General features: G+C 42.1%; 80 protein-coding genes, 1 tRNA gene and 1 pseudogene. 11 read left to right on the top strand and 71 right to left on the bottom strand.

The features are described from left to right. Window positions 1-618 precede the first annotated feature (618 nt). From rpmB to ODU46_RS06960, 24 genes are all read right to left on the bottom strand, one after another. A complete protein-coding gene (gene rpmB, locus ODU46_RS07075; protein WP_001140948.1) occupies window positions 619-807 on the bottom strand; it encodes a 50S ribosomal protein L28 in 189 nt (62 codons plus the stop codon). 392 nt (window positions 808-1,199) lie between these two features. Then, on the bottom strand, window positions 1,200-2,081 hold the full coding sequence (locus tag ODU46_RS07070) for a class II fructose-bisphosphate aldolase (RefSeq protein WP_398579437.1): 882 nt from the start codon (window positions 2,079-2,081) through the stop codon (window positions 1,200-1,202). Window positions 2,082-2,315: 234 nt separating this feature from the next. Beyond that, window positions 2,316-2,401 (bottom strand) — tRNA-Leu (locus ODU46_RS07065). Window positions 2,402-2,690: 289 nt separating this feature from the next. Beyond that, entirely contained in the window at window positions 2,691-4,295 is a 1,605-nt protein-coding gene (locus ODU46_RS07060) for a CTP synthase (RefSeq protein ID WP_105119881.1), read from the bottom strand. Window positions 4,296-4,487: 192 nt separating this feature from the next. After that, entirely contained in the window at window positions 4,488-5,069 is a 582-nt protein-coding gene (rpoE, locus tag ODU46_RS07055; protein WP_014637475.1) for a DNA-directed RNA polymerase subunit delta, read from the bottom strand. A 126-nt stretch (window positions 5,070-5,195) separates the two neighbouring features. Next, complete coding sequence (locus ODU46_RS07050; RefSeq protein WP_398579436.1) at window positions 5,196-8,351, bottom strand: pneumococcal-type histidine triad protein; 3,156 nt, start codon at window positions 8,349-8,351, stop codon at window positions 5,196-5,198. A 33-nt stretch (window positions 8,352-8,384) separates the two neighbouring features. After that, window positions 8,385-9,305, bottom strand: a complete 921-nt coding sequence (locus ODU46_RS07045; RefSeq protein ID WP_114866209.1) for a metal ABC transporter solute-binding protein, Zn/Mn family — start codon at window positions 9,303-9,305, stop codon at window positions 8,385-8,387. A 109-nt stretch (window positions 9,306-9,414) separates the two neighbouring features. Further along, window positions 9,415-10,812, bottom strand: a complete 1,398-nt coding sequence (locus ODU46_RS07040; protein WP_398579435.1) for a glycosyltransferase — start codon at window positions 10,810-10,812, stop codon at window positions 9,415-9,417. A 138-nt stretch (window positions 10,813-10,950) separates the two neighbouring features. Further along, complete coding sequence (locus ODU46_RS07035; protein WP_398579434.1) at window positions 10,951-13,095, bottom strand: hypothetical protein; 2,145 nt, start codon at window positions 13,093-13,095, stop codon at window positions 10,951-10,953. An 8-nt stretch (window positions 13,096-13,103) separates the two neighbouring features. Beyond that, the gene (locus tag ODU46_RS07030) at window positions 13,104-14,546 is read right to left on the bottom strand and encodes a CotH kinase family protein (RefSeq protein ID WP_398579433.1); all 1,443 of its coding nucleotides are present in this window, start codon (window positions 14,544-14,546) and stop codon (window positions 13,104-13,106) included. Between the two features lie 5 nt (window positions 14,547-14,551). Next, window positions 14,552-15,229 (bottom strand): DUF4956 domain-containing protein, encoded by a 678-nt coding sequence (locus ODU46_RS07025; RefSeq protein WP_024384678.1) that lies wholly within the window; start codon window positions 15,227-15,229, stop codon window positions 14,552-14,554. 12 nt (window positions 15,230-15,241) lie between these two features. Beyond that, window positions 15,242-15,937, bottom strand: coding sequence for a polyphosphate polymerase domain-containing protein (locus ODU46_RS07020; protein ID WP_395326828.1), 696 nt, complete (start codon window positions 15,935-15,937; stop codon window positions 15,242-15,244). Window positions 15,938-16,223: 286 nt separating this feature from the next. Continuing rightward, entirely contained in the window at window positions 16,224-16,910 is a 687-nt protein-coding gene (locus tag ODU46_RS07015; protein ID WP_024406471.1) for a transcriptional regulator, read from the bottom strand. A gap of 60 nt (window positions 16,911-16,970) precedes the next feature. Continuing rightward, entirely contained in the window at window positions 16,971-18,368 is a 1,398-nt protein-coding gene (gene pepV, locus ODU46_RS07010) for a dipeptidase PepV (protein WP_398579432.1), read from the bottom strand. Between the two features lie 64 nt (window positions 18,369-18,432). Beyond that, the gene (locus ODU46_RS07005; RefSeq protein ID WP_208542084.1) at window positions 18,433-19,569 is read right to left on the bottom strand and encodes a PLP-dependent aspartate aminotransferase family protein; all 1,137 of its coding nucleotides are present in this window, start codon (window positions 19,567-19,569) and stop codon (window positions 18,433-18,435) included. A 3-nt stretch (window positions 19,570-19,572) separates the two neighbouring features. After that, window positions 19,573-19,953: a Rid family detoxifying hydrolase gene (locus tag ODU46_RS07000; RefSeq protein WP_024384683.1), complete on the bottom strand. Its 381-nt coding sequence runs from the start codon at window positions 19,951-19,953 to the stop codon at window positions 19,573-19,575. Between the two features lie 27 nt (window positions 19,954-19,980). Further along, the gene (locus ODU46_RS06995) at window positions 19,981-21,378 is read right to left on the bottom strand and encodes an APC family permease (protein ID WP_105115771.1); all 1,398 of its coding nucleotides are present in this window, start codon (window positions 21,376-21,378) and stop codon (window positions 19,981-19,983) included. A gap of 18 nt (window positions 21,379-21,396) precedes the next feature. Continuing rightward, entirely contained in the window at window positions 21,397-22,173 is a 777-nt protein-coding gene (locus ODU46_RS06990) for a gamma-glutamyl-gamma-aminobutyrate hydrolase family protein (RefSeq protein WP_024384685.1), read from the bottom strand. 178 nt (window positions 22,174-22,351) lie between these two features. Continuing rightward, complete coding sequence (gene tig, locus ODU46_RS06985) at window positions 22,352-23,635, bottom strand: trigger factor (RefSeq protein ID WP_024406467.1); 1,284 nt, start codon at window positions 23,633-23,635, stop codon at window positions 22,352-22,354. A gap of 114 nt (window positions 23,636-23,749) precedes the next feature. Further along, window positions 23,750-24,349, bottom strand: a complete 600-nt coding sequence (locus tag ODU46_RS06980; RefSeq protein ID WP_398579431.1) for a DUF1349 domain-containing protein — start codon at window positions 24,347-24,349, stop codon at window positions 23,750-23,752. Continuing rightward, complete coding sequence (locus tag ODU46_RS06975; protein ID WP_398579430.1) at window positions 24,346-25,248, bottom strand: alpha/beta hydrolase; 903 nt, start codon at window positions 25,246-25,248, stop codon at window positions 24,346-24,348. The genes ODU46_RS06980 and ODU46_RS06975 overlap by 4 nt, the downstream gene beginning before the upstream one ends. A gap of 321 nt (window positions 25,249-25,569) precedes the next feature. Then, the gene (locus ODU46_RS06970; RefSeq protein ID WP_105135857.1) at window positions 25,570-26,769 is read right to left on the bottom strand and encodes a pectin acetylesterase-family hydrolase; all 1,200 of its coding nucleotides are present in this window, start codon (window positions 26,767-26,769) and stop codon (window positions 25,570-25,572) included. A 146-nt stretch (window positions 26,770-26,915) separates the two neighbouring features. Then, on the bottom strand, window positions 26,916-27,209 hold the full coding sequence (locus ODU46_RS06965) for a hypothetical protein (RefSeq protein WP_398579429.1): 294 nt from the start codon (window positions 27,207-27,209) through the stop codon (window positions 26,916-26,918). Then, a complete protein-coding gene (locus ODU46_RS06960; protein ID WP_398579428.1) occupies window positions 27,146-27,934 on the bottom strand; it encodes an alpha/beta hydrolase in 789 nt (262 codons plus the stop codon). The genes ODU46_RS06965 and ODU46_RS06960 overlap by 64 nt, the downstream gene beginning before the upstream one ends. 117 nt (window positions 27,935-28,051) lie before the next feature. Between ODU46_RS06960 and ODU46_RS06955 the strand changes: the two genes are divergently transcribed. Continuing rightward, window positions 28,052-28,582, top strand: coding sequence for a TetR/AcrR family transcriptional regulator (locus ODU46_RS06955; protein WP_105135855.1), 531 nt, complete (start codon window positions 28,052-28,054; stop codon window positions 28,580-28,582). Between the two features lie 6 nt (window positions 28,583-28,588). Here ODU46_RS06955 and ODU46_RS06950 read toward each other — a convergent pair whose 3' ends face one another. From ODU46_RS06950 to truA, 7 genes are all read right to left on the bottom strand, one after another. Next, a complete protein-coding gene (locus ODU46_RS06950; protein ID WP_398579427.1) occupies window positions 28,589-29,425 on the bottom strand; it encodes an alpha/beta fold hydrolase in 837 nt (278 codons plus the stop codon). Between the two features lie 11 nt (window positions 29,426-29,436). After that, a complete protein-coding gene (locus ODU46_RS06945; protein ID WP_105135854.1) occupies window positions 29,437-30,438 on the bottom strand; it encodes an NADP-dependent oxidoreductase in 1,002 nt (333 codons plus the stop codon). Between the two features lie 77 nt (window positions 30,439-30,515). Next, window positions 30,516-30,944 (bottom strand): Rrf2 family transcriptional regulator, encoded by a 429-nt coding sequence (locus tag ODU46_RS06940; protein ID WP_105135853.1) that lies wholly within the window; start codon window positions 30,942-30,944, stop codon window positions 30,516-30,518. A gap of 106 nt (window positions 30,945-31,050) precedes the next feature. After that, on the bottom strand, window positions 31,051-31,614 hold the full coding sequence (locus ODU46_RS06935; RefSeq protein WP_105135852.1) for a TIGR01440 family protein: 564 nt from the start codon (window positions 31,612-31,614) through the stop codon (window positions 31,051-31,053). Beyond that, window positions 31,595-32,080 (bottom strand): ECF transporter S component, encoded by a 486-nt coding sequence (locus tag ODU46_RS06930; RefSeq protein ID WP_105135851.1) that lies wholly within the window; start codon window positions 32,078-32,080, stop codon window positions 31,595-31,597. The genes ODU46_RS06935 and ODU46_RS06930 overlap by 20 nt, the downstream gene beginning before the upstream one ends. Beyond that, window positions 32,070-32,831: a bifunctional hydroxymethylpyrimidine kinase/phosphomethylpyrimidine kinase gene (locus tag ODU46_RS06925; protein ID WP_105135850.1), complete on the bottom strand. Its 762-nt coding sequence runs from the start codon at window positions 32,829-32,831 to the stop codon at window positions 32,070-32,072. The genes ODU46_RS06930 and ODU46_RS06925 overlap by 11 nt, the downstream gene beginning before the upstream one ends. After that, window positions 32,821-33,570 carry a tRNA pseudouridine(38-40) synthase TruA gene (truA, locus tag ODU46_RS06920; RefSeq protein WP_398579426.1) on the bottom strand — a complete coding sequence of 250 codons (750 nt, stop codon included), beginning with the start codon at window positions 33,568-33,570 and terminating at the stop codon, window positions 32,821-32,823. The genes ODU46_RS06925 and truA overlap by 11 nt, the downstream gene beginning before the upstream one ends. 166 nt (window positions 33,571-33,736) lie before the next feature. Here truA and ODU46_RS06915 point away from each other — a divergent pair, with 166 nt between their 5' ends. The 4 genes from ODU46_RS06915 to ODU46_RS06900 all read left to right on the top strand — a co-directional run bounded on the left by ODU46_RS06915 (window position 33,737) and on the right by ODU46_RS06900 (window position 37,094). Beyond that, window positions 33,737-34,192: a Fur family transcriptional regulator gene (locus tag ODU46_RS06915; RefSeq protein ID WP_014636557.1), complete on the top strand. Its 456-nt coding sequence runs from the start codon at window positions 33,737-33,739 to the stop codon at window positions 34,190-34,192. A gap of 163 nt (window positions 34,193-34,355) precedes the next feature. Then, window positions 34,356-36,224, top strand: a complete 1,869-nt coding sequence (locus tag ODU46_RS06910) for a heavy metal translocating P-type ATPase (RefSeq protein ID WP_398579425.1) — start codon at window positions 34,356-34,358, stop codon at window positions 36,222-36,224. 131 nt (window positions 36,225-36,355) lie between these two features. Continuing rightward, entirely contained in the window at window positions 36,356-36,880 is a 525-nt protein-coding gene (locus ODU46_RS06905) for a hypothetical protein (protein ID WP_398579424.1), read from the top strand. A 1-nt stretch (window position 36,881) separates the two neighbouring features. Continuing rightward, complete coding sequence (locus tag ODU46_RS06900) at window positions 36,882-37,094, top strand: helix-turn-helix transcriptional regulator (RefSeq protein WP_024414391.1); 213 nt, start codon at window positions 36,882-36,884, stop codon at window positions 37,092-37,094. 131 nt (window positions 37,095-37,225) lie between these two features. Here ODU46_RS06900 and ODU46_RS06895 read toward each other — a convergent pair whose 3' ends face one another. The 11 genes from ODU46_RS06895 to ODU46_RS06845 form a co-directional block, all read right to left on the bottom strand. Further along, complete coding sequence (locus ODU46_RS06895) at window positions 37,226-37,897, bottom strand: amino acid ABC transporter permease (RefSeq protein ID WP_044674099.1); 672 nt, start codon at window positions 37,895-37,897, stop codon at window positions 37,226-37,228. A gap of 357 nt (window positions 37,898-38,254) precedes the next feature. Next, the gene (locus tag ODU46_RS06890) at window positions 38,255-39,130 is read right to left on the bottom strand and encodes a transporter substrate-binding domain-containing protein (protein ID WP_044758293.1); all 876 of its coding nucleotides are present in this window, start codon (window positions 39,128-39,130) and stop codon (window positions 38,255-38,257) included. A 123-nt stretch (window positions 39,131-39,253) separates the two neighbouring features. After that, window positions 39,254-40,699, bottom strand: a complete 1,446-nt coding sequence (locus tag ODU46_RS06885; protein ID WP_398579423.1) for an amidase — start codon at window positions 40,697-40,699, stop codon at window positions 39,254-39,256. 102 nt (window positions 40,700-40,801) lie between these two features. Beyond that, window positions 40,802-42,808 carry a hypothetical protein gene (locus ODU46_RS06880; protein WP_332420561.1) on the bottom strand — a complete coding sequence of 669 codons (2,007 nt, stop codon included), beginning with the start codon at window positions 42,806-42,808 and terminating at the stop codon, window positions 40,802-40,804. 144 nt (window positions 42,809-42,952) lie between these two features. After that, window positions 42,953-44,089, bottom strand: coding sequence for a molecular chaperone DnaJ (dnaJ, locus tag ODU46_RS06875; protein WP_205028680.1), 1,137 nt, complete (start codon window positions 44,087-44,089; stop codon window positions 42,953-42,955). 772 nt (window positions 44,090-44,861) lie between these two features. Continuing rightward, window positions 44,862-46,685, bottom strand: coding sequence for a molecular chaperone DnaK (gene dnaK, locus ODU46_RS06870; RefSeq protein ID WP_024417547.1), 1,824 nt, complete (start codon window positions 46,683-46,685; stop codon window positions 44,862-44,864). Window positions 46,686-46,772: 87 nt separating this feature from the next. Beyond that, window positions 46,773-47,285, bottom strand: a complete 513-nt coding sequence (gene grpE, locus ODU46_RS06865; protein WP_398579422.1) for a nucleotide exchange factor GrpE — start codon at window positions 47,283-47,285, stop codon at window positions 46,773-46,775. A gap of 12 nt (window positions 47,286-47,297) precedes the next feature. Next, window positions 47,298-48,332: a heat-inducible transcriptional repressor HrcA gene (gene hrcA, locus ODU46_RS06860; RefSeq protein ID WP_044761805.1), complete on the bottom strand. Its 1,035-nt coding sequence runs from the start codon at window positions 48,330-48,332 to the stop codon at window positions 47,298-47,300. A gap of 321 nt (window positions 48,333-48,653) precedes the next feature. Further along, window positions 48,654-49,349: a histidine phosphatase family protein gene (locus ODU46_RS06855; protein ID WP_044677167.1), complete on the bottom strand. Its 696-nt coding sequence runs from the start codon at window positions 49,347-49,349 to the stop codon at window positions 48,654-48,656. 175 nt (window positions 49,350-49,524) lie between these two features. Further along, entirely contained in the window at window positions 49,525-50,862 is a 1,338-nt protein-coding gene (locus ODU46_RS06850) for a PFL family protein (RefSeq protein ID WP_044689797.1), read from the bottom strand. Window positions 50,863-50,873: 11 nt separating this feature from the next. Beyond that, window positions 50,874-51,140, bottom strand: coding sequence for an ACT domain-containing protein (locus ODU46_RS06845; RefSeq protein WP_027972534.1), 267 nt, complete (start codon window positions 51,138-51,140; stop codon window positions 50,874-50,876). A 257-nt stretch (window positions 51,141-51,397) separates the two neighbouring features. Here ODU46_RS06845 and ODU46_RS06840 point away from each other — a divergent pair, with 257 nt between their 5' ends. Next, complete coding sequence (locus ODU46_RS06840) at window positions 51,398-53,140, top strand: ABC transporter ATP-binding protein (protein ID WP_105135838.1); 1,743 nt, start codon at window positions 51,398-51,400, stop codon at window positions 53,138-53,140. Beyond that, the gene (locus ODU46_RS06835) at window positions 53,130-54,878 is read left to right on the top strand and encodes an ABC transporter ATP-binding protein (protein ID WP_398579421.1); all 1,749 of its coding nucleotides are present in this window, start codon (window positions 53,130-53,132) and stop codon (window positions 54,876-54,878) included. The genes ODU46_RS06840 and ODU46_RS06835 overlap by 11 nt, the downstream gene beginning before the upstream one ends. Window positions 54,879-55,024: 146 nt before the next feature. Here ODU46_RS06835 and fni read toward each other — a convergent pair whose 3' ends face one another. The 12 genes from fni to adhE all read right to left on the bottom strand — a co-directional run bounded on the left by fni (window position 55,025) and on the right by adhE (window position 71,469). Beyond that, complete coding sequence (gene fni / locus ODU46_RS06830; RefSeq protein ID WP_398579420.1) at window positions 55,025-56,122, bottom strand: type 2 isopentenyl-diphosphate Delta-isomerase; 1,098 nt, start codon at window positions 56,120-56,122, stop codon at window positions 55,025-55,027. Between the two features lie 10 nt (window positions 56,123-56,132). Then, window positions 56,133-57,212, bottom strand: coding sequence for a phosphomevalonate kinase (locus tag ODU46_RS06825; RefSeq protein WP_398579419.1), 1,080 nt, complete (start codon window positions 57,210-57,212; stop codon window positions 56,133-56,135). A 1-nt stretch (window position 57,213) separates the two neighbouring features. Continuing rightward, on the bottom strand, window positions 57,214-58,239 hold the full coding sequence (gene mvaD / locus ODU46_RS06820) for a diphosphomevalonate decarboxylase (RefSeq protein ID WP_253216696.1): 1,026 nt from the start codon (window positions 58,237-58,239) through the stop codon (window positions 57,214-57,216). Beyond that, entirely contained in the window at window positions 58,232-59,167 is a 936-nt protein-coding gene (mvk, locus tag ODU46_RS06815; RefSeq protein ID WP_398579418.1) for a mevalonate kinase, read from the bottom strand. Before mvk ends, mvaD begins: the two co-directional genes overlap by 8 nt. A 330-nt stretch (window positions 59,168-59,497) precedes the next feature. Next, window positions 59,498-60,775, bottom strand: coding sequence for an MATE family efflux transporter (locus ODU46_RS06810; protein ID WP_105135832.1), 1,278 nt, complete (start codon window positions 60,773-60,775; stop codon window positions 59,498-59,500). 5 nt (window positions 60,776-60,780) lie between these two features. After that, window positions 60,781-62,208, bottom strand: coding sequence for an ABC transporter ATP-binding protein (locus tag ODU46_RS06805; protein ID WP_398579417.1), 1,428 nt, complete (start codon window positions 62,206-62,208; stop codon window positions 60,781-60,783). After that, a complete protein-coding gene (locus ODU46_RS06800) occupies window positions 62,172-62,831 on the bottom strand; it encodes an energy-coupling factor transporter transmembrane component T (RefSeq protein WP_398579416.1) in 660 nt (219 codons plus the stop codon). The genes ODU46_RS06805 and ODU46_RS06800 overlap by 37 nt, the downstream gene beginning before the upstream one ends. Then, window positions 62,828-63,421, bottom strand: a complete 594-nt coding sequence (locus ODU46_RS06795) for an MptD family putative ECF transporter S component (RefSeq protein WP_253216701.1) — start codon at window positions 63,419-63,421, stop codon at window positions 62,828-62,830. The genes ODU46_RS06800 and ODU46_RS06795 overlap by 4 nt, the downstream gene beginning before the upstream one ends. Continuing rightward, window positions 63,422-65,083, bottom strand: a complete 1,662-nt coding sequence (locus ODU46_RS06790; protein WP_398579415.1) for an ABC transporter ATP-binding protein — start codon at window positions 65,081-65,083, stop codon at window positions 63,422-63,424. Further along, window positions 65,076-66,836: an ABC transporter ATP-binding protein/permease gene (locus ODU46_RS06785; RefSeq protein ID WP_398579414.1), complete on the bottom strand. Its 1,761-nt coding sequence runs from the start codon at window positions 66,834-66,836 to the stop codon at window positions 65,076-65,078. The genes ODU46_RS06790 and ODU46_RS06785 overlap by 8 nt, the downstream gene beginning before the upstream one ends. Window positions 66,837-66,963: 127 nt before the next feature. Continuing rightward, the gene (thrC, locus tag ODU46_RS06780; protein WP_398579413.1) at window positions 66,964-68,448 is read right to left on the bottom strand and encodes a threonine synthase; all 1,485 of its coding nucleotides are present in this window, start codon (window positions 68,446-68,448) and stop codon (window positions 66,964-66,966) included. Between the two features lie 369 nt (window positions 68,449-68,817). Further along, window positions 68,818-71,469, bottom strand: a complete 2,652-nt coding sequence (adhE, locus tag ODU46_RS06775) for a bifunctional acetaldehyde-CoA/alcohol dehydrogenase (protein WP_015646397.1) — start codon at window positions 71,467-71,469, stop codon at window positions 68,818-68,820. Between the two features lie 452 nt (window positions 71,470-71,921). Between adhE and adhP the strand changes: the two genes are divergently transcribed. Continuing rightward, window positions 71,922-72,947: an alcohol dehydrogenase AdhP gene (adhP, locus tag ODU46_RS06770; RefSeq protein ID WP_024408509.1), complete on the top strand. Its 1,026-nt coding sequence runs from the start codon at window positions 71,922-71,924 to the stop codon at window positions 72,945-72,947. Window positions 72,948-73,031: 84 nt separating this feature from the next. Here the strand turns inward: adhP and hisS are convergent, their stop codons facing one another. Next, window positions 73,032-74,312 carry a histidine--tRNA ligase gene (hisS, locus tag ODU46_RS06765; RefSeq protein WP_398579412.1) on the bottom strand — a complete coding sequence of 427 codons (1,281 nt, stop codon included), beginning with the start codon at window positions 74,310-74,312 and terminating at the stop codon, window positions 73,032-73,034. Between the two features lie 274 nt (window positions 74,313-74,586). Here hisS and rpmF point away from each other — a divergent pair, with 274 nt between their 5' ends. Together rpmF and rpmG are read left to right on the top strand one after the other, a co-directional pair. After that, on the top strand, window positions 74,587-74,769 hold the full coding sequence (gene rpmF, locus ODU46_RS06760; protein WP_002937589.1) for a 50S ribosomal protein L32: 183 nt from the start codon (window positions 74,587-74,589) through the stop codon (window positions 74,767-74,769). A gap of 15 nt (window positions 74,770-74,784) precedes the next feature. After that, complete coding sequence (rpmG, locus tag ODU46_RS06755) at window positions 74,785-74,934, top strand: 50S ribosomal protein L33 (RefSeq protein ID WP_002262412.1); 150 nt, start codon at window positions 74,785-74,787, stop codon at window positions 74,932-74,934. A 230-nt stretch (window positions 74,935-75,164) separates the two neighbouring features. On the opposite strand, the gene ODU46_RS06750 is transcribed toward rpmG, so the two are convergent. The 15 genes from ODU46_RS06750 to pezA all read right to left on the bottom strand — a co-directional run bounded on the left by ODU46_RS06750 (window position 75,165) and on the right by pezA (window position 90,826). Next, on the bottom strand, window positions 75,165-76,058 hold the full coding sequence (locus ODU46_RS06750) for an aldose 1-epimerase family protein (RefSeq protein WP_398579411.1): 894 nt from the start codon (window positions 76,056-76,058) through the stop codon (window positions 75,165-75,167). A 64-nt stretch (window positions 76,059-76,122) separates the two neighbouring features. After that, the gene (gene lacG / locus ODU46_RS06745) at window positions 76,123-77,529 is read right to left on the bottom strand and encodes a 6-phospho-beta-galactosidase (RefSeq protein WP_398579410.1); all 1,407 of its coding nucleotides are present in this window, start codon (window positions 77,527-77,529) and stop codon (window positions 76,123-76,125) included. Window positions 77,530-77,922: 393 nt separating this feature from the next. Further along, the gene (locus ODU46_RS06740; protein ID WP_253216476.1) at window positions 77,923-79,602 is read right to left on the bottom strand and encodes a lactose-specific PTS transporter subunit EIIC; all 1,680 of its coding nucleotides are present in this window, start codon (window positions 79,600-79,602) and stop codon (window positions 77,923-77,925) included. Then, window positions 79,602-79,919 carry a PTS lactose/cellobiose transporter subunit IIA gene (locus ODU46_RS06735; protein ID WP_105123011.1) on the bottom strand — a complete coding sequence of 106 codons (318 nt, stop codon included), beginning with the start codon at window positions 79,917-79,919 and terminating at the stop codon, window positions 79,602-79,604. The genes ODU46_RS06740 and ODU46_RS06735 overlap by 1 nt, the downstream gene beginning before the upstream one ends. Window positions 79,920-79,950: 31 nt before the next feature. Continuing rightward, window positions 79,951-80,784: a PRD domain-containing protein gene (locus ODU46_RS06730; RefSeq protein WP_336372882.1), complete on the bottom strand. Its 834-nt coding sequence runs from the start codon at window positions 80,782-80,784 to the stop codon at window positions 79,951-79,953. Between the two features lie 175 nt (window positions 80,785-80,959). Beyond that, the gene (gene lacD / locus ODU46_RS06725; RefSeq protein ID WP_336372883.1) at window positions 80,960-81,949 is read right to left on the bottom strand and encodes a tagatose-bisphosphate aldolase; all 990 of its coding nucleotides are present in this window, start codon (window positions 81,947-81,949) and stop codon (window positions 80,960-80,962) included. A gap of 1 nt (window position 81,950) precedes the next feature. After that, window positions 81,951-82,883, bottom strand: a complete 933-nt coding sequence (locus ODU46_RS06720) for a tagatose-6-phosphate kinase (RefSeq protein ID WP_336372884.1) — start codon at window positions 82,881-82,883, stop codon at window positions 81,951-81,953. A 9-nt stretch (window positions 82,884-82,892) separates the two neighbouring features. Then, the gene (lacB, locus tag ODU46_RS06715) at window positions 82,893-83,408 is read right to left on the bottom strand and encodes a galactose-6-phosphate isomerase subunit LacB (RefSeq protein ID WP_029172311.1); all 516 of its coding nucleotides are present in this window, start codon (window positions 83,406-83,408) and stop codon (window positions 82,893-82,895) included. Window positions 83,409-83,434: 26 nt separating this feature from the next. Then, window positions 83,435-83,857, bottom strand: coding sequence for a galactose-6-phosphate isomerase subunit LacA (lacA, locus tag ODU46_RS06710; RefSeq protein ID WP_024384734.1), 423 nt, complete (start codon window positions 83,855-83,857; stop codon window positions 83,435-83,437). A 203-nt stretch (window positions 83,858-84,060) separates the two neighbouring features. Further along, window positions 84,061-84,828: a DeoR/GlpR family DNA-binding transcription regulator gene (locus ODU46_RS06705; RefSeq protein ID WP_253217978.1), complete on the bottom strand. Its 768-nt coding sequence runs from the start codon at window positions 84,826-84,828 to the stop codon at window positions 84,061-84,063. A 166-nt stretch (window positions 84,829-84,994) separates the two neighbouring features. Next, window positions 84,995-85,585 (bottom strand): hypothetical protein, encoded by a 591-nt coding sequence (locus tag ODU46_RS06700; RefSeq protein ID WP_074391386.1) that lies wholly within the window; start codon window positions 85,583-85,585, stop codon window positions 84,995-84,997. Window positions 85,586-85,604: 19 nt separating this feature from the next. Then, entirely contained in the window at window positions 85,605-87,527 is a 1,923-nt protein-coding gene (locus tag ODU46_RS06695; protein WP_395326831.1) for a UvrD-helicase domain-containing protein, read from the bottom strand. Further along, the gene (locus ODU46_RS06690; RefSeq protein ID WP_074391385.1) at window positions 87,509-89,575 is read right to left on the bottom strand and encodes an ATP-dependent endonuclease; all 2,067 of its coding nucleotides are present in this window, start codon (window positions 89,573-89,575) and stop codon (window positions 87,509-87,511) included. Before ODU46_RS06690 ends, ODU46_RS06695 begins: the two co-directional genes overlap by 19 nt. Beyond that, the gene (gene pezT / locus ODU46_RS06685) at window positions 89,556-90,350 is read right to left on the bottom strand and encodes a type II toxin-antitoxin system toxin PezT (protein ID WP_395326830.1); all 795 of its coding nucleotides are present in this window, start codon (window positions 90,348-90,350) and stop codon (window positions 89,556-89,558) included. Before pezT ends, ODU46_RS06690 begins: the two co-directional genes overlap by 20 nt. After that, complete coding sequence (pezA, locus tag ODU46_RS06680) at window positions 90,350-90,826, bottom strand: type II toxin-antitoxin system antitoxin PezA (protein ID WP_074391383.1); 477 nt, start codon at window positions 90,824-90,826, stop codon at window positions 90,350-90,352. The genes pezT and pezA overlap by 1 nt, the downstream gene beginning before the upstream one ends. Window positions 90,827-91,134: 308 nt before the next feature. Here pezA and ODU46_RS06675 point away from each other — a divergent pair, with 308 nt between their 5' ends. Next, entirely contained in the window at window positions 91,135-91,803 is a 669-nt protein-coding gene (locus tag ODU46_RS06675) for an MIP/aquaporin family protein (protein ID WP_398579409.1), read from the top strand. A 167-nt stretch (window positions 91,804-91,970) separates the two neighbouring features. On the opposite strand, the pseudogene ODU46_RS06670 reads toward ODU46_RS06675, so the two are convergent. Further along, window positions 91,971-92,215 (bottom strand): annotated as a pseudogene (locus ODU46_RS06670) (transposase); the annotation flags it as partial.

Below are 92,215 nucleotides of genomic sequence, written 5' to 3'. Positions count from 1 at the left end.
TGCACGTTTGGTTCGTCTTCTTTAATTTTCAAAGGTCTTGTTCGTTATCGCGCTCTCGCGACAACTATCTTAGTTTATCATTTCTTAGAAACTTTGTCAACACTTTTTTGAAACTTTTTTTCGTTTCGCTGTTGACTAGTTCCTCAAGAGACAACTCAATTATTCTATCATCTTCTACTGGACTTGTCAACACTTTTTCGAAACTTTTTTTCATTCCGCTACTGACTAGCCCCTCAAGAGACAACTCAATTATTCTATCACGACTTACTATACATTGTCAACCGGTTTTTGGAGATTTTTTTGGATTTTTTAAATACTCTCTATTCTCCCAGTTCGTGATTCCCTTCTTATAGTATCCGTACGGACATGCTCTCTCGTACAATCCCTAATATCAATCCAAGTTTAAATGTTCGACCTTGGAAAAATCTCCCACATCAATACACAGTTCATTTTTGACACGTTCCTTCTTTGTTAACCTTTCAACAACAATGTGAAGAGCTATATAGTTGATATTCTTTCCTGTTTATTATGTAGCTACCGAATTTGCTCCTCATCGACTTTATAACTAGGCTATTTTCCAAAAACAAAAGTCGCTAGATTTTTCTAACGACTTTGTTATTATACGCGTTCAACTTTGCCTGATTTTAGTGCACGTGCTGAAGCCCAAACTTTTTTAGGTTTACCATCAATCAAAACAGTTACTTTTTGAAGGTTTGGTTTAACTGCGCGTTTAGTTTGGTTCATAGCGTGTGAACGGTTGTTACCTGATACAGTCTTACGACCAGTGAAATAACATACTTTAGCCATTGTATCTTCCTCCTCATTTGATCAAATATATCGGATGTGCTAGCACCACATACCATACTATTCTAACAGAAAAGATTGGACTTGGCAAGAATTATTTTCACTTTCTTTTTTTAAAAGTATCTATACTCATAGGTAAATATTTTAATACTACAGTTTGCGCACCATCCATAATTCTTCATTCTCTAAGCTATTACAGTCATGAAAACTTTGGAGCGGTTTATATTTTAATTGTTCTCTGCTCACTTCTATCGTAGATTTCTTCATAGCGAAGAACTAGATCAAACTCAATCAACTACATAACAAAAAGGATTCTCGAAAGAAAATCCTTTTTGGTTTAATCTATGAATCTTACGCTTTGTTTGCTTGAAATCCGAGATTTCTTCGCAGTTACATTAAGCTTTGTTCGCCGAACCGAATACGTCGATACGCTCTTCAACAGATGCTTGGATAGCTTTCACGCCGTCTACCAAGAATTTACGTGGGTCAAAGAGTTTTTTCTTATCGTATTCTGCTTCGTTTGCTTCATAAGCCGCTGCAAACTTACGAGTTGCGTTTGCAAATGCGATTTGGCACTCAGTGTTTACGTTAACTTTAGCAACACCCAATTTGATTGCTTCTTGAATTTGTGTATCTGGAATACCTGAACCACCGTGCAATACGATTGGGAAACCTGGTACAGCTTCAGTCAATTTACGCAAGTGGTCAAGGTCAAGACCTTCCCAGTTTGCTGGGTATGGACCGTGGATGTTACCGATACCTGCTGCCAAGAAGTCAATACCAGTTGCAACCATTGCTACTGCGTCTTCAATTGGAGCCAATTCACCAGTACCTACGATACCATCTTCTTCACCACCGATAGTACCAACTTCAGCTTCAACTGAGATACCTTTAGCGTGCGCTAATTCTACAACTTCTTTTGCTTTTGCAAGGTTTTCTTCTACTGGAAGGTGTGAACCGTCAAACATGATAGAAGTGTAACCAACTTCGATACACTCAAGTGCATCTTCGTAGTGACCGTGGTCAAGGTGAATAGCAACTGGAACTGTAATGTTCATTGATTCAATCAAGTTAGCAATCAAGTTGCGAGCTACTTTGTAACCACCCATGTACTTAGCTGCACCCATAGAAGTTTGGATAAGAACTGGAGCTTGTTTTGCTTCTGCTGCACGCAAGATAGCTTGAGTCCACTCAAGGTTGTTTGTGTTAAATCCACCAACTGCATAACCGTTGTCACGCGCTGCTTGGACAAATTTTTCTGCTGAAACTAATGGCATTTCGATAGCCTCCTAATATTTTTTGAGGTTGCACCTCATACTCTTCTATTCTACCATTTTTATTTTGAAAATGCTAGTTGAAACCGTCTAGTTTTGAGAAAACTTTCACATATCTTTTCATGAAAGCCATAATAATGCCTGCTTCGTATCATTCTTGTAATTTATGAACTAGCATATATCGTGCTCTGCGCTTATCTAGACAAAGCAAAAGGACTAGCCTTAGCTAGTCCACTATGCGGAGAGTGGGACTTGAACCCACACGACCTAAAGCGGTCACAGGATCCTTAGTCCTGCGCGTCTGCCAATTCCGCCATCCCCGCTTAACACAAGAACTAGTATATCATTAGGAACTAGCCTTGTCAACACTTTTTTTGAATTTTATTTTTTATTTTTACCTTTATTTTTACTTTTTTTGCCAAAACGTATTGATTTAGCCGATTCTTTTGCAATATTCTACTATATATAATGCTTAAAACCATCTAGACAATGATGCCATATGGGGCTCGTATTTCGTATTTTCTCCTATAAACACTGTCATCTTTTTCGTTTCTTTATATAAAATATAAAAGAAGATTGAATAATACCAATCTTCTTCTATAATAATTACACTTATTTTTCATTCTCCATAGCTGCCGAAACAAAGGCTGTATACAAACCTTCAGGGCGATTAGGACGAGATTGTAGTTCTGGATGATATTGGCAGGCAACGAAGAATTTATTTTCTGGAATTTCAACAATTTCTACCAAACGGTTGTCTGGTGACACGCCTGAGAAAACAAAACCTGCTTTTTCAAATTGTTCACGGAATTCATTGTTAAACTCATAACGATGACGATGGCGACGTTGTACAACTTCTTGATTATCATAAGCAGCTGCAGCCTTGGAGCCACGTTTGAGCTTGCTTGGATAAAGACCTAAACGGAGAGTTCCTCCTAAATCTTCTACTCCAATTTGATCACGCATGATGTCAATAATTGGATATTTGGTTTCTGGGTCTAATTCAAAGCTGTTAGCACCTTCTAAACCGAGAACGTGACGAGCAAATTCTACACAGGTCAGCTGCATTCCCAAGCAGACCCCTAGCATTGGCACGTCATTCTCACGAGCATAACGAATGGCTTGTATTTTCCCTTCGGTACCACGTTGTCCAAAGCCACCAGGAACGATAATTCCTTGTGCTTGTCCTAGACGTTCAGCTACGTTTTCTGCTGTCAAATCATTTGCATTGACCCAATCCAATTCGATAGCAGCATCATTTGCATATCCTGAGTGTTTTAGAGCTTCAACTACAGAAATATAGGCATCTTGTAATTCTACATACTTACCAACTAAAGCAATTTTTACTTTTTTCTGGAGATTAAGAACCTTATCTACCATTGCTGTCCACTCTGTCATATCTGCTGGAGGTACGTCGAGTTTCAAGTGATCGCAAACAATTTGATCCATGTTCTGCGCTTGCATATTTAATGGGATTTGGTAAAGATGTTCGACATCCAAGGACTCAATAACTGCTTCTGGAGCGACATCACAGAATTGTGCCAGTTTATTTTTAATTCCTTGTCCAGCAGGCTGCTCTGTCCGAATTACCAACATATTTGGCTGAATACCTAGACCACGCAACTCTTTTACAGAATGTTGTGTTGGCTTGGTTTTCATTTCGCCTGCTGCTTTGAGGTAAGGCAAGAGTGTTGTATGGATATACATAACATTGTCTGAACCGACATCTGCCTTCATCTGACGAAGCGCTTCAAGGAATGGCAAGCTTTCAATATCACCTACTGTGCCACCCACTTCCGTGATGATGACATCTGCATCTGTAGTACGAGCTGCACGCTTGATTTTGTCTTTCAAAGCATCTGTAATGTGTGGAATAACTTGAACTGTCGCCCCTAAGTATTCCCCTTTACGCTCTTTACGGAGGACTTCGCTATAAATTTTACCTGTTGTAACATTTGAATATTTGTTCAGGTTAATGTCGATGAAACGCTCATAGTGCCCAAGGTCCAAGTCGGTTTCTGCACCGTCATCCGTCACAAAAACTTCACCGTGTTGATACGGACTCATTGTTCCCGGGTCAATGTTGATGTATGGATCAAATTTTTGGATTGTTACCTTGAGACCTCGGTTCTTCAATAAACGACCTAGACTGGCTGCTACAATCCCTTTGCCGATAGAGGAAACAACACCACCTGTTACAAAAATATACTTTGTCATGCAAACTCCTTTTCTACGATTCAGGCTAATAGGAAGCGATTTGTGGGGATACTTCCTGTTAACTTGAAGAAAAAACAAAAATAGCTCCCTATCGCTAGGGAGCTCCGACCTCAAAAGAGGTGCCCGATAATATCTTATCGTAATTTGGTAGTCTTGTCAAATTATTTTTAAGAACCTATGGGGATATAATTCTTATTCGTCGACGACCTCTTCATCTGAATACTCGTCGTCATCTTCACCTAAATCAACATCCTCTTCATCCAATTCGTCATCTGGGATAATTTCGTTGATTTCTGAATCATAGGACTCAACTTCATCTTTTTCGTCATCTGGATTTTCATCATCGTATTCTGATGATGCACTACCCGGATAGTTGTCCTCATCTTCTGGATCGTCATGTCCATAGTCAATCGCATCCTCATCACCGTCCATGAAGGCATTGACACGTTTCTTCTTGCGTTTTGGTGCATCTTCATCATCTTCTTCAAGAGTGATCACTTCTTCGTCAATCTCATCGATTGCGTACCAAGAACGTAAGCCCCATTTGTTTTCGCCAAGTGGAATGAAGCTTCCATCCACATTCAAATCAGAATAGAAGGTTGGGAGGGCTGCGCGAATCTCGCTGTTTGATTTTTCAAGGTAGTTTTGAATTTCATTGACCAAGTCGTTGAAATACATTTCGTTGTCACGTCCACGTTCTTCCAAAATAGCACGGGCTACTTCAATCATGGAAAGTTCGCTTTTTTCTTGTCCTGCAAATACGTTAAGTTCCAAGGCTGTTCTCCTTTTTTGTCTTTCCTTTCTATTTTACGCTAAAAAAGGCAAATAGTCAAAGATAATCTTTATCGTTTTTCTGTAAAAAAACACCTGCAGAGCTCAACGCTACAGGTATTTTGTTTACTATACTTGTTCTTCTAAACTTGGAAGGGAGATGGTCCGTTTGACCCCATCCTTATCTACAAGTCGAACAACTTTGCTTGTTGCATCATATTCGAAAGCTTCAAAAGAAACTTTGTAACGGTCTGAGAGCGTGACCAAACTTTGTTCAAAGGTTTTGAAGTCCATGCCAAACTCTTCTGCTCTTCGTTTTAATTCTTCTGTAAACTCGTCAATTTCCTCAGTTTCTTCAGAAATAATTTCTTCATCACTTTCTTCCGTCTCTGTTTCTTCTGTTGATTCAGATGGTGTACTTGGTGTAAATACTCCCCAGCCATCGTCTGAAACAGGGCGTTCTTGTGGATTAGTCATGTAGTATTTAACCGTTGCTAGGAAATCTTCTAAACTATACCCTTCAGGACTTCTTGCACTGCCTTGGTCAAACCATTTAAAGGATACATAGTGATAGTGATCTTGATGCGGAATTACCAGAGTCCCGTTGCGTACTTCGGTCGCATAGCCAGCATTGTAGGTCAGTGCTTCGAAAGGAACAACTTTCTTCGCTTCAACTCGGTTGTAAATTTCCTCTGCTGTTTCTTTGGCAACTTGTGGCTGTTCTGGCGTTGTTGTCTCGCCTGCAGTTGTTCCTGTTTCAGTTGGTGCAGGTGTTGACGGTGAACCAGAATTAGATTTCTCACGTTGAGCCACCATAGCCTCTGCTGGGATTAACTCGCTTAAGTAATTCAAATCACTCTTGTTAATCCGACGGTAACCATCTGTAATCACACGTGGGATGCGATAGTTATCCGTACCTATTTTCACTTTTGGATCTAATAGGTCTGCCGGATCAAAAATATAGCCGTCTTTCGTTGTATATTTTCCTGCTGCCTTAGCTTCTGCCAATTCTTCTGCTGAGTGAACAATTTGCCAATTTTTCAAACCTGCACGTTTCTCAATTGGTGTGACATTTTTCGCCAATTCTTCTGCGTCTCGTTTATCAAGAAGAGTTTGTACAGCATCCAATTCTTCTTTAGATAAATCTTTCTTGGAAATTGAACGCAGAGAACCACCTGTCGCTCTTGGTAGACTGAATGCTTGACTAAAGACAAAACTTGCTGGATCTAGTACGTCTTCCGCCGAGAAGATATAGCCATCATTTGTTGCAAATTTCCCTTTTGCACGTGCATCCATGACTTCTTCTGCGGTGTGAATGATTTGCCAATTTTTCAAGCCTAAGCGGTTTGCTTTAGGTGTTGCATTTAGAATTGGGGGAACAAGATCCGTTGCTTCTCCATCACCATGTCCACTTGTAGTCCAAGCAGATGGACGAATTTCAGGATGTTGCATGATATAGCGGATCGTTGCAATTTGTTCCTTACTCAACCATGTGTAAGGTAGGACGTGGATGTGATCAATGTGTGGAATAATAAAGGATTGTCCAGTATCATAGGTTGCATTCGCTCCCTTCATCGGAATTTGATCCATACCGACCAACATGGCTGGCTTAAGATCTCCTTCTGCAAGCGGTGCAATATCAAAGATATACTGCTTATCTTTTTCTGCCAAAGTCAACTCAGCAAAAGAGATTTTCATCAAATCTAGTTCGTCACGACCATACGTATACGTTTTTCCACCTACTTCCATTTCATAAACAACTTTTCCAGCCAACTTACGTTTAGCCGTTACTTGTTTGTATTCAAATGCAGGGCGATTTTCTTCTTGAATTGGTTTTACAGGTTTTGAATCGTTCCCTTGACTTGGTGTTGTGGGTTTAGCATCGTTTCCTACTTGTTCAGATGTTTTCGGTGGCACTTGTTTGCCTGCCTTCTCATTAACCCACTCCTCTACTTGCTTGATTTCAAAATCTTCGAGTTCGCCAAAACCAACATAATGGAAATGATCTCCATGACTAGCTATCAACCCTTGATCATCAACTGAGGTAATAGAGGATTTGCTAAAGATGTATCCATCACTTGTAAAATATGCCTTACCATCTAACCCTTTTCCATAAGCAGGAATTTGACGTCCCATATAGGAAACTACTTTCCCTGTTGACTGCTTCGGTTGTGTTGGTAATACTGGTTGTGTAGGCGATACCGGTTGCGTTGTAACCGTGCCGATTGGTGTTACTGGACGATTTGGTTGTGTCGGTGTGTGTTGGGAGTGACTTGCTTGTGCACCAGAAGAAACACCTGCTCCATTTACACCGATCATTCGAGAAATCTTCTCTTCTAGAGGAGACATCTGGCTGTATGGGATAAAGTGGTAATGGTCGCCGTGCGGAACGATGACACCTGCTGCTGTTTTCTTCGTAATCGTTCTTGGGTCAAATACCAATCCATCTGCTTCTACATGGCGTTGAGATAGCGGCGTTGCATCCAATTGAGCCAATAAACTAGCCAAATCCTGACCTTGCCCCGCACTAATTGTTGTCTGTTGAACTCTATTGTTTCTATCGCCATATTGACTACCACTAGCCGAGCTCACGCTTCCTTTTTGATTCCAGTAATCTTGTGCAGCCTTCAATTCGGCAGCTGATAAATCTTTTTTAGGAATAAAGTGGAAATGGTCGCCGTGCGGAACGATAAAACCATCTCCCGTGTCTTCAATAACATCTGTCGGATTAAAGACATAGCCATCGTCTGTTCTGTAGCGGCCATCTTTACTATTTCCTGCCGCCTGATTCTTACTGTCAGCAGAAGAGATTCCTTTTTGCCGCTCCACTTCTTCTTTGCTACGAACATTTTTATGTTTGCTAGGGTCTTTTAGATAGAGATAGTATTTCCCATCAACTTTTATGACGTAGCCATCCTGGACTTCATTGATGATGTGACTATCTTGTAAAACATAGTTCGGGTCCTTCATGACCAATTCTTCACTAAAAATCGCATCAAAAGGGACTTTACCATTATAGTAGTGGAAATGGTCGCCGTGTGATGTCACATAGCCTTGATCAGTAATTTTAACGACTATCTGCTCAGCGTCAATATTTTCCTTGGCAGAAATTTGATCAGGTGTTAATTGTTCAGCAACGGTAGTTTGTACACTTTGACTATCTTCAATATAGGACACACGATTTTTTTGTTCTTCCATCGCTTGGAAACGTCCAAGCTGATAGCTACAGAGACTCATCCCTAAAACAAGGGCGGCTACGGAGCCAACAACTGCTTTTTTCTTCATTTTTTCTCCTTCCGGTCGATAGAATTCGGCCTTTTATTTTAACTCTTGAGCTAATGTTTCTAAGACTTGCTCTAGATTTTCTAGATAGGTTAAATTATTTTCTGGATCTGCTTCAAGAGGATCCAACACTTTTAAGTCCACACCTGTCGAACTCGCCAATGCCTTGGCAAGCTTATCCGAGGCACCTTTTTCTGTAAAAATTGTTTGCACATTATAGGCGTCAACAAATTCTTTAATTTCCGCCAACTGTCTAGGGCTTGGTTCCTCCTCTGAAACTCCTGCGATTCCCAACTGCTTCAACCCGAAGCGTTGCGCAGTGTAAGAGAAGGCTGTGTGTTGAGTGACAAATGTTTTTGATGTGGCTTTTGAAAAGATTGGGCTATACTTGTCTGCCAACTTTTGCGCCTTTTCCTCCAAGGTTGCGGCATTTTGACGATAATAATCCGCATTCTTAGGATCACTTTCTGCTAAAAGTTCACCAATCGCAACAGCTTCCTGACCAACCAAAACTGGATCCAGCCATGTGTGGGGGTCATATAAACTAGCTTCATCAATCCCTTGACCAGCTTCCATGTCTTCTAAGCCTGGAACCTTTGTCAGCGGTAAATTAGTCGAAGCCTCCAAAACCTTGACAGATGAACCTTGCAAATTAGGTTCCAAACGTCCTGCCCAGGATTCCAAAATTCGCGAATGATAGATAAAAACATCTGCATCGTATATGGCCTTTATGTCCGCAGCCGATGGTTCATACGAGTGTATGCCCTGTCTTGAGCCAATCATTCGAACATCATTTTTGCTCCCAGAAACTTCCTTAACCAGTGAATAAATTGGGTAAAATGAGGTGACTATTTTCATTCCTGGCTGTACTTGACTCGCTTCCTTCTGAGCCGAGCAAGCTGCTAAAACAAAACCGAATAAGGCAACAAAACAGCCCCTTATCACTTTCTTTAACATAACTACCTCCTTTGTTAACCAGTTAACTATATCACAATAACATTAACCAGTCAAGTATTTTTTAAAAAAAAGATAAGACTTTCTTTTTATAAGCCAGTCTTACCTTTACTTAAATGAATTGTTTCACTCGTTTGATCTCTCCCCATTCACGCTTTCTCTTTTTATATCCAATAAAACTTGTCAGACGGACAATATTCAATACCCAATGCAAGAAAAAGTATCTGAACAAGGTTGCCAGGAAGGCTTTACACAAATCCATAGGCCCAATAAATAAATCTTGCGAGTAGACGCGTTGCAAAAATGATGCAAAGGTGATTAGTGAGCAAAAAGCACTATAGAGGAAAAAGAGCGATATGAAAAATGAGATGTTTAGTTGATGATAAATCAATGAAAGTAGAATCACGAAACAACCGAAAGTCTCTATAAACGGAGCTAAAAATTCAAATAGCATATAGTAAGCATAGGAAAAATATCCCACCGCCCCAAAACGAACTCGTGATAACATTTTTCGGTATTTTTTTAGACATTGATAGAGCCCCAAGAACCAGCGACGGCGTTGTTTGCATAAATCACCGATAGAGCTCGGTGCTTGACTCCAACAAATGGCGCTGGTTTCATAGCAGATTCGATAAGGAATATTGTTATTTCTACAGAAATAGTGCAATTTCATGACTAGCTCCATATCTTCTCCCAGCGTTTGCCTATCATACCCCCCAACTGCTATGACATACTCCTTGTAAAATAACCCAAAGGCACCTGATATGATGAGATTGGATTGCAAATAGTCCAATAAAATTCTACTCCCTAAAAAAGAACAGTCATATTCGATAGCTTGTAAACATGGGAGCACCGACCACGGCAACTGGTAATTGCTGACCTCTCCGTCAGTTATTCGTACCCCTTGTGAAACTTGGACGACTCCACCAACAGATATGACATTCTCCCATTTCTGCATGGGACGGACGAGGTTTTTCAGAGAGTTTCTTTGTAACATCGAATCTGCGTCGATACACAAAAAATATTCGTGCTTGGCTGCGTTGATACCGAGGTTAAGAACATCCCCTTTGCCTCCATTTTCTTTTTCAATCAATGTCAGACAAACAGAACCAAACTCTTGTTCTGAGATTCTGTGATAAGGATGACAAGAAAGCTTGTAGTCAATTTTTCGTTGACTGTCCTTCATCTGAAAATACTCGCGAACCAGTTGTGCTGTTTGATCTTTAGAACCATCATCTAATACAATGATTTCATAGATAGGATAGTCCAATTTCAATAAGGATTCTATGGTGGAAATAATGGTAACTTCCTCGTTGTAAGCTGGGACCAATATAGATATTGGTGGATAATTGCCCTCACGTTCCTCTAGCTTCCTCCGTCGCTTTCTATAGCGCTCATGGAGATGAATACCTCCTGTCACTACAGAAAGCAACAAAAAGCTTGCGTACAACACCAAGTAAGTCAAAAATAAGAAGCGTGAAATTGTTAAAAAAATGCTTAACCAAGTCATCCATGTCCCCTTCTAATCAGCGCTTACGCTCGACCATTTGTGGTTTCTTATAAAAAAGTCTACGTTTGATAATATAAGCCATATTAAAGATTAAAATAGCAATGCAAATAATAATATAAAAGTACAACACATTATGTATCATTTCTCTTCCTCTTTCCAATAGTCTTTTAGCATGGTGTATGAAGTTTTTAGAACTCCTTCTACGGTAGGTCTATTCCATTTTTCCAAGCGATAGTTTTCCATCCGAATATACTCCCCTTTTTTCCACTCACCTAAACCAAGCTGGATAGAATCAATCGCTATCTCCGAAACACCATAATGTTGATAATAGTCATCGTGTATCCTTCCTTGTGAGGGATTTGAAAAATTCAACAATTGCCACGGAATCCGAATTTCTATAACCTTCTCTCCAAAGTAAATATCCGCCTGCGAATCAAACTCTTTTGCTCCCCTCTGACTGTTTCCAGAACGTAGCCGTCCCGTCTCATAAAGCGGATTCCATTTATCTTCTCGTTCGGCTTTTTCCAAGTCTTCAAAAATCCGATTGTGTTTCAATACAAGCGATGCCGTTGTAAAGTGCGATGAATCTTTGTTAGGAATGTCAACAAATGGGTCACTTCCGCTTGTTTGTTTGAGATAGTTAGCTCGAACCGCATCATATCTCTCCTGAACCAATAAACGGCTGTTGCTTTCCCCATCTATAGCTAGGAGAAAATCTGCTCTCCCTAAGAAGTGTACTCTTTCATCCTTCCATTCCATACTGCCGGTCTTCGGTGTAATATCAATAGGAATCAGCCACCGATTTGCACCATCGGTCTTTACGGCAGTCTTTTGAATAGCTAAATATAAATAACTTTCATCCCCATCAACAAGTAATTTATTCCCGTTATTTTCAGTAATAGCTTGCTTTTTCCACTCCTCAAGCGAGCCATCAAGACTGTGATTCTTTACTCGATTTTCAAACGCAATCAAGCCGAAGCCTTGATTATTTGATTGAGCATCTCCCCATTGGAAACGGCTGTGCCGGTCTGTTGTAAATGCTGTATTCCAAGTACGAGCACCCCAATCATCTTGCCAGGACTCAATGATTCCTCCTACAGCACCTGTCTTTAAAAATGCTCGAAAATCCCTAATCAACATTTCTCCCTGCTGTGTTTCTGTTAGGGGTCCTTCTATATCTCCTTGATTCAGGGCTGTAATGGCTCTAGAAGTCGAATAACCATAGCCAGAAATCAAGACAGGAACTTGATGATAGCGCGTTAAGAGACCGACATAATTTTCTGGGTAGTTTTCTTTTTTTATTTTTGTAACATCTTCTATCGAAAGACTTGGATTTTCCCCAAGGTAATCAAGTGCTTTGGGGTGATAGTCCAATAATTGATAGGAAGCAAATACGCCTGTTCTTAGGCGATCGCTTACCGATAGATTTTCAACGTTCAATTGAGCATATTTTGAAGCTTGCGCTGCGAAGGGTTTTCGATAGATAAATGGGTCTGTTAGGGTCGAACTGGCAAAACTCACCAAGTGTTGCCAGCCATATTTTTTAGTCTCATAAACAACCATTTCATCCAATACTTCAGCTAACATCGCCTCAAAAGCCGTGGCAGTCTGACCCGTACTGATATACTCCCCCTTATAAGAAGTCTGCTTCACTTGATGATTGGTATAAGCGACTGTCGAACCATTCCATTGGTCACCAACGATAAAACCAAGCACCCATTTGGAAACATCTTTCCGATAGTAATGACTCCCCAAGTCAGTATTCCAGACTTTTCTTCGACCATGGATGACATCAACGGCGTCTTTTACATCCTCCAATAGTCGTCCTCGATATTGGGGATGGTAGGCATCAATAGCTGTATTATCTCGAACATCGTCCACTCGAACCCCTTGCAAAAGATAAAGCGGCTTATCTGACTGACGATTGTGCTTATCCAAGGCAACATAAAAATCAACATCCATAATCGTTTTTACACGAATGGTATTGGCTCCCATGTCTGAGATGCTCTTCATCCATGACAGGTAACGTTTCTCTCCAATAGCAAAATCATTTTGATGGTAGCCAGCTATGCCACTATCTATTGTTACCCCTTTGACAATAAATGGATGCTCTCCCCCCTTTGTTTTCCGTACCAATTCCTGATTGCGAACCTGGAAAGTATAGTTAATAGTCTCTTCCGAGTACACCTTAGGGATATACAAACTCCCATCAAAATAATACAAATAATAACCAACCGTCAATATGCAAACCAGTATACTGACAACTATCAAATACTTTTTCATAGCCCCTCCTAATAATCGACTAGCGTATTTGTATTTTTGGATGGAGCACAGTATTGATACAAGGTTTCAATATGCTCATCCAACCACTTCCCACGATCTTCAATAAAGGCTTTTACAACATGCACAGCTTCTTCGTAACTTGCTTGATTGCGTTCATAGGGCTGGAGATAGTTATGTTCATCCATTTTTTGCAACTGAAAGACGTAACCCCATTTATCATTATTTCTTTGAATGGCTGGCCCTAAAAATTGAACTGTCTTATCAATATGATCGTGAAGACGTTTGGTATTGAGCAGATTTTTGCGTAGTTGATGGTACTTATGAACGACTAAATCGATAAACTCCTTATCCTTGATCATCATGCTAAACCACGGAACCTCCAGCATCGAGAAACCTGCTCGATCGTATTCTACATCGCTGTGGTTATCAAATGCGTTGTTAAAATCCCATACAGCAATCTTCATTTTATCTCGCAAATCCTTGTAGAGATAGGTGGAGAATATTCCTGCATCCGTATTACGGAAGAATTCATTGATAACGAAATAGGTCGCAAAAGCATTCTTATCTACGTAGTGCCCGTACTGTTTTAAATCGTAGGAGTATAGGATTCTCTCAATCTTACTAATATCCTGCTGGATAAAGTCTTTTTGAGCATCTGTTATTTTTCGGACATTTGGATAGCGAATATCTAGCGATGACTGATCTGCTTGATAGGTATAGCCAACATAGTTATCGACTGGATTTTTTGCCTTGTGCGGTCGGTCCCAAACAGCAATATATGATGTTTTCAAGGAGCGTTTGTCACTTTTTTCAATAGGGATTCTATGCACTCCCTGTTCTATACTCTCAACAATTAAATACAAACCTTGGTACTCTCCGTTAATCATCACTTCACTATAACGGACATTGGGAGCATACTCCATCAATTCGCCAGCTAGGTTATAGGATATATAATTTCTCAGCAGACTCCTATCCAAAAATGGACCATGCAAGACCCACTCGGACTCCTTTGGCATTCCCGCAACCGTGTGCTCTACATCCTCTCCTTTTTTATCGACAAAACGTAGTTTAATTGATTTCTTATCAAAATGCCGAGAGGAATTGCCACGATACGCTATCTCCGCCAACGTTTCAACACGCGCCCCATCCCCGACACGGTTTACTTCATCTAATTTATCGTACAGCCGAACAGTTCCTCGTACAGATTGTTGTCTTGTTCCACCTTCATTTTCTCCTCTTTCTAGAGGAACTACCTTCCCATCCAGAGTATCAATTTCAATAATCGGTAGGTGGCTGGCCAAGTGCTCAACTGGACTCACTGGTTGGGCAGATAGAGAAACTTTATGATGGTAAAATCGTTCTTTATGCTGTTTTAGATCTAGCATCCGTAGACTAAAAATACCAAGCAGCAACCCGATAAAAACTAAGTAATACAGTATTTTTTGTTTCATAGATATTATCCATTGATGTCATCACTTTGAGTCACGACATTAAAATAGTCTACCTCCCCCAACTGATAGACTTGTTCAACTAAGCTATTATCTGCTGAATAGTATTTGTCGTAAACACGCCGATTGACCTCAAAAATCAGCTCCAACATATCTGCTTTTGTATTTTTTACACGTTGAACAACATGTCCGTTAAAATACTGGAAGAAGAGTCCTTCCAAAGGAACTTCTAACTCTCGATTAGCTCGTACAATTAATAACATCCGATTTTCGTTTTTAACCCTTCCCCAGATGAGAAGCAGCAAGAAAATCACACTACTTCCAATCATTGCCACTATATAATCTCCGACACCACAACAGATTCCAACTACAATCGTCCAAAAAATATAGGTTGTATCACGAGAATCCTTCACTGCTGTCCTAAAACGAACCACCGAAAGCGCACCAACCATACCCAAGGACAGTGCCACGTTATTCCCAATAACGGTCATAACAGTCGCAGTCAGTACCGTCAGTGTCATGAGCGATATGTTAAACTTTTTACTATAGGTCGTTCCAGCATGCGTATAGGCATAAGAAACGTAGATAACTCCTCCTAAAATAGCTGCCACCACAATATGCATAATCATATCTTGGATTGTCAATGTTCCATGTTGTTCTAAAATATTTCGTAATAAATCTTTCATCTATCTTCCCTCTTAAAATCTATAATGTTTACTGATCATTCTTCCCATACAATATTTACTAGCACTCAATTCACTGCCATCCACCTCTGCCAACAAATCTTTGATATGCGACAATAGAAATCCATTGTACTTTACTTCTAAAATTACCAGATGAGGATCCAACAAACTGTATTGCAGCAGATGGTTATTAAAGATGTCGTAGGATGCTTCTGTCCCGCGTACTTGAAAATCAAATGTGATTCGAATATCGTTTTCAGGAGAAATAAAAGCTTTCCGACGGTATTCAATAATCGTCTTAGGTTTGTAACAGTACTGGTTCATACGGCAATAAAGTTCCGTCGCCAATTTATCTGGATAGGTCAATAATACTGATGTGTTCCCTTCAATTAATGACATCGCATCACTTTTTGTCATCAAAAGAGAACGTTTCCGCTGATTATCTCCCTGCTTCTGCTTCAACTCTAATTTGGCATTTTGCGAACCTTTTCCATAATTCCTTAAGCGAATCTTCCGACGATTTTCAAGACCATCTTCTTTTTCCTGCCAATCAACATCCTCTAAAGAATCAAAATAGAGGGAACGTACACAGTAGCCATCTTCTTTTCCATAGCTATCCACTTTTAGTATTTTTTCTAACTTTCCGCTCAAATAATAATACATTTCTAACGGAAGTAGATACTTCTTCTCCTTCCGCAACACTTCATTAATCAAGCCATGTCACTCCATTCCTTTTGCCATTTTCTATAATAAAAAATACAATTGTATAGTTGTTTTATGATTATAGTATAGTTCTTTGCTATTTTCTTGACAACCCTTCTACTCAAAAAAACATATAAACTACAGGGATGTGTATTTTGTCTATGTTACGTTACCTCTGCTTCAACATCCCTCCCTCTCCTAGCACTCACTTCCTCAAAACAAAAAAACCCGATCAAAATCGAGTTTTACAAACAAGTTGTTTCAATATAGCCTATCATCCTAGATGACCATCGTTTTAATTATCAACGAAGCCATTTGCTTCATTTTTTATAATTTGAATGTATTTATAAATACTTACTTCTGACATTTTGAAAGCTGTAGCCACCTGTGGAATAGCATCTTTGAAATCAAAGAAACCTTTTTGATACAAGGAACGTACAACTGCTATTTTTTCTGTTCTTGATAGTTTGAATCGCTCAACATCTTTCCCATGTGTTTCTTGTTCAATCGCAGCCTCAATCATACTACCAGCAGTTGTATAGAAATTTTCAACGATATTTGGTTCTTCATGTTCTACTTGCTCATTAGCCAGTTCTTCATTGACATCTTCCAAGGCCGACTCGAACAAGCGCTTCAAGGTTAGCATCTTCGATTTATCAGCATTGACACAAATCATGCCGAGCAACTCACCAGTATCATCTTTTATAAAAAAACTAGAGGAATACAATTCCTTCCCGCCCAAAGTTTTTGTACGATAATTTACCAGATAATCCTTTTCCTTATACACCTTCGACTGGAGTACATCCAACACAAAATCCGTTGCCGGAGCACCAATATCACGGCCGGATAAATTATTTTTTATATAAATCAACGAGTGATCTAGTCCCTGCGAAAAGTCTTGTAGCACAACTTCGGTCTTCTTCCCCAAAATTTGAGCCAAAAAATCAACCAAGGGAATATAGTGATTTAATTTTGAATTCATACTCATATCCAGACTCCTTATACATTACTTGTATCACACCAGACTGAAAATCGCAAATTTTTAACACGAACACACCAAATTATAGATTGTTTCCGAATAAATGGCCACAATCCGCAGTATATCTTCCACTTCCATGTATTCATTCGCCTGATGCATGGTATCTTCCCTATCTGGAAATAGCGCACCGAATGCAACTCCTTCTTCCATCAGACGAGCATAGGTAGCTCCTCCAATAACCAGCGGAGCTTCTTGTCCACCTGTTTGGTCTCGATAAACTTCTTGCAGACATTGAACCAGCTCAGATGACGGAGAAACAAAATGTGGGCTCAACTTCTCATATCCAGCCACTTGGAAACATTCTCCCAGTTTTGATGCCACCAAAGTCTGAATCCTAGAGAATTCAATCCCTTTTGGATAACGGCAATCACACGAAATCAGCCCTCCAGCTTCTTTGGTGTAAGATACCTGACCAACATTGACTGTCAATTTACCCATCTCTGGATCCTGATAAGCAATTCCGAAATTTTCCCCAAATGAATCTTCATGGCAGTCAGCCAATAATGATAGAAAATCTTGTTGATTTATAGGAGCTCGCGAGTAAGTATCCAAAAAACGAGCCAGGTAGGTTGCCGCATTTTCCCCTAAAAATGGTTTGCTACCATGAGCGGATTGCCCAAATAATGTCAGGGTAACATTCTTCTCCTGTCTGCATACTTCACCAGCAATTCCAGAATAGTCATTTATAAAACGATAAAATGCTTGGGATATTTTTTCAGGCTCCTCTGCTTCAAGTACTGCAACCGCCTTGTCAGGAACCATATTCACCTGCACACCGGCATGAAATTCTTTCAGATAAAAATCAGGGCGATTCACACTACCGGTCGTGATTTGCAAAATACTAGTCCCCTTTTCACCATGTATAACAGGGAAATAGGCATCAGGAACCCAACCAACCTTGGGAAAACTACGGTATTTTTGATAAGCCTTCATACATTTCCATTCGCTTTCTTCATCACTTCCAATGATAAAACGAACAGTCTTCTTTGGGCTTATTCCTAACCGTTGCAGTATTTTTATTGCAAAGATGGCACAGACCAACGGCCCCTTGTCGTCCAATACTCCTCGACCGTACAATCTTCCATCTCGCAAAGTCGGTACAAAGGGATCTGACAACCACCCTTCCCCAACGGCAACAACATCAACATGCCCCATAATCCCAATAACTTCATCAGAGCTTCCCCAGTCTGCTTGAACAACCAGATTATCGATTATCTCTGTTTTCAGCCCTGTCTCATTCAATAATGTTTCGACCGCATATAGGGCACGTTTGGGGCCTGGTCCGACCGGACACTCCTCGCTCGCTAGACTATCGTCTCGAACAGAGTTAATACTCACCAAGTCACAAATATCTTGTAACAACTCCTCTTCATACTTCTTTATTTCATTTAACCAATTCATACTAACCTCTTATCTAAAAATAAAAGAACCAGATGGGAAACTCCCTATACTGGTCCTTTATACCTTAAGCAAGTGCTTGTTCAAAATCTGCCAGTAAATCTTCGACATCTTCAATACCGCAAGATAGGCGTAGAAGACTATCACTAATCCCTTGTTCAGCTCTTTCTTCTTCACTCAAACAAGCATGGGACATGGTTGCTGGATGCGATAGAATGGACTCTACACCACCTAGACTAACTGCTAAAATCGGTATCTTAATCATCTTAGTAAAGGCTAACATATCCTCTTTTGAGTAAAATTCAAAGGAAAGTACCGCACCGCCATTTTCAGCCTGTCGCATCTGTACAGAATGATTTGGATGATTGACCAGACCTGGATAATGAACTTTTTTTACTTTTGGATGAGAAACTAAATAGTCTGCAATTGTCTGCGCATTGTGTACAGATTGCTTCATCCGAAGCCCCATTGTTTTCATACCACGCAAAATCAACCAGGCATCCTCGACACCAACAATTCCTCCAAAATTTTTTTGGAATAGTTTCAGCTTATGATAATATTCTTCGTTGTTCGTTGCAATCAGTCCAGCAACAACATCGCTATGGCCATTGATAAATTTCGTTACACTTTCAACAACAATGTCCACACCTAGTTCCAACGGCCTCTGATACAAGGCTGTCATGAAGGTATTGTCAATAACGGAAATCAAGCCATTTTCTTTAGCCACTTCAACCAAGGCACGAATATCTACTACCTTTAATAAAGGATTTGAAGGAGTTTCTATATAGAGCATCTTCGTCTGGTCCGTTATCACCTTACGAACCTGGTCCAAATCAGCCATATCTACGAAACTTGTTGAAATGCCATATTGTGGCAAGATCTTCGTAGCAAATTGACACGTTCCACCATACACCTCAATAGGAAAGATGACATGGTCCCCAGCTTCCAATAACATCAAAACATTTGATATTGCGGCCATACCCGATGCAAAGGCTATCGCAAAGGTGGCTTGTTCTAAGCAAGCTAAGCCACTTTCTAACGCATCCGTTGTCGGGTTCGAAAAGCGTGTGTATAAATACTTTTGATGGTCACAATACAATTCTGAATTATGAAAAGTTGAGGTTTGATAGATAGGAATCGAGGCCGCCCCTGTATATTCATCTAACACTGGATAACCATGTAACAACCTTGTATTGTCTTTCATTCCCTATACCTCCGCAATTGCTTCAATCTCTACAAGTGCTCCAAAAGGCAAGCGGCCTACTTCAAAAGCCGTTCTAGCAGGGTAGTCCCCATCAAAGAAAGTTTGATAGACAGCATTGAAACTTGCAAAATCCTCTATATTGTCTAAATAGACTGTTGTCTTGATAATATTTTTCATGGAAGATCCATTATCTTCTAAAATAGCTTGCACATTCCGCAACGACTGCGCAACTTGCCATTCGATTGATTCTGGCTGATCAATTTTGCCTGTTTCAACATTAATTGGTAGTTGTCCTGATGTAAAAATCAAATTTCCTACCTTACTAGCCGCAGAATAACTTCCTACCGCAGCTGGAATTTTTTCACTTGAAATACGTTCTACCATATTCAATTCCCCTCTTTGATTCCCCTTTTAGTTAGTCGCTGTAGCAACTTTTGTTTGACTATTTTTCCAAATCATCAGCACAATCGGCAAGATAACATAGCCGATAACCATAGCTGTGATTGCAAATACATTGGCTACGACCTCACCATTTTCCAAGGTGATGGTAAATTGTTGAGCCCAGCTAAATTTATAAAGCAATAATAATGTAAAGGCTAGTGCAAGACCTGGAATGAAGACATCAACAACTGGATTTTTCTTAACATCTTGCAATGCTTCTCCCCGTTCTTTGCCCAAATAGAAAATGATAACTGCCAATGGTACGATGATAAATTGAATAAAACGTGAAATTGAGCTAAGGACAATGATACTGCTCATATTGAAACCGAAGGCCATCGGTAATAAAATAGCAATCCCAATCGTGATAAGGAATGAAGTCAGTGGGAAGCCATTTTCAGTACGTTTTGTAAAGGCACTTGGAATTTGTCCCTGCAAGGCCATCGCTTCCAAAATACGAGGCGTGTGGAAGGAAGCTGCCACATTGATACCAAACATAGAAACTAAAGCACCTATTACAATCATACTACGAATAATATTATTGTCAAATACTTCTGCCAAGGCTACAACTTCCGTAGTAGAAACAATCGCTTCTGGGTTAATCATCATAGCAACCCCAACAATACCAATATAAATAGCCGCCACAATAGCAATTGCCAACGGGATCGCTCGTGGTAAGTTTTTCTCTGGTGCTTCCATATCCTCAGAACCACTCGCTACACTTTCAAAACCAGTAAAGGCATAGAAAGCTGCAATAATCGCCATACAATAAGCACCCATGTCTAGATTGGAACCCAAAGGTTCGCCTGCACTGTTCATAATGGAACTAATCGTACCGAATTGGTTAACATTGCCAAATAAGACAATAGCCAAGCCAACAACGATTGTCGTCACCAAAGCGCCAACTTTTCCGATAGTAGAAAGGTTATTGATGACTTCAAAAATTCTTGTACCGAATATATTTACAAGTAAGAGTACCGCCATCAAACAGATAAATCCGAGAGTGATATAGGTCATATTTGTATTATCCAACCCAAATATACCAAGGACAGTTTTTACTACCGCAGTCCCCATAACACCCCAGGCAATACTTGCTGCAATATAGCGAGTAATTCCGACATAAAAACCAACATTATCTCCGAATGCTGCCTTGGCATAGGCATAGGCTGCACCACCTTTAGAAACGTACTTAGCCGCTGCTGCAAAAGTAATCGCAAGTACTGAAGCAAATACTGCTGCCAGTAAATAGACCAGCAAGGCTTGTTGCCCCGTAGAAGCAACTACCGTACCTGGTGATAGGAAAATTCCCGTCCCGATAACGGAATTAATAGTCAGCAATACGATGGAATAAAAACCTAATTTCTTTTTCATGACCTTTTCCTCCTACTCTCAAACGGCCATTTCATATAAAATCTTTTCACTTGACATACCTTGCGCTGCTTCAACCAAGGCTTTAAAGAGACGACACATACCCGCATCGCAATGGTGTAACATTTCAGGATGCCACTGCACACCAATCATAAAAGGATAGTCAGTGCTTTCAATCGCTTCAATCACACCATCTCTTGCTCTCGCTACAACTCTGAAACCATCTCCCACCTTACGAATCACTTGATGATGGAAAGAGTTCACCATCACTTTTTTCTCTCCCAGCACGTGATAAAGTACAGAATCTTCTTCAATCTCGATGGAGTGAGTTGCTAAGTCTGGATGATGTGCTTGCCAATGCTTGATTGTCACACCTTCCGCATAGGATAAATCTTGCCAAAGGCTACCACCGTGTGACACATTGATGATTTGACATCCACGACAAATCCCTAAGATTGGAATTCGCTTTTCTTTAGCTTTTTGTAAAAGTTGACTGTCGAACCAATCGCGCAATGGGAAAATATCCCCTAATTTCTGATCTGGTTCTTCATCATAATTCAAAGGATTGACATCGTGCCCCCCTGAAAGAATTAATCCATCAATACTACCAATATAGCCATCAATGACTGTCTCATCTTGACTAATCGGAATAATGAGCGGAATCCCTCCGCTACGTATAACAGAGTTTACATAATCTTCATTTACATAAGCTCTATGATAACCAGGAAACATCCCTCCTGAATCAACGATAATACTCGCTGAAATCCCAATAATCGGCTTAGAACACTTTGATTCCATAGCCATCCTCCTTGTTTTATAAAATATTATATTTTTTTATAATCAAATTATAATACAAAAAGAAAACGATTACAATACTTTTTTATAAAAAAATATATTTTTTTATAAAAAAGTATCATATCGCATTAAAAAGATGATTAAACAAAAAAACCCGACCAGAGTCGAGTTTTCCAAATAATTATTTTACAGTTGCAGTGCTTGTGATCACTTCAACGGCTTTCTTCACAGCGATGTCGTGTTTAAGCATTTCTGGTGAAAGCAAGCTACGAACTTGTGCCACTTCCATCTTATAAGTTGCTGCCAAGTCTTCGATTTCTTTGTTGATTTCTTCTTCAGTTGCTTCGAAACCTTCTGCTTTCGCTACTGCTTCAACAACCAAGTTTGTCTTAGTGCGTTTTTCAGCATCTGCTTCGTATTGTTTATGAAGGTCTTCACGAGTTGTACCAGTGATTTGGAAGTACATATCTGGTGAGATACCTTGTTGTTGCATACCACCCAAGAATTCATTGATTGCACGATGAACTTCTTCGTGGATCATTTCTTCTGGCAATTCAACGATTTCAGCGTTTTCTACAGCCAATTCAAGAGCTGCTGATTCAACTGCATCGTCAAAGGCAACTTCTTTTGCTGCTTCCAATTCTTTACGGTACTTAGCTTTCAACTCATCAAGTGTTTCCACTTCTTCGTCGATGTCTTTTGCCAACTCGTCATCCAAAGCTGGAACTTCTTTTGCTTTTACTTCGTGGATTTTTGTCACGAAGAGGGCTGGTTTACCAGCAAGGTCAGCTGCTTGGTAGTCTTCTGGGAAAGTCACTTCAACGTTTACTTCTTCACCAGCTGCGTGGCCTACCAATTGTGCTTCGAAACCTGGGATGAATTGACCTGAACCAAGTCCAAGTGAGAAGTTCTCACCTTTACCGCCGTCAAATTCAACGCCGTCGATTGAACCTACAAAGTCGATGACAACTGTGTCGCCTTCAGCTGCTGGACCTTCTTTGATGACCAATTCAGCCAAGTTGTTGCGTTCGCGTTCGATTTTTGCATCTACTTCTTCGTCAGATACTTCTTTAGTTGCTTCTACTGAAACTGCCAAGTTTTTGTAGTCACCCAATTTTACTTCAGGTTTTGTCACAACTTCAGCAGTGATTGTCCAGTCTTGACCTTTTTCCATAGATACAACGTCGATTTTTGGTTGTGCAACGACTTCAAGACCAGCTTCAGCAACTGCTGCTTCATAAGCTGCTGGCAAGAGTGCATTTACTACATCTTGGTAAAGTGCTTCTTCACCGAATTTTTGGTTGAAAACGGCACGTGGCAAGTGACCTTTACGGAAACCTGGAAGATTGATATCTTTCTTAACTTTGTTGAAAACGCGGTCCAATTCTGGTTTGATTGCATCTTGACCAATTGTGAAAGTCAAAACGCCGCGGTTTGTTTCTTTTGCTTCAAATGATACAGACATTCTGTCATTCTCCTTAAAATTTTATTGCATACTCTTCATTATACCACAAATGACAAGGATTTCAACGATTTTATAATGGACTTTCGGGAAATGGCAGAGCTGGAAGCTAATCTTCTAATCTGGTTGTTGTCCGTCGTGGGTCAGCCACTTGCAGTCTGTCAAGCTCATTTCGGAAAAGACCGCTTCAAAAGAAGAATCTTCTGGCGAGCAGGCATAGATTCCAAAATGGATTTTACCACTGCCTTCATGTAAGTGGCAAATCCGCATCTGCTCAAAATGGATACCGTCTTTGGAGTTTTCAATGCAGAAATCACTACCCCGTCGGCTCAAACGGTAATAGATAGACTTGACAGAAGCAGGTATTTCCTGAGTTGCCCAGTCTGAAAAGCCGTGATTGGTCACGACACTGCCCAAGTGCTGAAACTCCTCATTTTCATATTCAATCGAGCCCTTGATCCAGTTTTCCGAATCCTGATAAACCACGACACCACACTGGTCAAAGCGGGTATGACTATTGGAAAAATCTGTCCTAACCGTAAAGGAGAAATACTCTTCCTCCGTATCCATCAAGAGCAGGGGAGCATTGTCATTGACAAAATGGTAATAGGTCTTCTGCCACAAGTCCGTGTGAGCTTGGGTTGTGATTCTGATTTCCTTATCTGAGATCTGGTAGTTTTCTGGTTCTCGTACCCAGTAAAAATCTTTTGTATTCATTTGATTTCCTTTCGTTTTAAACTGTCTAACCAGTCACCGATTGCTGCTTCTGCCTGTCTTGCCAAGTTTTCCTGCTCTGCATTGACCACTTGGAACATATCCGTCGTCGCCCCAGTCAAGCCTTCGGGGTTGTTGGACTCAATGAAACTATGGACGGCTTCTGGATAGTCGATGACATCCACTGTGCGACCTGCTTCTTTCATGTCTTCCATAAAGGGCTTGGCCTTTTGGGAAATGGGGTCCTGACCTGCCAAGACAAGAAGCGTTGGTGGGAAATACTCCCCTTGATTTGCCACAGAAAGCCCCGTCGTCCACGGATATGCCATAATCAAACCTGCCAAATCAAACTGTTGCTTAGCCAATAATTCGCTAGCAAGGGCTGCATAGTTGGCACCTGCGGAGTAGCCGATAATGGAAAATTGAGTCGGATCCACTCCGTAAGTGGCCTTTTCCTTAGCAAAATACAAGACCGTGTCCTTAATTTCCTCTGCTCCGTAGGAAATGGGTTGCAGGTCTGCCTTGGTATAATTGACCGTTACAATGACAGCCTGCCATTGATCCGCCAGTCGCTGACTTTGCGTGTCCAGCACATCCGCATCTCCTCCGACAAAACCGCCACCGTGGACATTGACTACCAAGGGAAGCGGAGTTTGGCTTGCCTCACTTGGACGGTAGAGATTGACACGAACAGGCTCTTTTCCAGGTCGCTCAATCATCAACCGCTCTCCAATCAGCTGACTGTCAGGCTTCACCAAGACTGCTCGGTGGGCCTGATTGCTTGCACGATAGGACTGCAAGAAAACAGTAAAACCGACCAGCAAGAGCAGACTAAGCACTGTCCAGAGGGACAAGAGGATAAATTGGATTTTCCATTTTCTAGGTAATTCTCTAAACTTCATCTTATCCCACCATTACCTGTATCAAGGACCCCAGGGTCAGCCAAAAATAGAGGACGAATAACAGGGGTAAGATTACCGCTGCTATTCGTAAACCAATCATCCATTTACGCCATTTTGGTGGCAAATCTTTTAAGGATTCCATGCTTTATTTTAATCCTTTCTTATAGAAAAAGCTACTGAGAAATCATTCCTTTGTTCTGAAACAAAGCCGTTTTATAACCTGTGACTGTCAAGTCAATATTGCCGAGTAAATCTGTTCTAACTTAACTCACTAAACTTAGAAAAATGATGTCTTGGAGAGATGTTAGAGTTCTTCTCATCTCAGTAAGATTGGTCTAACAACTCCAACCCATAGGATTTAACATCTCCTGCTACACCGTCTTGTAACCATTGAGCGATACTTGGGTCTTCTCCCCTTTTCTCAAAGTATAGTTTGGTCCCTGTTGCTGTATGAACGGTTAAATGTCCCTCTTTTTGAGATACTTCATCCCAGATATAAATTCCACTATCAGGAATTTTCTCCTGCATCTCCATTACCATTTTTTTAAGCAACCCATGAAACCGATCTCCTTCAGCTTGTCCAATTCTTTCTGGCAGGGCACTAGTCATTCCAGAGTCAAAAAATGTTTGAGCTAATGCTAAATTATAGTCGCGTACAGAACAATCAAATAAAATGGTCACATCTTTTCTCTTACTTTTCAGAGCGACAAGAGAATCAAGGACAATATTATCACCAGAAACAACATCGCTAAGGGGTTTCGGTGACCCCCACTCCTCAACCATTATCCTATGCCAATCATCAGTAATCAGAAGTGAGGAATCCACATGGACAGTCGTATTCTGGGGATTATTGAATAGCTGCATGACATCATCTGCCAGAATAGCTGCCCCAAAACCGCCTGCACTTGAACCCGTAATCAATAATTGTTCTGGAGAACTATCTATATAAGCAGACAACTTCTCTATTAGTTTACGGTAATTATGATATCCTTCATAATGAATTGTCTGCAAGCTACCATCTAATGCAGCGTATTCCTGTGAGCCTGTACCTGCATGGAAATCTCCAGTGGTGTAGGGCACTCCTATAAATGTCCAATCTCTAAATGCATTATTCTCATCTGAATTTCCAATTCCCCATTCTTTTATGGCATACGTCATAACATTGAGCCCAGTATTCAATTGATCATTATAAAATCCACCTTCGACATCTAGAGGTCTTGCTGCTGTGAAATCATTCACGCTAAATCCACCGCCGTAAAAATATAAGACAACCTTATTCTCTTTACCTTTTCGAAAATATCCCTGCCATTTGCTACCATCTGAACTGACTGAACCATCAACATCGACTGAATACCATTTACCAAACTCTGGTTCTGAAATCAGAGTAGGTAAGTCCTTACCCATTGTGTTTGTCACATAGAAGTTCACAATATGGTTAAAAGACAAGAACACTGTAACAGCTACTACTGCAATAATTGAAAAAATAAGGACTCGCTTTTTCTTTTTTCCATTCCATCTCATGACATGATTCCCTTCCCTCTTAAAAATATACCATTGTTTTTACATTTCAGTTGACTCTATAAAACTTACCTGGACTACTGAAGGTAACATTCTCATTGAGACCCACCAACATCTTATTGGTGGCAAGTCGTGTAAACTTGTTTTTTTCATTCTTTTGTTCGATCTGCTAAAAAAGTCATCATACGGTCAAAGGCTTCTGCAGACACAGGGTCGTTTCTTAAATTCGATACAAAGCCATGCGGTTTTTCCAGTCCTTTTTCTGCTAAGGGATCGACCAACTCATGAACAACATCCGCCTGTTTCAAAGCCTGTTGAAGCGTGATTAGGTCGGTACGGTATTCACTGCCCAAAAGGAAACTTGCTGGATAGTCCTTGGTCACATGGAGAATCGGATTGTAAGAGTTGATTTCCTCTTCACTGAGATAAATGGTCCCCGCCACATAGTTGCCCACCAGCATCTTGGCACCCAAGAAAGCTTGGGATAATCCAAAGGGGCATCATCAATAACTAAGGCTTTGACCTGTTCTTTTGCGATACTTGGCTCCATGTCCAATAGCTGAGCGTAGTCCTGATTGGCCAAGACACTGCCATATTGGGCAACCATAATAGCTCCCGCTGATGAGCCCATCAGAATGACATCGTCCATATTCAGATGATATTCTTCTGCGTGTTCCTTTATATAAGCGATAGCCTGATTCATCTGAATGAGGGGCGTTGGAAAGTGGAAATCTGGCACCAAAGCGTAGTCCACATTTACAAGATTATAGCCCTTTGAAACCATATCATCAAGCAAATAAGTCGCTTCACTGGCTGCCAGCGGGTCGCCCATGTTTTTACTTCCTGCAAAGAAGCCACCACCATGGAAGTAAAAAAGCGTTGGACGGTCAGCTTCTAGATTTTGGTCTGGATAGATAATATCTAAAAAGCTATTGGGATATTCCTTGCTATAGGCAATCTCACTTTTTAGATAGTGACCATTTTCTTTCGGACCGTCAATAGCTTCATAAAGAGGACTATAGGAGTTGGGCGAACTAGGCTTATAAATCATCTTTTGAATAGCACCTACTACTAACTGTGGATGATTGGTAACTGTCACATAAGCAATTGCCCCCAAACATACGACTATTCCAACTAACCATAAGAGGCATTTTTTAATCTTATTCATGATCCATTCCTTTCTTTTTCACAACAGACTTGTGAAAAAACTAGGAGTATTATACAATGAAAAAAAGAGTGAGACAAGTGTCTCACAATAAATAAGACAGAAAGCAGAATATGTCTCATGAAAGAACATTATGTAGAAAACCAGCTGAGCCAGACCTTGATTCAACTTTTACAAGAAAAAGACCTCCACAACCTGACGGTCAAGGAGGTTTGCTTGAAAGCCCAAATCGGACGAGCATCCTTTTATCGTTACTATTCTTCGCTAGAAGATGTCCTCTCCCAGCAATCCCGCCGACTCATGCAGGAGTGGGGACGAGAGTTTGAAGCCAACCCGCAGTCAACACCTGATAGGGTCTTTCAAAGCCTCTTTCAGCATTTTCAAGAGTACAAGGAATTTTACAGCATCCTCTACCGCTACCAGCTAACTCAGGTCATCGTGGATACCATAAAGGAAAAGATTGAATTAACAGCTGACCTGCCTAATGATGTCGCATACGGCAAATCCTTTTTCGCCTATGCCATTTTCGGCTGGATCAATGAGTGGATCTCACGCGGTATGCCAGAAAATCCCACCCAGCTCAATCAACTCTTTCAAGAACAAGCTGGGGTGATTTTGGGGACTTTGCAGGCCTTGTATCGTCAAGATTAGCGGGTACTATTCCTCCAAAAAGGCTATCAAGGCTGTTGAAAATGCCTCTGCATTTTGGAAGATAGAACCGTGACCTGCCTTTGGATAGATGATGAGTTGGCTGTTTTTGATTTTTTCATGCATGATATAAGAGTTCTCAGTCGGAACCTGCATGTCCTTGTCACCGTTGACAATCAGCGTTGGTTGCGTGATAAAGGCCATATCGTCCTGAGGATCTCTACCCCAGCGTTTGATGGCCTTCAGCTGGGTTAAAAATCCTGGGACATTCATGTCCTTGTCTGCATACTCGGCTTTTCTTTCTCCCATACGACCCAAAACTTTTTCAGCTTCCAAGCGACCTGCTTCATCGTGATTATAGAAAATGTAGCGTTTTGGATCCACACGCTCCAAACCAGCCTTCAGCATATAGCGGAAGGTTTTTCCTGTCACCTTATCGACTTCATCACCGCCACGAGGACCTGTTCCTGCTAGAATCAAGCGGTTAACCATTTGGCTATCGAGACGAACGATTTCTTGGGCAATAAAACCACCCATAGAAAGACCGAGCAGGTTAATTTTCGTATGCCCCAAGGCCTTGATAATAGCATGAGCCTGCTCTGCCATTCCTGAAATAGTAGGAGCTACCTTGCCTTGACTGGCTCCGACGCCAGGCAAATCAAGAACAATGACATGCTCTTTTTTAGCTAGTAAGTCTAGCAATTTTGGATCCCAGTTATCCAAGGTTACGGCCAAATGGACCAACATGACCAGGGGCAGTTTAGACTTGCCCTTGCCTAGTTCACGGTAAGCAATCTGATTGCCTGCGACAGTAATGTATTGATTTCTGGTTGTGATATAAGACATAAGTACTCCTACTATTTAAAACTGAGGACAGTTTTTCCACGTGAGCGACCGTTTGCAACCTTGTCCAAGGCTGCGTTGACTTCTTCAAATGGGTAAACGGTGTCGACAGACGGTTTGATTTCTAGTTTGCTGAAAATGTCTGCTACTTCTTGTAACTGTTGACCATTGCTTTCTACGAAGATGAAATGGTAGTGTACGTCGTAGCTTTCCGCCATTTTATCAAACTTGCGACCGACCAAACCAAGCAGGATTTGTTTCCATTTCGGCAGGTTCATGCGTTTGGCAAATTCACCGTTTGGCATGGCACGGAGGGAAACCAGGTGACCACCTTTTTTCATGATAGACATTTGTTTTTCGGTTTCTGCACCGCCAAGTGTGTCCAGGACATAGTCGATTTGGGAGAGGGTTTTGGTGTAATCTTCTGTCTTGTAGTCGATAAACTGGTCAGCACCCAGCGCCAATACCCGCTCTGCATTTGCCCCATCACCGTTGGTAAAGACGGTCAAACCTTTAGCTTTGGCAATCGGAATGGCCATACCACCGACACCACCAGTACCACCTGAGATAAAAATGGTCTTGCCAGCTTCTGCACCAATGAGGTTAAGAGCCTGCATAATAGTCAAGGCCGTCAGAGGAACAGCTGCTGCTTCCACATCTGTCAGATAGGCAGGAACTTTGGCAAAGGCTGTAGCCTCAACTGCTACATACTCGGCAAAGGCACCGATATTGTCGAGGGGAAGACGACCAAAGACACGGTCACCAACTGCAAAATTAGTCACACTTGAGCCGACTTCTTCCACCAAACCAACGACTTCATTGCCCGCTGTTTGTGGCAATTTATAAGGGACAATCATCTTGACATCTCCACGAGAAATCATGTTATCTAGAGGATTGACACCTGCTGCGGTTACTTTGACAAGGACCTGGTCTGGTTTGATGTTCGGTTTAGCAATGTCAGTTAGGTTAAGTACGATATTGTTTTTGTTATAAGATGTATGTTGTGCTGCTTTCATGGTTTACTCCTTTTTATTTAACAACTTGTATCAGATACAAGTCCAAGTTGTGTGAAATAGAAACTGACTCGTGAAAGTCAGTTGGATTTTTTTGACTCTTGATACAAGTTAGCAATGACCTGGGCCAAGCTCTCTTGGGATAATCTATCCTGCAAATCCTGCTCAATGGTCGCAAAGATTGGCTGGACAGCTCCTGCAATGTGCCGACCAACTGGGCAGGCTTGATTGGCGTGCTGGTGCTGTTGAAAGAGCTGGATATGCGTGACTTCCTGGGTGGCATAGTAGATGTCCAGAAGACTGATGTCCGCCGGATCCTTGCTCAACTCATAGCCAGCCTTGCCTTGCTGGGACTGGATGATGCCTGCATTCTTCAAGAGGGCGATGACCTTGCGGATATAACTGGCATTGGTACCGACGCTGGTTGCCAAGGCCTGCGACGTCATGACGTCACTGCTCTCGCTAATCATGGCCAAGATATGCAGAGCTACTGAAAATTTGGTATCCATGGAAACCCTCCTTTTGAACTTGTATCAACCACAAGAACAAGTTTAGCATAAAGAAATCCACTTGGCAAGGATTTTATTCAAAAAAATCACAACCGATTGGCTGTGACTAATTTTTCCGTATCTGATCTTCCTGATAGGCTGCACGAGCACCGCCGATGAGCTTGGGTCGGCTGGCAAGGGCGGTGACATGGGCCTGGCCGATTTCACGCAAGCTCGGTCTAATTGGCACTTGGACGTGCTTGATGTGCATACCAATCGCCGTATCACCGATGTCCACACCCGCCTGAGCCGTAATAAACTCCACTTCGACTGGATCCTTCATATACTTGAAGGCAGCCAACTGTCCAGAGCCTCCTGCATGAAGGGTGGGGAGGACATTGACTATTTCCAAATCTTTCTGGATAGCCAATTCCCGCTCCACTACCAAAGCACGATTGAGGTGCTCACAGCCTTGGACAGCTAGGTAAATGCCCTTGGGAGTCAAAATATCCAGAATGGTTTCGACAATGGCTTCTCCAACTTCCAGACTGGAATTTTTGCCAATATGCCCACCAATGACCTCACTAGAAGACAAACCCAGTACAAAAATCTGACCCTTTTGAAGATTGCTGAGTTCTAAAATCTCTTCGACAACTTGCTTAGTTTGGTCTTTAATTTCCTTTAATGACATGATTTACTGCACCAATTCTTTCTATTGCCTGAGCCAAGATATAACCTACTACCAAACCAACTGTGTTTTGCAGAGTATTACTCAGCAGACTTGTAACAGCGTCAGCTACATTATACATGAAACTAGATGCCACAAAATAGCCACCAATCATGGAAAGACTGGCGAAAATGATGCCCAAAAAACGTTTCTTACCCGTCCATCCTGCAAAATAGCCCTGAGCACCGTGGAAAAGCAAGCTAAAGAAAGCCCACTGGGGATAGCCCAACAAGAAATCAATCAGAAGCCCTGACAGTCCGCCAACAATGGCTCCTTCTTTCTTACCCAAGTAAAAGGCGGTAAAGAAAACTCCAACATCCAGCAAGGATGTAAAGCCGTTTGGAGTTGGTACATGGATAAATGCTAGAACCAAGGTCAAAGCCGTTAGAATGGCCAGCAATACAAGTTCTTGCGTCTTTTTATTTCTCATATTGAATTACCCCATATTGATCTGATTTTAAGATGGCTGCATGGACAAAGTCCTTGGACAGTCGGACTGCCTCCAAAGAGTCCTGACCTAGCAAAAGCTGACTGGCAATGCTGGACGCAAAGGTACAGCCCGCCCCCACATTGTTTTCTGAGAGCAAGGGCGACTTAAGCACCACCGCTTCCTGCCCGTCATAGTACACATCGACAGCCTGTGAACCTCCCAAGCGATTGCCCCCCTTGATAACCACCGACTTGGCACCCAAGTCATAAAGCGCCACCGTCGCCTGCTCCATCTCTTCCACCGTTTGGATGTCTTTTTGGAGCAATAGCTGAGCTTCTGCCAGATTTGGCGTGATGATGCTGACATAGGGAAGGAATTTCAAGAGTTCATCCCGCAACTGACTGACCTCGGTATCATGCGTTTCCTTGCAGACCAAGACCGGGTCTAAAACCACCGGAATATCCTGATGAGCCTTGATAAATTCCAAGGCCTGCTCTGCTATTTCCACCGTCGGAAGCAAGCCAATCTTAATAGCTGAAAAGGGTACATCCTTCAAGCTAGCCAACTGCTGGGCAAACACCGCCGCATCTGTCGGAATGACCTCAAAACCTTTTTCCGTCATAGCTGTCAAGCAGGTCACCGCCACAAAGCCATGCAGTCCATGAACTGTGTAGGTGGTCAGGTCTGCATGGAGGCCGCCACCGCTGAAAATATCATTGCCCGAAAGCGCCAAAATATACTTAGTCTTCATAGATAATCTCCTTTAGATAGAGGCCATTTCCCGCCGCAGTCGGACCTGCCAAACCACGATCTTTTTCTGCCAAAATCCGCTTAATCTGCCCCACAGGCATCCGACCATTACCAATTTTCAAGAGGGTCCCGACCATATTTCGCACCTGCTTGTACAAAAAGCCGTTACCTGAAAAGGTAAAAATCAAGAACTGGCGACGCTGGTCATACTCCATTGTAGCCGCCGTGATGGTCCGCACCTTGTCCTCGACTGAAGTCCCTGATGCCGTAAAGCCTGTGAAGTCATGGGTCCCCACTAGGTCCTGAATAGCTTCTTCTATCAAGCCCAAGTCCAAATCATAGGGATAGAAAGTCGCATAGTGGCGCATCATAGGATTCTTGGGCCGGCCAATGTCCACCAGAAATTCATAGGTCTTGCTGTGCTTGGCATAGCGGCAATGAAAATCATCCGCAACCTGCTCCACCTGGACCACATCAATATCCTCAGGGGTTTGGGTATCCAGGGCAAAGCGGAGCTTCTCAGTATCTCGACTGCCAGCCAAGTCAAAGTGTATAACCTGACCGTAGGCATGTACTCCTGCATCTGTCCGACCCGCACCATGAACGGTTACTGGCTGACCACTATTCAATCTTACTAACGTTTTTTCGATTTCTTCCTGAACCGTACGAGCATAGGGCTGGCGTTGAAAACCAGAAAAATCATGTCCGTCGTAGGAAATAATTGCCTTATATCTTGTCATGTTTTGATTGTAGCACAGGAAAAGTATGTAAACAAGTCATGAGACATCAAACTGTCCTATGACAGATTTCCTGTCTCAAAATTGACACAACCTCCCAAATACACTATAATGAAACTGAATATTGTATCTTAGAATTTTTATAAAATAATAACGAAAGGAGGAAACTATGGAACTCCATTCTCACCTCAATGCAGAAAACCAAACTGCTTTTGAACACGTCATCCAACATCTAAAAGAAAAGGGTGTACGCATTACCGAAACTAGAAAAGCAGTCGTTGCCTATATTATCGAAAGCGATGACCATCCTAGTGCTGAGATGATTTATCAAGATCTACTACCTAACTACCCAAACATGAGCCTGGCGACTGTTTACAACAACCTCAAACTTCTATTGGAAGAAGGGTTCGTGACTGAATTGAAACGGACCAATGATAATACAACTTATTACGACTTCATGGGGCACGAGCACCTCAATGTTATTTGTGAAGTCTGTGGAAAAATCACTGATTTCATGGATGTAGAAATCCCGAGCTTGAAGAAGGAAGCTCATACCCAAACTGGTTACAAAATTACAAAAGAGGTGCTATCCATCTACGGCATTTGTCCTGATTGCCAGGGCTAAAAGACGAATATCAAAGCGGCTTTCTGTCGCTTTTTTTATTTTTCCTTTGAATTGTCAGAACAATCTTATTTAGAATTGTTATAAATAACTTGACTTTCTTTTTATAATTGTTATAATTAACTTAGATAAATGATAATAATTCTAAATAAGGAAACAACAAACTATGACACTCGTATCCAACCTCAAACAACACAGCCACATCATCACAACCGCTCTCTGCTTGGCGCTCATTCTAATGGGTATCCTTTTGCTTCAGACTGGACAAGGAGGGGCACCCATCCTCTTCATTTCAGCCTTTGTCATCGGCGGCTACCAGTCTGCCAAGGAAGGTATTTCTGAACTGATTTTCGACAAGCACCTGTCGGTCGATCTCCTCATGATTTTGGCTGCTATCGGCTCTGGTCTCATCGGCTACTGGATGGAGGGAGCCCTGCTCATCTTTATCTTCTCCCTTTCTTCTACTCTGGAAGAGTTAGCCATGGAAAAAAGCAAAAATGCCATCGCAGCTCTGATGAACATGACGCCTCCAACGGCTCGCAAAATCGAGGAAAATGGTGACATCACTGTCTTAGACACCGCAGCCATCCGCATCGGCGACCTCCTACAAGTTCGCAAGGGCGACACGGTGCCACTGGATGCCACACTCATCAGCCCACAATCTATCTTTGACGAATCCATGATTACAGGCGAGCCGCTCCCTGCGGAAAAAGTAGCTGGTGCTGCTGTTATTGGTGGTACTATTAACCAAGGTCCAACTGTGACCGTTCAAGTTACAGCTGAAAAAGGCGATGCCCTCTTCGATAAAATCGTCCAAATGGTTGAAAATACCCAAGAATCCAAATCAAAAACAGCGACTTTCATTGAAAACATGGAGGATACCTATGTCAAAGTTGTATTGGTGGTGGCGCCACTCTTCATCCTCTTTGCTCATTTTGCTCTGGGTTGGGACTGGTTGACGGCCTTCTACCGTGGCATGATTCTCTTGACTATTGCTTCTCCATGTGCGCTTGTAGCTTCTTCTTCACCGGCAACACTTTCTGCCATCAGCCGTGCGGCACGCAAGGGCATGATTATCAAAGGAGGCGACATTGCGGATAACATCGCCAATTTAGAGGCAATCGTCTTTGACAAGACCGGTACCCTGACCATTGGTAAACCTGAAGTTGTAGGAGCAACCTATCTTGGTGATGAAAAACTTATCAAGCAGGTTGTTCAGGCAGTTGAAAAACAATCGAGTCACCCAATCGCTCAAGCTCTCATGACCTATACGGCTGACAGCTCTGCTATTGCCCTCCAAAGCCTAGAAGACGTGACCGGAAAAGGCTTGGTGGCAGGTTATGAGGGCGACAGCTGGAAAATCGGTAAGGCGGGCTTTGTGGTGGATAGTTTGGTGAGTCCCTTGTCTGCTGACTTGCTGGCACAGATCGATGAGGCGGAAAGCACTGGGAAAACCCTGGTCTATGTCAGCCAAAATGATCTGCTGGTGGCGATCTTCATGGTGGAAGATAGTTTGAAGCCAGAGAGTAAGCAGCTGATTGCCCAGTTGAAAGAGATGGGCGTGACGCCAATTCTCCTGACAGGCGACCAAGAAAAGACTGCTCGTTATGTGGCGAGTCAGGTCGGTATTGACCGTGTGATTGCCAACTGCCTACCTACAGACAAGGCTTCTGTTATCAAAGAACTGCAAACCGAGTTTGCATCTGTCGGCATGGTAGGCGACGGTATCAACGATGCTCCTGCCCTTGCCCAAGCCAATGTCAGCTATGCCATGGGAAGCGGAACAGACATCGCTATGGAGTCAGCCGATATCGTCCTCATGGAAGACCTGACACGGATTCCCTACTCCATTCGTCTCTCTAAGAAAATGCGGAGCATCATCAAACAAAATATCATCTTTGCCCTGTCTGTTATTGCCCTTCTTATCATTTCTAACCTCTTCCAGTCTATCAACCTACCGCTCGGCGTGGTGGGCCACGAAGGATCAACGATTTTGGTGATTTTGAATGGATTGAGACTCTTGTATTTTAAATAGCTTCAAACCGCCAGTTGCTTGGCGGTTTTGCTTTTATTTTTTTAAAAAAACGCTTGCATTTCAGAAATTATTGTTTTATAATAATTTTAAAGATAATATTATCATAAAACAATAATAATTGGAGGTTTGCTATGAAAACAAATCTACTCAAAACAGCAGGATTGGTTGCTGCATGTGTTCGCTTTTTCTTCTATTTTTTGGTTGCTTGCTATATCTTTTTCACATTGGCTGGTCTTGGAGGCGACTCCTTTGCGATAGGCTCTTGGGAATATACCTTTAACAAACCCATTGACCAGATTGGTATCTGGCTCATCCTTTTAACAAGTGGATTGATCTTAATCGTCTTGACGGCACTCAGCCACATTGCCTACTTGATTCAAAAGCTATGTAAGATATTTCTGGAAGAAGATTATTTCGCTTCAGCGAGTCTGAAACTGTATCAGAAACTCTTCATCAGTTTGCTCGTCCTAACTGCTGGGCAATTTTGCCTAACCAGCTTGATTGCCCTGACAAATGCTGCTGGACCAAACAACTTCCTCAATCTGCGTTGGTCAGATTTTATCCTCAATGCTCTCTTTATCTTCCTGACTTATTTTGTCTGGACTCTGGTTCAAAAAGGGCAACAACTTGAAACCGAGAACAGCGAGTTTATCTGATATGGAAATGATTCGCGTAAATTTAGACAAGGTCCTCAAAGACCGACAAATGACTTCCAAGGACCTGGCCGAGCAAGTCGGCATTACCGAGGCCAACCTGTCTATTCTCAAAACAGGCAAGGCCAAAGGCATTCGTTTTAATACCCTGATGAGCATCTGCCGAATCCTAGACTGCCAACCAGGAGATATTTTGGAATATGTGAGTGAGGGGTAGATACATAAAAAGAGATGAAGCAAAAAGGCTTTAATATAAAAAAACAGCTTAGAACCGCGCCATTCGAGACGTTAATTCTAAGCTATTTTTGATTGTTAAAATTTTAATCAAAAGGCTAATCCAACCTCTTTTTAATAAGTCGCTAAGTGTTTTTCTAGTTGTAATTGACCAAATGCATAAAGGGTACAGATAACCCAATAAATAAGGGCCACACAGATGTAAACTGTCATGTAGTCCGACTTGGCTCCGCCGACTATTTTTGCCTTATTGAAAATCTCTGGTACAGTAATCATGGCTGTCAGAGAGGTACTTTTGACCATGTCTAAGAGGACGTTGCTAAGGGGTGGAAGGGCAATGCGAAAGGCTTGGGGAATGATGATTTTTCGATAAATCACATTGGTCCGCAAACCCAGGGAACGCGCTGCTTCCCATTGCCCCTTATCAATGGCTGAAAGAGATGCACGAATAATTTCAGAAATGTAGGCACTGGACATGGAGGTAAAGGCGATGATAGAGGCTGTTATGGCGTCTAACTGTAAGCCCATAAAGGGCAGACCAAAATAGATGAAGAAAAGAAGAACCATGAGGGGAATACCACGCATGAGAGAAATATGGGCCATAGCCAACCAACGCAAGGGTCCAAACTTAGACATCCGCATGAGGGCTACAAAAAATCCACAGAAAGTCCCCAAGGCAAAACCAATTAGGGATAGGGATAAAGTGTAGGGAAGCCCCTCCAAAATCTGTGGAATAGCCTCTCTTGCAATATCCGCATTAAAAACTGCCTGCCAGTTAATATCCATATCTTCTCCTCTTTCCTAAAAACCAGATAGACCTTGCCAGTCTGGGACTGACAAAGTCTATACAAGATGCATTTATCGTCATTTAGTTTTTCTTTTATTACTTCGACGTAAGAGGAAACCCCGTTTCCTTATTTCCAACTTCAAACACTCCACTGGACTGTTTGAACTCGCCTTGCCTGATTGAAACAGTCTGGGGGACTGTTTCAAGTCAATGCCAAGAAACAAGAAAGCATTGAGTTATGCCTGCGGCTCGTTGATGCGAACTTTGTTCGCTTTATTTGCAACCTCCAACTATCTCCCAGATAGTTGGAGCGAGTACTAAAAGTAAACTAAAAGACTATAATTTTATACTAATTCTTATTCAACTTCGATAACTGGCAACTCATCTGCATTCTCAACAGGGATTGTCAAATCTTGTCCTGCATAGTATTTCTCAGAAATTGCCTTCAAAGTTCCGTCAGCTTTCATTGCTTCAAGAGCTTCGTCAATTTTTTCTTTCAAGCTTGTGTCAGCCTTGCTCATGACAATACCTTGTTCAGTTGGGTTGTATTTTGCATCACCCATCTTCACTTTGATATCTGGGAAGTTGGCATTTGCCCATTTGATGGCCATGACTTGTGTGTAGTAGTCGTTTGGAATGAAGTCTGTACGACCTGTTGATACATCACGCAAATAGACATCGTTGGTTACGTTGTCATAGATAACTGGCTCTGCACCTTGCTTTTCAGCAATTTTCATGTACTGAGTACCTGCACCACCACCAGCTTTTTTACCAGTCCAGTCGCTCAAGTCAGCTGCTTCGATTCCTGATGAACCATCTTCACGAACGATGTAGCCGCCAACTGAATACTTGTAAGGGATAGAGAAGTTATACTTTTCCTTACGAGCTTCCGTCATGTCAAAGTTGTTAACAGAAATATCGACTTTTCCACTGTCCACAGCTGTAAAGGCTTCTGCCACACCGATTTCTTGGTATTCGATTTCCAATTTCAAACGTTTACCAATTTCATTGATCATGTCAATTTCATAACCGACCAATTCTTTAGCATCGTTGTAGTAAGAAGTTGGGAAAAGGGTCCCTGGTGTTGCAACCTTCAAGACACCTGCTTCTTGTACTTTTTCCCATTGAGTCTGTTCAGCAGAAGAACTGCTAGTATTAGAACTTGAGCTAGAACATGCTGCCAAGGTCAAAGTAGAAACCAAGAGAGCTGAGGCCAAAACTTTTTTCAACATAAAACAATCTCCTTTGGAAGTCATAGCTTCCCTTTTACTTTTTCGGTGTTAACCCACCAACTTTTACAGGTTAACATTTTGAAAACGTTTTGGCAAATAATTGAACTGAAAAAATGAATTCCCTTACAAGTTGATTAAACCTGCTGCCTCCATTTGGTCTGCCAACTGCAAGAGTAAATCCTCTCGTCCCTTGGCTGCTGTCAATTGGATGCCGATTGGTAAGCCATCAGCCCGCACATAAGTTGGCAGAGAAATGGCTGGCTGACCACAAATATTGGCCTGCTGCGTAAAGGGGGTTAGGGCTAGGCTGTCCTCGAACATTTGCCAGATCAGATCCTGCTGCTCTTCCATGGAATAGTTCTGGGTGTGCTTGAGGCGGTCCAGCAAATCTGCTGGCAGGTCAAATTGCCCATGCTTGGGCGCTACATCAGCAACCGTCGGTGTCAGAAGCAAGTCGTAATCCTCATGGAAACGCGCCATACTAGCTCCAAACTGGTCCCAGTCCAAGAGGGCCTTGGAGTGCAATTTGGCTGGAATGGTTTGCCCGCTTTGGTAAATAGCCCAGGACATGACTTCCATGTCATCCAAGGTCATCTGGCGCCCAAAAGCCGCTTCGATCTCGTCAAACATCTGGGCTGTGTCCACGCTGTTCATCAGGTAGAAGGATCTCATCAGGGCCACTCCATCCAGGGGATATTCTGACAACTCCACCAGCTCATGCCCTAAGTCAGCCAAGTGATGACAGGCTTTTTGAACCGCTTCTACCACTTCAGGACTGACCTTGCTCCCTACTGGAGACTTGCTATAGTAGGCGATTTTAAGGGGGCGAGACAATTTTCCAAACACCTCCTCTTCGCTCAGCTTGGCAAGGGGAAAGGGGGCTTCCAGCTGATAGTCCTGGAAATGGTAGAGCAGATGCTGGGTATCACGGACAGACTTGGTCAGGGCAAAATTGACAGATGCCCCCTGCCAGCCACGATAGGACTTGGGTCCAACTGGAATCCGACCACGACTGGTTTTGAGTCCAATCAAGCCATTGAAGGAGGCTGGGATGCGAATTGAGCCACCACCATCCGATGCAGCAGCAATAGAAACCATGCCTGAAGCCAGTGCTGCGGCTGCACCACCACTTGATCCACCAGCATTGCGACTGGGGTCCAAGGGAAGATTGACAGGACCATGCAGGCTGGCATCTGAGATATTTTTGAAGCCGAATTCTGGCGTATTGGTCCGACCGACAATGATGAAGCCCAAGTCCTTCAATCGTTGAACATAGGTATCGGTATGGCCTGCTGGCCGACCAGCAAGCAGGCGAGAGCCTGCAGAAGATGGCTGCCCCTTTTCATTTTGCCCCAAATCCTTCAGTAAGAAAGGAACTCCTGCAAATGGCTTGCCTAGATAGTCTTCTTTCTCCGCTTCTTTCAAGGCTACTTCATATTGCTTGCTGACAACCGCATTGAGGGCGGGATTGAGCTTTTCAATCCTGTCAATGGTTTCTTGCACCAATTCCTTGGCAGAAACCTGTTTTTGATTGACAGCCTGGGCCATAGCTGTCGCATCTTTCCACATAGGCATCTCCTTGTATTTTTTATTAGCTTATCATGAAAGTAAAAAATCAGCAAGAAGTTCATTTTTCCTGCTGATTTTCATACCTTCAACCCTCACTATAACCTAGTTATCCGTATTCACTTTTTCAACAATCTCAATATCATACTCTCCAAAATCCCCATCTTGCGTCAGTTGAATAGTGTATTTTTTTCCTTTTTCCAACTCAAACGTGCCCTGATAGTCACCACTAATCTGATTATGGTATTCATCCAAAATAAGTAGGCTAGCTACGTCATTTGTCACCGATACAGAGTAGCTACCAGTAGCATCTGGGATAAATTGATAGGTATGTACCTCATTGGTAAAGGTCATTTCAGCTGATAAAAGAGTGTCTAGCGAAATCTTACGCGTATCACTAGCATAGCCAATTTTAAGGCTGTAATCACTGACTTCCTTCTCCTGATAAACAAAGATTGAGTATTCCTCATCTTTTTCTAAGGTAACTGCCATCGCTGACTCATAAGAAGAGATTTCTCCTATTTTTTCCTTCAGTCTATTTTTAATCACTACTGACATGACTGCATCCGCCATTTTATCAGTCAATTCAAAGCCATATACTCCGCTACGCGGTGCTGTAAAAGTATAGTGATTGACCTGATCTGTAAATTCTATACTATCCTTCACCAGCGTGTAATTTGTAATATTCTCCAAGGGTTTCTGCACCCCAATATTTAATGTGTAGCTACTTAAGGAGGAATAGGTTTGGTGCCGAACCCCAATTGTATAGTTCTCTGATTCCTTTAAATAAAATGCCGAATAGGAATTTCCACTTGCCTCTAATTTTTTTCCATATGAATCCAACACATAGATAGAAAAACCAGCATCAGCTAAAACTTCTGTTAGACCCAGATGGTACAGCCCCTCTCTTGGAGCAATATAAGAATAGACATTCGTTTGACCAGCAAAGGTCACCGAGTCTTTTACAAGGGTTGCCTTAGAAATATCCCTTGTTTCCTTAGCCAGAGTTAATTTTAAACTGTAAGTCACATCTGAATACTGACGTTTGGTTTTGATGGTGTACACTTTTCCAGCATCCAACTCTACAACTGTGCCTCCTGAACTAAAACTTTCTAGTTGTTGATTCGCTTCATCCAGCACTTCTACACTGACGTAACTTCCTTCTTTTAAACCAACCAATTCAAGATAGTAATTTCCTGTAATAGGTGCTGTATAAGAATATTCTTTTAGATTTTCAGACTCAGTTACTGTATCCTGACCTTCTGCTGGGAAAGAAACTTCCTGTGCTGTCTCAATCTCAATCGTTTCTCCCGCAGCAACGGGAGCAACAACTAAACTTTTAGCTTCTTTCTTGGACTCAACCTCTTCAATCGTAGATGAAGATTGTACAGCTTGAGAAGGAACTTCTTTTTGTTGGGTAAATATACCAGAAACCTGTCTATAGCCTATGGTCAGCAAGATGAGCAAAGCACTATAAAACAAGAGTTGGAATTTGTATTGAAAGATAAAAGAGTGCAGAATTGTCAGCAACCATCGTATCAAGTAAAAAGGTGTTAGAAGAATGTTTAAAGCTTTATTTTTGGAATTCCCTTTAAAAATGTGTCGGAAATAATCTTTGATTACAATCCCTTTATGATTGTTTTTCAAAGCTAAAAAATCCATGATATTACTTTCGCGAATCAAGCTAAAAATAGTAATAGGAATCGTTAACCAGACTGCACTAAGTACAGAAAACTTATCAATAAAATACAGTTGAACAACCGTTGGAATGATCAAACTCAAAATCACCAAAATTAACTCGTTAAAAAACTTAGCTATCTTCAGATAATAAGCTTTCATATACGATTGGAAATAATGTTCAACATCCAGTTCCGACAATTGAAATACTTCTGATAAATTCTGCTTCATCTGCTCATAACTGGAGCTAGCCTCATTCACTATTTTTAGCTCAACAAAGTTCTCCAAGTCTTCATCATCAACCAAGCCAGATATCTGATCCATGGTAACATTTGTCCCCTTATAAACTTGCTCTAGAAAATTCTTTGTAGCTAGCTTAATCCCTTGTTCTTCCCTAAATAGCTCGATTGCCTTTAATATTTTTGAACCAGCCATAATATCTCCTTTTCATATAAACTCCTTATTATAGCTATTCTGACATATTTCCCTGTAAATTTCAACCCCACTACTAGCACTTCTATAGAGCCTAAAAAATCAGCAAGCTGGGCTTACTGATTTTGAATGTTTGTTCAAAACAAATTACAATTCCTCAAAGGCATCTTTTACCTTGTCAAAAAATCCTTTTTTATGGGGTTTGACATCAATATTTCCAGCTGCCGCAAATTCTTTAAGAGCTGCTTTTTGGCGGTCATTCAAACCTGTCGGAGTGACGATATTTACTGTGACATATTGATCACCAATAGCTCCACCACGAACACTTGGGGCACCTTTTCCTTTGAGTCGGAAGGTCTTACCAGTCTGGGTACCTTCAGGAATGACCATATCCACATCACCGTGAACTGTTGGCACATGAACTGTATCTCCAAGTGCTGCTTGGACAAAGTTGAGGTTCAGTTTATAGTGAATAGTGGTTCCTTCACGTTCAAACTTGTCTGAAGGTTGGACCTGAATGACAACGTAGAGATCTCCGTATGGACCTCCATTGAAACCAGCTTCACCTTGACCTGCCAAGCGAATACGTTGACCGGTTTCCACACCAGCTGGTACCTTAACCGTTACCGTATGGGCTTGTTTTTCATGACCAGTTCCATGACAGGTTGTACATGGATCTTTAATTTGTTTTCCGCGACCATGGCAGACATCACAGGTCATTTGACGGCGCATGGTTCCAAGTGGAGTTTGGGTGTCCACATTGATCACTCCAGAACCATGACAACGCCCACAGGTTACTGGACTTGTTCCAGGTTTGGCACCTGAACCTGTACAGGTTCGACAAGTTGCCTCACGGTTATAGGAAACTTCACGTTCCACACCAAAAATCGCTTCTTCAAATTTCAAGTTGACCGCATACTGCAAGTCATCCCCTTGACGAGGTGCATTAGGATTGCGCGTCGCACCACCTCCACCAAAGAAGCTAGAGAAAATGTCTTCAAAGCCACCGAAACCTGCTCCGTCGAAACCACCAAAGCCTCCTGCTCCTCCGCCGAAGCCACCGTTTGCTCCAGCAGGACCATACTGGTCATAGGCAGACCGTTTTTGCGGATCGCTCAAGGTTTCATAAGCCTCTTGGACCTCCTTGTATTTATCCTCCGCACCCGGATCCTTGTTAATATCTGGATGGTATTTCTTTGAAAGCTTCCGATAAGCCTTCTTAATCTCGTCCTGAGAAGCGCTCTTAGAAACGCCCAGACGATCGTAAAATTCAGTATTGTTCATAGTTTATGATACAAAAGGCGTCAAGAAAACCGTATGAAAATAGGAAACTGACACAGTGTGTAAAACACACTAGGTGGTTTATCTTTTTCACTAGGTTTTTAGCCTGTGTTCGAATTACCGAACTTGTATTCCTTTCTTTGAAATATTGAAAGTAGCCCGTATTCAGTTACGAACACTTTCCTTTCTATGAAGATATTAAGCCGTTAAGCGACTCAAAGAAAAATAGGGAGTGAAAGTGTCCAGTGGACACTTTCAGCCCTGTCGTACAAAAACAATAAGCGACAGGTATTTCTCAAAAAGTCTATCCCCAGACTTTTTGACTTTTTCACAGAGTCGTAGGCGTATTCAATTCTGTAAAAGTTAGAAGGGTATTTACCCAAAAACAGAGGCTGGGTTGCAACCTCTGTGATTGGAAATTTTATTGACGAATGATTTCCATTCTCGAGAAGATGAGAACTGAGTTCGAGCTAAGAACTTCGGAAAAAATGATTTTCCGAACCCTAGATACTCAAAGAAATTCAAGACTAGGCTAGGCAACTGGACGAAGATTGAACTAGAGTTCATCGAGGAGAGTTAACAAAACCTAGTGAAGAATTTCGTGGCTCGGGATAAAACAATCCCCAGACCAACTGCTCGTTTCTGAATTCCTATTCTCGATAAGATAAGAACTGAGTTCGAGCTAAGAACTTCGGAAAAAAGATAACTTTCCTTGAATGCAAGCATTCAGCGTCAAGTTCCTATTTTTCTGTCGTTCTTTTAACGCTCTCACATCTTACTTTTCAGTAAACTCGCCGTCTACGACATCATCGCCTGCGTTGTTAGCTGTTTGGGCACCTTCTTGGCCTGCGGCTGCCTGTTGTGCTGCTGCGGCTTGCTCGTAGAGTTTCACTGCAAGGGCTTGAGCTTTTTCGTTGAGGTTTTCAAGTTTAGCTTTCATATCGTCCAAGTTGTTAGCTTCTTGAGCTGCTTTCAACTCGTCAAGAGCTGCTTGAGCTTGGTCGCGTTCTGCGTCGAAGCCTTTACCTTCGGTTTCTTTAAGCGTTTTCTCAGTCGCAAAGATTGCTTGGTCCACATCGTTACGAAGGTCCACTTCTTCCTTACGTTTCTTATCCGCTTCAGCGTTTGCTTCTGCATCTTTCATCATGCGGTCGATTTCTTCGTCTGTCAAACCTGAGTTTGATTGGATAACGATTGTTTGTTCTTTTTGCGTACCAAGGTCTTTGGCTTTTACAGAAACGATACCGTTCTTGTCGATGTCAAATGTTACTTCGATTTGTGGGATACCACGAGGTGCTGCAGGGATGTCTGTCAATTGGAAGCGACCAAGAGTCTTGTTGTCTGCTGCCATTGGACGCTCACCTTGAAGCACATGGATGTCAACAGCTGGCTGGTTGTCCGCCGCAGTTGAGAAGACTTGTGATTTAGAAGTTGGAATAGTTGTGTTGCGGTCGATGAGTTTTGTAAATACGCCACCCATTGTTTCGATACCAAGTGACAATGGTGTTACGTCGAGAAGAACAACGTCTTTGACATCACCAGTGATAACACCACCTTGGATCGCCGCACCCATAGCAACAACTTCGTCAGGGTTTACAGATTTGTTTGGCTCTTTACCAGTTTCAGCTTTTACAGCTTCTACAACGGCTGGGATACGAGTTGAACCACCAACAAGGATGACTTCGTCAATTTCTGACAAGCTAAGTCCTGCATCTGAAAGAGCTTGACGAACTGGAATCTTTGTACGTTCTACAAGATCGTAAGTCAATTCATCAAATTTGGCACGAGTCAATGTCATTTCCAAGTGAAGCGGACCAGCTGCACCTGCAGTGATGAACGGTAAGCTGATTTGAGTTGAAGTGACACCTGAAAGATCTTTCTTGGCTTTTTCAGCTGCATCTTTCAAACGTTGAAGAGCCATTTTGTCTGCTGACAAGTCGATGCCGTTTTCTTTCTTGAATTCTGCTACCATGTGGTCGATAATCTTTTGGTCAAAGTCGTCACCACCGAGCTTGTTGTCACCTGCTGTGGCAAGTACGTCAAAGACACCGTCACCGAGCTCAAGGATAGATACGTCGAAAGTACCTCCACCAAGGTCGAATACCAAGATTTTCTCGTCTTTGTCAGTCTTGTCCAAACCGTAAGCAAGAGCTGCTGCAGTTGGTTCGTTGACGATACGTTCTACTTCAAGTCCTGCGATTTTACCAGCGTCTTTTGTTGCTTGACGTTGGGCATCGTTGAAGTAAGCAGGAACCGTGATAACGGCTTTCGTTACTTTTTCACCAAGGTATTCTTCAGCGTAGCCTTTCAAATATTGAAGAATCATTGCTGAGATTTCCTGTGGCGTGTATTCTTTTCCGTTTGCTGAAACTTTTTCAGAAGTTCCCATTTTTGATTTGATAGAGATAATGGTATCTGGGTTAGTTACCGCTTGGCGTTTTGCCGCGTCACCAACGATGATTTCACCATTTTTGAAAGACACAACAGACGGAGTTGTGCGGTTTCCTTCTGGGTTTGCGATGATTTTTGATTCAGTTCCTTCAAGAACTGCAACTGCTGAGTTTGTTGTACCTAAGTCAATACCGATAATTTTAGACATATGTTTTACCTCTTTTTAATTTACTTTCTTTTCAAGTAGTTTTACGACATTTCGGTCAAGTTTCTTTTTTGGAAAATAGCAGAGCGACTATTCCGACACCACCACCATAGCAGGTCTCAACAGACGTTCATGCAACTTGTAGCCTTTTTGGAAGACTTGTGCGATGTGTTCTGCTGGGCAGTCGTCTGTGGCTGGAACAGTTTGAATGGCCATGTGAAGATTTGGGTCAAAAACATCGGTTGCGACTTCTTCCACCCCTTCTTCTTTGAGGGCTTGAATCAAGCTTTCCTGTACCATTTCCAAGCCTTTTTTGACATCATCAGTCAATCCTTCGACTTGAAGCGCGCGTTCCAAGTTATCCAAACTTGGCAAGATTTTCTTAGCTAAATCTTGCGAACGGTAACGTTGAATGGTTTGGCGTTCCTCGTTGGCACGACGTTGGATGTTTTGCATTTCAGCATGGGCACGGAGGTACTTGTTTTCAAATTCCTCTGCACGCTCATTTGCCAAATCCAATTCTGACTTTTCAGGCGTTTCCACAACTTCTTCTGTTGCTTCAACCTCTTCTACGATTTCTTCGTTTTTGATTTCTTCTGACAAAGCATTCTCCTTCTAATTGACTTCATAGTGATTGCTACTTAAGTATCGGTAGTAATCGGTTAATTTCATAAATAGGACGCGACTGATGATGTTGATTAAGCTCATCTGCCTACGGTAGTCCATGTCAACAGGACCAAGCAAACTCATCTGGGCCATGCCCCGATAGGGGATTGGAAAGCGATGATGAATGACTGTCACATCCGCTAGGGCAGGATCCCTATGTTCCGCCACAGAAATGCTGGTCTGCTGGTTTGGCGCCAAGCCTTGCCGCAACTCTGGGGCTAATAGCTGTGGGCTATCCAAGAGCTGATAGGTGGCGAGATTGCCATAGGTCAGCGAAGCGACCTTTCCACTGATAAAGACTGATTCTTGGAAGAGGTTGGAAAAGATGTAGTCCATGAGATCCAAGACATTGTCCGTCGTGGTAAAGTAACGTTGCACCACCTGGGGAATCTCCGTCCGCAGCTTGTAGTGGATTGCCAAGACCGTCTGGTCAACGAAGCGTTCATCCACCAGGCGTTTGAGCACTTCCAAGTCCCTGGTCAAAAAGTTCTTGGGAATGGCAAACTGAACAGTGACAGGTTTGGACTGATCCAAGGTCAAGACTGCCAAGGCATCATGGCTACTGAGTTGCACGATGTCAAAGGAAGTCAACTGCTGACTGGTCGGCTCCACATCTAAGATGACCGAAGTGTAGCCTGTCAAATCCGCTAGGACTGTACTGGCCCGCTCCAAGATGTCTTCCAACTTGAAGGCTTCAAAGTCGAAGGCCTTGACCACCTGATAAACATCTTCTTCATTGATGTGTTCCAAGTTGAGCGAGTGGTTGACAAAGTATTGAAAACCAGCCCGACTGGGCATCCGACCGCTTGAAGTATGAGCTTTTTCTAGCAAGCCCAGTTGCTCTAGCTTAGCCATATCATTGCGAATGGTAGCCGAACTAGAAGCAATCATCTCCTGCAAGGCCTTAGAACCAACCGGCTCATGATGACGCGTAAACAATTCAACAATCAGATTCAAAATATCATTTTGACGTTGGGTAATCATCTCCGCTCCTTTCATGAACACTGTTTTAGTTACGCTCAATGAAAATCGACAGTAGCCTAGGAAGCGAAGCCGAATGTAGAACTGAGGTTCACAAAGGCAAGCTGACAACGGATAGTGTTGATTTTCGAAGAGCGATTAGCACTCGCGTCTATAGAGTGCTAATTGCTTATACTCCCATTATACGCCGAAAAAATGGATTGTCAAGAGAAAAAACCAAAAAATTAGCACTCTTTTACCTAGAGTGCTAAAAATCGATCTAAGGACCTAGTTACTTCCCTACTTCAATCAAAAAAATCAGAGAATATCCCTGATTTCATATCTTTATTTCCCTTGGGCAATCAATTCTGCCCCACGTTTGCGGTAGGACAAATCCCCAACTGCTTCAATTAAAAGCTTGCCATTTTCGTATTTGAGGACGGTGATTGAGCCGTTATCCAGGAAGACATTGGCACCACGCTCTGGCTCCAACAGATGGGCCAGGGTTGCAATGGTCATACCGTGACTGACCACAAGGGCATTGCCGCCGCCCTGCTTTTCCAAGTCTTGGGCGATCGCCTCAAAGCCTGTCAGGATACGATTGCTCAAAACTTCCCATGATTCCGCCCAGCCAGCGGTGTCTGCCTCTTGGATACCTGCTGCGATTTCCGCAAAGGACATGCCTGTCGCATCAACTGTCCCTTTCAAACGAGGCAGGACACCTTGGAAAAGCTCGGCATCATACATGCCCTCGAAACTACCAAAGCACCATTCACGGATACGCTTGTCTTGGTAATATGGGATTTTTCCTAAAATTCCCAACTCACGCTGGGCAATGGTCATGGTCTGAACGGTCCGCCCCAGGTCACTGGATACGGCTAGTTTAAAATCAAGGCCTGCATCCTTGAGCCCCAAGCCCAATTCACGAATCCCTTCCTCACCAGCCTTGGTCAGCGGTGTATCACACCAGCCCTGCACGCGCCCGATGGTATTAAACATGGTTTTCCCATGTCGAGAAATATATAATCTTACGTCCGCCATAGTATTCTCCTTGTCTTTTCTTACTATATAGTCATTTGAATTAGCTTTGATACATCGTCACTTTCGGCTTGCTGTACTCTAGTACTACCTGCACCTCAGTTCCTTGTCTGAAAGCTAATTCACTCGACTATAGTATAACAAAAAACCGACTGCTTGTCGCAATCGGTTTACGTTTTTAGTTCTTAAAACTATGAATCGGTGCTGGAATTTGTCCACCACGGTTGATAAAGTCCACAGACGAAGCTTGATTGACCTTCATAACAGGAGCTGTTCCCAGAAGGCCGCCAAATTCAATCATGTCTCCTTCTTTTCCAAGTGGAATAATACGGACCGCAGTGGTTTTCTGGTTGATAACTCCAATAGCCGCCTCATCCGCAATCATAGCTGCAATGGTTTCAGCTGGCGTTGTTTCTGGAATGGCAATCATGTCCAAACCAACTGAACAGATAGCCGTCATAGCTTCCAATTTTTCAAGGTTAAGCGAGCCATTTTGTACCGCCGCAATCATGCCCTCGTCCTCAGACACAGGGATAAAGGCACCTGATAAACCGCCGACTTGGTTGCAGGCCATGACCCCACCCTTTTTGACTGCGTCATTGAGCAAAGCCAGGGCAGCAGTCGTTCCGTGCGTACCTACGGTTTCTAAGCCCATTTCCTCCAAAACCCGTGCCACCGAGTCGCCAACGGCTGGAGTCGGAGCAAGGGACAGGTCCACAATCCCGAACTTGACACCCAGGCGTTCGCTGGCCATATTGCCGACCAACTGACCGATACGGGTAATCTTGAAGGCCGTCTTTTTGACGGTTTCTGCCACCACATCAAAGCTCTCGCCACGCACTTTTTCAAGGGCACGCTTGACCACACCAGGCCCAGACACGCCGACATTGATGACCACATCCGCCTCGCCGACACCATGGAAGGCACCCGCCATGAAAGGATTGTCCTCGACCGCATTGGCAAAGACCACCAGCTTGGCCGCCCCCATATCAGAAGCCTCCGCCGTCTCCTTGATGATCCGCCCCATGTCCCGCACAGCCGTCATGTTGATGCCCGTCTTGGTCGATCCGATGTTGACCGACGAGCAGACCTTGGAGGTTTGGGCCAATGCCTGCGGTATGGAGTTGATAAGGATTTCATCCCCTTTTTGGTAACCCTTTTGAACCAGAGCTGAAAAACCTCCGATAAAATCGATGCCGATCTCATGAGCTGCCTTGTCCAAGGCATGAGCCAAGGGAAGATAATCCGTGGCATCCGTCGCCGCACCAATCAAAGCAATTGGCGTTACCGATACCCGCTTGTTGACAATGGGAATTCCTAGCTCCGCCGCAATCTCATCACCAACCGCTACCAAGTTCTTGGCCTTGGTCACAATTTTGGTATATACTTTCTCAGCAGCCTTATCGATGTCCGAGTCGATACAGTCCAAGAGGGAAATCCCCATGGTAATGGTCCGAATGTCGAAGTGCTGCTCCTCAATCATCTCAATGGTTTCTCTAACCTGTCTAATATCCATGACCGCTCTCCTTACAAGTTGTGCATAGCATCAAAAATCGCCGCACTTTGAATGTTGATTTTCACATTCAAACTTTGACCAAAAGCATCCAATTCTGAACGAAGTTGCGTGAAATCTTTCTTCTCATCCGATGACACCACCGCCATCATGGTAAAATACTCATCCAAAACTGTCTGGGAAATATCGTCAATATTGAGTCCCAATTCTGCAATCTTAGTTGCAACACCCGCAACAATCCCTGACTTGTCCTTACCGACAACTGTAACAATAGCTTTCATCTGAACACCTCTTCTAAATTTTCATATATTTTATCATAAATAGACAGAAAAAGGTAGAAATCGTCTAGATTCTACCTCTATCATACGTGTTTACAACTCCAACTGTTTCTTCTATTCGGCTACGGCTAGAGTTGCCTAGTTTTTAAGTTGCAAACTTTCTATTTCTGCCAGTCTATGATACACTAGTGTCACCGAATTTCACTAGATTGTTGGTGGTGACAAGCTACCAACCTTTCTTTTGTTCAGAAAGGATACTTATGAAGATTATCAAACAATTATGGTGGTTCTTTTCTCTTGAGAAAAAGGCCTACCTGATTGGGATTTTATCACTCTGTTTGGTCAGCGTCCTCAATCTCCTTCCCGCTTCTATCATGGGGCAGTTGATTGACCAGATTGCCAGCGGACAGTTGACTGAGCACCGCTTGCTACTCGGGGTAGCTGGGCTCATCTTGTCAGCCTTGGCCATGTACGGCCTCCGCTATCTTTGGCGAATGAACATCCTGGCAACATCTTATCGTCTAGGAAAAATCATGAGGGCTCGGCTGTTTGACCACTTTATGCACCTGCATCCAACCTTTTTTCAGCAATATCGGACTGGGGATTTAATGGCCCACGCAACCAATGATATCAATGCCCTGACCCGACTAGCAGGTGGTGGCGTCATGTCCTTTGTTGATGCTACCGTTACTGCCTTGGTTACACTGGTCACCATGAGTGTGAGCATTTCCTGGCAGATGACCTTGGTTTCAATCCTCCCCCTGCCCTTCATGACACTCACTACTAATTTTCTAGGCCGTCGTACCCATGAAAATTTCAAGGCTTCACAAGCAGCCTTTTCAGAGCTTAACAACAAGGTACAGGAAGCTGTTTCTGGTATAAAGGTCACTAAATCCTTTGGCTACCAAGAACAAGAAACGGCGGCTTTTCAGGAAGTCAACCAAGTAGCCTTCTTGCAGAATATCAAAACCATGCGGTACGATGCCCTGTTCAACCCTGCCGTCCTCTTCTTCATTGGCCTGTCCTACCTGCTGACCCTTCTAGTCGGCTCTCACTTCATCTCGCAAGGTCAGGTCAGTCTAGGCCAACTAGTAACTTTCATGACCTATTTAGATCTCCTAGTCTGGCCTCTTATGGCGATTGGTTTTTTGGTCAATATTAGCCAGCGTGGTGATGTATCTTACAATCGGATTCAGACTCTTCTCAGCATTTCCTCAGAGGTTATTGAAACAGATCAACCGCTTCCTGCACCGAGCAATGGAGAGATTGTCTATGAGATTAGCGAATTTGCTTATGATAACATACCAGTCCTCCAAGACATCCAGTTTCACATCAAAAAAGGGCAGACAATTGGCCTTGTGGGGCCAACAGGTTCTGGGAAGACCAGCCTGCTCAAGCTCCTCATGCGAGAATACGATGTGACAAATGGACGGATCTTGCTCAATCAAGAAAATATCAAGAACTACAAGCTAGCTGACCTACGACGATTAATCGGCTATGTACCCCAGGACCAGTTCCTCTTTGCGACCAGCGTTGCCGAAAATATCCGCTTCGGCAATCCCGATTTATCTCTAGATCAGGTAGAAGAGGCCGCTCGGGCTGTCCATGTCTATGAGGATATTCAGGATATGCCCGACCGCTTTGATACCATGGTTGGCGAGAAGGGGATTTCCCTTTCTGGCGGACAAAAACAACGGTTGGCTATGGCCCGTGCTATGATTCTCAATCCAGATATCCTGCTCTTGGATGACTCGCTCTCAGCGGTAGATGCTAAAACAGAACACGCTATTCTTGAAACCATTAAGAAAGAACGCCTTGACAAAACCACCATTATCACCGCCCATCGCCTGTCAGCTATTGTCCATGCCGATTTGATTCTGGTCCTTGAAGATGGGAAAATCGTAGAGCGAGGTCGTCACCAAGAATTACTAGATGAAAAAGGCTGGTACTACGATACCTATATGATGCAGCAACTCGAAAAGGAGGAAAGTCATGCTCTCTAAAACCAAGCAAGCTAGTGTTTTTTTGCGACTCTTGTCCTATCTCAAAGCTTATCGACTGCTGACAGTCCTTGCCTTGAGCTTTTTGCTGCTGACTACCGTGGTTCGCAGTCTAATTCCCCTTCTAGCCTCTTATTTTATCGACCACTACATTTCTACTATTTCAGAGACTGCTGTGGCTATTCTAGCGGTCTACTTTGCCCTCTATCTGCTCCAAATGGTGCTTCAATATTTTGGAAATCTCTGGTTTGCTAAAGTTTCCTATAGCATTGTGAGAGATATTCGCAGGGATGCCTTTGAGAGAATGGAAAAACTGGGAATGACTTACTTTGACCAGACTCCTAGTGGTTCCATTGTTTCGCGAATCACCAATGATACAGAGAGCATTTCGGAGATGTTTTCAGGGATTTTATCCAGTTTTATCTCAGCTCTCTTTATTATCATCACGACTCTTTCGACAATGTTTGCTCTGGATTGGAAATTGACCAGTCTAATCGTTCTCTTTCTGCCCGTGATTTTCGTCCTAGTTGAACAGTACCGGAAGCGGTCTGCTCCCATTGTGGCTAAGACCAGGAGCCTGCTGAGTTCTATCAACAGCAAACTGGCTGAAAGTATTGAGGGAATTCGGATTATCCAGGCTTTTTCTCAGGAGGACCGCTTAAAAGCAGAGTTTGAAGCTATCAACCAGGAACATCTGGACTATGCCAGTCATTCTATGGCCTTGGACAGTCTCTTTCTCCGCCCTGCCCTGTCACTTGTTAAGATTTTGGCCTATGCCCTACTCATGACTTATTTTGGTTTGGACTGGTCACAGGCTGGAATTTCTGCTGGTCTTATCTATGCTTTCATCCAGTATGTCAATCGTCTTTTCGATCCCTTGCTGGATGTCACGCAGCATTTTTCCACCCTTCAAACCTCTATGGTATCTGCCGGACGGGTCTTTACGCTCATGGACCAGACCATCGAGGAGCCACTACAGCTGGACCGAGAGGCCAAGATTGACAAGGGGCACATTGTCTTTGAGGATGTTTGCTTTTCCTATGACGGTAAGCGACAAATTCTGGACAAGGTTTCCTTTGAAGTGAGACAGGGGCAGACCATCGCCTTTGTGGGTGCTACGGGGTCGGGCAAGTCCTCTATCATCAATGTCTTTATGCGTTTCTATGAGTTCCAATCTGGACGGATTTTGATTGACGGTCAGGATATTCGTAGCTTTTCGCAAGAAGAATTGCGGTCCGCGATTGGCCTAGTCCTGCAAGATCCCTTCCTCTTTCACGGAACCATTGCGACCAATATCCAGATGTATCGGGGTGTTTCCCAGGAGGAAATTGAGGACGCGGCTCGATTTGTGGAAGCTGCTCCCTTTATTGAGAAAATTCCTGAGAAATATGACCACCTGGTCACTGAGCGGGGGACCTCCTTTTCGACAGGTCAACGGCAACTTCTGGCCTTTGCACGCACCATGGCCAGTCAACCTAAGATTCTCATTTTAGACGAGGCTACCGCCAATATCGATTCTGAGACGGAGCAGACAGTCCAGACTTCTCTTGAGAAAATGCGAAAAGGGCGGACAACCATTGCTATCGCCCACCGCCTATCAACTATTCAAGATGCCGACTGCATCTATGTCTTGGACAAGGGAAAAATCATTGAATCTGGTAACCACAAACAACTCCTGTCCCTCAGAGGTCACTACCACCGTATGTACCAGTTGCAAGCCGGGCAATTGTCAGCGACCTAGAAACCACACCGCAACAAAAGCCAAGTTCACAAAGAACTTGGCTTTTTTATGTGTGTAGATTTTTCAGCGAATCTGTTGATTGCAGACTCCTTCCTATTGCACTTCCTGCTCTTTCTTGTAGTCTGTCACAGTCATGCCTGTCCAGTTTATTTCAACCCTCGTGACCGACGGGCATAGGCTTTCCAGTCAATCCCACGAGCCTCACACCAGTTTTGTACATTAGGAGCCAAGACCAAATCTTTCTGACGGAGTTCCGCAATGTTCTTAGCACCCAGCATGGTCATGATTTCTGCCATCTGCCATTGGAAAGTTTTAATAGCCTGCAGGCCGTCATCAAAACGATGCCCCTTACCATCCTTGACATACTGAAGGAAATGATTGGACATCCCAACAAGGTCTGCACCGAGGGCCAATGATTTGACAATATCTAGTGGTGTCTTAATACCACCAGATGCAATCAGACTTGGACGAACTTCTTCAGGAACAGACATGGCTTCTACCAAGGATGTCACAGTTGACTGACCCCAACCTTCTAAATAGGTATAATCATTGAAGGTCCGACGGACATTTTCAATCTTGGCGAAATCCGTCCCCCCAGTACCAGACACATCAATGGTCTTGACACCGACAGAAGCCAGCTGGGCAACCGTTTCTCGGCTCATGCCAAAACCAACTTCCTTGACGATGACCGGTACTTCCATCTCCCGCACTAGGGTTTCAATATTCTTCAACCACATGGTAAAGTCACGGTCTCCCTCAGGCATGACAATCTCCTGGGGTGCATTGACATGGATTTGGATGGCATTGGCCTCCAACAAATCCACCGCCCGCTTGGCATTCTCAACACTGTGGTGGGCACCTAGATTGGCAAAAATAATGCCATAAGGATTTTCCCGACGCATAACGGAGAAGGTTTCCGCAACAGACGGATCCTTAATCGCCGCACTAACCGAACCCGAAGCCAGAGCAATCTTCCCAAAATGCCCCATAATTCCCAACAGACGATTGATTTCCCGCGTCTTCTTGCTTCCACCGGTCATAGCATTGATGAAGAAAGGAAAGGCAAAGTCCAAACCAGCTACACTGGTCGAAATATCCACTTCATCCACCTTGGTCTGAGGTAGGGAATGATGGACAAACAAGGTCTCCGTAAAGTCCTTGGCCGGTGTGACACTATATTGCTGGTTGGCCAAGCCAACGTGTTGATCCTTGCGGTCTAAACCAAATTCTCCTAGATAAAACATAGGGTTCTCCTTATTCTCTACTTGTGATCTTTAGTTGGAGTGGAAGAATGCTGGCTTGTTGCCAAGCCTTCTCAATCGCTACTTTTTGTTCCTTACTGTCTACCAAGCAAATGCCGCAGTCACCACCGCCTGCACCAGATGATTTGGCCACCGCTCCATAAGTCTGGGCCAGGTCACAGAGTTGGCTCAGTCGAGGCGTTTCAATAACCAAGCCCATTCCTCTCGCAAAGTCTTGTAAGAGCTTGCGGTTTTGAGCAATGGCCTGTCTTACTGACGCTGAGTCATTTGTCTGACAAGCTACTATCAACTGCTCTACACAGGTCTTGGAGTCGGCTAGAAACTGGCTATGAACTTGCTCTTTTTCTGCCTGACTTTTTTGGCTTTCCATCTGGGAAACCAATCGATCTGTCGAAGCCGCCGACCCTGTCCAACCAACCAAGAGGTCTAAGCCTTCTGGTAGCTGGATAGGGCTGATGGACAAACCTTGCCAATCACTTTCTACCAGATCAAGCAGGGACAGCTCTGCCATTTTCCCTAAAAGCCAAGAACGGTCCAAGGAATGATAGGCGATCAAGCCACCAAAACTGGAAGCCGCCAAGTCACCGAAGGAACCCGTCATGCCCAGCTTGGTCTGGGCCAAGGCTGCCAGCTTATAGGTCAGCAGGGCATCTGGTCGGTGACCGTAGTAGGTCAGCAGGGCCCTGACCGTCGCAATCGTCACTGCCCCTGACGACCCCAAGCCGTACTTGGCACCTGAAGTCTGGTCATCCAGGTCAGATTGGACCACTAGGCTGTAGGTTGCTTGACAGGACTGACCTTTGGCTGTCAGATAGGCTTCTGTCACCTGCATGGCTGTTTCAATCAGAGCATAGGGATGGTCACCTTGGACATGAACGACACCTTCCTTACGCTCCCAGGTCAGATAGAGGTCTGCTTGCTGGCTGGAATGAAGAAGGCCTCGGTCACTTGTTTCAATGGTGACAGTCAGGTATTGGTCAAGGGCCGCAATCACTGCGGGATAGCCTGCCTCGACAACTGCGTATTCCCCTGCTAGAAAGAGTTTTCCAGGTATCTTTACTTGTACTTTCATGCTACAAGCCCTTTTCAAACGCTACTTGTGAGGCCTGCCAATCATCTTCACTGAGGACGTAGGCAGCAGGACCAGGCTTGCTGGTGATGATTTTCTCCCTTGGGAAAACTTTGCCCAATTCGGCTACTAGCTCATCCATTTGACTTGCTCGGCAGAGGACCTTGACATTCGGTCCGGCATCCATAGTCATGTAGGCTGATAAGCCACTTGCCTCACGAACCTGACGGACTGCCTCTTGGGCCACTAGGCTATCGGCTGACCAGTATGTAAAGGGCGGATTAGCAGATAGAGTTGTCGCATGCATTTTCATGCCGTTGTGTTCCGTAATCTGACCAAGTTTTTCAAAATCACGGTTGGCAATAGCTGCCTTGATGTCCACCAAGTCTTGTTTGGCGGTTTCTACCCAGGCTGTGTAAAATGGTGAGGTGGCAACCGTGTGATCCATTCCCTCTCGACTGGCAATCTTCTTCGGCCCAGTATTGACGGCTAAGACGACCATGGCAATATCCCAATCGGCATCGTCAATGGGATGAGCCATAGAATCTTCCGAACCCGTTCCCATATCCCACTCGACAAATCCACCGAATAGGCTACGTGTGCTAGAGCCAGAACCCCTGCGAGCAAGGGTTGATAGGGTGGCTGGTGACAAATCTAAATCCAAGGCAGTTGCGGTTGCCAGTGCAAGTGCTGCGAAGGCTGATGCTGAGCTGGCCAAACCAGCCGCAGTCGGAACAAAATTTAGACTTTCCACTCGGGCAAATGCCCTTTCACCTATATATTCGCAAAACAAATCCAAAAATCGAGAAATTTTTAAAATTTCTTTTTCTTTTTGTAAGATTCCGTTGAGATAGAACTCATCCGCAGTTAATTCTGGGTCAAAAACGACCTTGGTATCCGTATAAAACGCGTCAAGGGTCAGGGATAAACTGGAATTCATGGGTAGGAATAATTCCTTATCGCGTTTTCCCCAGTATTTAATCAAGGCAATATTGGTATGGGCACGGGCTATGCCTGTTTGTTTAGTCATTGGTTTCTCCTAAGTACTGTATCCAGGTTTGGCGGGCACCTGCTTGGTCAAGGATGTGTGCAAGATTTTGGGCATCCTGGGCTGTTCTTGCCAGGGCAATCATGCAGCCACCTCGACCGCCACCAGTTAATTTGGCTCCCAGGGCTCCATTTTCTTGGGCAAGGCTGACTAGCTTATCCAGGCTAGGATCAGACACGCCTAATTTTTGTAGGAGGGCATGAGCTTGGTTCATTCTGCTGCCTAGAAGCTCTGCCTGGTCTGTGGCTAAATCTTCCTTGGCCTGTCGGGTCAAGTTGCCCAGTTCTTCTACTAGTTTGATAGCCTCTGGCCTTTTCTCCAACAAATCCGCCACGTCTGAAATGGCTTCTAGGGTATTTCCCGTCACACCTGTATCAGCCACTACCAAGTGGGCACGGAGTTTCAGCTCCAAGGGTTCGATGGGCTGGTGCTTGATATAGAAGACGGGGGACTTGCCGCTGGTGGTCGCCGCATCTATGCCTGATGGATTCCCGTGAGCAATTTTTTCCGAAGACTGAACGATGTCCCAGAGTTCGCTGTCAGTCAGTTCTTTTTCATAGTAGGCAAAGAGGGCGCGTGCCACTGCAACTGCCACGGCTGCACTGGAACCCATGCCTCGCTCAGCAGGAATGGTGGAACTAATCTCGATATGAATAGCTGGGTCTGTCGGTGCTCCGATACGATAGAGCGAGAAACGGATGGCATGCTTGAGGCTTTCCCAGATTTTTGGCATCTTGTGAACTAAGCCTTTATAGAAGTCACAAGCAACAGTCAGCGCTTCCCCTTGAGCAGTTACCTGAGCAATAATTTCAACAGCAGAAAAAGGCATAGCAATTGCTGGTTGCCCATAGACCACCGCATGCTCTCCCATCAAAATGATTTTTCCATTTGCTTTTCCTACTACCGACATACTTTTCTCCTTATACAATCACTACTATTATACCACTTTTACATAAGAATAAAACACACGAAAACAGCCGGCCGCGGCCGACTGTTCTCTAGGAGATTATATGATACCTAGCTCTTTGTCGCGTGCGACTTAGAGATAGGGACACCTTTAGGTGAAAAGATGGACGAATATAACTAAGCAAACTTCCAAAATGTGCCGAAACACGAAAACAGCCGACCGCAGCCGACTGTTCTCTAGGAGATTATATGAAAAAGAAATTCGCTATTTCTAGCTTGAATATAGTATAAATCTTTGAACTTAAACAAAACTGAAAGTTTTCTTAGCCTTATCTTAAATTGATTCTTGTTTTGAATACCTATACTGAAAAAATAGCACCCCTGCTCGGAAGGCATTATCTAAAATCGTTGCAATCCAAATGGCTGACAAACCGATTTTAAAAAATGTTACAAGTAAATAAGCTATGCCAATCCGCACTAGCCACATACCGATAGTTGTGGCGTAAAAGGGTAATCTAGCATTTCCTAAACCTTGCCACAGAGCTGTCAAAATAAGAGTGCCAGCTGTAAAGGGAACTCCCAACATGGCATAAAATAATACTGTTTGACTAGCTTGTGCTGCTTGAATATCCTTAGTATAAAGATCGATTAGGAAAGGACCCGCAAAATAAGTCACACCAGCTACCAAAAACATAAACAGCAAAGAAAGGCCAAAGCTTGTTCGAAAAATATGTCGGACCATAGCCTTATCCTGTCTGTGTTTCGCTGTAAGGATGATTGTCGCGGTAGCAATCCCTAAAGCCGGCATATAATTAAACTGCGTCAGGGTTTCTCCAATCGCATTTCCAGCTACCGTCGCTGTTCCTAAGCTGGTAATCAAAGCTACGACTACCACATCTCCCACCCGCATCATCAACCGTTCACCAGTTGCTGGCAGGGCAAGTCTAAGCAGTTCTTTATCAAAGGACCAGGTCCATGGTTTTAAAGAAATCGGTAAGCGAGACCAAAGCAGACTACAACCAATAAATCGCGATAATACCGTTCCAATCGCAACCCCAGCTACACCTGCATGAAGCACAAAGACTGCAAATGCTGAAAATAGTGCATTTAAAATGTTAGAAAGCAGACTGATATACATAGGAAAACGTGGTTCCCCCAAGGTTCGTAAGATTGCACTCAAACTTGTCATAAGTCCCAAAAAAAGTGCTCCCCCACCAACCAATATCAAATAAAGACCTCCAGCCCGTACCACTTCTGACTCTGCTCCCAAGCTAGTAAGTACTATTGGACCTGCCAGAACTGAAAAAATTCCTAAAAGGAGACCGATAAAAACTGTAAACTTAACACTTTCACTAGCAGTTCCTCCAATGCCTTCTGAAGTCTCTTTACCCAAAGTCTGAGCCAAACGAGAAGACACCGCTGCTGCTAGGGCAATAAAAACCGCCTGATAGACGGCTAAAATATTATTAGCAAGGGAAACTCCAGACAAAGCTACGATGCCAATACTGGCTACTAGATAAGAGTCTACTACCCCCATTAACATCTGGAGAAGGTTTTCCCCCATGGCTGGAAAGGCAATAGTTAAAATTTCTTTATAGGTTTGTTTGTTCATAATCTCTATTTCAACTGTTTAATATCTACTATTTTATCACAAACAAGATTCAATAGCTCTTCATCGTGAGAAATTAACAAAACCAACTTATTCTTCATTTTTAAGTCTACTAAAGCGGTAGCAACTTGTTGCATTCGTCTCAAATCCAAGCCGCTCGTCGGTTCATCAAAAATGAAAATTTCCTTATCTGCCAGTAAGCTGGCCACTATCATCACGCGCTGTTGTTCACCACCCGATAAACTGACCGGATGCCTCTCCAACAAATCCGATAGACCAAAACGAGCTACCAAACGTTCATCGACAGCTCTATTTTTCCTTCCAAGAGTAAGTTCTCGCTTAACACTTTCCGCAAATAGTTGGAGTCGAACATCCTGCATAACAAAGGCTGTTTTTTCCAATCTCTGGCGACCAGACAAGGTTTGACCTTGCCAAGAAATCCTACTCTTCTTATCTTCCGCTAAACCGACCAGATAACGAGCAAGGCTTGTTTTTCCAGAACCATTCGCTCCAACCAAACCCACCACCTGTCCTGGTGCCAAGCAAAGTTTTTCAATCTCGTAGAGAGTATTCTCTTTCTGACTTACCGATAAATTTTCAACAAGTAAACCCTCTTTATCATTAACAAATTGGTCCGCCAGCTCCGCTATTGCCCGCCCATAAGGCTCCGAGTCATAACAACGCAGTCCCATATCCTGACGGCATTCTTCTGTCCGACTTAAAAACTCATCTGCTAGATAATCCGTCACCACTTGCCCATCTTGAAAATATAAATAGCGATCTGCCAACTGACTGAGATAAGACAGTCTATGCTCGGCAATAATAATGGTCTTTCCTTGGCTTTTTAAAGTTTTCAAGATGTCCTGTACAATCGCAATCCCTTCCTGATCTAGGTTGGCAGTCGGCTCATCTAAAACCAAGACATCTGTCCCTTGCATGGCTGCAACGGCCAAGGCTAGACGTTGTTGCTGACCACCTGATAGACTGGAAATCGTTCGCTGGCTAAGAGAAGCCAAACCAAATAATTCCATAACCCAAGCCAGGCGATTCTCGATTTCTTCTCTTGACAAACCCTGATTTTCACAAGGGAAAACCAATTCCTGCAAGACTTGACTATGAAAAAATTGAGTAGACGGATGCTGAAAGACGGAAGCAATGTGCCGAGATATTTCTTCCAGACTAGATTTTTGTAAATCCAAGTCCCCTAAGAAAATTTGTCCCGAAAGCTGAGCAGGATAATATTCTGGCGTCAAACCATTCAGTACCTTGAGAAAACTAGACTTCCCAGCGCCACTCTGCCCACATAAAACAACACACTGGCCTTCTGGAATAGTCAGATCCTCTATCTGCAAGGCTGGTTTATCTGCCCCTGAATAAGTTAATGCTACATTTTTTACCGTCACAGCCGGACGAGAATCAGAAAAATGAGACAACATAAGCAAAGACTCCAATCTAGCACGGTCCAAGACGACCGAATATATGCAGGTGATTTTGTAGATACAGCCAAACCTTTTGTCAGACTGGCTACTGTCAATTCCTGAGCTGTTCGCAAGAGAGACATCATCAAGGGAACCAAGAAAAACTCCATGTACTGGAGTGGCTTACAAACCACATCTCTCTTCCGTAAAAAAATTCCTCTAACCTTCAAAGAGGCACAAATCGTACGAGCATCCTGTTTAATGGCAGGCAGGAAACGAAACATTACTCCCAACGTCAAAAGAAATACCTCTGGCAGGTGCCATTTCCGCAAGCCATGAATGAGTTCGTAACCACTTGTCGTCATCAGCAATAGATGTCCTGCCAAAAGCGGAGGCCATGTATAGGTCAATACAAGCAACAAATGCGTCAGCCATGCTGGAAAAAATGTAATATATGATAACAGACAAAAAATAGAATAGGCTATCGGACTCATTATAGCCATTTTCCGCTTTCCAGAAAACCAGAAAAGCAGGCTAAGGCCTAAGACCAGCACTGCATTTTCTAGTATTGTAAGACGCATCCCATAGGTAAAACTAGTGAAGATGACGAGAATAATTTTTGTACGAGCATCTAATTTCATGAAAGATAACCTGATTGTTTAAAATAGCGCTGAAGCATATATTGACCAAACAGACCACTGATAAGAGCTGTTAAGATAATGGTCGTTGACAACCAGAGTACATTCCTTGGAGTGAAATCCAGCATGACACGAGCGATGTATTCTGCTGATTTTCCACGTGCCAAAAGATTGGCCTCATAGGCATCACGCATGAACCACATAAGAATAATCGGTCCCAGGTTTCCAAAAGAGAAAATGATATAGCTAAGAAGATTGGTCCATTTTTGTTTATAGTGACCTGACTTCGCTACCATTTCTGACAAAAAACCAAAGGTCAAGCTTGGGAGAAAGGCCGCTGTCATATAGCCTGATAGGAAAAAGAAACAGGCCATTACCGCTCCAACCAGACTAATTGAACCAAATTTACCAACCTTGGCTACCAATAACATATAAACAGGTCCTGCCAAAAGGGCTGCTCCAGCAGGTGCATACATCATATTACCCGAACGATCAAAAACCAAGCTCAACAAGGTTCCTAGACCAACACAAACAAAGTAGAGGGCAGCAAAAGCCCCTGTTACCATCAGATCTTTTACTTGTAATTTCTTCATTTATCTTTCCTTTACTAATTGTCCGTCTTCCAAGCGAAAAATGGTATCCGCACAAGCCATGGTCGATCTTCTATGGGAAATCAAGAAGACCATACCCTGACAGTGTGCCTTGACCAGCTGGATAAAGCGGGCTTCATTGAGCGAATCCAAGTTGCTGGTCGGCTCATCAAAGATATAGCAGTCAGCGTTTTTGAGCAGGGCCCGCATGAGTTCCAGGCGTTGTCCTTCTCCTGCTGAAAAGTCACTGGCTTCTACAATCGTATCCAAGCCCTGCGGTGCTGCCAAAATCCGTTCTTTCATGTGGCATTTTTCTGCCAAGTCCATGATGGTTTCGTCTGACACATCCGTCCGCCCCAAGAGGAGATTGTCCCGAATGGTCTGGCGGAAGATTTGTGGTACCTGAGGTACATAGGAAAAGGAGCCTTGCAAATGAGCCTTGTCTACCTTCCGACTATCCAAGCCAGACAGGTTGATTTGACCTTGCTGCCAGTCATACCACCGCATGATCAATTTCATCAAGGTGGATTTTCCTGCACCGGACTCACCGACCAGACCAACGATGCCACCCTGTTCAAACTGGACAGACAGATTGCGATAGAGCCCTGTTTCTCGGTCATCATAATCGAAGTCAACTTGCTCAATAGCAATATCTTTTACGCTGACCTCAACCAAGTCACCTGTTCGCTCTGCTTCTTTTTCATCCAAAAGAGCATAGATGTTCCGACCAGCATTCATAGCCCGCTTGAAACCAAGAGGCAGACGGCTGAGCTCCAAGAAGGGAGCAAAGGAACTAGTAAAGGACACCAGAAGAGCCACTCCTGTCGCCAGTTCCAAGTTTTGACTGCCAACCAAGTCGAAGGTCAGCCAGGCAAAGCCCATGATAGACAGGCCCACCACCAAAAAGGAAACGGCATACTGCATAAAGTTGGTCTGGGCAACCTTTCGCTCCTGACCGTTGACCTCCTGACTTTTCTGCGTCAGAGTGGCAAAACGAGCATCTGTCTGCTGGAATTGCATGAGGTCCTTCATGCTCTTGAGGCTTTCAATAAAGTAGGAAACATAGCCCTTGCGACTGGCATTTTGCTCCTTGAGCAAGGGTTGCAGCTGCTGGGCAAATCGATTTGGAATGGCAATCGCTAGAAGGGCGTAGGTCACCAGAGCCAAGAGAGCCAAGCCCCAGCTGGACAGACCAAAATAGACCGTCAAGCCAAGAGCCACCATAATCCCTGTACAAATCGGAGCAATGGTATGGGCAAAGAAAACCTCCAAGGCATCGATGTCCTCCCCAATCATCTTGAGCAGGCTACCACTGTCCTGCCGGTCCAATTTCCCAGGAGCCAGGGCCCGCAATTTCGCAAAAATCAGACGGCGGTAGGCAGCCAGGGTATGAAAGGCCACATAGTGACCGAAGTAGTGCTCGCCATAGCGGAAGGCCCCACGCAGAAGAGCTAGAATGACTAAAGCTCCCAAGGTCCATAGCGGAGCAGAATTGCCAGCAAGGGCATCAAAAGCCAGATAGACCAGGGTTACTGGAATAGCAATGGTTACCACCTGTCCCAAGACCGCAAAGCAAACCGCCACCGCAATCCGTGGCAAGAGGTGTTTCATCGAGCCCAAGAGTCTCGGAATCAGCACCCGTGTCGGCATTTCTTTCTTATCCATAAACGGCTTCCTCCAATTCTCTTTGTTGGTCGACCAGCTGACGATAGGCCGAGCTAGTCTGATAAAGTGTAGCATGGTTGCCTGTCACAGCCCCCTCCGCAGACAAGAAGAGAATATCATCTGCCTGCTCCACTTGCTTCATCTTATGGGTAATAATAATGACAATGGCATCCTTGGCCACCAAGTTAATCAAATCGTAAATCAAGCCTTCATTGTCCTGATCGACGCTAGAAGTAACTTCGTCAAAAATATAGAGCGAGCGTTTGGCCAAAACCGCACGGGCACAGATGACCTGCTGGCGTTGACCTGGTGACAAGAAAGCACCGTCATCGCCCACAATCGTGTCTAGACCGTCTGGCAGATTCTTGACAAATTGCAAGACCCCATGCTGATCTGCCCAAGCCAAGATGTCCTCCTTGGTCCAGTCACCAGCCATGCGTAAATTCTCATAGATCGACTGGTTGACCAAGGTTGACTGACCCGACACATAGAGGACCTGCTCATTCAGCGACAACTGACTGACAGAAGAAATCTCCTGCTCACCCAAGTAAATCGCTCCCTTATCCGCTCGCAAACGTCGCAAGAGCAACTGGGACAAGGTCGTTTTCCCCTGCCCTGACTCACCCGCCAAGGCATAGACCTTTCCAGCCGTCATGGTCATAGAAACATCGTTCAAGACTGGCTTTTCTCCGTAGGCAAAGGCCAGATTTTCCAGTTTCAGACTGTCAAAAGCAGGCACATGGGCAGCATCGATTTCCTGCTCCGCTGTCATACTGTCCAGGAAACCAAAAATGCGATCCGCCATCTTGGTATTCATCATGACCAAGTGCATACCGTAGCCCTGCTCCCGTATGGGTGCAAAAAACTCCGTCGCAATGAGGACAAAGAAGAGCATACTAAAGAGGGAGAGATTGCCTGCCGCTAGGCTATTGACCGCTACAAAACCAGACAGACCAATTCCCAGATACATGACCGCATCCATGTAGCCCACCGCTTGCAGCTGGAAGCTGAGCAACTCCATGGTCGCATCGCGGAAGTCCTCCGCCTGCTCATTGAAGGTCTTTTCATAAGCCGCGTCCGCCTGATAGGAATAAAGGGTGTTGAGCCCCTTGAGGTCGTCCAAGAAAAGATTGCCCACATCCATGTAGGAGCCCCAGTAGCGATTCATGATCCGCTTGGACCGCTTCTGCATAGCGATGATGGAAATGGGTATCAAAGGCAAGGCCAGGATAAAAATGACCGCACCTAGCGGGAAAATCAGAAAGACCAGCAAGAGAACCGTCGCACAGTTGAACTGGGTCCGCAAGGAAGAAGCCATGTAGTAGGAATAGTAGGTATCCAGGCTGTCAATCCCTTGCGAAGCGATATTAAAAACATCCGCCGCTGTCGCCTTTGACTCAAACTGACCGTCCTTGGCCAAGAGAGCCTCAAAAAAGGACTGCTTGAGCGAATCCCGAGCAAACTGGGAGCCCAGACCTTGCAAACGCTTGGCAATCAGGGCCACACCATAACCAAAGGCATTGAGCCCTAGCAAGATGAGGACAAACCGTATTAAATCAACCTGACCGCCCTCATAGTAGGTCACAAAGCCCTTAGCAATCAGATAGAAGGAAATAATCCGCATCAAAAACTGTACCCAGGATAGAAAGGCTGCCAAATAGACCAGCTTCATCTTGGGCTTGATGCGTTCTTTGAGCCGCTTCAAGAGGGCTTTTTTCTTTTCTCTGGAGATTTTCCCCTGTTCTTGTGCCATACGCCACCTCATCTACAAGTATTCCTATACAGTATATCATTCTTTGAATTATCTGTAAATTTTAATTTAAATTACAAAAAGAAAACAAACCACTCAAGATGAGCAGTTTGTCATAATTCATTTTTTATTAAACACCCAAATAGCGCTCTACCTCAGCCTGCATATCTGCAGCTGCAACGACGGTATTGTGGCGGACAGGTGCTGTTTCCAAACCGTCCACAGCTGGTGGCAGGGCTACACCTGAAATCTCATGCAATTTGGCAAGGGCTTCGAAGTCAGTCAAGCCTGACTGGCCTGTCACAGCTTCAACCGCAACCACTGGGAACTTGTAAGGACTTGCTGTAGAAGCGATCACTGTCGGAGTTTGGTCACCTGTTTGCTCCACATACTGTTTATAGACAGCTGAGGCAACAGCCGTATGTGGATCTTCAATGTAGTCTGTCTCCTCATAGACACGCTTGATTTCCGCAGCGGTTTCTTCTTCCGTCGCAAAGGCGGCAGCAAAGAGAGATAGGATGTCCGCGTCAGCTCCTTGAATGTCATACTGACCAGCTGTGTTCAAGGCTTCCATCAGCTCAGCTGTTTTTGCAGCGTCATTGCCAAAGAGGTGGAAAATCAAGCGCTCCAAGTTAGAGGACACCAAGATGTCCATGGACGGACTGGTGGTCACGCGGAAGGTACGGTTCTTGTCGTAAACGCCCGTCGAGAAGAAGTCGGTTAGGACATTGTTATCGTTGGAAGCACAGATGAGCTTGCCAACTGGCAGACCGATCTGCTTAGCGTAGTAAGCCGCCAAGATGTTACCGAAGTTGCCTGTCGGAACGGTGAAGTTGACCTTGTCTCCCGCCGCAATCTCACCAGTCTTAACCAGCTGAGCGTAGGCATAGACATAGTAAACAATCTGTGGCACCAAGCGGCCGATGTTCATGGAGTTGGCAGATGAAAACTGAAGTTTCTTAGCCGCCAATTTGGCACGAAGAGCCTCATCATTGAACATATGCTTGACGTTGGTTTGGGCATCGTCAAAGTTTCCGTCAATGGCCACCACGTGGGTATTAGCCCCTGTCTGCGTGGTCATCTGCAATTCTTGGACCTTAGACACCCCGTCGCGTGGGTAGAAGACGATGATTTGCGTGCCAGGAACGTCTGCAAAACCAGCCATGGCTGCCTTTCCTGTGTCACCTGAAGTCGCGGTCAAGATAACAATCTCATTTTCCAAACCGTGCTTTTTAGCAGCAGTCGTCATCAAGTAAGGCAGGATGGACAGAGCCATGTCCTTAAAGGCAATGGTTGAGCCTCGGAAGAGCTCCAAGTTGTACTGACCTTTTAACTTAACCACTGGGGCAATAACTGGCGTGTCAAACTTGCTGTCGTAGGCGTTGTTGATACAATAGTCCAGTTCATCTGCTGTAAAATCATCCAAGAAAGCCGACAAAATGAGCTTAGCAACTTCTTGATAAGAAGCATCTTTAAGAACAGAAAAATCCAAGTCAACTGTTGGAATCGAAATCGGTGTAAACAAACCACCGTCGGTCGCCAAGCCTTGTAAAATCGCCTGACTAGCCGATACAGTATTTTTAGCATCGCGTGTTGATTGATATACTAATGTCATGGTATCCCTCATAAAAAATCTATTTTTTCTATTCTACCATAAATTGACAGAAAATTGTGAAAGATAGATAGAAAAGTCTCTTTTTCTCGGCTAAACCCTACCTTTCCAACCACTTTCGCTTTTTTCAGGATCTCCACCATTATTTCTAAACAAACAATCCCCTATTTTTCAATAGAGGATTGTCTTACGATATTTGGAGGCAATTTACCTATAAATCATACTCCGTTCAACTGAGCAAAGCTCAGTATACTCTACGAACTAGGACTTGATGCCGAAACAATTCTAGTCCTAAGCCTTTCTAGACAGATTGACGAAGGTAGAACTGAAGTTCACCAAGGAAATCTAACGACGAAAGACGACAGAATAGGATTATTTCAAACGACCTGGACGTTCTTTGTAACCGTAGTAGGCGTCTTCGATGATTTCTTGCATGTGGTCAACCATTGCTAGACGTGGGTTAGCTGGTGTACATTGGTCTTCGTAGGCAAGAAGAGCCAATTCGCGAGAGTGTTCTTTAAGTTCTTTCTCGTCGATACCTTGTGCTTTCAAGTTCATTTGGATACCGATACGTTCACCGAGGTCGTAAACTGCTTGTGCGTATGCAGCAACAGCTTCTTCTGGTGTTGAACATGGCAAGCCTAGAAGACGAGCGATGTCTTGGTATTTTTCATCTGCTTTATAGTAGTTGTACTTAGGCCATGTAGCTGTCTTAGCTGGACGAGTACCGTTGTAGCGGATAACGTATGGAAGCAAGATAGCGTTTGTACGACCGTGAACAGTATGGAAACGTCCACCAATCTTATGAGCCATTGAGTGAGAAATACCTAGGAATGCGTTGGCGAAGGCCATACCTGCCATAGTTGATGCGTTGTGCATTTTCTCACGTGATACAAAGTCAGCATTCTTCACTGAGCTTTCAAGGTTTTCAAATACTAGTTTGATAGCTTGAAGTGCTAAACCATCTGTAAAGTCGTTTGCCACTGTTGAAACGTATGCTTCTGTAGCGTGAGTCAATACGTCCATACCAGTATCTGCTGTAACGTGTGCAGGTACTGTCAATACGAGTGCTGGGTCAACGATTGCCACAGTTGGTGTCAATGAGTAGTCAGCGATTGGGTATTTACGGTTGTTTGCTTTATCAGAGATTACGGCGAACGGTGTTACTTCTGAACCTGTACCTGATGTAGTTGGAATCGCGATAAACTTAGATTTCTTACCAAGTTCTGGGAACTTGAAGGCACGTTTACGGATATCCATGAATTTTTGAACTAGGTCATGGAAGTCAACTGTTGGTTGTTCGTAGAAGAGCCACATAACTTTGGCAGCATCCATTGGTGAACCACCACCGAGTGCGATGATTGTATCTGGTTTGAAGGTACGCATCAATTCTGTACCTTTATAAACTGTTGTGATGTCTGGATCTGGCTCAACGTCTGAGAAGATTTGGTAAACAACTTTATTACGACGAAGGTCCAATTGTTCGATGATACGATCTAGGAATCCAAGTTCTACCATGGCACGGTCTGTAACGATCATGACACGTTCAACGTCACGACATTTTTGGAGATATTGGATAGAATCACGTTCGAAGTATGTTTTAGAAGGAACTTTAAACCATTGCATATTATTTCTACGTCTTCCTACTTTCTTGATGTTGAGCAAGTTCATAGCACTTACGTTATCACTGATTGAGTTGCGTCCGTAAGAACCACAACCAAGTGTCAATGATGGCAAGAATGCGTTGTAAACATCACCGATACCACCGAAAGTAGATGGAGAGTTCCAAATAACACGGATAGCACGTACGATTGTACCAAACTCTTTCGCCAATTCTGCGTCTTCCGTATGAATAGCTGCAGAGTGACCGAGACCGTGGAATTCAACCATTTGGCGAGCCGCTTCAAGACCTTCTGCACGACCGTCAACTTTCAAGACGGCAATAACAGGTGACAATTTCTCACGAGTCAATGGTTCTTTTTCACCGATTTCAGCAACCTCAGCTGCCAAGATGTTTGTACCTTCTGGTACTGAGAAGCCAGCCTGCTCAGCAATCCATGCAGCTGGGCGACCAACGATGTCTGCGTTCAATTTACCTTCTGCACAGTTTTTGCTGTTAGCTTTCACACCGAAGCAGTATTCTTCAAGAAGAGCTTTTTCTTTCTTATTAACGAAGTAAGTTTTGTAAGACTTGAATTCTGCTACAAACTCATCGTAAACTTCTTTATCAATGATAACTGCTTGTTCTGACGCACAGACCATACCGTTGTCAAATGACTTAGACATAACGATGTCGTGTGCTGCCTGACGGATATTTGCTGATTTTTCAACATAGGCTGGAACGTTACCTGCACCTACACCAAGGGCAGGTTTACCACAAGAGTAAGCTGCACGCACCATTGCGTTACCACCAGTTGCAAGTATTGTTGCAATACCATCATGTTTCATCAACTCAGACGTTGCTTCCATAGATGGTTTTGTTACCCACTGGATACAGTTTTCAGGGGCACCAGCTGCTACTGCTGCTTCATAGACAACACGAGCTGCATGAGCAGAAGATTCTTGTGCAGATGGGTGGAAGGCAAAGACAATTGGATTACGTGTCTTCAAGGCAATCAATGATTTAAAGATTGCTGTAGAAGTTGGGTTTGTTGTTGGTGTGATACCACAAACAACACCAACCGGCTCAGCAATCAAAGTCAAACCTGTCACTTCATCTTCTTCGATAACACCAACAGTTTTCGTGTGGCGCATGTTATTGACAACGTGCTCACAGGCAAACAAGTTCTTAGTAGCCTTGTCTTCGAATACACCACGCTTGGTTTCTTCAAAGGCGTGCATTGCCAATTCACCGTGTTTATCAAGGGCTGCAACCGAAGCTTTCGCTACAATATAGTCTACTTCTTCTTGACCAAGTTTACGGAACTCATCAAGAGCAACCAAACCTTTTTGAACAAGCTCATCGACGTGCTTGCGCGCTTCTACCAACTTTTCTTCTGGTGATACTACTTTTTTATCAGCCATTGTGTTCCTCCAAATATACTCGCTAACTATTTGTTAACTTTTTCACAATATTATTCTACTATTTTTTATTTTATTTGTAAAGAGAAATTGTTAATTTTTTCACATTTTTTCTGTTTTGTTGTAGAAAACGCTTACTTTTTCTTGTTTTCAGAAAACATTCAGATTTGTTTCTGCTTCGTTTGGTCAAAAAATACATAAAGTAAGACAAATCTTTATCATTTATTCTTTCTCTAACATTTACGATACTAGTTTACCAAGAAAACGCTTCCAAGTAAATAGATTTTTTTGAAAATATTGTAGTAATTACGTGATAATTTTCAATTTCATATTCATTTGTCCCTTCTTTTCTACTCTTGCATTTTTGTCTACATTGTGATATTCTTAACAATATAAAACAACTATATTAACACATCCAAAAATGTACATAAAATATTAAAACAGGAGGTCTGCTTATGAAAGCAGTCGTTGTAAATCCAGAATCTACTGGTGTTGTCGTTGTCGATAAGGAACTTCGTCCACTCGAAGCTGGTGAGGCTTTGGTCCAAATTGAGTACTGTGGTGTTTGTCACACTGACCTCCACGTTGCCAATGGTGATTTTGGTAAGGTTCCTGGTCGCGTGCTTGGTCACGAAGGAATCGGTATTGTTACAGAAATCGCACCTGGTGTTACCAGTCTAAAAGTTGGTGATCGTGTCAGCGTTGCTTGGTTCTTCCAAGGCTGTGGCATGTGTGAATATTGTACAACCGGTCGCGAAACTCTCTGCCGTACCGTAAAAAATGCAGGCTACTCTGTTGACGGTGGTATGGCTGAGCAATGTATTGTAACAGCAGACTATGCAGTAAAAGTTCCAGAAGGTCTTGATCCAGCTCAAGCAAGTTCGATCACTTGTGCTGGCGTTACTTGCTACAAAGCGATTAAAGAAGCTCACTTGGAACCAGGTCAATGGATCGCTATCTATGGTGCTGGTGGACTCGGAAACCTTGCTGTACAATACGCTAAAAAAGTCTTCAACGCTCATGTTATCGCTGTAGACATTAATAATGACAAATTGGAACTCGCCAAAGAAGTTGGTGCAGATGTGACGATCAACGGACTTGAAGTAGAAGATGTTCCTGGATATATTAAAGAAATTACTGGTGGCGGTGTACACTCTACTGTTGTAACAGCTGTTTCCAAAGTAGCCTTCAACCAAGCTATTGACAGTGTTCGTGCTGGTGGATATGTAGTAGCTGTAGGACTTCCATCTGAATACATGGACCTCAGTATCGTGAAGACTGTGCTAGACGGTATCAAGGTAGTCGGCTCACTGGTGGGTACTCGTAAAGATTTAGAAGAGGCCTTCCACTTCGGTGCTATGGGACTAGTTGTTCCAGTCGTTCAAAAACGTCCTGTCGAAGATGCTGAAGCAGTCTTTGATGAAATGGCAGCAGGAACTATCCAAGGTCGCATGGTCTTAGACTTCTGCCACTCACACTAATGCGTTCTCCACTATTTTCAAGAAGTGATTATCCAATCGCTTCTTTTTTTGCTTTCTAAAATAAAAAAGAAGCAGCCTAGACTACTACTTCTCCAATTCTTCTAAAATACTTGCAAAATCTGTTTTGAGTGTTTCCAAGTTTGTTTCAACTTGACTGCGAGTTTGGTTATTTTTAACCACAACCTGTCCAGATTCGATTTCGCTACCACCTAGGGTAATGATGGCCTTAGCTCCAAAAACATCTGCTGATTTAAACTGAGCCTTGAGCTTGCGGTCAAGGTAATCTCGCTCTGCTCGGAAGCCTTGCTTGCGGATGGCTTGAACCAACTCAAGCGCTCCGCCATTGGCCTCCTGACCTAAAACTGCGATGTAGACATCTAACTGGGTGTCGAGAGGGAGCTCGATGCCTTGCTTTTCAAGGACTAGGATGAGGCGCTCAATCCCCATACCAAAGCCGAAGGCTGGTGTTTCCGGTCCACCGAAATAGGACACCAAACCGTCGTAACGACCGCCGGCACAGATGGTCAGGTCGTTGCCACCTACCTCGGTCATAAACTCGAAAATAGTATGGTTATAGTAGTCCAAACCACGCACCATGTTGGTGTCAATCACATAAGCAATGCCTAAACTGTCCAACATAGTCTTAACCGCTTCAAAGTGAGCAGTACTTTCTTCATCTAGATAGTCCAAGATGGATGGTGCATTTTCCACTGCGACCTTGTCTTCTTTTTCCTTGGAATCCAACACACGCAAAGGATTTTCTTCTAGACGGCGCTGGCTGTCCTTAGATAACTGGTCTTTGAGCGGTGTCAGGTAGTCAATCAAAGCCTGGCGATAGGCGGCACGACTCTCTGGGTTGCCCAGACTGTTGAGGTGGAGGCGGATGTCCTTGATCCCCAACTCTTCAAAGAAGTGATAGGCCATAGCAATGGTTTCTACGTCTGTCGCTGGGTTATTGGAACCAAAGCACTCCACACCAATCTGGTGGAACTGACGGAGACGACCTGCCTGCGGACGCTCATAGCGGAACATTGGACCCATGTAATAGAACTTAGCTGGCTTTTGCACTTCTGGAGCAAAGAGCTTGTTTTCTACATAAGAACGAACAACGGGTGCCGTACCTTCTGGACGGAGGGTGATATGACGCTCTCCCTTGTCATAGAAATCGTACATCTCCTTGGTCACAATGTCTGTCGTATCGCCAACCGAACGGCTGATCACCTCATAATGCTCGAAGATCGGTGTGCGAATCTCAGCGTAATTGTATTGCTTGAAAATGCTGCGGGTAAAGTTTTCCACATACTGCCATTTGGCAGAATCCTGCGGTAGTAAATCCTGTGTTCCTTTAGGTTTTTGTAGTTTCATAATAAAGTGTATAAAGCCAACTTATATCGCTCGAAGTTGTGCTTCTTCCTTTCCAAATTAAGTCATAAGGGCTCAAACTCTACCAGTCGAGCCTTGCAATCCTCCTTATTTTACCATAAATGCTCTGCTATTTTCCAAAAAAGTGAAAAAAATCTGTCAAGTAACTTTACTTTACAAAAAACTTTTGTTATACTGTTAAAGTTGGCGAAAGTCATACGCACTATTTTAGATTTAAAAGGGGCTTGGCCCTGACATTTAATGGAGGAAGAAAGAAATGGCAGTACCTGCACGTCGCACTTCAAAAGCGAAGAAAAACAAACGTCGTACTCACTATAAAGTAGCAGCTCCAACTGTGAAATTTGATGAAACTACTGGAGATTACTCACGTTCACACCGTGTATCTTTGAAAGGATACTACAAAGGACGTAAAATCGCTAAGGCTGCTTCAGCTGAATAATAGAAGGGAGATACCATGCGCGTAAATATTACACTTGAACACAAAGAATCTGGTGAGCGTTTGTACCTTACTTCAAAAAACAAACGTAACACTCCAGACCGTCTTCAATTGAAAAAATACTCACCAAAATTGCGTAAGCACGTGATTTTTACTGAGGTGAAATAGGGATTCACTACACGTCAATAGACGGTAGAAACCTTGATTTAATGCGATTTTTGAAATATTGAATTTCATTACATTGCAGTACAAATCAGTCGAACCACTACCTTTTTCACTACCTTTTTTGAAATAAGATTTTGATTCGGATAAGTAAAAATAAACCCCACTGGCTAATTAAAATCAGTGGGGTTTTTGAGTGTTTTCCGTAGAATATTCAAACTACTTAACTAACCTAGTTACTCAATAATAATATCAAAATATTTTCTATCAACTTCTTTTGGAGCGACGTAACTAATATTTCGTTTGGCATTGAATATATCAGATTCTTCCAGTGATGTAGAGAGTCCGCTCCATGGCTCTAAAGCGATAAAGGGACTCTGATTTGTAGTTGACCAAATCACTAAATATGGAAAATCATCAAATGCAATCGAAAGTTTTTTCTGATGGTTTTTGGATTTCAAGGTTACCTTTCGCGATGCTAATTGATCCAATGTTATGGCATCATGCTCAAACAGTTGATAGGACAAGTCCAAGGTCTTTCGATTTTCCAAGAATGGACGGCGATCTCGCAGATCAAGTAAGCCAGTTTCTGGAAAACTTCTTGGAACTGTACAAGATTCTACTTTTTCAAATTCTAAATAATAGTCTTCATAACTCTCACCATCCAACAAAGGACAATTAAAACCTGGGTGACCCCCAATAAAGTAAGGTAGCTTTCTATGTCCTTCAAGATTTTTCACCTGATATTCAGTTCGAATTGTATTGCCAAATAGTAAGTAGTTAATGGAAAGTTCAAATTCAAATGGGTAAATTTTTACGGTTTCTTCATTTGATGAAATAGAAAATTCCACAGAATTTTCAGTTATTCTTACATTTTTGAACATCATTTTTCTCACAAGTCCATGCCTTGGAATTGTGCCTGTAAATGTCGGTCTTTCTGCCGGTTCATAGATAGCCCAATCATTTCGTAAACTTCCGCAAATCGGAAATAGAACTGGTGCTTGACCGCTCCAATAGGTCGGATCTCCTTGCCAAAGATACTCGACACCATCATTGTCTTTTATCGAAGCAATTTGCCCACCTAATTCAGAAAATTGTACTGTTAAGTTCTCATTCTTTAATTCGAACATAAAAACTGCCTCCCTTATATGAAAACAAGGACGCTAACTTGAGCTAGACATCCTTGTATTATTTTTATTCAATAACCTGTGTTTCTGCTACTTTTTTATACCAATAAGCACTTTTCTTTGGATAACGTTCTTGGGTCTCAAAGTCAACATAGAACAAACCATATCGTTTCTCGTAACCATTTGACCAAGAAAATACATCCATCAAGGACCAGATGAAATACCCTTTAACATTGGCACCATCTGAGATAGCATCTGAAATCACTTCTAAATGCTTTTTCACATAATCAATTCGACCATCGTCATAGACTGTACCATCTACAAATTCATCTTTATAACCTAGACCATTTTCAGTGATGTAGATTTTTTTATAGTTTGGATAGTCATTTTTCACACGCATAATTTGGTCATAAAGACCTTGTGGGTAGATAATCCAATCCCAGTCCGTTTTTGGAATATCAACTGGGGACTCTCTACGACCAACTCCTTTGATTTGATACTTAGAACTTCCCTTTTCACCTTTACCATTATGGATAATTTCAGTTTCTCCATCATGAGCTCTCATCCAATCACTCATATAGTAATTGATGCCCAAGAAGTCGTTCAAATCTTTTGCAGCATCTAAGGCCGCGAAGTCTTCATCACGAAGGTCTAATTCCCCACCATTTACTTTCAGAATATGGCGAACACCTTCAAGTGTTTTTTCAGAATAGTAACCCAAGTATGTTGCATCTAGGATAAATTTATTGTGAATAATATCTTCAAGTTCCGCTGCACGGACATCGTCTGGATTAGTTGGATCATAAGGATATTTCGTTGGCAATGCATGTACAACACCAATTTCTCCGCTATAACCAGCATCCTTATAGAGCTTAACTGTCTTGGCATGTGAAACCATCATATTGTGATGAGATTGGAATACTTTAGCTAAATCATACTGAATACCTGGTGGGAACTTCCCAACAAGATACTGACCGTCACCAATTGGGCCGATTTCATTAAATGTCGTCCAGTAATTAACTTCAGGGAATTCTTTGAAGCAAAATGCTGCGTAATTGACAAAGTGTTCAATGTTATCTCGATTTAGAAAGTCACCATTAGAATGAAGCGTTTCTGGTGTATCAAAATGGTGAAGCGTTACAAATGGTTCTACGTGACGTTTATGGCATTCCGCAAATAATTTATGGTAAAACTCTACTCCCTTTTGGTTCACCTCTCCAAAGCCTGTTGGAAAGATACGAGACCAAGCAATCGAAATGCGAATGCCATTTATCCCAAATTGTTCACTTAGTTCTAAATCAACTGGGTAACGGTTATAAAAATCAGAAGCTGGTTCCGCAGTGTACCAGTAATTATCTTCTAGATACTTATCCCATGCAACACGACCTTTTCTATCTGTCTTTGTGGCACCCTCTGCTTGATATGCAGCAGTTGCTCCACCAAATATAAAATCTTTTGGTAATGTTTTAACCATATGCCTACCTTCTTCTATATAAAACTAAAGTCTTTTGGTTTGCTTTTAGTACTAGGCAACGAGATGCAGGCTGTACTAGAGTACGGCAAAGCGAGTTCAAACAATCCAGTGGAGTGTTTGAAATGGGAAATAAGGAAACGGAGTTTCCTCTTACGTCGAAGTAATAAAAGATAAACCAAATGACGATAAAAGGGGGAGGAGTTGGAGATTATAACTCCCTCCCCTTTTGATTAAGAACCTGTATTCACAAGTGAAGTGCTTGTATATAAGAGATAGTTTTTCGCTAATCAAGGCAGTTTTTTGAGGGAATACTGACTGTATTTTGAAAAAAACTAACGATGAGTAGCTGAAAAACTAGCCTTAGATGGAAGTGCTGAACTGTGAATACAGGTTCTAGAACTGTTGTTTGACAAAGTCAAGAGCACCTTGACCATCACGTGTGAGTTTAATGTATTGAGCCCCTTCAGTTTTGGCAAGTTTAATGCCCAATGCATCAGTTTCTTGCTTCATATCATCGTAGTTCGATGCTACTTGAGGGGCAAGGATGACTAATTGATATTCAGGCAAAATTTCACGGTGAGCCCCATAGCTTCCTGCTGTTGCTGTGACTGGGATACCGTATTCCTTTGCAGCTTTAGTTAAAGCATTAGCAAGCAATCCACTTGTACCGCCTCCTGCACAAAGTACCAGAACGTTTGTTTGTTCAGAAATTTCGGTATCGACTGCAGCTTTTTCAAGAATAGCATCTGCTTTGGCAGTATTGAAGTTAGCTGCCACTTTCTCCTTCAAGCTATTTTCAACTTTCCCTGATTGTTCCTCAGCAAGAATTTGCTCATCGTAAACTTTCAAGAATGGATAATAGATAAGAACATCGACAACGACCAACAAGACAGCTAGTGCAAAGGCAAGTGGAGCAAAGTTTGTTCCCATGATAATTCCCAACGGTCCTGGAGTTGTCCATGGTAAGTTGACACTGAAACTGTTCATTTTTAGCGTATCAACAAAGAATTTGAAAATCCATACGTTAGCAATTGGTGCTAAAATAAATGGCACAAAGAATACTGGGTTAAGTACGAGTGGTGCACCGAACAAGATTGGTTCATTTACACCAAAGAATGTTGGAACAACTGAAGCACGTCCGATTGCTTTGTTTCGTTTAGACTTAGTCAACCACATAAACATGAATGGCACAACCAAGGTAGCACCTGTACCACCCATTGTCACGATAAACATTTGAGTACCTGAAGTCAGGATTTTATCCGCGTGTTGACCCGCCTGCAAAAGTTGGAAGTTGGTTTCAATATTGGCATAAGTAATGGCTGCAATTGCTGGCTCAACAATTGATGGACCATGAATCCCTACAAACCAGAACAAGGCATAGGCACCAAAGATAATGGTAATACCCACATAACCATCTGCTGCTGTAAATAATGGCTCAAATAATTTCAGAATAGCCTCAGCAACGTTTGTTCCAAGGAATTGACGTGTTACAAGATCGATTCCATACAAGACAAAGATAGACAGTGCATATGGAATCACATCTTTAAATGCCTGGGATACGTTCGGTGGAACTTCATCTGGCATACGAATGGTGACATTGTTTTTCACACAGACCTTATAGATATTAACTGTAATGAAGGCTGCTAGAAAGGCTGTCAAAAGTCCTTTAGTTCCCATGTAACCATTGGCAAACCCACCTTCAATACCGTCAGAAGCCAGTAATAGGAAACCTGAAATTGAGGCAATCATGGTTGAAATGAAGTTGATTTGATTGGTTTTTGGCAATTGACGGTTAAAAGCATCTGTCAAAGATTTTGCTGTCGTTCCTGCAACTAGGACAGCTACAATCCCCATTGTGTAACCGTAAGGTTTCATGATGGCCGCAACTGCTTCATCAGACCAAGTAAATCCAAAGATATTCGGCACGAAAGCTACCAATAGGAAGATACTTGAGAACAAAATAACTGGCATGGCTGCGATAAAACCATCACGGATAGCCCTTAAATAAGGGTTTCTCGAAATCTTTTCAAAGAAAGGCTTCCCTTTCTCAATGAATTCAATCAATTTATTCATTACTTATCACCTCGTTTATAAAGTTCAATCATATGACTCATCATGTCTTTCAATAACAATGTTGTCATGAGATGGTCTTGACCATGCATAAGTGTCACACTAAAGGCTAAATCCTCACCAGCCGCTTCTTTTTGCAACAAGCTAGTCTGAGCATGATGGGCTTCAACAATACAAGCATTGGCAGCTTCAACTAGTTCTTCTGCTTTTACATAATCACCTTTTTGAGCAGCAGCCAATGCCTCCATCAATCGAGAACGTGCATCTCCAGCGAACGCAACAATCTCAAAACCTAATAACGTAATTTCTTCTCTGTTCATAATATGAACCTCCTTTTAAAATTGAATTGATTTACAATAACCGTTGAATATGTAATACAATATAGAACCTTTCACTGTCATTTACAGGTTCATCAACCAATGATGTAATCATCTCAAAAATCTGACTACCTATTTGGTAAGCTCTTGGATTCTGGAGCTTGATATATTGTTCCAAACTAGCAATCGATTCATTTGACTGATGGGATCGATCTAAGTAATTCAGAAAATAGGACAGATGAATCATAAAACGATCATAAAAATTGCTATTTTCTTTTGTGCGCTTAATCCCATTCTCCGTTAGAATTTGTTCAACATCTGTTATAATTTTTTTGCTGATGTCCTGTTCTTCACTTGTGGGATGAATGGTTTCCCCCTTTGCATTAATCAAGTGAAGTGCAATTCTACCAATCTCATCATTCGGAAAATCTTTTAGCAACTTTTCACGAAACATAGCTAAGGCTTCACGCGCCATTTTATATTCCAAGGGATATTCGGCTGAAATATTGGGTAGCTTACTTTCTTGATAAGTATTCTTCAAAACCGCCTGATAGGCACAATAGATATGATCTGTCAGTGTTACATATAGATATTCTTGTACAGGGTAATGATACGTTGCTACGAGATGATTGATAACCGTGTAGGTTGCTGAAATAAAATCTAAGGGTATATCTTTTAATAAGGTTAGAAAATTTTCTTTGGCCTCATCATTTTTTAGCGAAAAGATGTTTTCTATCTTATCCTTAACGATTAAATCCCCTTTCTTCTTTTGAAAGGTTATACCTAATCCCATCACGACTGCCTGTTCCCCGTGTTCATTCTTCACCAGAGCAGCGTTATTATTTAGTGACTGTATAATCCTAAACATAAATCCCTCCTATATTTTTAAGCAAAAAAAGACTACAAACAAACCGAGAATATCCTACTCTCAAATCCATTTGTAGTCTTGCCTAATCGAATTAGTTACAATCCACTCTATTCTTTCTGATGAGATTATTATAGCATATTCTCAGAAAATGTAAACCCTTTCTTTAAAAAAATGGTTATTTTTTATAAAATTTTTCTACCCAGGATGTTGCAGTTTGAGACAAGACTGCATCAAGCCCTTCAATATTTTCACGACCAACAGTTCGTAACCATTCACGTGCTGCTTCTTCTCCTTGTTCGATGTAAACTGGCACAACACCTGCCCATGTTGCACGACCACAGAGAACACCGTTAAATTTAGCACCTGCTTCATGTGCAAATACTAGAGTATCTTGGAAGAGTTTTGCAGAAACACCTGCACTTAGATAAATATATGGCAAATGGGTTGATGCTTCTTGTTGACGGAAATATTCGGCTGCTTCTTCTTTTGTATAAACGACTTCCCCTGTTCCAAAGCCTTCTACAAAATTCATGTTCACAGGTACTTCTACCTTGAGAACATCTACTCCAAAACGTTCATCCGAAAAGACTTTCATAGCTTCATTTACTTTTCTAGGTTTAACTTTAGCAAACTCAAGACTAGCATTGTCTTCAATCGTTTCATCATAGCTCAAAATCTCCAAGAAGAATGGCAAACCTTCTGCCTGACATTCTGAACCTAAGCGTTCAATATAAGCATGTTTTTGAAGATTAACGTATGGATCACCATCAACGTCATAGTAAAGTAGAAACTTAATGGCATCCGCGCCCTCTTCTTTTAGTCGTTTTACAGACCACTCTACTAGGCAATCTGGCAAACGACTGGTAGAGCTGGTGTCATAGCCAGTTTTCTCATAAGCCAAAAGTAAACCACATTGTTCATTGCGGGCGCGTGAAGCTGGTAAGCCAAATTCAGGATCTAAAAGAATAGAAGAAGAAAACTGTGTTAGTTCTTCAGAAACTAGCGTTTTTAGCTCTTCCATCTGCTCCACAGTAGGTTCTTCTACCTGATGTTTCGCCATCATTTTTTTCAAGGCTCCACGTTGGTCGAAGGCAAGAGCTGAAATAACTCCTGCTTTATTGCTTACTTTTTCCATATATTTTCTTTTTTCTGCTGTAAATACCATCTTAAACCTCCTCGACTTCGATTTGAGAATACAATACTTCTGAATGTTCTAAGTTGACAAAACCTGTCTGTTCTTCCTGAGCATTTAACATGCCCAAAACATTTGCATTTTTTAGTAGTTCTTTATCAGGTAAGGCATGTGCCAAACTGGCTGCAATACCTGCAACGGTTGAATCACCCGAACCCACTGGATTGACTACATTTATTTTTGGAATTTTTACACGATAGAACTTGTCATTGTGCTTGGCAAAAGCCCCCTTTGCCCCCAATGATACGACTATCCATTCAATTCCTTGGAATAATTGACCAGATAGAACTGCTTTCAATTCTTGAATATCATCTGTGACATTTTTGCCAATTAACTGTGATAACTCTTCTGTATTCGGCTTAATAACTGTCGGCTTCTGCTGGCTTTCTAAAACTTTTTTCAGTGCCTCACCAGAACAATCCAAAACAACAGCTACGCCGCATTTTTTACAAAGTTCTACAATTTCTACATAATAATTGCTTGCAAGTCCCTTTGGCAAACTTCCTGAAATAACAACAACATCTATATTGTTCAGGATAATTTCTAGATGTTCGATAAAATTCAAGGCTTCATGTTCTTGAATAGTTGGTCCTTGTTCTAAAATCTCCGTCTGTTTGCCATCATGAAGAACCGCAATACAGTTACGTGTTTCGTTCCCAATTTCCACAAAAGAATTTTTAATATCATTTCGAGTGAGTTGTTTCTTTACATAGCTTCCAAGTTCACCACCAATAAAACCAGTAGCCACAACATCTTCACCGATTTGTTTCAAAACCCGTGTTACATTGAGCCCCTTACCACCAGCTGTTTTTTGAACTTTTTCTACTCGATTGACCGTATCCAAATGAAAGGTATCCAATTGATAGGCAATATCAACCGACGGATTTAAAGTAATCGTCAAAATCATGTGAGCCTCCTAGTCGTGGTATTCTCCACGATCCCACTTTTCAAGAAATTCTGTAAAGAACTCTGGATTAGCCTGCTCTTGATTGAGCGTTTCAACTGCAGCAATCTTTTCAATCAAGCGTTTATTTTCTTCAGTTGGTTTGTATTCTGCTTTAATGAAGGCTTCAATGATGTCGCACATAAGCAACTCACCCGTAATTTTGCCACCAAAACCAATGACGTTGGCATTTAACTCTTCCTTAGCATAAAGCGCAGAGGTCATATCACGAACCAAGGCTGATCGAATTCCAGGAACCTTGTTTACAGCATTGTTGATTCCAACACCTGTTCCACAAATACAAATTCCCAAATCTGCTTGTCCGCTTGCAACAGCTTCACCAACTTTTTTACCAAAGATTGGGTAATGAGTACGAACATTGTCATAAGTCCCAAAGTCCAATACTTCATATCCTTGATTTTTCAAATAATCTACCACAGCGATTTTTTCATAGGTTACAATGTGGTCACAACCGATTGCAATTTTCATCTCTTATTCTCCTTTGTTTACAACAATTAACACATTTTATTTAGCATATCAACACGAATTTGGTGACGGCCGCCATCATACTCACCTTCAACAAATCCTTTAACGATATTTTTAGCAATTCCTTCTCCTACAATCTCACTACCGATTGTAATAATACGCGAATTGTTGTGTCCTCTTGTCATATAGGCAGAACGTTCGTCTGAAACTTCTGCAGCAATCATGCCTTTGACTTTAGTTGCGGTCATAAACGGACCAACACCATAAGCATCAATCACAATACCAAGATTTCCTTCCTCTTGATTGACTGCTGCAACTACTGCCAAAGTTGTGTCAACAAAATCACTTCCATCACTGACATCTTTAAAGTCATATGATTTTTCTTGTAAATAATCTTTAATAACGTCTTTTAGTTTTGAGCCCGCTGGATCAGCACCGATAATGATTGTCATAACCTATCTCCTAACAAAAATAGAAAGTTGTAGCCATATGTGGCAGAAAATCTTTGTTTTGCAAAACTTAGAAAAGCGTTTTCGCTTTTTATGTTTAAATTATACAACCAAACAAACATAAAGTCAACATATTTTGTTTTGTTTTTGTTTTTTTTTTCGTATATAAACAAAAAACCAACATTTTGCTGTTGGTTTTGATAACTTTATGATTTTGTTGGAATAATTTCAATGTGGTTATGTAATAATTGGTAATTTTCATCCTTTGCATTCATATCTGTCACTAGAGCAGTTACATCATTCAAATCACAAAAGGAAGTAAAATCATCTTTTCCAATTTTCGAAGCATCTAGCAGTAGATATTTTTCTAAAGAATGTTTAATAGCAATATTTTGCGTATAGGCTTCAGCTAGGGTGGAAGTCATGACATCAGTCCCCTTAAGTCCATTACCCGAAAAGAAAATCTTGCTAAATCGCATTTTTTCTAAACTTGTATTGGTAATTTCTCCTACAAACGATTCTGTCACTTGGCGATATTCTCCCCCCAGGAGAAAGACTTGAAAATCCTCTGTCTTCTTTTGAGATAAGATTGTAAAAACTGGCATACAGTTTGTGATGACAGTTAGACGAGGATTTTTAATAGCTTCAGCCAGAAAGGCAACTGTTGTTCCTGGACCTAAAAATACCGTATCTCCATCTTCTATCAGCTGTGCAGCCCTTTCTGCTATCTCTTGCTTGGCTTCCTTATTTTGAATGTGTTTCTCAGAATGGGAATATTCCCGATATTGAAAAGCCTTATTACTTCTAGCACCGCCATGGATTTTGGTTAAGACCCCCTGCTCTTCCAATTCCATAAAATCACGTCGAACGGTCATATCAGTAACATTTAGCAATTCAACAATCTCAGAAATTCTAACTGTACCTTTTTTGTTTACCAATCGTGTAATTTCTTCTAGTCGTTCTCGTTTATTCATGTTTAATCCTTTGTTCTTTTTTTACATTATATCAAAAATAAACAAGAATATGTTGGAATTTTGAACATTTGTTCGAAATTGATTGGAGGTTATTTTCTAGCATCGTTTGTTTGAAAGATGTCACATTAGTGAAAAAAGGGAAGAAGATAAGTGGACGCCTTTAAAACTATCTTAAATATTTAGCAAAATATTCTTTAAAGACATACGGTTCTAAACTCTTTTGAGAGACCTCTTTAGAAAGTTTAATGCATTCTTTTGCAGTTCCTTTTCCTGGTCGCAGATAAAATGCTCGTATCCCCTGAAGTAATTGTCCGGCACGGGAATGATACTCTTGATTTGTCATCTCATCTAAACGAATATCTACTGCGAGTGCGAATTTATTCCCATAAAGAATATCCTCTTCATATCTATGCCTAGTCATATAATCTTTAATATCATAAAGCATAGAATTCATATTTCTATAATTTGGTGTTCCTACTAACGCTCTACTCGCTCTATTTATACCGTCAACATAACTATATGCATCGTTTAGAGAATTAAAATCCCAAAACCTCTTAGAATCGAAATACTTATATTCCCTATCTAATTGTGATTTTAATGCTCGTAAAATAGATAATGCAGTACTCTTATCATTATTTTTTATTGCCATATAGGCTTCATTAACCCCATCATTATAAAAATCAATGTGTTGATTAATTTCAGAACCTAAAATACCAGTAATATCAAATTCCAACAATTCAGTGTCTAATGTAATCATACTTCCTCCTTACTAAAATCTACACATCAACGAAAGACAAAACATCAACAATATCATCTAATTCGAAGTAATCTTGTGCCTTTTCAATAATCTGTTTATCATTACTCGGCATATAAATAATTAAATTTTTCATCGCCCTAGTAATAGTGACATAAAATAATTTTCTCGTTCTATTTTGAACGTTCTCATTAGGAGAACCTTTTCCAAACAAGGTATCAAAATTATATTGATTCCATTGTCCATTATCTAATAAAACTAAAACATTCTCATATTCACTACCTTTAACCTTATGCTGCGTTATAACAGATACATATTCTCTGAGATAAGCAATACTATTTACATATTCTTGAAATGGCATTATCTTAAGTCGTGACCATAAATAATGTCCCCTACTTTCAATAAAATTAGTAAATAAGTCATCCTTTGAAATTAATCCACTTTCCTCTGCAAGTTCTATGACTTCTCCAATTGTAATATCATCAACAGAGATTTTTGTCATAACTTTAGATAAACTAATTTTATCTTCTGACGAAGTTATATTAAATTTAGTAATACGTAAGAATTCATTATGCTTACCTGTTTTATACAGCTCTAATAGCTCATAGATTAAATCTAACCTTTTAAGAATCCTATCCCTATCTGTGCCCGCTTCATATCTACTACTTAATCCATTAAATTTATAGGCTAATAAAGAATCTTTGTTAACTTTACACTTACTAATCACTTCTTCAAATGGATATGTCTTAATTTCATCGTAAAAAGCCAAAAGTTCTGGAGTAGATTTAATCACATCAATTATTAATGGGCCTCCACTTCCAACAGATATTTTAGCTTCTTCTACTAGTTCTTCAAACGTTTTTCCTTTATCAACTATCTTATCTTTATTGATTTTTTTCTTTATACCTGTAATTAATTTCACAAATAAATCAGTATTATATAATTCAAATAACTTAGAGAAACCTGCCATTTCTGCATTAAGTTTATGTGTCAGACGTAATTCTTTTGTTTTTTGGGGTGCATTAAATTCTAACTCTCTATATAGTTGACTACCTCTAAGAATTTCAAGTTGCTTAATATCACTCCCATAGACAAATTTCACTGTTCCTGGGATGATACTTCCATTATCCATATTAGGTGCTTTATCATCATTGGAGGGAGTTTGAACCAATCCATCATCTCTAAATTTATTAGCTAAATCAATAACTTTTTTAGGATTGCGACGATTTTGAGCTTTTGCTATCTTTTCTAAATTATACGAACTTAAGTCTCCTACTCCTGAGTCATAGATGGCTTGCATAGAATCTCCAAAAAATCCCACAATATTTTTCTTTGTTCTATTTTGTACATATTCCAATAAAATTTTTACAACTAACGGACTGGTATCTTGGTATTCATCTACAAAGATATAATCGGCCGTATCAATCAAAATATCGCATAACTTAGGGTATGTAGAAAACATTTTTTCAGCTAATATCAGAATATGGTCATGACTAATTTGGACGCGATTATCAATTATACTCATTGAATACCGTTCGCCATAATCTACACGAGTGTTTTCAAAATAAGCAACTGTAAGTGGATCTTCACTTGGATTGTCAAGAGGTCTAATAAATGCTTTCTGCTCATCATCATTTATTAACTCAATTAAACATAATTTGATTTCTTTTTGAAATTTTCCAATTATATACCAGATAAATTCATGAATCGTTGAGACCTTTAATTTATCATTAGTTATCCGCTCTCTAATTTCTGCAACAGCATTGTTAGTATAGGTAATACATACAATGGATTTATCTGGCTCGTCTCTTGAAATTTTTTCAATTATTACAATTAATGAATAAGTTTTTCCGCTGCCGGCTCCACCTTCAAGAATAAAATTTTGATTCCGTTCAATTGCATCAAACACTTTTTCTACTTCCGGCTCTATTGTTCTCTCAACCATAATAACCCCTCTGAAATATATTTAGGAACTTTCCAAGTATTTTTCTCATCTTCAAAATATAATAAACTGGATGCAAATGCAGATTTTTTGTTCACTTTATTCCTAGCAAATTTATAGAAATCTTCTATCTCACCATCATCAAAATTTTCTAAAGCTTCATATTCAATAAGACCATCTTTTCGTTTAATAATGAATTCTTTATTTAAACCGATAAAGGCATCCTCAAAACTAGCAGGCTGATAACCGTTGTCATCTTCAGGAATTTGATATGCAATTCGAAAATTCCCAATGCATTTTTCATCTTTTTGTTTTTCAGCCACTAATTCAAATTGAGTCTTTGCATCAGATTTCAAATTATCTTTTCCAAAAAAATCTATGATAGAGTTATTACTAATATGAGTACCGTCTATAGGAGCACAAGATTTATTAACAGTACGCACTCTTCCATTTTTATCCGTTATTTCTTCTTCCTTCGTACTGTCTATGTCCGTAATAATTAGTACTTTAATTCCTAAAAATTCAAATAGTTTCCTAAATACTTGTGAATGAGCACCTGTTTCAATGATTGAAATGTTTTGAGAAAGTAATGGCATTATATTTGAATTTTGTTTTATCGGATTAGCTATATCCACCTTTTGCATCATCGTTGGCAGTAAAATTCTTTCCGTATCACCCTCAATACAGATCACTTTATCAGCGAAAAATAATTCACTACTATTAAGAGTAAGATATTGCTTCACAAATTTATATCCAAGTCTATCTATACCATATTCTTCTTTTAAAGAATTAAAAGCCTTTGCTGTGGCAGTACCATTATTGCGCTTAAAATAAATTAAATCATTAAAATCACAATCAGATACAATATGCGATGAGTGAGTTGTAATTAAAGACTGGATGTCGTATGTATTACCTTTTCTTTTAAGCTCCTCTACATGTTCTGCTAATAAATCTTTTATATTCTTGATAAAAACATATTGCAATTGTGGGTGTGTATGCGACTCTGGCTCCTCAATATAAACCAAATTAATATCAGCAGGTTTATTTTTTATATCTGACATTAAAGTCTCAATTTCAAAAATCATTCCGTATAGATTTAAATACCCCAATCCATTATAGGTTTCTGGCAACAAACTACCATCGTGTCTATAATATAGTGTTGTATTATTACTTATAATATCTTTTTCAGACAGAGACGAATAAATTGCTAGTTCTGCCTCACCATCACTTCCACCAAATCTTTTTACTCGTTCAAATACCTGAGTAAAAATCCCTTTGCTGTTACCATCCCCACTATACGCTTTGGTTAAAGCTTCATCTGCCTCTATAATTGCAGATTGAAGTAAATTTTTTGCAGCATTATCAATATCATCACCATTATTTGATTTATAAAATAGATTTGATGTTTTAGATAACGAACGGTTATTTTCCTTATTTGATACTTCGCGACTTGCACTAATTCCTTTTACTTTAATAACTTTATGAATGTCTTTCATTTCAAGTAAATCAGACTTTTCTTCCGTCAATTTTTGAGTAGCAGGATCGTACCCTAGTGAAAAAACTTGCATATCGAAAAATTCACTCATATTTTTCTTCATAAATGACTCAAAACTTGAAAAATCATCTATGAAGTCACTAATCTTGTTATTTAAGTCACGGAGTTTTTGAATAGGAATTATATACGAAAATTCAAGAATGATAAAATTATTATCAGGATTTAAATCCATCATAAATGGCTGGATGTTTTGATAAGAATCTTCTTCTGAGTACTGAATCCAAATTTGAAGGTTTATTCCTAAAATAGGCTCTAATTCCGAGTCAGGGGTATCTGAGACCTTTTTTATATTTTCAAAAATTACTTTTCTATGATGTAAATTTATATCTTCCCAGGTTAAACTAGAACTTTTATTGATTATCTTTTCCAATACAGATAAAACTGATGTTTTACCGCAATTGTTTTTTCCAACAATTAATGACAATTCACTCTTCAACTCTAAAGAAAAATCCTTCAATAGACGATAATTTTGAACATTAATTTTTTTTATTTTCATAATTTTCCTCTCTATCTCTGTTACACAACTCCCTCAACCGCTCTTGTCCCACCTTCAACATCTCTTCCTCGACTTTATTCCATTTTCCAAAGAGGCATTCTTGTAGCACTTCTGCTGCGGAACCTTCATCAGTTTCAGAATCATAGACACAAGTTTTATCTCTTTGATAAATTTGAATCTGGTCAAAGAGTTTTTCACTTTCTAACTCCCTCAAGTTATCAACCAAGTTATCAACAATCCCATCGTGGTGTTCTTTTGGTGTTGCCCTGGCCTGATTGGGATCGATGGCATAAAGCTCTTCGTAACGAATCAAGGTGCTGAGATAAGAAAGCTCTGGTTTGGTACCAATTACAGCTAAAGAAACTTGGTATCCTTTCGAAGCTAATAATTGAGCAGTCTGACGAGGAACTTGAGTGGTACGCAAAGTCCCTTCAATCAGCAAATGATAACCCTGCGTGCTGAGTTCGTCAACCAGATGCTCTACCATTTTTCCTGCAAATCCCTTGGTATAGTCCACGCTGTCCCTGCCATACTTTTCTTGCAGGGCTAAGTAATTGGGATGTTGAGAGCGGTAGCTATCACCATCGATGATAATGATATTGCCTTGAAATTCTTTTTGCTTGATACGATGAATAGTCGTCTTACCTGCTCCGCTTTGTCCACCAAGTAAGATAGCTTTCGGTTGATCTGGAATCGTCTTTCCTCGGGTTAAAGCCCGAATTGTTCGTTGTAAAGCTTTCTGAAACTCAGCCACACTAAATTCTTCCAACTTCATTAAGCCACCACCCGATGATGCACCATATCTAACATCCGCTCAATACCGTCTAAATAGCCATTGTAACGCTCGATTTCATCGAAAGTATCGACAAGGTAAATTTTCGTATTGATCAATTCAGCCAAATCATCACTCATGAGAATCCAAGGATTTGTTTCATCATCAAAAGCAATATCTTGACTATCCTGATATCTATAAAGCTGTGATAAAATGGCTGCTCCACGTTCTTTTATCACTTCTACTTTTAAAGTCAATTGGTAATCTTCAACAGGTGTTAACATCTTGTCCTCCCCTACAATATCGATATAAGAGACATTAAATTTCTGACAAATACGGTCGATAAGTTCTGTTGAAACCGTACTGGTCCCATTTTCATAACGACTCAGGCTATTGCGTGAAATCCCAACCATTTTCGCAAATTCTGGCTGTGTTAAATCGTGTGTCCGACGTAGTGACTTGATGTTGTCTCCAATCATAGATAAAGACCTCCTCATATTTGCTTTCATTATACCATAAAAAACGGATAACGCACCAAAAATGGTGCATTCTTATTTTCTTATTTTTGGGTTAGCCGTCTGCAAGCCCCCTCGGAGAGCGTTTGTAGTTTTGATGGACCACAGGACTGTCAAAACTACAAAAACGTTACTTTTTGGCAAAAAGTAACAAAAAGCTAACTGTATCTGAGAGGAATATTTTAACCTTTCCCATCCGCTGGCACAAGTTCAAGGTCTATTTTCTTGAAATTTTCATGAAAATGTTTTGCTATGTGACTGGAGGAAAAAACATGTCTAAAAAGTTTTTAGCCGAATTTATCGGTACATTTATGTTAGTCTTTATCGGGACTGGCGCTGTTGTTTTTGGTAATGGTGTAGATGGTCTTGGTCATCTTGGAATTGCATTTGCCTTTGGTCTTTCTATCGTAGCGGCTGCTTACAGTATCGGTACCGTTTCAGGTGCACACTTGAACCCTGCTGTTTCATTGGCGATGTTCATCAACAAACGTTTGAATGCACAAGAATTTGCTACTTACGTGGCTGCGCAAGTTTTGGGAGCAATCCTTGCCTCATCAACCTTGATTTTCTTCTTGTCAAATGCTGGACTTTCAACAGCAAGTTTAGGAGAAAATGGATTTACAACTGCAACTGCCGCAGGTGCTTTCTTGTTTGAAGCAATTGCAACCTTTATCTTTGTTTTGGTTATCGTTACAGTAACTTCAGCAAGCAAGGACAACGGAAAAATTGCAGGTCTTGTAATCGGTTTGACCTTAACCGTGCTCATCATCTTGGGATTGAACGTGACAGGTCTTTCAGTTAACCCAGCACGTAGCTTGGCACCAGCTCTTTTTGTAGGTGGAACCGCCCTTAGCCAGGTTTGGGTCTTTATCCTTGCTCCGCTAGTTGGTGCTGCACTTGCTACCCTAGTAGGTCAACATTTATTGGAAACTGAAAAATAAGTTCAACGTCATTTAGGATGTTAACAAAAGTCATAACCACCCGTGAAAACGGGTGGCTTGTACATCGGCTATAAGCCGTTTCTCTCCAGCGATGTCTAAAGACGTTCGCTGAACTTCGTTCAGGTTAGTGCTATAATTACTTGACTAATGCCCGTAACAACGGGCTTTTATCTTGTTCTAAAACTGCCATCTGAAAATGGATCTTCATACTCTTTGACGCTCAATTTATCAAGTGCAATGTCATTGAACAACTAATCTCCCAGATTAGTTGTTTACTCGCGAATATATTTCGCAACTGTCTTTTCGTTCAGCCCAACGGTACTAACATAGTAGCCTCTAGCCCAAAACTTTCGATTTCCATACTTATATTTCAAATTAGCGTGTTTATCAAATATCATTAGAGCACTTTTAC

Source organism: Streptococcus sp. 2020WUSS089 (assembly GCF_044427405.1).
In the GTDB taxonomy this organism is placed as follows: domain Bacteria; phylum Bacillota; class Bacilli; order Lactobacillales; family Streptococcaceae; genus Streptococcus; species Streptococcus hashimotonensis.
Note: the sequence above shows the minus strand (reverse complement) of the source record. Positions and strands in the feature narration are given on the sequence as shown.

Coding starts and splice junctions, on each gene's coding strand:
- rpmB (WP_001140948.1), bottom strand. CDS start 807: ATGGCTAAAGTATGTTATTTCACTGGTCGTAAGACTGTATCAGGTAAC.
- ODU46_RS07070 (WP_398579437.1), bottom strand. CDS start 2,081: ATGCCATTAGTTTCAGCAGAAAAATTTGTCCAAGCAGCGCGTGACAAC.
- ODU46_RS07060 (WP_105119881.1), bottom strand. CDS start 4,295: ATGACAAAGTATATTTTTGTAACAGGTGGTGTTGTTTCCTCTATCGGC.
- ODU46_RS07050 (WP_398579436.1), bottom strand. CDS start 8,351: ATGAAGAAAAAAGCAGTTGTTGGCTCCGTAGCCGCCCTTGTTTTAGGG.
- ODU46_RS07045 (WP_114866209.1), bottom strand. CDS start 9,305: ATGTTAAAGAAAGTGATAAGGGGCTGTTTTGTTGCCTTATTCGGTTTT.
- ODU46_RS07040 (WP_398579435.1), bottom strand. CDS start 10,812: ATGACTTGGTTAAGCATTTTTTTAACAATTTCACGCTTCTTATTTTTG.
- ODU46_RS07035 (WP_398579434.1), bottom strand. CDS start 13,095: ATGAAAAAGTATTTGATAGTTGTCAGTATACTGGTTTGCATATTGACG.
- ODU46_RS07030 (WP_398579433.1), bottom strand. CDS start 14,546: ATGAAACAAAAAATACTGTATTACTTAGTTTTTATCGGGTTGCTGCTT.
- ODU46_RS07025 (WP_024384678.1), bottom strand. CDS start 15,229: ATGAAAGATTTATTACGAAATATTTTAGAACAACATGGAACATTGACA.
- ODU46_RS07015 (WP_024406471.1), bottom strand. CDS start 16,910: ATGAATTCAAAATTAAATCACTATATTCCCTTGGTTGATTTTTTGGCT.
- pepV (WP_398579432.1), bottom strand. CDS start 18,368: ATGAATTGGTTAAATGAAATAAAGAAGTATGAAGAGGAGTTGTTACAA.
- ODU46_RS07005 (WP_208542084.1), bottom strand. CDS start 19,569: ATGAAAGACAATACAAGGTTGTTACATGGTTATCCAGTGTTAGATGAA.
- ODU46_RS07000 (WP_024384683.1), bottom strand. CDS start 19,953: ATGGTAGAACGTATTTCAAGTGAAAAAATTCCAGCTGCGGTAGGAAGT.
- ODU46_RS06995 (WP_105115771.1), bottom strand. CDS start 21,378: ATGAAAAAGAAATTAGGTTTTTATTCCATCGTATTGCTGACTATTAAT.
- ODU46_RS06990 (WP_024384685.1), bottom strand. CDS start 22,173: ATGGAATCAAAGTGTTCTAAGCCGATTATTGGGATTTCAGCGAGTATT.
- tig (WP_024406467.1), bottom strand. CDS start 23,635: ATGTCTGTATCATTTGAAGCAAAAGAAACAAACCGCGGCGTTTTGACT.
- ODU46_RS06980 (WP_398579431.1), bottom strand. CDS start 24,349: ATGAATACAAAAGATTTTTACTGGGTACGAGAACCAGAAAACTACCAG.
- ODU46_RS06975 (WP_398579430.1), bottom strand. CDS start 25,248: ATGAAGTTTAGAGAATTACCTAGAAAATGGAAAATCCAATTTATCCTC.
- ODU46_RS06970 (WP_105135857.1), bottom strand. CDS start 26,769: ATGAGATGGAATGGAAAAAAGAAAAAGCGAGTCCTTATTTTTTCAATT.
- ODU46_RS06960 (WP_398579428.1), bottom strand. CDS start 27,934: ATGAATAAGATTAAAAAATGCCTCTTATGGTTAGTTGGAATAGTCGTA.
- ODU46_RS06955 (WP_105135855.1), top strand. CDS start 28,052: ATGAAAGAACATTATGTAGAAAACCAGCTGAGCCAGACCTTGATTCAA.
- ODU46_RS06950 (WP_398579427.1), bottom strand. CDS start 29,425: ATGTCTTATATCACAACCAGAAATCAATACATTACTGTCGCAGGCAAT.
- ODU46_RS06945 (WP_105135854.1), bottom strand. CDS start 30,438: ATGAAAGCAGCACAACATACATCTTATAACAAAAACAATATCGTACTT.
- ODU46_RS06940 (WP_105135853.1), bottom strand. CDS start 30,944: ATGGATACCAAATTTTCAGTAGCTCTGCATATCTTGGCCATGATTAGC.
- ODU46_RS06935 (WP_105135852.1), bottom strand. CDS start 31,614: ATGTCATTAAAGGAAATTAAAGACCAAACTAAGCAAGTTGTCGAAGAG.
- ODU46_RS06930 (WP_105135851.1), bottom strand. CDS start 32,080: ATGAGAAATAAAAAGACGCAAGAACTTGTATTGCTGGCCATTCTAACG.
- ODU46_RS06925 (WP_105135850.1), bottom strand. CDS start 32,831: ATGAAGACTAAGTATATTTTGGCGCTTTCGGGCAATGATATTTTCAGC.
- truA (WP_398579426.1), bottom strand. CDS start 33,570: ATGACAAGATATAAGGCAATTATTTCCTACGACGGACATGATTTTTCT.
- ODU46_RS06915 (WP_014636557.1), top strand. CDS start 33,737: ATGGAACTCCATTCTCACCTCAATGCAGAAAACCAAACTGCTTTTGAA.
- ODU46_RS06910 (WP_398579425.1), top strand. CDS start 34,356: ATGACACTCGTATCCAACCTCAAACAACACAGCCACATCATCACAACC.
- ODU46_RS06905 (WP_398579424.1), top strand. CDS start 36,356: ATGAAAACAAATCTACTCAAAACAGCAGGATTGGTTGCTGCATGTGTT.
- ODU46_RS06900 (WP_024414391.1), top strand. CDS start 36,882: ATGGAAATGATTCGCGTAAATTTAGACAAGGTCCTCAAAGACCGACAA.
- ODU46_RS06895 (WP_044674099.1), bottom strand. CDS start 37,897: ATGGATATTAACTGGCAGGCAGTTTTTAATGCGGATATTGCAAGAGAG.
- ODU46_RS06890 (WP_044758293.1), bottom strand. CDS start 39,130: ATGTTGAAAAAAGTTTTGGCCTCAGCTCTCTTGGTTTCTACTTTGACC.
- ODU46_RS06885 (WP_398579423.1), bottom strand. CDS start 40,699: ATGTGGAAAGATGCGACAGCTATGGCCCAGGCTGTCAATCAAAAACAG.
- ODU46_RS06880 (WP_332420561.1), bottom strand. CDS start 42,808: ATGGCTGGTTCAAAAATATTAAAGGCAATCGAGCTATTTAGGGAAGAA.
- dnaJ (WP_205028680.1), bottom strand. CDS start 44,089: ATGAACAATACTGAATTTTACGATCGTCTGGGCGTTTCTAAGAGCGCT.
- dnaK (WP_024417547.1), bottom strand. CDS start 46,685: ATGTCTAAAATTATCGGTATTGACTTAGGTACAACAAACTCAGCAGTT.
- hrcA (WP_044761805.1), bottom strand. CDS start 48,332: ATGATTACCCAACGTCAAAATGATATTTTGAATCTGATTGTTGAATTG.
- ODU46_RS06855 (WP_044677167.1), bottom strand. CDS start 49,349: ATGGCGGACGTAAGATTATATATTTCTCGACATGGGAAAACCATGTTT.
- ODU46_RS06850 (WP_044689797.1), bottom strand. CDS start 50,862: ATGGATATTAGACAGGTTAGAGAAACCATTGAGATGATTGAGGAGCAG.
- ODU46_RS06845 (WP_027972534.1), bottom strand. CDS start 51,140: ATGAAAGCTATTGTTACAGTTGTCGGTAAGGACAAGTCAGGGATTGTT.
- ODU46_RS06840 (WP_105135838.1), top strand. CDS start 51,398: ATGAAGATTATCAAACAATTATGGTGGTTCTTTTCTCTTGAGAAAAAG.
- ODU46_RS06835 (WP_398579421.1), top strand. CDS start 53,130: ATGCTCTCTAAAACCAAGCAAGCTAGTGTTTTTTTGCGACTCTTGTCC.
- fni (WP_398579420.1), bottom strand. CDS start 56,122: ATGTTTTATCTAGGAGAATTTGGTTTAGACCGCAAGGATCAACACGTT.
- ODU46_RS06825 (WP_398579419.1), bottom strand. CDS start 57,212: ATGAAAGTACAAGTAAAGATACCTGGAAAACTCTTTCTAGCAGGGGAA.
- mvaD (WP_253216696.1), bottom strand. CDS start 58,239: ATGACTAAACAAACAGGCATAGCCCGTGCCCATACCAATATTGCCTTG.
- mvk (WP_398579418.1), bottom strand. CDS start 59,167: ATGTCGGTAGTAGGAAAAGCAAATGGAAAAATCATTTTGATGGGAGAG.
- ODU46_RS06810 (WP_105135832.1), bottom strand. CDS start 60,775: ATGAACAAACAAACCTATAAAGAAATTTTAACTATTGCCTTTCCAGCC.
- ODU46_RS06805 (WP_398579417.1), bottom strand. CDS start 62,208: ATGTTGTCTCATTTTTCTGATTCTCGTCCGGCTGTGACGGTAAAAAAT.
- ODU46_RS06800 (WP_398579416.1), bottom strand. CDS start 62,831: ATGAAATTAGATGCTCGTACAAAAATTATTCTCGTCATCTTCACTAGT.
- ODU46_RS06795 (WP_253216701.1), bottom strand. CDS start 63,421: ATGAAGAAATTACAAGTAAAAGATCTGATGGTAACAGGGGCTTTTGCT.
- ODU46_RS06790 (WP_398579415.1), bottom strand. CDS start 65,083: ATGGATAAGAAAGAAATGCCGACACGGGTGCTGATTCCGAGACTCTTG.
- ODU46_RS06785 (WP_398579414.1), bottom strand. CDS start 66,836: ATGGCACAAGAACAGGGGAAAATCTCCAGAGAAAAGAAAAAAGCCCTC.
- thrC (WP_398579413.1), bottom strand. CDS start 68,448: ATGACATTAGTATATCAATCAACACGCGATGCTAAAAATACTGTATCG.
- adhE (WP_015646397.1), bottom strand. CDS start 71,469: ATGGCTGATAAAAAAGTAGTATCACCAGAAGAAAAGTTGGTAGAAGCG.
- adhP (WP_024408509.1), top strand. CDS start 71,922: ATGAAAGCAGTCGTTGTAAATCCAGAATCTACTGGTGTTGTCGTTGTC.
- hisS (WP_398579412.1), bottom strand. CDS start 74,312: ATGAAACTACAAAAACCTAAAGGAACACAGGATTTACTACCGCAGGAT.
- rpmF (WP_002937589.1), top strand. CDS start 74,587: ATGGCAGTACCTGCACGTCGCACTTCAAAAGCGAAGAAAAACAAACGT.
- rpmG (WP_002262412.1), top strand. CDS start 74,785: ATGCGCGTAAATATTACACTTGAACACAAAGAATCTGGTGAGCGTTTG.
- ODU46_RS06750 (WP_398579411.1), bottom strand. CDS start 76,058: ATGTTCGAATTAAAGAATGAGAACTTAACAGTACAATTTTCTGAATTA.
- lacG (WP_398579410.1), bottom strand. CDS start 77,529: ATGGTTAAAACATTACCAAAAGATTTTATATTTGGTGGAGCAACTGCT.
- ODU46_RS06740 (WP_253216476.1), bottom strand. CDS start 79,602: ATGAATAAATTGATTGAATTCATTGAGAAAGGGAAGCCTTTCTTTGAA.
- ODU46_RS06735 (WP_105123011.1), bottom strand. CDS start 79,919: ATGAACAGAGAAGAAATTACGTTATTAGGTTTTGAGATTGTTGCGTTC.
- ODU46_RS06730 (WP_336372882.1), bottom strand. CDS start 80,784: ATGTTTAGGATTATACAGTCACTAAATAATAACGCTGCTCTGGTGAAG.
- lacD (WP_336372883.1), bottom strand. CDS start 81,949: ATGGTATTTACAGCAGAAAAAAGAAAATATATGGAAAAAGTAAGCAAT.
- ODU46_RS06720 (WP_336372884.1), bottom strand. CDS start 82,883: ATGATTTTGACGATTACTTTAAATCCGTCGGTTGATATTGCCTATCAA.
- lacB (WP_029172311.1), bottom strand. CDS start 83,408: ATGAAAATTGCAATCGGTTGTGACCACATTGTAACCTATGAAAAAATC.
- lacA (WP_024384734.1), bottom strand. CDS start 83,857: ATGACAATCATTATCGGTGCTGATCCAGCGGGCTCAAAACTAAAAGAC.
- ODU46_RS06705 (WP_253217978.1), bottom strand. CDS start 84,828: ATGAATAAACGAGAACGACTAGAAGAAATTACACGATTGGTAAACAAA.
- ODU46_RS06700 (WP_074391386.1), bottom strand. CDS start 85,585: ATGATTACATTAGACACTGAATTGTTGGAATTTGATATTACTGGTATT.
- ODU46_RS06695 (WP_395326831.1), bottom strand. CDS start 87,527: ATGGTTGAGAGAACAATAGAGCCGGAAGTAGAAAAAGTGTTTGATGCA.
- ODU46_RS06690 (WP_074391385.1), bottom strand. CDS start 89,575: ATGAAAATAAAAAAAATTAATGTTCAAAATTATCGTCTATTGAAGGAT.
- pezT (WP_395326830.1), bottom strand. CDS start 90,350: ATGAAGTTGGAAGAATTTAGTGTGGCTGAGTTTCAGAAAGCTTTACAA.
- pezA (WP_074391383.1), bottom strand. CDS start 90,826: ATGATTGGAGACAACATCAAGTCACTACGTCGGACACACGATTTAACA.
- ODU46_RS06675 (WP_398579409.1), top strand. CDS start 91,135: ATGTCTAAAAAGTTTTTAGCCGAATTTATCGGTACATTTATGTTAGTC.